Source organism: Rhodoglobus sp. G.S.4 (assembly GCF_056619605.1).
Genome location: NZ_CM152748.1, coordinates 1,093,108 through 1,208,450, shown reverse-complemented (window position 1 = coordinate 1,208,450; position 115,343 = coordinate 1,093,108). Strand labels below are relative to the sequence as shown.

The 115,343-nt window shown below is 58.5% G+C and carries 114 protein-coding genes and 3 rRNA genes (2 of these 117 only partly in view); 24 read left to right on the top strand and 93 right to left on the bottom strand.

The window, feature by feature from the left end; all coding sequences use genetic code 11:
* On the top strand, positions 1–338 hold the end of the coding sequence (locus AC061P_RS05840) for a multicopper oxidase family protein (protein ID WP_480392044.1). Its footprint begins 1,126 nt before the window's first position; the window shows 338 of its 1,464 coding nt (coding positions 1,127–1,464); its start codon lies off the left edge, out of view; its stop codon occupies positions 336–338.
* Between the two features lie 14 nt (positions 339–352).
* Positions 353–772 (top strand): DUF302 domain-containing protein, encoded by a 420-nt coding sequence (locus tag AC061P_RS05835; protein WP_449646460.1) that lies wholly within the window; start codon positions 353–355, stop codon positions 770–772.
* A gap of 22 nt (positions 773–794) precedes the next feature.
* Here AC061P_RS05835 and AC061P_RS05830 read toward each other — a convergent pair whose 3' ends face one another.
* The 9 genes from AC061P_RS05830 to tyrS form a co-directional block, all read right to left on the bottom strand.
* Positions 795–1,589 (bottom strand): TlyA family RNA methyltransferase, encoded by a 795-nt coding sequence (locus tag AC061P_RS05830; RefSeq protein ID WP_449646459.1) that lies wholly within the window; start codon positions 1,587–1,589, stop codon positions 795–797.
* On the bottom strand, positions 1,582–1,734 hold the full coding sequence (locus AC061P_RS05825) for a hypothetical protein (RefSeq protein ID WP_341952173.1): 153 nt from the start codon (positions 1,732–1,734) through the stop codon (positions 1,582–1,584). Before AC061P_RS05825 ends, AC061P_RS05830 begins: the two co-directional genes overlap by 8 nt.
* 2 nt (positions 1,735–1,736) lie before the next feature.
* Positions 1,737–2,762, bottom strand: a complete 1,026-nt coding sequence (locus AC061P_RS05820; RefSeq protein WP_480392164.1) for an HAD-IIA family hydrolase — start codon at positions 2,760–2,762, stop codon at positions 1,737–1,739.
* Positions 2,725–4,164 (bottom strand): hypothetical protein, encoded by a 1,440-nt coding sequence (locus tag AC061P_RS05815; protein ID WP_480392043.1) that lies wholly within the window; start codon positions 4,162–4,164, stop codon positions 2,725–2,727. The genes AC061P_RS05820 and AC061P_RS05815 overlap by 38 nt, the downstream gene beginning before the upstream one ends.
* Positions 4,165–4,252: 88 nt before the next feature.
* Positions 4,253–4,369, bottom strand: a 5S ribosomal RNA gene (rrf, locus tag AC061P_RS05810).
* A gap of 179 nt (positions 4,370–4,548) precedes the next feature.
* A 23S ribosomal RNA gene (locus tag AC061P_RS05805) occupies positions 4,549–7,665 on the bottom strand.
* Positions 7,666–8,174: 509 nt separating this feature from the next.
* A 16S ribosomal RNA gene (locus AC061P_RS05800) occupies positions 8,175–9,710 on the bottom strand.
* Together the 16S, 23S and 5S rRNA genes form the textbook arrangement of a ribosomal RNA operon.
* A gap of 762 nt (positions 9,711–10,472) precedes the next feature.
* Positions 10,473–11,057, bottom strand: coding sequence for a dihydrofolate reductase family protein (locus AC061P_RS05795; RefSeq protein ID WP_449649004.1), 585 nt, complete (start codon positions 11,055–11,057; stop codon positions 10,473–10,475).
* A 20-nt stretch (positions 11,058–11,077) separates the two neighbouring features.
* Entirely contained in the window at positions 11,078–12,388 is a 1,311-nt protein-coding gene (tyrS, locus tag AC061P_RS05790) for a tyrosine--tRNA ligase (RefSeq protein WP_449649003.1), read from the bottom strand.
* 125 nt (positions 12,389–12,513) lie between these two features.
* On the opposite strand from tyrS, the gene AC061P_RS05785 reads away from it, so the two are divergent.
* Entirely contained in the window at positions 12,514–13,152 is a 639-nt protein-coding gene (locus AC061P_RS05785; protein WP_449649002.1) for a DNA-binding protein, read from the top strand.
* Entirely contained in the window at positions 13,149–13,703 is a 555-nt protein-coding gene (locus tag AC061P_RS05780; RefSeq protein WP_480392042.1) for a hypothetical protein, read from the top strand. Before AC061P_RS05785 ends, AC061P_RS05780 begins: the two co-directional genes overlap by 4 nt.
* On the opposite strand, the gene AC061P_RS05775 is transcribed toward AC061P_RS05780, so the two are convergent.
* The 9 genes from AC061P_RS05775 to argC all read right to left on the bottom strand — a co-directional run bounded on the left by AC061P_RS05775 (position 13,686) and on the right by argC (position 23,078).
* A complete protein-coding gene (locus tag AC061P_RS05775) occupies positions 13,686–14,567 on the bottom strand; it encodes a DUF817 domain-containing protein (RefSeq protein ID WP_480392163.1) in 882 nt (293 codons plus the stop codon). The genes AC061P_RS05780 and AC061P_RS05775 overlap by 18 nt on opposite strands.
* The gene (locus AC061P_RS05770) at positions 14,567–15,154 is read right to left on the bottom strand and encodes a DNA-3-methyladenine glycosylase (protein ID WP_480392041.1); all 588 of its coding nucleotides are present in this window, start codon (positions 15,152–15,154) and stop codon (positions 14,567–14,569) included. Before AC061P_RS05770 ends, AC061P_RS05775 begins: the two co-directional genes overlap by 1 nt.
* A 2-nt stretch (positions 15,155–15,156) precedes the next feature.
* Positions 15,157–16,593, bottom strand: a complete 1,437-nt coding sequence (gene argH, locus AC061P_RS05765) for an argininosuccinate lyase (protein WP_480392040.1) — start codon at positions 16,591–16,593, stop codon at positions 15,157–15,159.
* A 2-nt stretch (positions 16,594–16,595) separates the two neighbouring features.
* Positions 16,596–17,795, bottom strand: coding sequence for an argininosuccinate synthase (locus AC061P_RS05760; RefSeq protein WP_449648997.1), 1,200 nt, complete (start codon positions 17,793–17,795; stop codon positions 16,596–16,598).
* 67 nt (positions 17,796–17,862) lie between these two features.
* Positions 17,863–18,789, bottom strand: a complete 927-nt coding sequence (gene argF / locus AC061P_RS05755) for an ornithine carbamoyltransferase (protein ID WP_449648996.1) — start codon at positions 18,787–18,789, stop codon at positions 17,863–17,865.
* Entirely contained in the window at positions 18,786–19,973 is a 1,188-nt protein-coding gene (locus AC061P_RS05750) for an acetylornithine transaminase (RefSeq protein WP_449648995.1), read from the bottom strand. The genes argF and AC061P_RS05750 overlap by 4 nt, the downstream gene beginning before the upstream one ends.
* The gene (gene argB / locus AC061P_RS05745) at positions 19,970–20,884 is read right to left on the bottom strand and encodes an acetylglutamate kinase (RefSeq protein ID WP_449648994.1); all 915 of its coding nucleotides are present in this window, start codon (positions 20,882–20,884) and stop codon (positions 19,970–19,972) included. Before argB ends, AC061P_RS05750 begins: the two co-directional genes overlap by 4 nt.
* Positions 20,884–22,035: a bifunctional glutamate N-acetyltransferase/amino-acid acetyltransferase ArgJ gene (gene argJ / locus AC061P_RS05740; RefSeq protein WP_449648993.1), complete on the bottom strand. Its 1,152-nt coding sequence runs from the start codon at positions 22,033–22,035 to the stop codon at positions 20,884–20,886. Before argJ ends, argB begins: the two co-directional genes overlap by 1 nt.
* A complete protein-coding gene (argC, locus tag AC061P_RS05735) occupies positions 22,032–23,078 on the bottom strand; it encodes an N-acetyl-gamma-glutamyl-phosphate reductase (RefSeq protein WP_449648992.1) in 1,047 nt (348 codons plus the stop codon). The genes argJ and argC overlap by 4 nt, the downstream gene beginning before the upstream one ends.
* A 272-nt stretch (positions 23,079–23,350) precedes the next feature.
* On the opposite strand from argC, the gene AC061P_RS05730 reads away from it, so the two are divergent.
* Entirely contained in the window at positions 23,351–23,899 is a 549-nt protein-coding gene (locus AC061P_RS05730; RefSeq protein WP_480392039.1) for a DUF937 domain-containing protein, read from the top strand.
* Here AC061P_RS05730 and pheT read toward each other — a convergent pair whose 3' ends face one another.
* The 10 genes from pheT to infC all read right to left on the bottom strand — a co-directional run bounded on the left by pheT (position 23,900) and on the right by infC (position 32,976).
* Positions 23,900–26,392 carry a phenylalanine--tRNA ligase subunit beta gene (pheT, locus tag AC061P_RS05725; protein ID WP_480392038.1) on the bottom strand — a complete coding sequence of 831 codons (2,493 nt, stop codon included), beginning with the start codon at positions 26,390–26,392 and terminating at the stop codon, positions 23,900–23,902.
* Positions 26,392–27,432 (bottom strand): phenylalanine--tRNA ligase subunit alpha, encoded by a 1,041-nt coding sequence (pheS, locus tag AC061P_RS05720; RefSeq protein WP_480392037.1) that lies wholly within the window; start codon positions 27,430–27,432, stop codon positions 26,392–26,394. Before pheS ends, pheT begins: the two co-directional genes overlap by 1 nt.
* Before the next feature lie 11 nt (positions 27,433–27,443).
* Entirely contained in the window at positions 27,444–28,379 is a 936-nt protein-coding gene (locus AC061P_RS05715; protein ID WP_480392036.1) for an amino acid ABC transporter permease, read from the bottom strand.
* Complete coding sequence (locus AC061P_RS05710; RefSeq protein WP_480392035.1) at positions 28,376–29,044, bottom strand: amino acid ABC transporter permease; 669 nt, start codon at positions 29,042–29,044, stop codon at positions 28,376–28,378. Before AC061P_RS05710 ends, AC061P_RS05715 begins: the two co-directional genes overlap by 4 nt.
* A gap of 80 nt (positions 29,045–29,124) precedes the next feature.
* The gene (locus AC061P_RS05705) at positions 29,125–29,994 is read right to left on the bottom strand and encodes a glutamate ABC transporter substrate-binding protein (protein ID WP_480392034.1); all 870 of its coding nucleotides are present in this window, start codon (positions 29,992–29,994) and stop codon (positions 29,125–29,127) included.
* A 38-nt stretch (positions 29,995–30,032) separates the two neighbouring features.
* Positions 30,033–30,785 (bottom strand): amino acid ABC transporter ATP-binding protein, encoded by a 753-nt coding sequence (locus AC061P_RS05700; protein ID WP_449648985.1) that lies wholly within the window; start codon positions 30,783–30,785, stop codon positions 30,033–30,035.
* 73 nt (positions 30,786–30,858) lie between these two features.
* Complete coding sequence (locus tag AC061P_RS05695) at positions 30,859–31,662, bottom strand: TrmH family RNA methyltransferase (RefSeq protein ID WP_480392033.1); 804 nt, start codon at positions 31,660–31,662, stop codon at positions 30,859–30,861.
* 104 nt (positions 31,663–31,766) lie between these two features.
* The gene (gene rplT, locus AC061P_RS05690) at positions 31,767–32,153 is read right to left on the bottom strand and encodes a 50S ribosomal protein L20 (protein ID WP_009771944.1); all 387 of its coding nucleotides are present in this window, start codon (positions 32,151–32,153) and stop codon (positions 31,767–31,769) included.
* A gap of 18 nt (positions 32,154–32,171) precedes the next feature.
* A complete protein-coding gene (rpmI, locus tag AC061P_RS05685) occupies positions 32,172–32,366 on the bottom strand; it encodes a 50S ribosomal protein L35 (RefSeq protein ID WP_197108656.1) in 195 nt (64 codons plus the stop codon).
* Positions 32,359–32,976 carry a translation initiation factor IF-3 gene (infC, locus tag AC061P_RS05680; protein WP_449648983.1) on the bottom strand — a complete coding sequence of 206 codons (618 nt, stop codon included), beginning with the start codon at positions 32,974–32,976 and terminating at the stop codon, positions 32,359–32,361. Before infC ends, rpmI begins: the two co-directional genes overlap by 8 nt.
* Positions 32,977–33,284: 308 nt before the next feature.
* On the opposite strand from infC, the gene AC061P_RS05675 reads away from it, so the two are divergent.
* Entirely contained in the window at positions 33,285–33,635 is a 351-nt protein-coding gene (locus AC061P_RS05675; RefSeq protein WP_449648982.1) for a DUF1844 domain-containing protein, read from the top strand.
* Here the strand turns inward: AC061P_RS05675 and AC061P_RS05670 are convergent.
* The 6 genes from AC061P_RS05670 to AC061P_RS05645 form a co-directional block, all read right to left on the bottom strand.
* The gene (locus tag AC061P_RS05670; RefSeq protein WP_480392032.1) at positions 33,632–34,399 is read right to left on the bottom strand and encodes an SseB family protein; all 768 of its coding nucleotides are present in this window, start codon (positions 34,397–34,399) and stop codon (positions 33,632–33,634) included. The two genes, AC061P_RS05675 and AC061P_RS05670, sit on opposite strands and share 4 nt — an antisense overlap.
* A gap of 24 nt (positions 34,400–34,423) precedes the next feature.
* On the bottom strand, positions 34,424–35,173 hold the full coding sequence (gene priA / locus AC061P_RS05665) for a bifunctional 1-(5-phosphoribosyl)-5-((5-phosphoribosylamino)methylideneamino)imidazole-4-carboxamide isomerase/phosphoribosylanthranilate isomerase PriA (RefSeq protein ID WP_449648980.1): 750 nt from the start codon (positions 35,171–35,173) through the stop codon (positions 34,424–34,426).
* 79 nt (positions 35,174–35,252) lie between these two features.
* A complete protein-coding gene (gene hisH / locus AC061P_RS05660; RefSeq protein WP_449648979.1) occupies positions 35,253–35,885 on the bottom strand; it encodes an imidazole glycerol phosphate synthase subunit HisH in 633 nt (210 codons plus the stop codon).
* A complete protein-coding gene (gene hisB / locus AC061P_RS05655; RefSeq protein ID WP_449648978.1) occupies positions 35,885–36,490 on the bottom strand; it encodes an imidazoleglycerol-phosphate dehydratase HisB in 606 nt (201 codons plus the stop codon). Before hisB ends, hisH begins: the two co-directional genes overlap by 1 nt.
* Positions 36,487–37,575 (bottom strand): histidinol-phosphate transaminase, encoded by a 1,089-nt coding sequence (locus AC061P_RS05650; protein ID WP_449648977.1) that lies wholly within the window; start codon positions 37,573–37,575, stop codon positions 36,487–36,489. Before AC061P_RS05650 ends, hisB begins: the two co-directional genes overlap by 4 nt.
* Positions 37,576–37,686: 111 nt before the next feature.
* Positions 37,687–38,049 carry a LysM peptidoglycan-binding domain-containing protein gene (locus tag AC061P_RS05645; protein ID WP_449648976.1) on the bottom strand — a complete coding sequence of 121 codons (363 nt, stop codon included), beginning with the start codon at positions 38,047–38,049 and terminating at the stop codon, positions 37,687–37,689.
* 230 nt (positions 38,050–38,279) lie between these two features.
* Between AC061P_RS05645 and lexA the strand changes: the two genes are divergently transcribed.
* Positions 38,280–38,969 carry a transcriptional repressor LexA gene (gene lexA / locus AC061P_RS05640; RefSeq protein ID WP_449648975.1) on the top strand — a complete coding sequence of 230 codons (690 nt, stop codon included), beginning with the start codon at positions 38,280–38,282 and terminating at the stop codon, positions 38,967–38,969.
* 50 nt (positions 38,970–39,019) lie between these two features.
* Here lexA and hflX read toward each other — a convergent pair whose 3' ends face one another.
* Positions 39,020–40,570, bottom strand: a complete 1,551-nt coding sequence (gene hflX / locus AC061P_RS05635) for a GTPase HflX (RefSeq protein ID WP_449648974.1) — start codon at positions 40,568–40,570, stop codon at positions 39,020–39,022.
* Between the two features lie 41 nt (positions 40,571–40,611).
* Here hflX and AC061P_RS05630 point away from each other — a divergent pair, with 41 nt between their 5' ends.
* Positions 40,612–41,235 (top strand): class I SAM-dependent methyltransferase, encoded by a 624-nt coding sequence (locus AC061P_RS05630; RefSeq protein WP_449648973.1) that lies wholly within the window; start codon positions 40,612–40,614, stop codon positions 41,233–41,235.
* 37 nt (positions 41,236–41,272) lie between these two features.
* Here AC061P_RS05630 and dapF read toward each other — a convergent pair whose 3' ends face one another.
* The 17 genes from dapF to AC061P_RS05545 form a co-directional block, all read right to left on the bottom strand.
* Positions 41,273–42,151 (bottom strand): diaminopimelate epimerase, encoded by an 879-nt coding sequence (dapF, locus tag AC061P_RS05625; RefSeq protein WP_449648972.1) that lies wholly within the window; start codon positions 42,149–42,151, stop codon positions 41,273–41,275.
* Positions 42,138–43,073: a tRNA (adenosine(37)-N6)-dimethylallyltransferase MiaA gene (miaA, locus tag AC061P_RS05620; RefSeq protein ID WP_480392162.1), complete on the bottom strand. Its 936-nt coding sequence runs from the start codon at positions 43,071–43,073 to the stop codon at positions 42,138–42,140. Before miaA ends, dapF begins: the two co-directional genes overlap by 14 nt.
* 37 nt (positions 43,074–43,110) lie before the next feature.
* Positions 43,111–44,646 (bottom strand): tRNA (N6-isopentenyl adenosine(37)-C2)-methylthiotransferase MiaB, encoded by a 1,536-nt coding sequence (gene miaB, locus AC061P_RS05615; RefSeq protein WP_480392031.1) that lies wholly within the window; start codon positions 44,644–44,646, stop codon positions 43,111–43,113.
* A gap of 44 nt (positions 44,647–44,690) precedes the next feature.
* Complete coding sequence (locus tag AC061P_RS05610; protein ID WP_449648970.1) at positions 44,691–45,494, bottom strand: regulatory protein RecX; 804 nt, start codon at positions 45,492–45,494, stop codon at positions 44,691–44,693.
* An 8-nt stretch (positions 45,495–45,502) separates the two neighbouring features.
* On the bottom strand, positions 45,503–46,663 hold the full coding sequence (gene recA / locus AC061P_RS05605; RefSeq protein WP_449648969.1) for a recombinase RecA: 1,161 nt from the start codon (positions 46,661–46,663) through the stop codon (positions 45,503–45,505).
* Positions 46,664–46,904: 241 nt separating this feature from the next.
* The gene (locus AC061P_RS05600) at positions 46,905–47,132 is read right to left on the bottom strand and encodes a DUF3046 domain-containing protein (RefSeq protein ID WP_449648968.1); all 228 of its coding nucleotides are present in this window, start codon (positions 47,130–47,132) and stop codon (positions 46,905–46,907) included.
* A 77-nt stretch (positions 47,133–47,209) separates the two neighbouring features.
* A complete protein-coding gene (locus tag AC061P_RS05595; RefSeq protein ID WP_009771924.1) occupies positions 47,210–47,518 on the bottom strand; it encodes a helix-turn-helix domain-containing protein in 309 nt (102 codons plus the stop codon).
* Between the two features lie 201 nt (positions 47,519–47,719).
* On the bottom strand, positions 47,720–48,217 hold the full coding sequence (locus AC061P_RS05590) for a CinA family protein (RefSeq protein ID WP_480392030.1): 498 nt from the start codon (positions 48,215–48,217) through the stop codon (positions 47,720–47,722).
* A 10-nt stretch (positions 48,218–48,227) separates the two neighbouring features.
* Entirely contained in the window at positions 48,228–48,884 is a 657-nt protein-coding gene (gene pgsA / locus AC061P_RS05585) for a CDP-diacylglycerol--glycerol-3-phosphate 3-phosphatidyltransferase (RefSeq protein ID WP_480392029.1), read from the bottom strand.
* Positions 48,885–48,888: 4 nt separating this feature from the next.
* Entirely contained in the window at positions 48,889–51,627 is a 2,739-nt protein-coding gene (locus AC061P_RS05580; RefSeq protein ID WP_480392028.1) for an FtsK/SpoIIIE family DNA translocase, read from the bottom strand.
* Between the two features lie 76 nt (positions 51,628–51,703).
* Complete coding sequence (locus AC061P_RS05575; protein WP_480392027.1) at positions 51,704–53,062, bottom strand: ABC transporter permease; 1,359 nt, start codon at positions 53,060–53,062, stop codon at positions 51,704–51,706.
* Positions 53,059–53,784, bottom strand: coding sequence for an ABC transporter ATP-binding protein (locus AC061P_RS05570; protein ID WP_449648963.1), 726 nt, complete (start codon positions 53,782–53,784; stop codon positions 53,059–53,061). Before AC061P_RS05570 ends, AC061P_RS05575 begins: the two co-directional genes overlap by 4 nt.
* Positions 53,784–54,752, bottom strand: a complete 969-nt coding sequence (locus tag AC061P_RS05565; protein WP_449648962.1) for an efflux RND transporter periplasmic adaptor subunit — start codon at positions 54,750–54,752, stop codon at positions 53,784–53,786. The genes AC061P_RS05570 and AC061P_RS05565 overlap by 1 nt, the downstream gene beginning before the upstream one ends.
* A gap of 148 nt (positions 54,753–54,900) precedes the next feature.
* Positions 54,901–56,577, bottom strand: a complete 1,677-nt coding sequence (locus AC061P_RS05560; RefSeq protein ID WP_449648961.1) for a ribonuclease J — start codon at positions 56,575–56,577, stop codon at positions 54,901–54,903.
* A gap of 93 nt (positions 56,578–56,670) precedes the next feature.
* On the bottom strand, positions 56,671–57,645 hold the full coding sequence (gene dapA / locus AC061P_RS05555) for a 4-hydroxy-tetrahydrodipicolinate synthase (RefSeq protein WP_449648960.1): 975 nt from the start codon (positions 57,643–57,645) through the stop codon (positions 56,671–56,673).
* A gap of 9 nt (positions 57,646–57,654) precedes the next feature.
* Positions 57,655–58,185, bottom strand: a complete 531-nt coding sequence (locus AC061P_RS05550) for a dihydrofolate reductase (protein WP_449648959.1) — start codon at positions 58,183–58,185, stop codon at positions 57,655–57,657.
* On the bottom strand, positions 58,182–58,991 hold the full coding sequence (locus tag AC061P_RS05545) for a thymidylate synthase (protein WP_449648958.1): 810 nt from the start codon (positions 58,989–58,991) through the stop codon (positions 58,182–58,184). The genes AC061P_RS05550 and AC061P_RS05545 overlap by 4 nt, the downstream gene beginning before the upstream one ends.
* 96 nt (positions 58,992–59,087) lie before the next feature.
* On the opposite strand from AC061P_RS05545, the gene AC061P_RS05540 reads away from it, so the two are divergent.
* The gene (locus AC061P_RS05540) at positions 59,088–59,513 is read left to right on the top strand and encodes an OsmC family peroxiredoxin (RefSeq protein WP_449648957.1); all 426 of its coding nucleotides are present in this window, start codon (positions 59,088–59,090) and stop codon (positions 59,511–59,513) included.
* A gap of 2 nt (positions 59,514–59,515) precedes the next feature.
* The gene (locus AC061P_RS05535; protein ID WP_449648956.1) at positions 59,516–60,415 is read left to right on the top strand and encodes a TIGR01777 family oxidoreductase; all 900 of its coding nucleotides are present in this window, start codon (positions 59,516–59,518) and stop codon (positions 60,413–60,415) included.
* A 51-nt stretch (positions 60,416–60,466) separates the two neighbouring features.
* On the opposite strand, the gene AC061P_RS05530 is transcribed toward AC061P_RS05535, so the two are convergent.
* Together AC061P_RS05530 and dapB are read right to left on the bottom strand one after the other, a co-directional pair.
* Positions 60,467–60,922, bottom strand: a complete 456-nt coding sequence (locus tag AC061P_RS05530) for a hypothetical protein (RefSeq protein ID WP_449648955.1) — start codon at positions 60,920–60,922, stop codon at positions 60,467–60,469.
* Positions 60,919–61,674 (bottom strand): 4-hydroxy-tetrahydrodipicolinate reductase, encoded by a 756-nt coding sequence (dapB, locus tag AC061P_RS05525; protein WP_480392026.1) that lies wholly within the window; start codon positions 61,672–61,674, stop codon positions 60,919–60,921. Before dapB ends, AC061P_RS05530 begins: the two co-directional genes overlap by 4 nt.
* A gap of 70 nt (positions 61,675–61,744) precedes the next feature.
* Between dapB and AC061P_RS05520 the strand changes: the two genes are divergently transcribed.
* Complete coding sequence (locus AC061P_RS05520; protein WP_449648953.1) at positions 61,745–62,203, top strand: GNAT family N-acetyltransferase; 459 nt, start codon at positions 61,745–61,747, stop codon at positions 62,201–62,203.
* A gap of 10 nt (positions 62,204–62,213) precedes the next feature.
* Here the strand turns inward: AC061P_RS05520 and AC061P_RS05515 are convergent, their stop codons facing one another.
* Both AC061P_RS05515 and AC061P_RS05510 read right to left on the bottom strand, forming a co-directional pair.
* Positions 62,214–62,816, bottom strand: coding sequence for a histidine phosphatase family protein (locus AC061P_RS05515; RefSeq protein ID WP_449648952.1), 603 nt, complete (start codon positions 62,814–62,816; stop codon positions 62,214–62,216).
* 18 nt (positions 62,817–62,834) lie between these two features.
* Entirely contained in the window at positions 62,835–64,202 is a 1,368-nt protein-coding gene (locus tag AC061P_RS05510; RefSeq protein WP_449648951.1) for a M16 family metallopeptidase, read from the bottom strand.
* Between the two features lie 312 nt (positions 64,203–64,514).
* Between AC061P_RS05510 and AC061P_RS05505 the strand changes: the two genes are divergently transcribed.
* Positions 64,515–65,105, top strand: coding sequence for a TetR/AcrR family transcriptional regulator (locus tag AC061P_RS05505; protein ID WP_449649011.1), 591 nt, complete (start codon positions 64,515–64,517; stop codon positions 65,103–65,105).
* A gap of 90 nt (positions 65,106–65,195) precedes the next feature.
* Here the strand turns inward: AC061P_RS05505 and AC061P_RS05500 are convergent, their stop codons facing one another.
* The gene (locus tag AC061P_RS05500) at positions 65,196–66,188 is read right to left on the bottom strand and encodes an aldo/keto reductase (protein ID WP_449648950.1); all 993 of its coding nucleotides are present in this window, start codon (positions 66,186–66,188) and stop codon (positions 65,196–65,198) included.
* Positions 66,189–66,377: 189 nt separating this feature from the next.
* Here AC061P_RS05500 and AC061P_RS05495 point away from each other — a divergent pair, with 189 nt between their 5' ends.
* Positions 66,378–66,917, top strand: a complete 540-nt coding sequence (locus AC061P_RS05495) for a YbhB/YbcL family Raf kinase inhibitor-like protein (protein WP_449649010.1) — start codon at positions 66,378–66,380, stop codon at positions 66,915–66,917.
* A gap of 90 nt (positions 66,918–67,007) precedes the next feature.
* Here the strand turns inward: AC061P_RS05495 and AC061P_RS05490 are convergent, their stop codons facing one another.
* Both AC061P_RS05490 and AC061P_RS05485 read right to left on the bottom strand, forming a co-directional pair.
* Entirely contained in the window at positions 67,008–67,193 is a 186-nt protein-coding gene (locus AC061P_RS05490) for a hypothetical protein (protein WP_449648949.1), read from the bottom strand.
* A 173-nt stretch (positions 67,194–67,366) separates the two neighbouring features.
* Positions 67,367–69,616: a polyribonucleotide nucleotidyltransferase gene (locus tag AC061P_RS05485; RefSeq protein ID WP_449648948.1), complete on the bottom strand. Its 2,250-nt coding sequence runs from the start codon at positions 69,614–69,616 to the stop codon at positions 67,367–67,369.
* Positions 69,617–69,924: 308 nt separating this feature from the next.
* On the opposite strand from AC061P_RS05485, the gene AC061P_RS05480 reads away from it, so the two are divergent.
* A complete protein-coding gene (locus AC061P_RS05480) occupies positions 69,925–70,107 on the top strand; it encodes a DUF5302 domain-containing protein (RefSeq protein WP_009771901.1) in 183 nt (60 codons plus the stop codon).
* Positions 70,108–70,231: 124 nt separating this feature from the next.
* Here AC061P_RS05480 and AC061P_RS05475 read toward each other — a convergent pair whose 3' ends face one another.
* Complete coding sequence (locus AC061P_RS05475; protein ID WP_449648947.1) at positions 70,232–70,864, bottom strand: FMN reductase; 633 nt, start codon at positions 70,862–70,864, stop codon at positions 70,232–70,234.
* A 53-nt stretch (positions 70,865–70,917) separates the two neighbouring features.
* Positions 70,918–72,030, bottom strand: a complete 1,113-nt coding sequence (locus AC061P_RS05470; protein ID WP_449648946.1) for an LLM class flavin-dependent oxidoreductase — start codon at positions 72,028–72,030, stop codon at positions 70,918–70,920.
* A gap of 207 nt (positions 72,031–72,237) precedes the next feature.
* On the opposite strand from AC061P_RS05470, the gene AC061P_RS05465 reads away from it, so the two are divergent.
* Both AC061P_RS05465 and AC061P_RS05460 read left to right on the top strand, forming a co-directional pair.
* Positions 72,238–73,203 (top strand): alpha/beta hydrolase, encoded by a 966-nt coding sequence (locus AC061P_RS05465; RefSeq protein ID WP_449648945.1) that lies wholly within the window; start codon positions 72,238–72,240, stop codon positions 73,201–73,203.
* A 116-nt stretch (positions 73,204–73,319) separates the two neighbouring features.
* On the top strand, positions 73,320–74,327 hold the full coding sequence (locus AC061P_RS05460; RefSeq protein ID WP_449648944.1) for a helix-turn-helix domain-containing protein: 1,008 nt from the start codon (positions 73,320–73,322) through the stop codon (positions 74,325–74,327).
* A gap of 30 nt (positions 74,328–74,357) precedes the next feature.
* Here the strand turns inward: AC061P_RS05460 and AC061P_RS05455 are convergent, their stop codons facing one another.
* The 6 genes from AC061P_RS05455 to AC061P_RS05430 form a co-directional block, all read right to left on the bottom strand.
* Positions 74,358–75,131 (bottom strand): anti-sigma factor, encoded by a 774-nt coding sequence (locus AC061P_RS05455; RefSeq protein WP_449648943.1) that lies wholly within the window; start codon positions 75,129–75,131, stop codon positions 74,358–74,360.
* Complete coding sequence (locus tag AC061P_RS05450) at positions 75,118–75,678, bottom strand: RNA polymerase sigma factor (protein WP_449648942.1); 561 nt, start codon at positions 75,676–75,678, stop codon at positions 75,118–75,120. Before AC061P_RS05450 ends, AC061P_RS05455 begins: the two co-directional genes overlap by 14 nt.
* A 20-nt stretch (positions 75,679–75,698) precedes the next feature.
* Positions 75,699–76,307, bottom strand: a complete 609-nt coding sequence (locus AC061P_RS05445; protein ID WP_449648941.1) for a class F sortase — start codon at positions 76,305–76,307, stop codon at positions 75,699–75,701.
* 55 nt (positions 76,308–76,362) lie between these two features.
* On the bottom strand, positions 76,363–77,187 hold the full coding sequence (locus AC061P_RS05440; protein WP_449648940.1) for a DUF4397 domain-containing protein: 825 nt from the start codon (positions 77,185–77,187) through the stop codon (positions 76,363–76,365).
* A 128-nt stretch (positions 77,188–77,315) separates the two neighbouring features.
* Entirely contained in the window at positions 77,316–78,488 is a 1,173-nt protein-coding gene (locus tag AC061P_RS05435; RefSeq protein ID WP_449649009.1) for a benzoate/H(+) symporter BenE family transporter, read from the bottom strand.
* Positions 78,489–78,560: 72 nt separating this feature from the next.
* On the bottom strand, positions 78,561–79,478 hold the full coding sequence (locus AC061P_RS05430) for an NADP-dependent oxidoreductase (protein WP_449648939.1): 918 nt from the start codon (positions 79,476–79,478) through the stop codon (positions 78,561–78,563).
* 100 nt (positions 79,479–79,578) lie between these two features.
* Between AC061P_RS05430 and AC061P_RS05425 the strand changes: the two genes are divergently transcribed.
* Positions 79,579–80,187 (top strand): HdeD family acid-resistance protein, encoded by a 609-nt coding sequence (locus AC061P_RS05425; protein ID WP_449648938.1) that lies wholly within the window; start codon positions 79,579–79,581, stop codon positions 80,185–80,187.
* Between the two features lie 115 nt (positions 80,188–80,302).
* Here AC061P_RS05425 and rpsO read toward each other — a convergent pair whose 3' ends face one another.
* Positions 80,303–80,572 (bottom strand): 30S ribosomal protein S15, encoded by a 270-nt coding sequence (gene rpsO / locus AC061P_RS05420; RefSeq protein WP_009771894.1) that lies wholly within the window; start codon positions 80,570–80,572, stop codon positions 80,303–80,305.
* Positions 80,573–80,702: 130 nt separating this feature from the next.
* A complete protein-coding gene (locus tag AC061P_RS05415; protein WP_480392025.1) occupies positions 80,703–81,554 on the bottom strand; it encodes a hypothetical protein in 852 nt (283 codons plus the stop codon).
* A 95-nt stretch (positions 81,555–81,649) separates the two neighbouring features.
* On the opposite strand from AC061P_RS05415, the gene AC061P_RS05410 reads away from it, so the two are divergent.
* Positions 81,650–82,831, top strand: a complete 1,182-nt coding sequence (locus AC061P_RS05410; RefSeq protein ID WP_449648936.1) for a MarP family serine protease — start codon at positions 81,650–81,652, stop codon at positions 82,829–82,831.
* Here AC061P_RS05410 and AC061P_RS05405 read toward each other — a convergent pair.
* The 5 genes from AC061P_RS05405 to AC061P_RS05385 form a co-directional block, all read right to left on the bottom strand.
* Complete coding sequence (locus tag AC061P_RS05405) at positions 82,828–83,538, bottom strand: hypothetical protein (protein ID WP_449648935.1); 711 nt, start codon at positions 83,536–83,538, stop codon at positions 82,828–82,830. The two genes, AC061P_RS05410 and AC061P_RS05405, sit on opposite strands and share 4 nt — an antisense overlap.
* Complete coding sequence (locus tag AC061P_RS05400) at positions 83,535–84,197, bottom strand: lysoplasmalogenase family protein (protein ID WP_449648934.1); 663 nt, start codon at positions 84,195–84,197, stop codon at positions 83,535–83,537. Before AC061P_RS05400 ends, AC061P_RS05405 begins: the two co-directional genes overlap by 4 nt.
* Positions 84,198–84,222: 25 nt before the next feature.
* Positions 84,223–84,681: a VanZ family protein gene (locus AC061P_RS05395; protein ID WP_449648933.1), complete on the bottom strand. Its 459-nt coding sequence runs from the start codon at positions 84,679–84,681 to the stop codon at positions 84,223–84,225.
* Positions 84,682–84,765: 84 nt separating this feature from the next.
* Positions 84,766–85,566 carry a nuclease-related domain-containing protein gene (locus AC061P_RS05390; protein WP_449648932.1) on the bottom strand — a complete coding sequence of 267 codons (801 nt, stop codon included), beginning with the start codon at positions 85,564–85,566 and terminating at the stop codon, positions 84,766–84,768.
* Between the two features lie 217 nt (positions 85,567–85,783).
* Positions 85,784–88,033 (bottom strand): HelD family protein, encoded by a 2,250-nt coding sequence (locus tag AC061P_RS05385; protein WP_449648931.1) that lies wholly within the window; start codon positions 88,031–88,033, stop codon positions 85,784–85,786.
* A gap of 260 nt (positions 88,034–88,293) precedes the next feature.
* Between AC061P_RS05385 and AC061P_RS05380 the strand changes: the two genes are divergently transcribed.
* The gene (locus AC061P_RS05380; protein ID WP_449648930.1) at positions 88,294–89,370 is read left to right on the top strand and encodes a hypothetical protein; all 1,077 of its coding nucleotides are present in this window, start codon (positions 88,294–88,296) and stop codon (positions 89,368–89,370) included.
* Between the two features lie 28 nt (positions 89,371–89,398).
* Here the strand turns inward: AC061P_RS05380 and AC061P_RS05375 are convergent, their stop codons facing one another.
* Together AC061P_RS05375 and AC061P_RS05370 are read right to left on the bottom strand one after the other, a co-directional pair.
* Complete coding sequence (locus AC061P_RS05375; protein ID WP_480392024.1) at positions 89,399–90,661, bottom strand: PrsW family intramembrane metalloprotease; 1,263 nt, start codon at positions 90,659–90,661, stop codon at positions 89,399–89,401.
* A gap of 41 nt (positions 90,662–90,702) precedes the next feature.
* On the bottom strand, positions 90,703–91,530 hold the full coding sequence (locus AC061P_RS05370; protein WP_449648928.1) for a hypothetical protein: 828 nt from the start codon (positions 91,528–91,530) through the stop codon (positions 90,703–90,705).
* A 125-nt stretch (positions 91,531–91,655) separates the two neighbouring features.
* Between AC061P_RS05370 and AC061P_RS05365 the strand changes: the two genes are divergently transcribed.
* A complete protein-coding gene (locus AC061P_RS05365; protein ID WP_449648927.1) occupies positions 91,656–93,131 on the top strand; it encodes an AlkA N-terminal domain-containing protein in 1,476 nt (491 codons plus the stop codon).
* A 9-nt stretch (positions 93,132–93,140) separates the two neighbouring features.
* A complete protein-coding gene (locus AC061P_RS05360; RefSeq protein ID WP_449648926.1) occupies positions 93,141–93,743 on the top strand; it encodes a protoporphyrinogen oxidase in 603 nt (200 codons plus the stop codon).
* Positions 93,744–93,867: 124 nt separating this feature from the next.
* On the opposite strand, the gene AC061P_RS05355 is transcribed toward AC061P_RS05360, so the two are convergent.
* From AC061P_RS05355 to AC061P_RS05340, 4 genes are all read right to left on the bottom strand, one after another.
* A complete protein-coding gene (locus AC061P_RS05355) occupies positions 93,868–95,361 on the bottom strand; it encodes an aspartate ammonia-lyase (RefSeq protein WP_449648925.1) in 1,494 nt (497 codons plus the stop codon).
* 97 nt (positions 95,362–95,458) lie between these two features.
* Complete coding sequence (locus AC061P_RS05350) at positions 95,459–97,603, bottom strand: DEAD/DEAH box helicase (protein ID WP_480392023.1); 2,145 nt, start codon at positions 97,601–97,603, stop codon at positions 95,459–95,461.
* A gap of 193 nt (positions 97,604–97,796) precedes the next feature.
* Positions 97,797–98,141, bottom strand: coding sequence for a DUF6804 family protein (locus tag AC061P_RS05345; RefSeq protein ID WP_449648923.1), 345 nt, complete (start codon positions 98,139–98,141; stop codon positions 97,797–97,799).
* 36 nt (positions 98,142–98,177) lie between these two features.
* Positions 98,178–100,064 (bottom strand): DUF2207 domain-containing protein, encoded by a 1,887-nt coding sequence (locus tag AC061P_RS05340; protein ID WP_449648922.1) that lies wholly within the window; start codon positions 100,062–100,064, stop codon positions 98,178–98,180.
* A 72-nt stretch (positions 100,065–100,136) separates the two neighbouring features.
* On the opposite strand from AC061P_RS05340, the gene AC061P_RS05335 reads away from it, so the two are divergent.
* Entirely contained in the window at positions 100,137–101,468 is a 1,332-nt protein-coding gene (locus AC061P_RS05335) for a M20/M25/M40 family metallo-hydrolase (RefSeq protein WP_449648921.1), read from the top strand.
* Here the strand turns inward: AC061P_RS05335 and AC061P_RS05330 are convergent.
* The 8 genes from AC061P_RS05330 to AC061P_RS05295 form a co-directional block, all read right to left on the bottom strand.
* The gene (locus AC061P_RS05330; protein WP_480392022.1) at positions 101,465–102,409 is read right to left on the bottom strand and encodes a glycerophosphodiester phosphodiesterase; all 945 of its coding nucleotides are present in this window, start codon (positions 102,407–102,409) and stop codon (positions 101,465–101,467) included. The two genes, AC061P_RS05335 and AC061P_RS05330, sit on opposite strands and share 4 nt — an antisense overlap.
* Before the next feature lie 76 nt (positions 102,410–102,485).
* Positions 102,486–103,400 carry a ribokinase gene (locus AC061P_RS05325; RefSeq protein ID WP_449648919.1) on the bottom strand — a complete coding sequence of 305 codons (915 nt, stop codon included), beginning with the start codon at positions 103,398–103,400 and terminating at the stop codon, positions 102,486–102,488.
* Between the two features lie 40 nt (positions 103,401–103,440).
* On the bottom strand, positions 103,441–104,913 hold the full coding sequence (locus AC061P_RS05320; RefSeq protein ID WP_449648918.1) for an SDR family oxidoreductase: 1,473 nt from the start codon (positions 104,911–104,913) through the stop codon (positions 103,441–103,443).
* A gap of 65 nt (positions 104,914–104,978) precedes the next feature.
* Positions 104,979–105,809 (bottom strand): CAP domain-containing protein, encoded by an 831-nt coding sequence (locus tag AC061P_RS05315; protein ID WP_449648917.1) that lies wholly within the window; start codon positions 105,807–105,809, stop codon positions 104,979–104,981.
* Between the two features lie 58 nt (positions 105,810–105,867).
* Entirely contained in the window at positions 105,868–106,725 is an 858-nt protein-coding gene (locus AC061P_RS05310; RefSeq protein WP_449648916.1) for an aldehyde dehydrogenase family protein, read from the bottom strand.
* The gene (locus AC061P_RS05305; RefSeq protein ID WP_449648915.1) at positions 106,722–108,233 is read right to left on the bottom strand and encodes an aldehyde dehydrogenase family protein; all 1,512 of its coding nucleotides are present in this window, start codon (positions 108,231–108,233) and stop codon (positions 106,722–106,724) included. Before AC061P_RS05305 ends, AC061P_RS05310 begins: the two co-directional genes overlap by 4 nt.
* An 8-nt stretch (positions 108,234–108,241) precedes the next feature.
* Complete coding sequence (deoC, locus tag AC061P_RS05300; protein ID WP_449648914.1) at positions 108,242–109,255, bottom strand: deoxyribose-phosphate aldolase; 1,014 nt, start codon at positions 109,253–109,255, stop codon at positions 108,242–108,244.
* On the bottom strand, positions 109,252–110,196 hold the full coding sequence (locus AC061P_RS05295) for a sugar-binding transcriptional regulator (protein WP_480392021.1): 945 nt from the start codon (positions 110,194–110,196) through the stop codon (positions 109,252–109,254). The genes deoC and AC061P_RS05295 overlap by 4 nt, the downstream gene beginning before the upstream one ends.
* 189 nt (positions 110,197–110,385) lie before the next feature.
* Here AC061P_RS05295 and AC061P_RS05290 point away from each other — a divergent pair, with 189 nt between their 5' ends.
* Positions 110,386–111,348 carry an ROK family protein gene (locus tag AC061P_RS05290; protein ID WP_480392020.1) on the top strand — a complete coding sequence of 321 codons (963 nt, stop codon included), beginning with the start codon at positions 110,386–110,388 and terminating at the stop codon, positions 111,346–111,348.
* Between the two features lie 4 nt (positions 111,349–111,352).
* On the opposite strand, the gene AC061P_RS05285 is transcribed toward AC061P_RS05290, so the two are convergent.
* On the bottom strand, positions 111,353–112,600 hold the full coding sequence (locus AC061P_RS05285; protein ID WP_480392019.1) for an MFS transporter: 1,248 nt from the start codon (positions 112,598–112,600) through the stop codon (positions 111,353–111,355).
* 89 nt (positions 112,601–112,689) lie between these two features.
* On the opposite strand from AC061P_RS05285, the gene AC061P_RS05280 reads away from it, so the two are divergent.
* The gene (locus AC061P_RS05280) at positions 112,690–112,959 is read left to right on the top strand and encodes a hypothetical protein (protein ID WP_480392018.1); all 270 of its coding nucleotides are present in this window, start codon (positions 112,690–112,692) and stop codon (positions 112,957–112,959) included.
* Positions 112,960–112,968: 9 nt separating this feature from the next.
* Here AC061P_RS05280 and AC061P_RS05275 read toward each other — a convergent pair whose 3' ends face one another.
* The 4 genes in view from AC061P_RS05275 to truB are tightly spaced (at most 24 nt apart) and all read right to left on the bottom strand, a layout consistent with a single transcriptional unit that may run on beyond the window.
* Positions 112,969–113,925, bottom strand: coding sequence for a bifunctional riboflavin kinase/FAD synthetase (locus tag AC061P_RS05275; protein ID WP_449648909.1), 957 nt, complete (start codon positions 113,923–113,925; stop codon positions 112,969–112,971).
* Between the two features lies 1 nt (position 113,926).
* The gene (locus tag AC061P_RS05270) at positions 113,927–114,340 is read right to left on the bottom strand and encodes a hypothetical protein (protein WP_480392017.1); all 414 of its coding nucleotides are present in this window, start codon (positions 114,338–114,340) and stop codon (positions 113,927–113,929) included.
* Positions 114,341–114,364: 24 nt separating this feature from the next.
* Positions 114,365–114,733, bottom strand: coding sequence for a hypothetical protein (locus tag AC061P_RS05265; protein ID WP_449648907.1), 369 nt, complete (start codon positions 114,731–114,733; stop codon positions 114,365–114,367).
* Positions 114,726–115,343, bottom strand: partial view of a tRNA pseudouridine(55) synthase TruB gene (truB, locus tag AC061P_RS05260; protein ID WP_480392016.1) — the 3' portion only. Its footprint extends 318 nt past the window's final position; the window shows 618 of its 936 coding nt (coding positions 319–936); its start codon lies off the right edge, out of view — the gene reads right to left on this strand; it ends in the stop codon at positions 114,726–114,728. The genes AC061P_RS05265 and truB overlap by 8 nt, the downstream gene beginning before the upstream one ends.

Here is a 115,343-nt window from a genome sequence, read left to right as displayed (position 1 = left end):
TGGGAGCAGGCATGATGTCGCCCACGATCAACGGCCGCGAATTTGATGCCGCCCGCGTCGACACCACTGTCCAATTCGACAGCGTCGAGGAATGGTTGCTAACCAATACCAGCACTCTCGATCATCCGCTGCACCTGCACGTCTGGCCCATGCAAGTCATCGAACAAGACGGGCAACCCGTCGACTCGATCATGTGGCAAGACGTCGTAAACATTCCTGCCCGAAGCACTACGCGCGTGCGGATCGCGTTCGAGGACTTCAGCGGAAAAACCGTCTACCACTGCCACATACTCGACCACGAAGACAACGGGATGATGGGAATCATCACCGCGAACTAGCAAAGGAGATAACCATGAACTATGCGCACACCATCACAGTTTCATTGCCCTACGAGGAAGCAATCGCCGCGACGAAGCAAGAACTAGCGAACCAAGGGTTCGGCGTCCTCACCGAAATCGACATCCGAGCGACCTTCACCACAAAGCTTGGCGCCGAGAGTGCAGCTGCGGTCGGCGACTACTTGATCTTGGGCGCGTGCAACCCGGCCCTTGCCGAGCAAGCACTCGCCGCCGACCCCGACATGGGCCTGCTACTGCCCTGCAACGTCGTCATCCGACGAAGCGAGTCTGCCAAGTCGACTACGGTTCAAGCGATCAACCCGCAAACCATGGTCCAACTCAGCTCTGTGCCAGCAGTACAAGCGGTTGCTGATCAAGCAGATGAACGACTTCGTGCCGCTCTGGCAGCTATCGAGGCTGCCAGCAGCCAGTAGCCGGACTCGAGCCCCTTACCGCTTAGGCGATGGCAGCAACCCGCGTTATCCACTCTGTCGGGTTGCTGCCGTTCGGGGCACTCAACCAGACAAGATACTCACGGTTTCCTGCGTTTCCGGCGATTGGGGAGGAGACGACGCCCGCCGTGCCGAGTCCCACATCCCAAGCAGCCCACAGCACGCCCATGATTGCTTCGTCACGCAAAGCAGAGCCGTGCACAATGCCCTCGCGAATATTGGTGCGACCAACCTCGAACTGCGGCTTGACGAGAAGAACGTAGTCTGCGGCATCCCCCACCGACGCATACAGCGCCGGAATTACGGTACGCAATGAGATAAACGACAGATCAGAAACCACCAGTGTGGGAGTTTCGGATGTCCCGCTCAACGCCGCAAGCGACTCTGCAGTGAGATAGCGCGCATTTTCGCGTTCGATGACCCGCACTCGAGCATCCGAACGAATCAGGTCGACGAGTTGGCCATGCCCAACGTCAAGGGCGATTACTTCGCGAGCCCCGCGTTCGAGTAGCACTTGCGTGAATCCGCCAGTGGATGCGCCAACATCGAGGGCGAGCCTGTCTGTGGCGTCAATACCGAACGCCTCAAGCGCGGCAACCAACTTGTGGGCGGCACGGCTCACATAGTGATCGGTCTCGGCAACCTCGATAACGTGGTCATCGGTCACCGGTGTCGAGGCTTTCGGCACCGCAATGCCCTGCACTGTCACGAGGTTGTCTGCGATCAGTTTTGCGGCGTGCGTGCGTGATCGGGCGAGACCACGCGCGGCCAGAGCAGCATCGAGCCGGGTGCTAGCCATGACGCGGGAACGAGTCCCTGCCCTCAAGTTGTTGTTGCAGTTCATCGTGAATTTGCGTGAACGCTGCAGCCCTCGACTCGAGCGGTTGATCTTCGATCAGGCTCAGTCGTGACATCAATCCGTCGACGGGTGATTCATCGCTCATACTCACGAATATAGCTCCGCCGGAACCTCAAGGGCGTAGATGGCGCTCCCGGAATTCCAGATTGCTGCAGCTCCTGCTCGAAGCCGGTCAATGGATGTTCCGGCCGCTGTCACGGTGAGGCGCTGTGCTTCGAGGCGCACTGTCGCCGTTCCCACTGTCGTCACTACGGCGGCGCCGTCGTGCGTAATTACGGTTTCCGGATACGGCTCATGAAGCCCCCGCAGGTCGTCAACGATCATCGTTGGACGCTCTTCGGGGATTGCTGCGAGTACTTGCTTGGCTTGATCGATACCGGTCAAGACGAGCAGAGACGGGATGCCTGAGTTGTTGGCACCGAGAATGTCGGTGTCGAGGCGGTCGCCGATCATGAGTGCTTTGCGGGACTCGTAGCGTCGGAACGCTTCTTCGAAAATTGCGACTTCTGGCTTTCCGGCAACGATGGGTAGCCGGCCGACGGCGGTGTGCACGGCAGAAACGAGGGTGCCGTTTCCTGGTGCTGTTCCGCGCGCTTGGGGAATGGTCCAGTCAGTATTTGTGGCAACCCACGGGATGCCGTCGTCGCCGCCTTTGAGAGCGAACGCTGCTTCTGCGAGGTGCGTCCACGCCACATCGGGCGCAAAGCCCTGAACGACTGCGGCTGGCGAGTCTTCGGCGGAGCGTGTGACGATGAAGCCAGACTTCTCGAGCTCGCTCGTGAGTCCGTCTCCCCCAACCACCATGACGGTTGAACCAGCTGGCACCAACTCGCGCAGAAGAGTCATCGCCGCTTGGGGCGACGTGACGACGTCGTTCGCCTCGACCCGCAATCCGAGTTCACTCAGATGAGTGGCGACGGATGCGTCGGTGCGCGAAGCATTGTTGGTGATGTACGCGACCTGGGCGCCCTCTATCGCGTTGATGCTGTCGACGGCGTGAGGAATAGCGTTAGCGCCCCGGTAAACAACACCGTCGAGGTCGGCAAGAACTAGGGAAATTCCAGTGAGCGGTGTCTTAGTCGACACGCTCGCCGCTTTCGCCTTCGTTCCCATCAGTCTCGTCAGTGACGTCCAGAGGCTCATCAGCATTCTCAGTTTCTGTCTCGGATGCCGCGGCGGGTGCAGTGTCGACCTCAGACGTGACTTCGTCGATTTCGTACTCAAATTCTTCTTCAACGACTTCGATGGTTGCATCGTCATCGTCGTTGAGCGCGTCGGCTGCGACATCTGCACGATCAAACCAGATCGCTGCTTCTTCTTCGCGACCGAGTTCTTCGAGCACAGTGCCGTAGGCACCGAAGAGTGCTGGGCTATAGCTGAACGCTTTAGTGGGGTCGAGTTGCGGAATCTGCAGTTCGGTCAGGGCTTCTTCGGCTTGACCGAGGTCGAGCCGAGCACCAGACATCGCGATCGCGAGCTCTACCTGCACGCCGGTCGACAGGGTGCTTCGGCGCACGGATCGTCCGAGCTCGAGTGCACGCTCGGGGCGTTCGAGGCCACGTTCGCTATCAACCATCATCGGTAGTTGGTCGTCGCGACCAGAGATGCGACGGTAGGTGCGCAGTTCGCGCAGCGCGAGGGCGTAGTCCTCTGTTGCGTAGGCGGTGATTGCGAGGGTTTCGCGCACAACACCAATTCGGCCGGCTCGACGAGCGGCAGAGATGGCGTGTTGGTGCGCAAGCTCAGGATCACTTTCGATGAGCTGCGAGACCATGACGAGGTGCAGGGCTACGCCTTCTGCGTTTTCCTTGCTTAGAGTCTTCAGTTCATTGGATGCGATTCGATCAAGCATCTTTGGGGTAATTCCCGCGGGAATTTCCGGTGCCTGGTGGAATGCGCGAACGGAGCGGATGCCGAAGGGATCGCGATCTTCTTCTGGCTCGCGTTCGCTGGCGTTGTGGTCTCCGCGTGCGGGGGCGCCGCCTTTGGTCCAGAGACGCTTCTCGGGGGGCCCATCGCTGCGTCCGGATCCGCGGTCGGGACGACCTCCACGTTCCGGGCGACCGGAGCCGTCGTTGCGTGGGGGGCGTGCGGGGCGTGCGGGGCGATCGCTGCGCTCGGTACGACCTGAACGGTCGCCACGATCGGGGCGGTCACCAGAACGAGGTGGCCGGCTATCGCGGTCACCTGACCGTTGCGGCCGACTGTCGCGGTCGCCGGAGCGGGGTGGGCGGGTGTCGTCGTTTGACCGTGCGGGGCGACCCTCGCGGTCGCCGGAGCGGGGTGGACGGGTGTCGTCGCCTTCGGGCTTTGCGCGCCAAGGACGATCGGATCCGGATGCGGGCTTGCCGCGGGCTGGTCCACCTGCGGCGTTGTCGCGGCGAGGTCTTCCATCGCTTGGACGGCCCTCTCCTGGTCGCCCACCGGTGGGTCGACCACCAGATCGAGGCGCGCCAGAGCGGTTTCCGTGGGGTCGGCTGTCGCGACGCCCATCGTTACCTGACGAATCACTCACTTTTTGCTCCTGAATCTGGATGGAACTTAACGCAAAATGGCCACCCGCTGTGTCTATTAAACACAGTGGTGGCCATTTCACAATTGAAGTCCGGCGGTGTCCTACTCTCCCACAAGGTCCCCCTTGCAGTACCATCGGCGCAGAGAGTCTTAGCTTCCGGGTTCGGAATGTAACCGGGCGTTTCCCTCTCGCTATGGCCGCCGAAACACTATTGATTTATGTATCAGTCTGGGCCAGTTCACATCACAGAGCTTCCACCTAGGGTGGGGCTCAGCAGTGTGTGCTGGGCGCAGTTCCCGACCGTAAATCGGGAACCACAAAGTGGACGCGAGAATTCTTCTCAGTCACCATTCGACAGTCAAAGACTGCCCAGTGAGGTGGGGTGTTATCAATTTATCGACTTATTAGTACTGGTCAGCTCCACAGGTCGTTAGTCCCTGCTTCCACATCCAGCCTATCAACGCAGTAGTCTAGCTGCGAGTCTCTCGGCCTAAGCCATGGAAATCTCATCTTGAAGCTGGCTTCCCGCTTAGATGCTTTCAGCGGTTATCCATTCCGAACGTAGCTAATCAGCGGTGCTCCTGGCGGAACAACTGACACACCAGAGGTTCGTCCATCCCGGTCCTCTCGTACTAGGGATAGATCTTCTCAAATTTCCTGCGCGCGCAGAGGATAGGGACCGAACTGTCTCACGACGTTCTAAACCCAGCTCGCGTACCGCTTTAATGGGCGAACAGCCCAACCCTTGGGACCTACTCCAGCCCCAGGATGCGACGAGCCGACATCGAGGTGCCAAACCATGCCGTCGATATGGACTCTTGGGCAAGATCAGCCTGTTATCCCCGAGGTACCTTTTATCCGTTGAGCGACAGCGCTTCCACAAGCCACTGCCGGATCACTAGTCCCGACTTTCGTCCCTGCTCGACTTGTCAGTCTCACAGTCAAGCTCCCTTGTGCACTTACACTCGACACCTGATTACCAACCAGGTTGAGGGAACCTTTGGGCGCCTCCGTTACTTTTTGGGAGGCAACCGCCCCAGTTAAACTACCCACCATGCACTGTCCCTGAACCGGATCACGGTTCGAAGTTAGATATCCAATATGACCAGAGTGGTATTTCAACAATGACTCCACCTGAACTAGCGTCCAAGCTTCACAGTCTCCCACCTATCCTACACAGGCCACACCGAACACCAATACAAAGCTATAGTAAAGGTCACGGGGTCTTTCCGTCCTTCTGCGCGTAACGAGCATCTTTACTCGTAGTGCAATTTCGCCGAGTTCGCGGTTGAGACAGCTGGGAAGTCGTTACGCCATTCGTGCAGGTCGGAACTTACCCGACAAGGAATTTCGCTACCTTAGGATGGTTATAGTTACCACCGCCGTTTACTGGGGCTTAAATTCACAGCTTCGCCTTACGACTAACCGTTCCTCTTAACCTTCCAGCACCGGGCAGGCGTCAGTCCGTATACATCGTCTTGCGACTTAGCACGGACCTGTGTTTTTAGTAAACAGTCGCTTCCCACTGGTCTCTGCGGCCCTGCAGCGCTCCCGGAGTAAATCCGTTCACGCCTTAGGCCCCCCTTATCCCGAAGTTACGGGGGCATTTTGCCGAGTTCCTTAACCACGATTCTCTCGATCTCCTTAGTATTCTCTACCTGATCACCTGAGTCGGTTTGGGGTACGGGTAACTTGAACCTCGCGTCGATGCTTTTCTTGGCAGCATAGGATCACTGATTTCGTCTTGACGACTACCCATCGGGTCTCAGGCTTAATGAACGACGGATTTGCCTATCGTTCGCCCTACATCCTTAGACCGGGACAACCATCGCCCGGCTCAGCTACCTTCCTGCGTCACACCTGTTAATACGCTAACCGCACCAGAATAGGGTCGTACGCTAGGCCCCACGCCTCACCCCGAAGGGATTGGTCTAGGGGATTCAGATACTTAGCATTACTGGATTAGTTGGGACGGTTCTTCGTCAGTACGGGAATATCAACCCGTTGTCCATCGACTACGCCTGTCGGCCTCGCCTTAGGTCCCGACTTACCCAGGGCGGATTAGCCTGGCCCTGGAACCCTTGATCATTCGGAGGACGGGTTTCTCGCCCGTCTTTCGCTACTCATGCCTGCATTCTCACTCGTGTAGGCTCCACGGCTGGTTTACACCGCCGCTTCACTGCCCACACGACGCTCTCCTACCACTCCGTACGGCTGAACCACGAAGGCTTACCTATAATACGAAATCTACAACTTCGGTGGTGTGCTTGAGCCCCGTTACATTGTCGGCGCGGAATCACTTGACCAGTGAGCTATTACGCACTCTTTCAAGGGTGGCTGCTTCTAAGCCAACCTCCTGGTTGTCTGTGCAACTCCACATCCTTTCCCACTTAGCACACGCTTGGGGACCTTAGTTGGTAGTCTGGGCTGTTACCCTCTCGACGATGAAGCTTATCCCCCACCGTCTCACTGCTGCGCTCTCACTTACCGGCATTCGGAGTTTGGCTAACGTCAGTAACCTTTTAGGGCCCATCAGCTATCCAGTAGCTCTACCTCCGGCAAGAAACACGCAACGCTGCACCTAAATGCATTTCGGAGAGAACCAGCTATCACGAAGTTTGATTGGCCTTTCACCCCTATCCACAGCTCATCCCCTCCATTTTCAACTGAAGTGGGTTCGGTCCTCCACGTGCTCTTACACACGCTTCAACCTGGCCATGGATAGATCACTTCGCTTCGGGTCTAGAACCAGCGACTATTTCGCCCTATTAAGACTCGCTTTCGCTACGGCTGCCCCACACGGGTTAACCTCGCCACTGATCACTAACTCGCAGGCTCATTCTTCAAAAGGCACGCTGTCACAGCTACTAAGGCTGCTCCAACGGTTTGTAAGCAAACGGTTTCAGGTACTATTTCACTCCCCTCCCGGGGTACTTTTCACCTTTCCCTCACGGTACTTGTCCGCTATCGGTCATCTGGAAGTATTTAGGCTTATCAGGTGGTCCTGACAGATTCACACGGGATTTCTCGGGCCCCGTGCTACTTGGGATACTCTTCGAACCATTGCAACATTTCGACTAAGGGGCTGGCACCCTCTATGGCGTGGCTTTCAATCCACTTCGTCTATATCACTTTGTAATTCTTGCTGTACGGCAGTAACAGCTGAAAAGTCCCACTACCCCGACCATGCAACGCCTGCCGGCTATCACACATGATCGGTTTGGCCTCTTCCGGTTTCGCTCGCCACTACTAACGGAATCACGGTTGTTTTCTCTTCCTGTGGGTACTGAGATGTTTCACTTCCCCACGTTCCCTCTACCCGCCCTATATATTCAGGCGGGAGTCACTGAGTCGTCTTGCAACGCCCAGCGGGGTTTCCCCATTCGGAAATCCTCGGATCACAGCTCTATTATCAGCTCCCCGAGGCTTATCGCAGATTTATACGTCCTTCTTCGGCTCCAGATGCCAAGGCATCCACCGTTTGCTCTTAGAAAATTGATATCACATGAGTATAAGAATCGATCGCGGCACCTAAATGCCGAGATTGACCAATGAACTGCCACACCCAAAGGCATGACAGCAATTGTTATTTCTTGTGATCCGACCTTTCGGTCGAATCTAAGATGCTCGCGTCCACTGTGTAGTTCTCAAAATACGGGCGGTATCCTCCCTCATCCCCCAACCTGCAGGAAACAAGACCAGGATCCATCAGACCCAAAGACACCTTTCGATGTCCCAGGTCCTAAGGTACGAACACGAACCTTTCAGTCCGAGCCCGGTCCCTCAGGACCCAACAACGTGCAAAGACCAGCACCCCCATAAACCCTCGTTCCTACCAACCGAAGTCAGCGTACTGAAGAGAAAATAGTTCCTCTGGCCACAATGTCAATGTTCCACCCATGAGCGCCGTCTACCCCGAACAGGGCAGTACGACTTGGCAACATAATGCGTTTCCTACTAACCCTGTGTATACCGCAGGGACGAAAAAACGCGTTGCACATGCTCCTTAGAAAGGAGGTGATCCAGCCGCACCTTCCGGTACGGCTACCTTGTTACGACTTAGTCCTAATTACCAATCCCACCTTCGACAGCTCCTCCCCTTGCGGGTTAGGCCACTGGCTTCGGGTGTTACCGACTTTCATGACTTGACGGGCGGTGTGTACAAGGCCCGGGAACGTATTCACCGCAGCGTTGCTGATCTGCGATTACTAGCGACTCCGACTTCATGAGGTCGAGTTGCAGACCTCAATCCGAACTGAGACCGACTTTTTGGGATTCGCTCCACCTTGCGGTATTGCAGCCCTTTGTATCGGCCATTGTAGCATGCGTGAAGCCCAAGACATAAGGGGCATGATGATTTGACGTCATCCCCACCTTCCTCCGAGTTGACCCCGGCAGTCTCCTTTGAGTTCCCACCATTACGTGCTGGCAACAAAGAACGAGGGTTGCGCTCGTTGCGGGACTTAACCCAACATCTCACGACACGAGCTGACGACAACCATGCACCACCTGTTTACGAGTGTCCAAAGAGTGAACTATTTCTAGCCCGTTCTCGTATATGTCAAGTCTTGGTAAGGTTCTTCGCGTTGCATCGAATTAATCCGCATGCTCCGCCGCTTGTGCGGGCCCCCGTCAATTCCTTTGAGTTTTAGCCTTGCGGCCGTACTCCCCAGGCGGGGAACTTAATGCGTTAGCTGCGACACAGAAACCGTGGAATGGTCCCTACATCTAGTTCCCAACGTTTACGGCATGGACTACCAGGGTATCTAATCCTGTTCGCTCCCCATGCTTTCGCTCCTCAGCGTCAGTAACGGCCCAGAGATCTGCCTTCGCCATTGGTGTTCCTCCTGATATCTGCGCATTCCACCGCTACACCAGGAATTCCAATCTCCCCTACCGCACTCTAGTCTGCCCGTACCCACTGCAGGCTGGGGGTTGAGCCCCCAGTTTTCACAGCAGACGCGACAAACCGCCTACGAGCTCTTTACGCCCAATAATTCCGGATAACGCTTGCACCCTACGTATTACCGCGGCTGCTGGCACGTAGTTAGCCGGTGCTTTTTCTGCAGGTACCGTCATGATGTGACAAGCACATCGCTTCTTCCCTACTAAAAGAGGTTTACAACCCGAAGGCCGTCGTCCCTCACGCGGCGTTGCTGCATCAGGCTTGCGCCCATTGTGCAATATTCCCCACTGCTGCCTCCCGTAGGAGTCTGGACCGTGTCTCAGTTCCAGTGTGGCCGGTCACCCTCTCAGGCCGGCTACCCGTCGTAGGCTTGGTGAGCCATTACCTCACCAACTACCTGATAGGCCGCGAGTCCATCCTTGACCGAAATTCTTTCCAGCTCCTAGCCATGCGGCTGAAGCTCGTATCCGGTATTAGACGTCGTTTCCAACGCTTATTCCAGAGTCAAGGGCAGGTTACTCACGTGTTACTCACCCGTTCGCCACTAATCCACAGAGCAAGCTCTGCTTCATCGTTCGACTTGCATGTGTTAAGCACGCCGCCAGCGTTCATCCTGAGCCAGGATCAAACTCTCCATAAATGTTTTTTAGCAACCACAAGCAAGCTTGCAGAAGCACATTGTGTGCAAGGACTAACCGGAATAGGTCAGAACCTTGCAAGTTTGAAACTGACAGAACAAATCAATACTGACTTGCTTTGTTGTTTATATCTTTTCCAAAGGAATCCGCTGCACCAGCAATCACGACCCGAAATGGGACGATTTCACTAAGCACAGTCGGGTTTTTGGCATTTGACATTGTGCACGCTGTTGAGTTCTCAAGGATCGGACGCTCCTGACCTCCACCGCACAACGGCTTCACCCCAGGGCTTTCAAACCTGTGTTGGCAACCCCCACATACATGCGGAAGGCAACCTGTCTAACTTACCAGCTTCACCGCGCTTGTCAAACCAACCATCCGGCACCAGAACGGTGCCCAACAACTGACCAACACGCGAATAAAGCGGGTTCTCATCCTAAGATCTGACACTGAAACCCACAAGAGGTAAAACGATGTTTGACTCGACCACAACTCGAAAGTTGAGGAGGATGGTGGTCCCCACTTGAGGCCGGACACTCAGCAGCAAAAACTGACTTAGCGATCCGCACCTTTGGGGTGACTAGAAAGAACTTTACGTGCAGAATCCCCCTCCCGCCAATACCGAGAACATCCCGGGCGTGTCGAGAAAGTGAGCACCACAAAACACTGTGCTCCGACCACACTCGGCACTGAAAGTTGAGGGTGGGCGACCAGAATTGGCGAGGAATCGAAATGACGAGTGCCACGGCTCCGCTGCCGAATGCTTAGCGCGTGTTCATCACCGACATCGACGCGGGGACTGACAAGGGCACGACTTCGTAAACCACGTGGACAAATTGGCCTACAGCCGCGGCTGAGGTCAAGCGCAAGCGATCGGCGCCCACGACGCGAGGAAAGAGTGGCGCACCACCCAGCACAGCTGCGGGCGCGAACGAGATAGAGATTTCATCGAGGGCTCCCGCATCGAAGAATTGGCCAGCCAATTCGCCGCCACCGACGACCCAGATGTCGCCGTCACCCGCAACTTCGCGGATCGCGGGCAGAGCATCCGCAACGTTGCCTCGAACGAATCGAACGTCGGCACCGTGGGGAACCGGTAAATCGCGAGTCGTGAAGACAAAGGTCGGCTTGTCACCAAAAAGTTCAGCCCACTTATGCGGTTGCGCGATGAGGTCTTCGTGCTCGAGCACCCACTCATAGGTGGTCGCCCCCTCGACCAGAACGGTCGCAGTGGGAGCAACAGCGGGGGTTTCATCATCCGCAACAGCGAAAAGCCACTCAAGAGAATTTGCCTCGTCAGCAATATAACCGTTGAGTGTGGACGCGGTTTCGAACAGAATGCGGGACATTCCGTCAGGCTACCCCGACCCTACGACGTAACGAAAATTCCAGCGAGGGTCTTCTTGCCGCGACGGAGAACCGCCACATCCCCTGGCAACAAATCACCACCAACAGTCGCCTGGTCATCCGCCACCGCAACATTGTTGAGGTAGACGCCACCCTGCGAAATGGCGCGACGCGCCTCACTCGCACTCGACACCAGCGCAGTATCTACGAGCAGTTGCACGATAGTGGCATCCGCTGCGGCATCGACGTGGTTGAGCTCTCGCAGCGCTGAAGCAAGAGTGTGGGCATCCAACGATGCCAACTCCCCCTGGCCGAATAGCGCAGCAGACGCCGATATCGCCGCTTCGGTGGCAGCGCGGCCGTGAACCAACGACGTCACCTCGAAGGCAAGGGTCTTCTGCGCTTCGCGCCTAAACGGCGCCTCCGCCACAGCAGTTTCGAGTTCTGAAATACGTTCCCGCGAGAAAAACGTGAAAATCTTCAGCCTCTGGATGACATCCGCATCATCAGTGTTGAGCCAGAACTGGTAAAACGCGTACGGGCTCGTCATCTCAGAGTCGAGCCAGATCGCATTGCCCTCACTCTTGCCGAACTTGGTGCCATCCGAGTTGGTGATGAGCGGGGTACCGATCGCGTGAACGCTTGCGCCCTCAGCCTTGTGGATGAGATCTGTACCGCTCGTGAGGTTGCCCCACTGATCACTGCCGCCCGACTGCAGCACACAACCGTAGCTGCGGTAGAGCTCCAAATAGTCCATACCCTGCATGACTTGGTAGCTGAACTCGGTGTAGCTAATTCCGGCGTCACTGTTAAGGCGTGCGCTGACGGCATCCTTCTTCAGCATTGTGCCGACCCGGAAGTACTTGCCGACATCCCGCAGAAAGTCGATCGCGCTCATCGGCGCTGTCCAGTCGAGGTTATTGACCATGCGCACCGCATTGTCGCCCTCGGTGCTGAGGAACTTCGAAACCTGAGCCTGCAAGTAGCTCACCCATTCGGCAACCGTCTCGTTGTCGTTGAGGGTGCGTTCAGCCGTGGGCCGAGGATCTCCAATGAGGCCGGTGGCTCCCCCAACGAGTCCAAGCGGTTTGTGGCCAGCAAGCTGGAGGCGGCGAAGCAGCAGGAGCTGCACGAGGTTTCCGAGGTGCAGGCTTGGTGCAGTCGGATCGAATCCGCAGTAGTAGGTGATTGGGTCGCCAGCCAGAAGCTCCTTGAGAGCATCCGCGTCTGTCGAGACATGCACGAGGCCGCGCCAGACGAGTTCGTCCCACAGGGTCGCGAAAGAGGCGTCGTTGCTTTGATTGCTGAGTGATTCTGATGCGGTCGCTGACACGCCTTTAACCGTAGTGGAGGTTGCGGCAACTCGTGACGCGGCAGGGAAGCAAGGCTGAGAGTCTGATTGTCAAGAATCAATGCTGTGGGCCTGATATTTACGAATCAATGCTGTAGCCTTTAGTTATGTTTGTCATTACAGCAGATCAACGAAACAGCAGACGCAGCGCGGATGCCGTAGCCGAAGCACTGCAATTGCTCAATGCTGAGCGGCAGAACGACCTCGCCCTCACCGCCGAACGCACCGCAGGTGACGAAGTGCAAATGTTGCTGAACTCCGCACAAGCAGCTCTCGAGATCGCCCTCGAACTCACGCGAACCGGCCAATGGAGCGTCGGCATCGGAATCGGCGCCGTGCCAACGCCCTTCGGCGCCACCGTTCGCGCAACAAGCGGCCCCGCCTTTATCGCCGCGCGCACCGCAATAGACCGAGCCAAGAAAAGTCCCGCAAAGTGCGCCGTCGAATCAGATCCAACCAGCGAACTCGCCCGCGACATCGACCCGCTGCTCGAACTCCTCATCCTGATGAGAAACCGGCGCACCGACAACGGGTGGGAACTGTACGACCTGCTCAACACCGGAATCACTCAAGCTGATGCCGCCGAACGACTCGGAATCTCACCGCAATCAGCAAGTCAACGAGCCCTCGTTGCCGGACTGCGCACAGAGGAAGACGCCGTGAGCGCACTTGCTAACCTTCTCGACAGAGCCCACGACGCACTGACAATAGACAAAGCATTCAACGCAGAGGAAGGCACTTCATGATCGGCTGGTGGATAACCGTACTGATTCTCACGATCGGCGCAATCGGCGCAGCCATGATCGCGACGCGCACCGAAAAGTATTGGCTAGCAACATCCGCCTTCGTGCCGGTCGCGCTAGCCCTCATCCTTGGCTCAACCCAGAACCCACTTCCCAGCGACCTTTCGGGCCTCGTCATACTCATGAGTGTTGCCATGATTGCGCTGGCTACCGTCGCCGGAAGCCCCCTCGTGGCCTACGTACTCTCGCTCGCATCGTACCCGGCAACCCGCGGCATCCACGGGGGAATTCTGGTCAGTGATGCTGACTCTCCCCTGCCCCAGCGGGAGATTCTGCGTGGCGGCACAACCATCGGCTACCTCGAACGCTTCGCCTTCATCGGGTCGATTATGGTCGGGCAACCCGGTGCAATCGCGGTCATCATCGCTATCAAAGGTCTTGGTCGATTCTCCGAACTGGAAAACGCGGCCGCCCGTGAACGATTCATCATCGGCACGCTCGTGAGTCTTGTCTGGGCCGGCCTCTGCACCGCAGCGCTACTGCTCGGGCGCTAACCGCTCCACTTCGGGCGGTCGCGGCTTCTCAACCCACGTGACGAGCACCACCGACACGATCATCAGCAGCAACCAGGATCCGAGCTTGGCAATAGACACCAGTTCCCAACCCTGCGACTGATTGGGATAGACCCAGGCGTTTGACCACGTCGCCACGTTCTCTGCGATCCAAATGAAAATCGCGACAAGCACGAACGCGACAAGCACGGGCATCCGGAAGCGTGCCCGTGATACACGCACGTGCATTACTGTGCGCCAATAGACCACCGCAATTGCCACAAACAGGAACCAGCGTGCGTCGAGGATGAAGTGGTGGCTGAAGAAGTTGATATAGATGAGCAGCGCCAGAATCGCCGTAATCCAACGCCGCGGATACCGATCGAAACGCAACTCAAAGAGGCGGAAAACCCGCACCATATACGAACCGACCGCCGCATACATGAAGCCGCTATACAGCGGAACCCCGAAAACGTGCAGGATGCCGTCGCCCTCATACGTCCACGAGCCGGCATCCGTCTTGAAAATTTCCATCACCGTACCCACGATGTGGAACAGGATGATCACCCGAAGTTCCCGCAGAGTCTCGAGCTTGAACACCACCATGAGAACTTGGATCGTCAGCGCTGCCAGCACCAAAAAATCGTTGCGCGCCAGGGTCGTCGACTCGGGGTACCAGAGCCGTGTGAGTACGAGCACCGCCAGCAACGCGCCACCGAAAACGCATGCCCAAGCCTGTTTGAGCACGAAGACCGTGAACTCAATTGCCCAGGTGCGAGCACGGCTTGGTCGGCGGTGAGATTGTTGATCGAGCGTGCGATGAGCCCACTCATCAATTCGCTGCTCAAGTGAAGTAAAGCGGGCCATCAGGTGCGCTTGCGCTTCGCTGCTGGCCGATACGGTGACACGCTCGGCTCCCCCGGAATCCAGAAACGCCACGGATAATCATCAGAACCACCGTCACCGGCAACTCCAGTGCGTGGCCCCGCTTCGAACGGTGCTGCCGAGGAAGGGAGCTCCAAGCGCACGCGACCCGACTCAAGGTCAGTACCGGCGTCATCCAACCCAATCCCGAGCGCAACAACGAGTCGTGCTGGGCCCTGCGCGAGATCGGTACGCTTTCGAGAACGTGCTCGACGTTCTGTGGCAACATCAACACCCGCGATGACTTCTCCCGCACGCAGCAGTACCGCGGATGCAGTGCCCTCCGGCATACACACCACATTCGCGCACGTGTGCATTCCATAGGTGAAGTACGTGTACAAGTGGCCTGGCGGTCCATACATCACGGCATTGCGTTTTCCCAGGCCCCGAAACGCATGGGAACCCGGATCACGGTCCCCCATATAGGCCTCGACTTCGGTGAGCCGAACAGCAACATCACCAACCCGCACGACAGCACCCAGCAACAACGGTGCAACCTCAGTCGCCGGCCTGCTGAGCAGTTCGAACACGTCTAGCGAAGGACCTGAGGATCAAGCGCTGCCGCAAGCACACGAACGCGCTCGGTGAGCTCAGCGCGCTGCTCTGCAACACGAACAGGGGCTGTGCCGCCGATACCGGCGCGACTCGACACAGAACCTTCTACCGTGAGCACGGCGCGCACATCACCCGTGAGGTGGGGGGAAATGGCCGCATAGTCCTCATCTGATGGCTCGTGAAGTTCAAGCGAGTTGTCTTCGCAGAACCGCACCAAAGAACCACTGATCTCGTGGGCTTCACGGAACGGAACGTGCTGACGCACGAGCCAATCCGCAACATCCGTCGCCAAAGAAAAACCCTGCGGCGCAAGTTCGGCCATGCGGGCAGTATTGAAACGCAGCGTGGCGATCATTCCCGTAAAGGCTGGCAGCAGAACCTCGAGAGTCTCAACTGAATCAAAAACCGGCTCTTTGTCTTCTTGCAGGTCGCGATTGTAGGCCAACGGAAGTGCCTTAAGCGTGGCGAGGAGACCCGTCAAGTTACCAATGAGGCGTCCAGCCTTGCCGCGAGCAAGCTCCGCAATGTCTGGATTCTTTTTCTGCGGCATGATCGACGAACCAGTGGAATAAGCATCATCGAGTTGCACAAAATCGAACTCACGCGTGTTCCAGAGAATTATCTCTTCGCTCAGTCGCGAGATGTCGATGCCGAGCTGAGCCGTGATGAACGCAAATTCAGCCACAACGTCCCGGCTCGCAGTCGCATCGATCGAGTTTTCGGTCGGGCGAGCAAGCCCAAGCTCACGAGCAACCAGAGCCGGATCGAGTCCGAGGGTGCTGCCGGCAAGCGCACCAGAGCCATACGGTGATGTGGATGCTCGGACCTTCCAATCACGCAAACGCTCGAGCGTGCGCACGAGCGGCCAGGCGTGGGCCAGCAAGTGATGCGCGAGCAGTACAGGCTGCGCATGTTGGAGGTGGGTGCGCCCCGGCATGACCGCTGACTCGTGCTTCTCTGCCTGAGCAACCAGCGCATCGATCAGGTCGACAACCATTTTCGCAATCGCACCAGCGTGATCGAGCAAATAGAGGCGCACGAGGGTAGCGATTTGATCGTTGCGGCTGCGTCCGGCGCGGAGTTTACCTCCGACGTCAGCCCCAGCGCGCTCAATCAGTCCACGCTCCAGAGCAGCGTGAACATCTTCCTCAGATTCGAGAGAAGTAAAGCTTCCATCGGCGACAGCTTCGCTCAACGACTGCAGAGCATCCACCATCGTTTCGAGTTCGACGTCGTTGAGATACCCGGCGGCCGCGAGCGCCTGTGCGTGCGCTCGCGAACCGGCGAGGTCGTACTGCGCAAGCTGCCAATCGAAGTGAGTCGATTTGCTCAACCGGGCAAGCTCCGGCGATGGACCGCTTGCGAAGCGGGCTCCCCAGAGTTGTCCTTCACCAGTTTCAGCAGATTGCGCCATGATTAGCCCTGCTTTGCGTCGCGGCGAGCCGAGATCTTGCTTGGCAGCGACCAGAGGTCGATGAAGCCCTTCGCCAGTGACTGGTCGAAGGTATCCCCGGTGTCGTAGGTGGCAAGGCTGAAATCGTAGAGGCTCTGCTCCGACTTGCGACCGGTCGGCACTGCACGACCGCCGTGAAGGGTCATACGGATTTCTCCGCTGACGTAGCGCTGCGTGTCTTCAACGAACGCGTCGAGTGAACGCTTGAGCCCTGAGTACCAGAGTCCGTCGTAAACCAGGTTGGACCATTCGGTTTCAACGCCGCGCTTGTAGCGACCGAGGTCGCGCTCAAGGGTGAGTGACTCAAGCTCTTCGTGGGCGGCAATGAGCGCAATCGCGCCGGGAGCTTCGTAAACTTCACGACTCTTGATACCGATAAGACGGTCCTCAACCATGTCAATGCGGCCAACGCCGTGCTTGCCCGCAATTGCGTTCATGTGCTCAACGATGGCGAGCGCCGACATCGAAACGCCGTCGATGGCAACGGGGATACCGGCTTCGAAGGTGATGGTCACTTCGTCAGCCGGAAGGCCAGCTTCGGGGTTTGAGGTGTACTCGTAAAGGTCTTCGATGGGGGCGTTCCACGGGTCTTCGAGGAAGCCAGTCTCGACCGCACGGCCCCAGACGTTCTTGTCGATCGAGTACGGGCTCGCCGCAGACTGACGGATCGGAAGGTTGTGCTCTTCCGCATAGATGATCGCCTTGTCACGAGTAAGAGCAAGGTCCCGCACGGGCGCGATGCTCGTGAGGTCGGGAGCGAGAGCAGCAACGGCGGCTTCAAAGCGCACCTGGTCGTTTCCCTTGCCAGTGCAACCATGAGCAACACTGTCGGCGCCAAGAGCCTGAGCGGTCAGCGCGAGGTGGCGAGAGATCAGCGGACGGCTGAGAGCTGAAACGAGAGGGTAACGCTTCTGGTAGAGCGCGTTGGTCTTGAGAGCTGGCATGAGGAAGTCATCAGCGAACTCATCCTTCGCGTCAACAACAATCGACTCAACAGCACCACAATCGAGAGCACGCTGACGGATGTCGTCCATGTTTTCGCCACCCTGGCCGACGTCAATCGCCAAAGCGACAACCTCTTTGCCTGTGGCGTCCTTGAGCCAACCGATACCTACGGAGGTGTCGAGTCCGCCTGAGTAGGCGAGTACAACGCGTTCTGACATGTGATTTTCTCCTTGAAGTCGTGATTCAGTTTAGGGAACTACACCGGCGGCCTAACACCGCCGAAAACTAGGCGGCCTGTTCGAGCAACCACACCATGAGCGCCTTCTGGGCGTGGAGGCGGTTCTCCGCCTCATCCCAGATGACACTCTGCGGACCATCGATAACGTCGGCCTCAACCTCGTACCCGCGATCGGCAGGCAAGCAGTGCAAGAAGATTGCGTCAGGCTTTGCGAGTGCCATCAGCGCGGCATCCACCTTGTACAGGCTGAGCGCTGCTACCCGCTCAGCTTTCTCTTCTTCTTTGCCCATCGAAACCCACGTGTCAGTAACGACAACATCCGCTCCGCTCACGGCTTCAGTAGCATCCGTGAGAATGGCAATCGAACCACCCGTGGATGCTGCAATCTTCTCTGCATCAGCCACGACATCCGCCAACGGCAGATAGGTTTCGGGGCACGCAATGCGCACATGCATTCCTGCTGTGGCACCTGCCAACAAATAGGAGTGCACCATGTTGTCTGCACCATCACCGAGGAAAGCAACAGTGAGCCCCTTGAGCTCACCCTTGTGTTCACGGATGGTCAACAGATCGGCAAGCAGTTGGCACGGGTGGAACTCGTCGCTCAGAGCATTGATTACGGGAACCTGGGTTCCGTGCGCCATCTCGATAAGACCCTCTTGGCCATACGTGCGCCAGACAATGGCCGCCACCTGACGCTCCAGCACTCGAGCGGTGTCTGAGGCAGTCTCTTTGCCGCCCAACTGGCTGTTCGCTGTCGAGATGATCAGCGGAGTACCGCCCAAGTCAGCGATACCCACCGCAAACGACACGCGAGTGCGAGTCGATGACTTGTCGAAAATCACGGCAACGGTCTGAGGGCCCGCAAGAGGCTTGCGGCCCCAACGGTCACTCTTGATCTGCTCGGCAAGATCCAAAATCTCACTCTGCTCAGCGGGGCTGAGGTCATCATCGCGAAGAAAGTGCCTGGTCATGATGCCTCCGTAAGGGCTGGGCTGGCGACAGCGGCGAGCACTGCGCTAAAGGTGTCAATAAATTCGGCGATCTCGTCGTCACCGATGATGAGGGGTGGAGCAAGTCGAATCGTTGACTCGTTAGGTGCATTCACGATGAGTCCATGCTCAAGCGCCAATTCCACAATGCGGGCCGCTACCGGTTCAGTCAAACCGATACCGATCAGAAGTCCGCGACCACGCAAGTCGTTGATGAGCGGAGAATCAATGCGAGCGAGAGCACTTCGAATCTCCGCCCCGCGTGTGGCGGAATTCGCCACCAAGTCATCCGTTTCGATCTGCGTCAAAACGGCGTTGGAGACTGCGCAGACAAGCGGATTTCCGCCGAACGTTGTTCCGTGCTGACCCGGCTGCAAGAGAGCGGATGCCGCACCAAACGTCACGAGTGCACCGATCGGCACTCCCCCGCCAATGCCCTTCGCAAGGGTGATGGCGTCGGGAACAATGCCGCTCTCTTGGAAGCCAAACCAGTTTCCCGTGCGTCCGGCCCCGGTCTGAATTTCGTCGACGATGAGCAGCACGCCGTGCTGAGTTGTCAATTCCCGAGCCACCTCGAGGTAACCAGCGGGAAGTTCACGCACCCCCGCTTCACCCTTAATGGGCTCTACGAAGAGTGCTGCGACATCCGGACCAATCGCTGCAGTGAGCGCCTCAATCGTGGAATCGATGTGCTCAACGTTAGGCAAGAGAGGCTCGAACGGTTCGCGAAGCGCAGCCTTGCCGGTAATTGACAGTGCGCCAATGGAACGACCGTGAAAAGAATCCTGCAGGGAAAGAATGCGGGGGCGACCGGTGCGACGAGCAAGCTTGATTGCTGCCTCGTTAGCTTCTGTTCCCGAGTTCGCGAAGAAGACTCGCCCCTCGTCGCCAGCACCGGAAATGCGCAACAGGCGTTCGGCAAGAGCAAGCTGCGGTTCAGTGGCGAAGAAGTTCGACACGTGCAAGAGATTTGCTTGGCTGGTCAACGCACCGACAACGGCGGGGTGATTGTGGCCAAGGGAGTTAACCGCAATGCCCGCCAAAAAGTCGAGGTAGCGTTTGCCATCTGAGTCGAATACCGCGCAGCCGTCACCGCGCACCAACTCCACCTTGGGCAGACCAAAGGTGTTCATGATGCGGTGGGCATAGTCGTCTTGCCAGGTCATGCGGGTACCACCTCGGTGCCAATTCCATCTTGAGTAAATACTTCGAGCAGAATCGAGTGCGGCGCACGGCCGTCGATAATCGCTGCCTTAGGAACCCCAGCATCTACCGCTGCCAGACAGGCGGTCATCTTAGGGATCATGCCCGATTCCAAGCTCGGTAGAAGTTCACGCAGCTCGTCGGTGTTGATGATCGAGACGAGAGACTCGCGGTTAGGCCAGTCACTGTACAGACCAGACACGTCCGTGAGAATAACGAGCTTCGCCGCATCAAGAGCGATAGCCAGTGCCGCAGCAGCAGAATCCGCATTGACGTTGAGCAGGCCTGAACCATCGTCTTCTATTTCGCCACTATCTTGGGCGAGAGTCGACACGACGGGAATGCGATCGGCGGCCAACACATGAAGCACGCGCTGAGGATCAACCTCAGTCACATTGCCCACCAGACCGAGATCGATACGCTCGCCCGCAATCTCCTTGATCATGCGTTCACCGATGAACAGCGAATGCTCGTGACCCGCAATACCGTTTGCCAGGTCGCCGTGCTCGTTAATGAGATCAACGAGCTCAGCACCAACCTGATCGGTGAGCACATCGCGCACCACATCGATCGACTCTTCCGTCGTCACGCGGTAACCAGCACGGAACTCCGACTCGATCCCGCGAATCTTTAGTTCCTTCGTGATCTGAGGCCCGCCACCGTGAACAATCACCGGGCGAACGCCAGCGAGACGCAAATAGACCATGTCCTGAACGAATGCGCGCTTCAACTCATCATTGATCATCGCGTTGCCGCCGAATTTGACCACAATGATGCGGTTACGAAACCTCTTCAACCACGGAAGCGCCTCAATGAGCACTCCCGCCTTCGTCATTGCCTGCTCGTGAGCTGGGCCGTGGGTATACGCCGGCATCAGCTTGAGTACGCGCTGTTCTCATGCACGTAATCGTGCGTGAGGTCATTGGTCAAAATGGTTGCTTCAGCATCGCCAGTGGCAAGATCGATCAACACGTGAACGGTGCGCCCCGTGAGATCCACCTCATCGCGCGAACGGTCGGGAGCTCCTGCGTGACACACCCGCACACCATTCATCGAAACATCGACCGCATACGGGTCGAAGGCGGCATCCGTGGTTCCGATTGCGGCCAGCACTCGACCCCAGTTGGGATCGTTGCCAAAGATTGCTGCCTTGAAAAGATTGTTGCGAGCAACCGAACGCCCGACCACAACGGCCTCGTCTTCACTGAGCGCACCGATAACCTCAATGCGGATCTCATGGCTTGAGCCTTCAGCATCGGCTTGAAGCTGTTCGGCAAGATCATTGCACACCTGGGTGAGGAGCGACGAAAATTCGTCACTATCGGGAGTGACCCCTGATGCCCCAGATGCCATCACGCTGACCTGATCGTTCGTCGACATGCAGCCATCAGAATCGAGACGGTCGAAGCTCACCCTGGTTGCTTCGCGCAGTGCGCGGTCAAGCTCGGCGGAGGCGACAGCGGCGTCGGTGGTGATGACCACGAGCATTGTCGCGAGGCCTGGAGCGAGCATCCCCGCGCCCTTTGCCATGCCACCGATCGTGTACCCGGTGCCCGAGACGACGGTGGTCTTGGGTTTGCTGTCTGTCGTCATGATGGCGCGAGACGCATCAGCCCCACCATCGGTGCTCAGCGCGGCAGCGGCTGCGCTCATGCCCGCTAAAACCTTGTCTTGCGGCAAGGGCTCACCAATAAGCCCAGTCGAACAGACGAGGATATCGCCGGCCGACATGCCGAGGGCCTCAGCAACATGCTCTGCCGTGGCGTGCGTTACTTGGAATCCCTGAGGCCCAGTGAAGCAGTTCGCCCCACCCGAGTTGAGAGCAATTGCCGAAACAATGCCATCGTCGATGACCTGCTTGGACCAAATAATCGGATGCGCTTGGGCACGATTGCTCGTGAACACTGCGGCGGCATCAAAGCGTGGGCCGCGATTCACCACGAGGGCAACGTCAAGACCACCACTTGCTTTGAGCCCGGCTTCAATTCCGGAAGCCTCGAATCCTGCGGCTGATGTGACACTCATGGTGCTACTCCGTCCAGCGCAAGGCCGAGGGTTTCGTCGAGCCCCAACGCTATGTTTGTCGATTGAATGGCGGCCCCTGCTGTGCCCTTAACAAGATTGTCGATCGCGCTAATAACAACGACTCGGCGGGTTACTTCGTCAATAGCGAGCCCAATGAGTGCGGTGTTTGCGCCGAGAGTGTCTGCGGTTCTGGGGAATGCACCCTCGGGTAATACGTGGATGAACGGTTCGTCGGCGTAGGCGGTTTCCCACGCTTCGCGCACCTGCGCTGCTGTGACACCGTCGGCAAGTTTCGCCGTTGACGTAGCCAGAATGCCGCGGGACATCGGTACCAACATTGGCGTGAACGAAACACTCACTGTCGCTGCGCCGGCAACCTTCAAATTCTGAACAATTTCCGGTGTGTGGCGGTGGGTGCCGCCAACGGCATATGCGGATGCAGAACCCAACATTTCGCTGGCGAGGAGATTCACCTTGAGACTTTTGCCTGCTCCTGAGGGCCCCACCGCAAGCACGGCAACAATGTCTTCCGCTTCAATAAGCGAGGAACGGATGCCGGGAGCAAGTGCCAAGGAAATCGCTGTGACGTTGCAGCCGGGTACGGCAATACGTTTTGACCCCGTGAGGACTTGGCGTTGCGTTCCGCCTGAGGCATGGAGGAGTTCGGGCATGCCGTAGTCCCAGGCGCCGAAGTAGTCTCCGCCATAGAAGGCTGCCCAGTCATCTTCCGAAGTAAGACGGTGGTCAGCACCGCAGTCCACGACCAGAGTGTCTTCTCCAAGCTCGGCTGTCAGGGCTCCCGATTTGCCGTGCGGAAGTGCGAAGAACACGACGTCGTGACCAGCCAGCACTGATGGCTCGGTTGGTTGGAGTGTGAGGTGCGCGAGCGAACGCAAGTGCGGCTGCACATCGATGAGGCGCTGACCGGCGTTACTAAACGCGGTCACCGTTGTGACATCGAGCTCGGGGTGAGTGGCAAGGAGGCGAAGAAGCTCGCCACCGGCATAACCGCTGGCACCGGCCACAGCGACCGAAATAGACATGGGATTACCTTCGAGGTGGGTTCGGAAACGAGAACACTTGCGGCGGTGATTCAGACACGACCTCGTGGGTCATGGCGAAACTCCGCCTATCGTCGCTCGTCAGCCCCGCGGAGAACCGGCGAAGACGGCACCACAAAGCGCAGCGAGAATCGCTGGCTGCAAGTGCGGAAGTCGGTCACATTTCTAGGATAGTGCCCAGACACCGACGCAGGCTAATCGATATTCTTGAATTGCTGACTTACGTCGCGCCTATCCCCTACGAAGGAGCACTCATGTCTGATCTCGATGGCCTGCTGAAACTCATTCCGATCGGTGACATTGCCAAACAATTGGGCATCAACGAGCAACTGGCCGAGAGCGCCGTCAAACAAGTCGTTCCCACGCTGCTCGGCGGTATGGCCGCCAATGCCAAGGATGACGCGGGAGCACAGTCACTCGAAAAGGCACTTGTGTCTCACGGCACCCAAGCCACGGCAACATCGGTGGAAGCGATTGACACGGCAGACGGCGCGAAGATCGTCAAGAACGTGTTCGGCGGTAAGCAGCAGGATGTTGCCTCCGCGGTCGCCAAAAACAACGCCGACGACAATGTCACCAGCGATCTGATCGGCAAGATCCTGCCGATCGTCGCCCCCATTGTTTTGGCGTGGGTCGGTTCGAAGTTCCTCGGCCAAAAGTCAGAACCTACCACCACGAGCGCCGCCAAAAACTCGCCTGCAGGCGGCATTGGCGGACTTCTCGGTGGTCTCCTCGGAGGCGCTGGCGGTCAAGACCTTGTTGGAGGTCTCATTGGTGGTCTTCTCGGTGGAGGAAAGCGCTAGCTACTCGCGCAGTTCAGCGCCAACTCGTTCAGTAGCGAGGGCAACCGCATCATTCTTCGCTGCGGTTGCTTCCGCCTGAGTCAGAGTACGATCGGTGGCCCGGAAGCGAAGCGCAAACGTCAGCGACTTGTGTGCCTCCGGGATTCCGGCACCCCGGTAGTCATCGACCAACCGCACGCTCTCCAGAAGTTCTCCTGCGCCCTCGCGAATGATTGATAGCAGTTCCCCCGCCTGAACGGATTCGGCGACGACCAGTGACACATCTTGGGTTGCGGCCGGGAACGACACGATGGGCATCGCTGAGATATCCGTCGCGGCAGCCGCAATGAGAGCACTCAAATCGAGCTCAAGGACCGCGACGACACGAGGCAAGTCGAGTTCACGGGCTAGCGCGGGCAATATCTCGCCAGCGTAACCAACGAGTTGGCCACCAACGCGCAATTCGGCGGTGCGACCGGGGTGAAGGGCTTGGTGACTTCCCGTGACGACCTCAATTTGCACCAGCATCGTCGCAGCCAGGTGCTGCACCGTTGCCAGAGCATCAGCGAAACTCCGAGTAACAGCTTGCTGACCGGGCTGGCGCGTAACCGCGTCTCCCACAAACAGGGCGCCAACGTGCCAGGGTTGCTCAGGAACACTCGAGTGCAGTTCGCTCAAAGCGACCTCGGTCGGCAACTCATCACCGACGGGGAGATCACCGCTGCCGTAGGCACGACCGGCCTCGGGCAGGAAGACGGTTCCCACTTCGAAGAGGGCAAGGTCGGTCAGACCGCGGGACACATTGCGATGAGCAATTGCCGCGAGGCCTGGCAGGAGCGAACGACGCAGGGATGCAGCATCCGGGTCCAAAGCGTTCGCAAGCGTGATCGCGGCCACTCCCCCTGCTTGCGACGAGCCAAAGAGGTCATTTGAGGCTTGCGAGATGAACGGGTATGCGAGCACTTCGGTCAGACCCGAAGAAGCCAAGCTGTTCGATACGGTGCGACGCAGACGCTGCGCCCGCGTCAAACCACGGCCCGGAGGGGCAACCGGAAGCACAGAAGGGATCCGGTCGTAACCCACGATGCGGGCGACTTCTTCGGCAAGCGTGGTCTTGTCATCGAGGTCGGGGCGCCAACTGGGCGGAGTCACACTCCAGCCGGTCTCCGTCACAGCAATGATCGCTCCGATTGCAATGAGCGAATCGGTGATCTCATCAGACGAATATCGCACACCGATCAGATCCTCAATGTAGGTCGCAGGCAGGTCGATGGCCAGAGGACTATGGGCTGCGGCGATATCGCTTCCGAGCGAGTCCACGGTTCCGCCGCCCAACTTAACGAGCAGTCCGACCACGCGGGCAGCGGCAGCGGGCGCCACGAGGGGGTCAACACCGCGCTCGAAACGACGCGATGCCTCGCTTCCCAGCTTGTGACGACGTGCGGTGCGTGCAACAGAAATCGGATCGAAGTTTGCCGCTTCGATCAGAACGTTGGTGGACGAATCCGTAATTTCGGTGCTCGCTCCCCCCATCACGCCGGCAAGACCAATGGGGCCAGAGTCATCCGTAATCAGCAGATCTTCGACATTCAACGTGCGCACTTTGGCATCGAGCGTGGTGAGGGTCTCCCCTGCCGCCGCACGACGCACTGTCAGGCCGCCGGCCACACGATCGAGATCGTAGGCGTGAATGGGCTGTCCGAGTTCGAGCATTACGTAATTCGTAATGTCGACCGTCAGCGAGATTGAGCGGATGCCGGCAAGCGTCAACCGGGTGATCATCCATGACGGTGTTGGCTTGGTGACATCCACGTTCCGGACGACACGCGTGGTGAATGCTCGCACGCCAGCACGACCACGAATGGGCGCATCATCGTTGATCGTGACGGAGAATCCGCTCGCCTCAGTCACGGTTGGGGCATCCGCTGGGTCAGTGAATGTTGCTCCGGTCGAGAGCGCGAATTCGCGAGCGACTCCCCGGATAGACATCGCGTAACCACGGTCGGGCGTGACATTGATCTCGACGGCGAAGTCGTCAAGGCCGAGTAGTTCGATTGCGCTCGTGCCGACCTCGGGGTCGAGTCCGAGCGTAGAGAGAACCAGGATGCCGTCGTGTTCGTCTCCGAGACCAAGCTCGCGAGTCGACGCGATCATGCCGTCGGAGACGTGACCATACGTTTTGCGTGCAGCAATGGGAAACGGGCCGGGCAGAACGGAGCCTGGCAGTGTAACAACGACTTTGTCTCCGACAATGAAGTTGTGGGCTCCACAAACGATGCCTCGGGGCTCGGGTTCGCCGACATCCACTTGGCACCAGTTGATGGTTTTTCCATTGGTTTGAGGCTCGCCAACGAATTCGAGAACTTGGCCGACAACTACCGGCCCGGAGATTTCGAATCCGTGTACGTCTTCTTCTTCGAAACCGACCTTGACGAGGGCAGCGTGTACCTGTTCGTGTGTGATGTCTGCGGGGATCTCAACGAATTCCCGCAACCAGCTCATGGGAATTTTCATTAGACCACCATTCCGAACTGCTGGGAGAAGCGAATATCGCCCTCGACCATGTCTCGCATGTCATTCATTTCGTTGCGGAACTGGAGCGTGCGCTCAATGCCCATTCCAAAGGCGAAACCCTGATATTCCTCGGGGTCGATGCCTGCTGCACGCAGCACGTTGGGGTTGACCATTCCGCAGCCACCCCACTCGACCCAGCGCGCACCGCCCTTGGCGTTGGGCTGCCAGACGTCCATTTCGGCGCTGGGCTCGGTGAAGGGAAAGTAGTTGGGGCGCAGACGAATCTGGGCACCCTCGCCGAACATTGCACGAGCGAGGTGCTCAAGGGTTCCTCGCAAGTGCGCCATCGTGAGGCCTTTGTCGATCGCGATTCCCTCAAGCTGGTGGAAGACCGGCGTGTGGGTCGCGTCGAGTTCGTCGGTGCGGAAAACTCGGCCGGGCGCGACGACGTACACCGGAAGCGGGCGTTCGAGCAGCGAACGAATCTGAACCGGGCTGGTGTGGGTGCGCAACAGCAAGTGCGAGTCAACGGGGTCGATGAAGAAGGTGTCTTGCATCGCCCGCGCGGGGTGATCTTCGTCGAAGTTGAGGGCGTCGAAGTTGAACCACTCGTTTTCGAGTTCTGGGCCTTCGGCGACTTCCCATCCCATGCCGACGAACAGGTCGCTCATGTGTTCCATAAGCAGGCTGAGCGGATGACGCGCACCCTTCACGTAGCGGGTGGCGACGGCCGTAACATCCACAGCTTCCGCCGCAAGCTTTGCCTCTTCTTCGGCAACGGCCAATTCGGCCTCGCGCGCACTAAACGCACCGCTGACGCGACCTCGCGCGCCACCGATGAGTTTGCCGCTGGCGGCTCGGTCGGCGGGCGCCACGTTTTTCATTTGGGCGTTGAGGGCAGCCAGTGGCGAGCTCTCGCCTAGGTGGGCGTTTCGTACCGTTTTGAGGTCGGCCATTGTCGCGGCGGAATCGATGGCAGCAAGAGCTGCTTCGACCGCTGCGGTTACCGCTGGTTCTGTGATCGGGGTGGGTTCAGACACAAGAACCGAGTTTAGCCGAGCCAGTCGCCTCCGGTGCGATCTCGACCGGTATTGCGGCCACGAGGAATCGTAATAGCTCTCGTTCCCTCTGCTCCAGGCACCCGAGGAGTATCGGGCGTGACCTTGCCGAGCTTCGGCCCACTTCGCTTGGCAGCGTAGCGAGCGATGTAGGACAGCGTCAGGTTCATCACCAAGTAGATGACGAAACCGACCGCAAAGAGCGTGAAGAGATAACGGCTGCCGTAGAAATTCTGGAGGTTCTTGATCGTGCGGGCGAGCTCAGGATACGAAACAACGTACGCCAATGAGGTGTCTTTGAGTAGCACAACAAGTTGCGCAAGAATGATTGGCAACATTTGACGGAATGCCTGCGGGAATTCCACGATAAACCGCGTCTGCAGCGACGTGAGGCCGACAGATAGACCACCTTCACGCTGCCCCTTTGGCAGAGAGTTGATTCCGGCGCGTAATGCCTCGCCAATGATTGCACCGTTATAGATAGCAAGCCCAAGCACACCCGCCCAGTAGCTTCCCGTCGAAAACAACAGGAAGACAAAAAGGATCAGCAACAGCAGCGGCATTCCTCGGAAGAACTCCAGCAGGACGGAAGTCGGGATGCGCACCCACTTAGACGCGGCTGTCCGTCCGAATGAGAACAAAATCCCCACGCCAATCGCCAGTACTCCGGCGACAGCAGCCATCCGAAGGGTATCTAGGACCCCACCGCCAAAAGCACCCCATAGTTCAGGATCGCTCAGGATGTTCAGGCGCGACTGATCAAACATTCCGGGTTGTTCTGCGCCGTTGGCGTTGACGCGAGGTGCTGCGAGAATGAAAAATACCCAAGTGAGTCCCGCGAGAATCGCGACTGCTCCAATGACTGAGGCAATTGTCGAATTACGCTTGGTTTTGGGACCAGGCGCGTCATATAGAACGCTCATGCTCATCGCAGCACCATGACCTTCTTCTCAATCGCTCCGGCTATCAGCCCGAGCGGAATCGTAATGGCGAGGTAGAGCGCCGCCGCGTAAACCAGAGTGAGAACGACGACATCGCCGTTGTCGCGAGCCGCAGCGTAAGTCGCCTTGAAGAGCTCATTCACAAAGAAGATCCCGGCAACTGAAGTGTTTTTGGTGAGAGCGATAAAAACGTTGATAAGCGGCGGGACGACCATCCGGCCTGCCTGGGGCAAAATTACGAGCCCGACGGTCTGAGTGAAACCCATGCCGATACTACGGGCGGCTTCGGCCTGCCCGACGGGAACACCATTGAACCCGGAACGAACTGCTTCAGCGACAAAGGGCGAGGTGTAAAGGGTGAGCCCAAGAGAGGCGAGAAGGAAGTAGTCGAGTTCGACGCCCAAAATGGGGAGCACATAGGCGCAGAAGAAGAGCACAAGCAGGAGCGGAATGTTTCGCAGAATCTCGGTGTAGACCGTTGCGAAGACACGAAGGGACGGCACGGGAGAAATGCGCATCGATGCGATTAGAACCCCGAGTATGAATGCCCCGACACCTGCGATCCCCAGAAGCGCGAGAGTCAGAACGAAGCCCTGCATATAGAGCGGCGTTATGTCGACAAGGGCGTCGATCGCGTTGGAGATGACGTCCATCCAGAGCCTCCTGAGAAATAGTGGGTAGTGACGTGAGTGGTGCCCGCCCGCGGACTAACCGCGAGCGGGCACCGATCACACTAGTTGCTGTAGCGGTCTACAGCGGGAGGAGTCGGGAGCTTCAGGACCTGGCCTGCAGTTGATTCCCAAGCAGCGTCCCACGATCCGTCGGAGTACGACGTTTCGAGCACATCGTTGATGTAGTCACGGAATGCGTCATCGTCGTGACCAAGACCGATGCCGTAAGGCTCTTCGGTGAACGGGTTGCTGAGAACTTCGAACTCGCCAGCGTTCTGATCGGCAAGTCCAGCCAAGATCACGTTGTCAGTAGTGACAGCGATGACCTTTCCGCTACGAAGCGGCTCAAGGCAGTTCGAGTACGTGTCAGTCGTGATGAGGTTGACGTCGTATTCAGCAATGTTCTTCTCTGAGGTCGAACCTGCAACGCTGCAAACATCCTTGCCTGCAAGGTCCTCTGGACCAGTGATTCCCTCGGGGTTGCCTTCGAGAACGAGGATGTCTTGGCCCGCGTTGTAGTACGGTCCAGCGAAGGAGATAACTTCCTTGCGCTTGTCGTTGATCGTGTACGTAGCGATGACGATGTCAACGGTTCCGTTCTCGATGAACGTTTCGCGGTTGGCTGAAACAGTCTCGACCCATTCGATGTTGTCTTCGCTAATACCCAGCGACGCGGCAATAATCTTGCCCATCTCAACGTCGAAACCAACTGGCTCGCCAGACGGTCCCTTGAGGCCGAACAGCGGCTGGTCGAACTTGGTGCCGATGGTGATCTTTCCCGCGTCAGCGAGGTCAGCCATGGTGGTTCCTGCTTCGAACTCAGGAACGACAATATCGGGGTCGGTGGTACCGGTGTCTGCTGCACACGCGCTCAAGCCAAGGAGGCCAGCAAGCGCAATAGCAGAGATCGATAGGCCTTTTTTGAGCCTCATATTTTTCTCCTTATGCTGTGGTGAAATTACTCGCTGCTTTAGTGAGTAAGAATTTTCGAGAGGAAGTCCTGCGCTCTCGGAGACTGAGGGTTGGTGAAGAACTGCTCGGGCTCGGCCTCTTCAACGATTTCGCCATCCGCCATAAAGATGACTCGATCGGCGGCCTTGCGAGCGAAGCCCATCTCGTGGGTGACAACCAGCATGGTCATGCCATCCTTCGCGAGCTGGACCATGACATCCAGAACCTCGTTGATCATCTCGGGGTCGAGAGCAGACGTTGGCTCATCGAGAAGAATGATCTTGGGATCCATCGCGAGCGAACGAGCAATAGCTACTCGCTGCTGCTGACCGCCAGAAAGCTGAGCCGGCATCTTGGATGCCTGGTTGCCGATACCCACGCGGTCGAGGAGTTCCATCGCGTGCTTGTCAGCTTCGGCCTTGCCGATCTTGCGCACACGGCGCGGGCCAAGCGTGACGTTCTCAAGAATCGTCTTGTGCGCAAAGAGGTTGAACGACTGGAAGACCATTCCGACGTCTGCCCGCAGCTTTGCTAACCCGGAGCCCTCTTCGGGAAGAAGCTTGCCATCGATCGTGATCGTGCCATCGTCGATGGTTTCAAGACGGTTGATCGCACGACACAGTGTGGACTTGCCGGAACCACTAGGCCCGATAACGACCACCACCTCGCCACGATGAATCGTGGTTGTGATGTCTTTGAGCACGTGCAGCTCACCGTAATGTTTGTTGACATGGTCGACTACGACCAGAGGTTCACCGCTCTGTGCTGCCATATTGCAAGACAACCACATGCCTCCAACGAGGGTCAAACGGCACGCCTAGTTGTAACACGCTCGTGACACAGAATCAGTTGTTGCGCTGAGCGAATGCACTCTCATAAAGGCAAACCGATGCCGCTGTCGCCAAGTTCATCGACTCTGCGTGCCCATAGATCGGCACCGAAATGACCCAATCGGCAAGCGCATAGTGTTCGTCAGTCAGTCCACGAGCCTCATTGCCAAACAACCAGGCGGTCGGATGATCGAGCACACCGTCGTTGCGCGCTGCGAGTAAATCGCCACCCTTGATGTCTGCCGCAATTACTCGAAGATCGGCGCCCTTGACACGCTCAAGAACAGCCTCAAGCTCAACGCCGACAGCGACAGGAAGGTGAAAGAGCGAACCGGTTGTTGCTCGCACTACTTTGGGGTTGTAGAGGTCGACGCTTCGACCGGTCAGGATCACTCCATCGGCACCAGCGGCATCCGCGGCTCGAATTATTGTTCCCGCGTTGCCGGGGTCGCGCACCTCTTCGAGGATCGCGATGAGCTTGGGCCCACCGGAAAGTAGGTCCTTGACCGATGTTGGGAACTGACGGCACACGGCAATAACACCCTGTGGCGTTACGGTGTCAGCCATTGTTTCGATTACCTGCTCGGTAACAAACTCGATCTCGATGCCGGCTTCTTCAGCCGCACGAGCGAGATGAGTGTGACGCTCTAGTGCGGTAGGAGTGGCGTATAGCTCCACGAGGAGCTCCGGCCGAAAATTGAGGGCTTCAGAGACTGACTGCGGGCCCTCCAGCAGAAAGAGCCCGGTCTCGGACCGAGCGCTCTTCTTCTCAAGTTTGGCCACGGCTCGGACGCGTGGTGAGCGCGGGTTATCAATCACGTCTTCAACCCTAGACTCGGCCGCCCAATATAAGAGAAACGGCACGCTGTACTGGCCGAAATGGCCTGTACAGCGTGCCGTTGCACGATGTGTGGTGCGACTGCCTAGGCAGCCGAACGCGGTGCTGACGTGTCAGCAGGAAGTGCAGCCTTAGCGGTTGCAACCAGTGACGCGAACGTAGCAGGCTCGGTGACGGCGAGGTCAGCGAGGATGCGACGGTCAACCTGCACTCCAGCCAGGTTCAAACCCTGGATGAGGCGGTTGTAAGTAAGCCCGTTTGCACGTGACGCAGCGTTGATGCGCTGGATCCACAGACGACGGAACTCACCCTTGCGGGCGCGGCGGTCGCGGTATGCGTAGACGAGCGAGTGAGTAACCTGCTCCTTGGCCTTGCGGTAGAGACGCGAACGCTGACCGCGGTAACCCTTGGCGCGTTCGAGGATAACCCGACGCTTCTTGTGAGCGTTTACCGCCCTTTTAACTCTTGCCATGATGTATTCCTAAACCCTTTACTTACCGAGAAGCTTCTTGATTGTCTTGGCGTCCTGCGGTGCGATGACCTGATCCTGGTTGAGCGCGCGCTTACGCTTGCTGCTCTTAACCTCGAGGTTGTGTCGCATACCAGCCTGCTGCTTCATGACCTTGCCGCTACCGGTGACCTTGAAACGCTTCTTGGTGCCTGAGTGCGTCTTCTGCTTAGGCATCTTTCTCCTCTTTCTCTGGAACTTCTGCCTCACGAGGCTTCTTGTTAGCAACCTTGCGGGCCTCGGCTTCAGCCTTCGCTGTTGCCTTGGTCTTGTGTGGGCCAATAATCATGACCATGTTGCGACCGTCAATAGTCGGCGTTGATTCGATTGAACCGAATTCCGACACATCTTCGGCAAACTTCTGAAGTAAACGCACACCCTGATCGGGGCGAGACTGCTCACGGCCACGGAACAAGATCATTGCTTTGACCTTGTCGCCGCCTGCGAGGAATCCCTCAGCACGTTTGCGCTTGGTTTCGTAGTCGTGCGTGTCAATCTTCAGACGGAAACGAACCTCTTTGAGGATCGTGTTCGTCTGATTGCGACGAGCTTCTTTCGCCTTCTGCGCCTCTTCGTACTTGAACTTGCCGTAATCCATGATCTTGGCAACGGGAGGCTTTGAGCTGGGAGCAACCTCGACCAAATCTAGATCTGCCTCTTGGGCGAGCTTGAGGGCGACGTCAATTGAGACGACACCGACTTGTTCACCGCCGGGTCCGACAAGACGGACCTCAGGAACTCGGATTCGGTCGTTGGTACGGGGATCGCTGATGCGTGTTCTCCTCACATTTCGTGGTGCACTTCATGTACGCGGAGCGTTTCACGAAATACAGTTCGGCGGATGCCGTGGCACGAAAGAGGATCAAATGCAGCAGAACGCTGCAACACCCTTTAAAGCTGCAGGCGAGCATCCGGAACAATAGGCATAATCACAACTGATTACACACACTGCACCGCAAGCGAACCATGCGGGGTGTAACTACCCGGTAACCTTGTATGCGGTTGACAGGTGGGAGAATCTCCACTTTCGTATCCGGGGCAAGCCCCGGGCCTGCATAAGGATAGCAGAGCGAACCCCAATTAGCGAAGGACATCATGAGCGAGCCCACCAATGACGACGTCAATGAAACTCGAGACATCTCTGAGGTGCCCGCGGTAGAGGTAATTAACACCGTTGCCGTACACATGCTCAGCGCTGCAGCAGTAAAACTCGGGCTCTCCGACGGACCAGATGCGGAATCAGAAAAAGACCTCGACGAGGCGCGAAAACTCATCAATGCCCTCGCCGGTTTGGTTACCGCAGCAGCGCCGGAGATCGGCAACCACCACGCTCGCCCCCTGCGCGATGGCCTTCGTTCAGTGCAACTCGCGTTCCGCGAAGCATCCACCATCCCTGATGCACCCGGTCAGGGTCCAGGCGAAAAATGGACAGGGCCAGTGAACTAGAGCGACGACTCCGGCGCTCGAACTACCTGCACTGCCAGAGAATCGACCGACTGCGCGATGAGTTCGGAAGTAGCCCAGCGCTCGCGCATCCGATCCATCGTGGCATCGAGCGTTTCGCGGTCAAGCCCCGGCTTCATAGCGATTTGAACAACCAGTTCAGGGCCCTGCAATCGCGCCCCCGGATCTCCCGCGAGCAACTGGATTTCAGCAACGTCGGCTTCTTCTGCAGCGGCTATCGCGAATTCGTCTCGCACGTCGGTGCGCAAATAGCTGGGAGTCCAGTCAGTTGACTGCGCGATCGACCACAGCGCGGGTCGACGGATAACAAACTCACTGTCACTCAGTGGATCGATAACGACCAGATCAGTGTTCTCGCTCGCAGCGGCGAGAGCTACGCGGGTGCCGGCTGCCGGAACGGGGCGAGCGTCCGGGTTCCAATTACTCATCGCAGTGACCGAACTAAACACCGGCAGAACTGCCCGACCATCCGGGCCCGTCACCGTCACGATCGATAACTCTTGAGTCTTGTCAATCGTGAGTCCGGCTTCGGTGGTCTCCGTCTCCCCCGCCTTCGCAAGCAACGGGATGAGAAGCCGAGATTCACGAATGGAATCAACTACGTCTGCCTCAGTCGCATTGCCCTGATGGAACCGAGTGATGACGGCCATGAGCGCAACAGGTGCTGTTCCGTCGTCATCGGGAGCAGGATTCGGTTCGAACGAGCGACCCTCCCAAGGAGTGCCGGCGGAGTCTGTCGAGTTCATATCAGCGTCCGATGCAAAAAATAGTTACTGCGATGAAACGTCAAGTGCTTCCGCAAGGGTGAAAGCCTTGGCATAAAGTGCCTTGCCGATGATCGCACCTTCGAGACCCTGAGGCACGAGTTCGCGCAGCTCGATGAGGTCATCGAGACTTGAGACGCCACCAGAGGCGATAACCGGGCGGTGAGTGCGATCCATCACTTGGCGAAGCAAATCGATGTTCGGGCCCTGGAGAGTGCCGTCTTTAGTCACGTCAGTAACCACATAGCGGCAGCATCCGGCTGACTCGAGACGGTCGAGGACCGTCCACAGGTCGCCACCCTCTTGAGTCCAGCCACGAGCAGCGAGCGTCGTTCCGCGCACGTCGAGACCAACGGCAATAGCCTCGCCGTACTCAGCGATTACGTGGGCAGCCCACTCAGGATTCTCCAGCGCTGCCGTGCCGAGATTGATGCGCTTCGCGCCGGTGGCAAGCGCGGCCTCGAGAGACGCATCGTCACGGATGCCGCCAGAAAGTTCAATATTGACGCGCTTCGGCGTCGACTTGATGACCTTCTTGATCATCGCGTGGTTATTGCCGCGACCGAAGGCAGCGTCAAGATCCACCAAGTGGATCCACTCCGCACCCTGGTCAACCCAGTCGTGCGACGCCGCGCACGGGTCGCCGTAGCTCTTCTCGGTTCCCGCTTCGCCCTGAGTGAGTCGAACGGCCTTACCGTCAGCGACATCGACGGCAGGCAGAAGTGTGAGGCTGGGTGTTTTATTGAACTCGCTCATAGATTTGCTCTCTGAAGACCTGATCGCGGAACGCCGCGCACAAGCATCCGATACTAGTGCACGTCGAACTGACGCAAAATCAGAGCGTCTCCAACCAGTTGCTTAGTAGTCGGATTCCGGCTTCGCCAGACTTCTCCGGGTGAAATTGAGTAGCCGTCAGGGGTCCATTTTCGACGGCAGCGAGGAAGCGACCGCCGTGGTCTGCCCACGTGAGCTTGGGTTGTGGAAATGGGGGCTGAACGTCAAGTGTCCACTGCTGTGCAGCATAGGAATGGACGAAATAGAATCGCTCGTCGCGAATCGAATCGAAAATAGTCGTGTCGTCGGGAGTCTCGACCGTGTTCCAGCCCATGTGGGGCAAAACTGGAGCAGGTAACTTTTCTACAACACCCGGCCACTCATCGAGTCCGTCGGTCTGAACACCGTGCTCATCGCCGGAAGAAAACAGCACCTGCATTCCGACACAAATCCCCATCACTGGGCGGCTGCCTGTCAGGCGCTTCTCGATAATCGCACCACCGCGCACTGATTCCAGTGCCGACATGACAGCAGCAAATGCGCCAACCCCTGGCACGAGAAGCCCGTCAGCAGCCTCAGCAACAGAACGGTCAGCGCTCAATCGCACGCTCGCGCCGGCAGCCTCTAGAGCCTTAGCCGCAGAGTGGATATTGCCCGATCCGTAATCCAGAATGACAACTGAGGGCGCAACCACTAGAGCGCACCCTTTGTTGACGGAATTCCGGTGACACGGGAATCGGGCTGAACAGCACCGCGCATCGCACGAGCAAAGGCTTTGAATTCAGCCTCAGCGATGTGGTGGGGGTCACGCCCACCCAAGACAGTGATGTGAACGGTAATACCCGCGTTGAAGCTGATCGCTTCGAAAACGTGACGAACCATCGATCCCGTGAAGTGTCCACCGATCAAGTGCATCTCAAACCCGGCAGGCTCCCCCGTGTGCACGAGGTACGGACGACCCGAGACGTCGACAACCGCTCGAACAAGCGCCTCGTCAAGAGGAACAAGCGCATCGCCATAACGAGAAATGCCGGCCTTGTCGCCGAGCGCCTGTTTGATGGCAAGACCCAAAGCGATGCCAATGTCTTCCACAGTGTGGTGGACATCAATGTGAGTGTCACCGGTCGCCTTCACAGTGAGGTCGATCAGTGAGTGCTTCGAGAATGCGGTGAGCATGTGGTCATAAAACGGGACGCTCGTCTCAATGGATGAGGTACCTGTTCCGTCGAGATTGATCGAGAGTTCGATACTCGACTCGCTGGTCTCGCGCGTGATCGTCGCGGTGCGCTGTGAAGTCATTGCTCAACTCTACCGAGCGCTTGGAGGTCAGCCATCGCATCCAGAAATGCCGTGGTCTCTGCTTCAGTGCCTGCAGTGACCCGCAAGTGGTGAGGTATACCGACATCGCGAATCAAAATGTCTTGAATGAGCAACTTGTTAAACAGTGCTTGCGGATCCGCAACATTCCCGAAGAGCACGAAATTTGCTTCGGTCAGTACGGGGGTGAACCCCAACTCCGCAAGCCCGGCGCTCATCCGGTCGCGCTGAGTTTTAATCTCCCCAACCATCGCGAGCATCTCAGGGGCGTGAGCAAGCGCGGCAACTGCGGCCGCCTGCGTCAAAGCGGAGAGATGGTACGGCAATCGTACGAGTCTGAGGGCATCGGCGATAGCCGGATCGGCGGCCAAGTACCCCACTCGAGCTCCGGCGAACGCGAACGCTTTGCTCATGGTGCGGGAAACAATGAGGCGCGGCCGTCCCTCAAGCAGTGACAGCGCCGTCTCGCGGTCGGAGAACTCTGCATAGGCTTCATCGACGAGCACGATACCGTCGGTCGCGTCGTAGGCGGCGACGACCGTCTCGTTGCTGACGGGAGTGCCGGTGGGATTATTCGGCGAACAGAGAAACACGATGTCCGGCGAAAGGTCAGCTATCGCCGCCACCACTGTTTCGGGAGTGAGGTCGTAGCCGGCATCACGAGAAGCCGTAACCCACTCGGTGCCGGTGCCTGAGGCGATGATGGGGTGCATAGAGTACGTGGGCGGGAATCCGAGAACGCTGCGGCCTGGACCGCCGAAGGCCTGAAGCGTTTGCTGAAGTACCTCATTGGAACCATTTGCTGCCCAGATGTTCGCAGCGGCGAGGCCGTGCCCCAGGTATTCGGCGAGACTCTCCCGCAGTTCAGTGAACTCTCGATCGGGATAGCGATTTGCGGTCATCACTGCTCTTGCCAGCGCCATCACAATATCGGTGGCCACCGCCTCGGGGATGGGGTGGGTGTTCTCGTTGACGTTGAGTTGGATGCTCACCGGATCGGTAGGTGCACCGTAGGGCTTGAGCCCTCGAAGGTCGTCACGGATAGGGAGATCTGAAAGCGAAGTCACTCCACAATGCTAGATGCAGACGGCTGACAAGCGTCACGCTGCCTCAATCAATCAGCCTCTACGTTCTCGCATGCACCACGAGCGAACCGCGCGAAGAGCTAGCGCGCGCTTCTATTCAGAAAAGCTGGCAGGGATCGCGAGCTGTTGACCCGCAAAGACATCTGCTGAGGGAAGCTGGTTGAGCTCAATCAACTGAGCAACAACATCGCGCGGATCGTGCCCAGGAGCATGGGTCTCTGCGATGTTCCACAGCGACTGGCCTGCGGAAACGTCGACGTAAACGAACGCGTTCTCGTTTGACTCCAACGTAGCGGCAGCGTCACCACCGTTGAGGGAGAAAACGAGAGCCGCAACAACCAACGGCGTGGCCGCGAGCGTCATCAAGACGACGCGACCACGCGTTGTGAGGCGAAGACGCGGTGCGGACTGCCGAGCACGGGATTCCGCGTTGGGTGCAATCACTGCAGTGGACATCAAATTCTCCTCTAGGGGTTCCCGCACCCGACTCTCGGCCGGGAGAGTCGGGTGCGAAGCTGTGTTCCGAACATACATTCGAATTGTTCTAATTTCAAGTACATATTCGAACAAGCCACCGACATTGCCTCGCGACACTCGAACAAATGTTTGTTTTTGGCTTGTTCTGCGGATACAGTTTCGAATGAGCCACTGACATTGGAATCGTTAGAGGCAGAAATAGAGGACTCGTGACCGACTCAATAGCCGCAAATGGCGACGCCGCAGAGCGTGGCACCCGCCGGCGAACCAGCTTGAGCGCGAAACAACTCGCGATCCTCGAGATGATTCAGCGAGCAGTCGCTACTCAGGGCTACCCGCCGAGCATGCGCGAGATCGGAGACGCTGTCGGCCTCTCCTCGCTATCGAGCGTTACCCACCAGCTCAACCAGCTCGAGCTCAGCGGCTACGTGCGCCGCGACCCCAACCGCCCCCGCGCCATCGAAGTTCTTATCGACGTGCCAAGCGCCGTCGACGAATCCAGCACGATCAGCCCATCGATGGGTGATGCCGCGATGGTTCCGCTCGTCGGCCGCATTGCCGCCGGTATCCCCATCACTGCAGAGCAGCACATTGAAGAAGTGTTCCCTCTCCCCCGCCAACTTGTTGGCAAAGGTGACCTGTTTATGCTGAAGGTCGTCGGAGATTCAATGATCGACGCTGCCATTTGCGACGGCGACTGGGTTGTTGTGCGCCAACAGCAGACAGCCGAAAATGGCGACATCGTTGCCGCAATGCTCGATGACGAAGCAACCGTCAAGGTATTTCGTCAACGCGACGGTCACACATGGCTACTGCCACGCAACTCCAACTTTGAGCCCATTCTCGGTGACTACGCCACAGTGCTCGGCAAAGTCGTTACGGTACTGCGCTCGCTCTAAGCAGGTTTAATCGCGAGCTCGCGCCCAACGCGCAAGCTCGCGACCAGACGCTACGAAGCTTTACTCACGAACTCTTCGAGCTCGGCTAGTCGAGCCGGGTGCACAAGCGCCCGCACCTGGGTTCCATCTTCGCGATAGTCCGTCGCCAACACGCGCCCCTGCACGTGGAGGCGCGAGATGACTTCTCCACGGTCATAGGGCACGAGCAGAGTCACCTCGACCTCCGGAGCTGGCAAAAGTTCCGCAATACGCGCGTTCAATTCGTCGATGCCCTCACCCGAGCGGGCAGAAACAAAGATTCCCGTCGGCTCAAGTCCACGAATCAACAAACGCTGGTCGTCATCCGCAAGGTCGCTCTTGTTGAAGACAACGATTTCAGGGATGTCGCGGGCACCCAGCTCACCGATGACGTCGCGCACCGTGCTCAGCTGAGCACCGGGATCTGGGTGGGAGGCGTCAACAACGTGCACGATGACGTCAGACTGCCCGATCTCCTCGAGGGTCGACCGGAACGCTTCCACAAGCTGATGCGGCAAATTGCGCACGAAACCAACAGTGTCGCTAAGCGTAAATAGCCGGCCATCTGCTGTCTCCGAACGTCTCACAGTGGCATCGAGCGTTGCGAAGAGCGCATTCTCTACGAGCACGCCGGCGCGAGTCAGACGGTTGAGCAAACTCGACTTGCCTGCGTTGGTATAGCCGGCAATAGCGACACTTGGCACCTCAAACCGGTCACGGTTGGCGCGTTTCGCCTCCCGAGCGGGCGCGAATCCCTTGATCTGCTTGCGTAGGCGAGCCATGCGAGTGTGGATGCGACGGCGATCGAGTTCAATCTTGGTTTCACCAGGACCACGGCTACCCATACCGGCGCCGGCGCCACCCACTTGGCCACCGGCCTGGCGAGACATCGATTCACCCCAACCACGAAGTCGTGGAAGCAGGTATTCCATTTGGGCTAGCTCCACTTGAGCCTTGCCTTCACGGCTTGTCGCGTGCTGGCTGAAAATGTCGAGGATCACCGCTGTGCGGTCGATCACCTTCACGCCGACGACATCTTCGAGTGCACGACGCTGGCTGGGAGCAAGTTCTGTGTCGGCAATGACAGTGTCCGCGCCGGTAGCGGCTACAACGTCGCGCAGCTCGATTGCTTTGCCCTTACCGAAGTACGTGCTTGGGTCAGGGTGCGAACGGCTCTGCAAGAGGCCATCAAGCACCACTGCGCCTGCGGTCTCTGCCAGAGCGGACAACTCCCGAAGTGAGTTCTCCGCTTCCCGAAGCGCTCCCTGACCGTAGATTCCGATCAGCACAACGTTTTCGATCCTCAGCTGGCGGTACTCGACCTCGGTGACGTCATCAAGCTCTGTTGAGAGCCCTCGAACACGCTTCAGTGCGTGCCGGTCGTCTCGATCAAACTGGTCGCCGTCTCGGTCGGCTTCATAATGAGCATCCGATTGGAGCGCTTGCGCCCCAGATGCCCCAGCACCGAAGCGCGTTACGGCAGCATGAGTGGAGCCTTCGCTGGCGAGAACGCGCTCGACGGAACGCTCGGCGTCGTCGCCGTTGTTGGCCTCGATACTGGTTTCTGTCGTGTTTCGCGTCATTGGGTTAACCCTACTTCTCTAGTTTTCGGTAAGTTCTGTTCATGGCTAACGAGCATTACTTCTCGTCTTCACCCGAGAGTGATCTCAAATTGCGGACGATTCACGCGACCATTGCTGGCGTCGAGCGAGAACTTGTCACGTCAAATGGGATCTTCAGCCCCGCGCACATTGACGCGGGAACTCAAGTTCTCTTGTCGAACGTGCCAGCGCCTCCTCCGGGAGGTAACTTGCTTGATCTCGGGTGCGGTTGGGGTCCGATGGCGCTCACCCTTGCCCTCGAATCACCTCATGCAACGGTGTGGGCGGTGGACGTCAACGAGCGCGCACTGGATCTGGTGCGCGCAAACGCCAAGAAATTGTCCATACCCAATATTAACGCGGTTCTGCCCGAAGATGTTCCCGAAGACATAACGTTTATGACTATTTGGTCGAATCCGCCCATTCGCGTAGGCAAGGGCGAGCTTCACAACATTCTTGAAACGTGGCTGCCGAGGCTCGAAATGGATGCGGATGCCTGGCTCGTTGTTCAACGCAACCTCGGCTCGGATTCCCTACATCGCTGGATGGAGTCCGCATTCCCTGACAACTTCACATTCAGTCGCGCCGCCATCAGCAAGGGGTATCGCGTATTACGGGCGCACAAACGCGCAACCGACGCGAACTAACAAAATCTCGGCAGTTAGCCGCTCTGCAGCGCGGAAACTAAGCCAGTTCGAGACTGCCGGTGTAAACGAGTTCCGCCGGACCGCTGAGCGAGACGTGTTCGCCGTCTTCGGTCGGGAACATCCGCACAACCACGGTGCCGCCCGGCACCGTAACGCGCCACTGATGCGGTGCGTTCGGGCCCGCGTAGTGACGAATGGCAAGCGCTGCTGCTACGGCCCCAGTGCCACACGACAAGGTCTCCCCGCTGCCGCGTTCATGCACGCGCATCCGAATCGAACCAACTCCGTCTTTGACGAGTGGATCCGCCGGCACCACGAACTCGACATTCGCGCCGTGCTCGGGCACAGGATCGATTACAGGGATGTAGCCGAGGTCAACACCGTCGAGTTCTGATTCTTCGGCGAGAGCAACGACCACGTGGGGGTTTCCTACGTTGATACCGAGTCCCGGGCGGGCGATCTCAAGCTCTTTCGCTCTCACGAGCGGTTCTCCACCGTCGAGTGCCCAACGCCCCATGTCGACTTGGTAGCCAGCCATGTTGCGCTGAACATCGCGAACACCACCGCGAGTACCAATTGGCAAAGTATCGCCGGGTTCGAAATCCACAAAGCCTTCGTTGGCGAGAAACTCGGCGTAGACACGGATGCCGTTGCCACACATCTCCGAGATGCTGCCGTCCGCATTGCGGTAGTCCATGAACCACTCGGCGTCGGCGTCTTCGGCAAGCGCCGCAGCGCCCGCATCGAGACTGCGAGACCGTACGGCGCGGATGATCCCATCTGCACCAACACCAAAGTGACGATCACAGATCGCTGCAACCTGCTGCGGGGTGAGGTCGAGCTCACCGTCTGGATCAGCGAAGAGCACGAAATCGTTGCCCGTTCCTTGACCTTTTGTGAAGTTAAGCGTCGCCATGCTGACCATTCTCCCCCATCACGATCGCCAGAGCACGCTGGGCACGATCAGCAGCGTCGTATTCGAGCCAGCGGCACTGCGCATAACGTTTGAACCAGCCAACTTGGCGTCGAGCGTAGCGACGCGTGAGCGCCGCCGTTTGCTCGATGGCTTCTGCTTCAGAGAGTGTGCCCTCCAGCTGTTCAATGGCCTGGGCATAGCCGATCGCGCGGGCAGCGGTGGTGCCTAAACCGTGCGGACGCAGCGCACGAACCTCATCGAGCAGCCCGGAATCCCACATATTCTGCACGCGCTCGTTCAGTCTGGCCACTAGCTTGTCGCGCGGAGCAGCGAGGCCAACAATGCGGGTTGACGTCCAGAGCTTGTTTTCTTCAGGTAATCCAGCGCCGAAGGATTTTCCTGTGATTTCGATGACCTCAAGGGCGCGAACTATTCTGCGACCGTTGCTGGCGCCGATCGATTGCGCGGCATCAGCATCCAACTCGCGGAGACGCTGAAATAGGATGCCAGCGCCGAATGTTTCCAGCTCGGCCTCGAGTCGTGCTCGCACGTGCGGGTCGCGGGCAGGGAACTGGAAATCATGAATGACGCTCGAGACGTAGAGACCGGAGCCGCCAACAAGGATGGGTACGTTTCCAGCAGATTGGATTTCTCGAATGATTTGACGCGCATCCACCTGATACTGAGCGACGCTGGCGTCGTCTTTAGGATCGAGGACGTCGAGCAGGTGATGAGGAATGCCGCGTCGTTCACTTATCGGGAGCTTGGCCGTGCCGATGTCCATCCCGCGATAGAGCTGCATTGCGTCTGCGTTAACGATCTCGGCGTGAGTTCCGTGACGCGCGAACCCTTCAGCGATGTCGAGCGATAGCTCTGACTTGCCGGTTCCTGTCGCCCCGACGATGACAACGAGGTCGTGCATGAAGCCGTGCTCGTCACTGGAGACCGCATGCTCGGGATTAGCGGAGGGAGTCTGTTGGGTCATAGATCGGCGTTGTCGAGACACGGATGGTCGGGAGGCCAAGTGATACTCGTGGGCCGGAGTCGGTAGTGGCCGCGCCGGTCGGCACTCCGCAGGACTCGGCTTGTGCGCGATCCCACGCATCTCCGGCTGGGGTTCGACGGATGTCAAGGGTCTGGCCCGCTGGAGTGTCTGCTACAAGGTGAAATGCTGCAGCTTCGGTGATTGTCAGAGTGACGACGTCGCCGGGACGCGGCGTTGCACTGCCTTCGGGAATATCGAAGTGCACAAGTCGCGAGTCTTCGGCACGGCCCGATAGCCTGGCGGTTTCTGCTTGCTTGCGTCCTTCGGTCGCGGTAACCATGACGTGGACGGTGCGACCGATTTGTTTGTCGTTTTCTTCGCGCGAGATGCGGTCTTGAAGAGCCGCGAGTCTTTCGTAGCGCTCTTGTACGACCTCTTTGGGGATCTGGTCGTCCATTGTGGCGGCGGGCGTTCCAGGCCGGATGGAGTATTGGAATGTATAGGCCGAGGCGAATCGCGACTCTTCAACCACACGCAGGGTTTCTTGGAAGTCTTCTTCTGTCTCACCGGGAAAACCGACGATGATGTCAGTGGTGATAGCGGCGTGCGGCATTTGGGCTCGTACTCGGTCAAGGATTCCGAGGAATTTGGTGGAGCGGTAGCTACGGCGCATTGATTTGAGGATGCGGTCTGAGCCGGACTGCAGGGGCATGTGCAGTTGCGGCATCACATTGGGCGTCTCTGCCATTGCGTCGATGACGTCGTCGGTGAAAGCTGCCGGGTGCGGGCTGGTGAAGCGCACACGTTCGAGACCTTGGATCGCGCCGACTGCTCGCAGGAGTTTGCTAAACGCTTGACGATCACCGAATTCAACTCCGTAGGAGTTCACGTTTTGCCCGAGCAGGGTGACTTCGATTGCTCCGTCGTCAACAATGGCTTGAACTTCGGCGAGGATGTCGCCGGGACGTCGGTCTTTTTCTTTTCCACGTAGCGCTGGCACGATGCAGAACGTGCACGTGTTGTTACAGCCTACGGAGATCGATACCCACGCGCTATGGGTGGATTCTCGTCTTGCCGGGAGCGTCGAGGGGAAGACGTCAAGCGACTCAAGAATTTCGAGTTGCGCTTCTTCATTGTGGCGGGCGCGTTCGAGAAGAGCGGGAAGGGAGCCCATGTTGTGGGTTCCAAAGACCACGTCTACCCACGGTGCTTTCTCGAGGATGACGTTCTTGTCCTTTTGCGCAAGACAACCGCCAACGGCGATTTGCATGCCTTCGTGTTCTTTTTTGACGCTGGCGAGCATGCCGAGGTTGCCGTAGAGCTTGTTGTCCGCGTTCTCGCGAACCGCACAGGTGTTAATGACGACGACGTCTGCTTGGCCCTCGGTTGCGCGAATATAGCCGGCTGCCTCAAGGGAGCCACTGAGTCGCTCGGAGTCGTGCACATTCATCTGGCAACCGTAGGTGCGCACTTCGTAGCTGCGTGGGGCGGCCAGTTTCTCATCAATCATGTCTTCCACCTTAAGCCTCTGGACCATCTCCGCTTGACGGTGTGTTACCTAAAGGTGGGCCCGCCAGAAGATTCGCTTGAGCCAGAGGAGAGCGCGGCGGTGACTGCCGCCGAGACTACGGACCCTGAGTACCCCTTGCGCATGAGAAACCCCGTGAGCCGACGCTTGGCTGTGACTCCGTCGAGTGAGCGAAGCTGAGGAGCTCGCTTGAACGCAACCTCGTTCGCGCGCTCTTGCTCCTCGTCACGATCGTCGTCGAGCACCGCAGCAATGTGCTCTTGGTCGATATTGCGTCGACGCAGTTCGGCACGGATAGCTGAAGCGCCAAGTTTCTTTCGATCGCGTAGTGTTCGCGCGAGTGTTTCGGCGAGTGCGGCGTCGTCGAGTAGTCCACAGCTCTCCAGCCGTTCGACTTCGCAATCAATGTCTTCAGATTCGAATTCTCGAGTGGCTAAGAACTGCGTCATTTCGTGTGACGACATGCCCCGTCGAGCGAGTGCCCGCATGCTCACTTGGCTTATCTCCGAGAAGCCGTCTCGCGCTTGACGTCGCTGCGCTTGTGACTGCGCGCGAACTGGCTCAGCTTGAGTCTTGGAGTCATCCGTATCGGGTGTTTGTTCCTTGGAGTGAGCGGGGCTGAAGTCAGCCATGGTCGGTAGTGCACGCACCGGTGCCAGGTCGGCTGCACGCGAATCCGCCCGTCCAAGGGATTCGCCTTGGTCGCCACTAGCTTCGAGCGTTGGTGACTCCTCCGGCGATAAATCCGCCGCCCCGTTCCGTTGGGTACCGGAACGATCCCCAAACAGGTTGATGACGGGTGCGAGAAATTCATCGTCGGAGGAAGTCATAACAGAACCTACTGGCCTACGGCTGTCTTAAGCGGGGTAGCTGCTTTGTCAGCTACTGGCAGCACCGGTCCGTCAGCCTTAGCGCTGGCCTTCGCCGCCTTCTCAGCTTTCTCCGCCTTCACTGCGGCGTCGGCCAAGGCTTTCGCCTCGCTCGCGTTCGCTGCTTTCGCTTCAGCGCCCACACCGAGTTTGCGCATGATCTTCTGTTCAATCTCCAGCGCAATGGCAGGATTTTGGAGCAGGAAGGCTCGCGACTTCTCTTTACCCTGGCCGAGCTGGTCACCGTCATAGGTGTACCAAGCACCAGATTTGCGGACAATCTCATGGTCCACGCCGAAATCGATGAGGCTACCCTCGCGTGAAATTCCGATGCCATAGAGGATGTCGAACTCTGCCTGCTTGAAAGGTGGCGCCATTTTGTTCTTGACTACCTTTACTCGCGTGCGGTTTCCCACTGCGTCCGTGCCGTCTTTCAGCGTTTCGATGCGGCGGATGTCGAGTCGAACCGAGGCGTAGAACTTGAGCGCCTTACCGCCGGCGGTGGTCTCGGGACTGCCGAAGAAGACACCGATCTTTTCACGCAACTGGTTAATGAAGATCATGGTGGTGTTGGTTTGGCTGAGGCCACCGGTGAGCTTGCGCAATGCCTGAGACATAAGTCGGGCCTGAAGACCAACGTGGGTGTCGCCCATTTCGCCTTCAATTTCTGCACGAGGAACGAGTGCAGCGACCGAGTCAATAACGATGAGGTCAATTGACCCACTTCGCACCAGCATGTCGGCGATTTCAAGAGCTTGCTCGCCGGTGTCGGGCTGCGAGACGAGCAGAGCATCAATGTCTACGCCAAGCTTCGCGGCATATTCGGGGTCAAGAGCATGCTCTGCATCGATGAATGCGGCAATACCGCCGTTGCGCTGAGCGTTGGCAATTGCGTGCAGGGTCAACGTAGTTTTACCCGAAGACTCCGGACCGTAGATCTCGACGATTCGCCCGCGGGGAAGCCCGCCTATACCCAGCGCGACGTCGAGAGCGATCGAACCGGTGGGAATCACCTCGACCGGAGCGCGCTCATCGCTGCCGAGGCGCATAACTGAACCTTTGCCGAACTGACGGTCAATCTGAGCGAGGGCTGTCTCTAGGGACTTCTCGCGGTCTGCTGCTGATGGCATTACATCTTCTCCATTGGTCGTAGGTTGCTGCCCATAGGCTGTCGCGATTCGTGTGGACCGATAATGCAAGGTCCGCAACCTCCCGACAAAGGCTGTGTTACTAAATGCCACGTTACGTGCCTGCTCTGACATTCCAGGGCAGCGGCGTGCGGTGTGCGCCCAAAAGCTGTATTCGATTGGGTGTTAGGGAGAAGACTAACAATATCGAACGAATGTTCGAACGCGCCACGCGGGCGAAGAGCTACTGCTTCTTGGGTTCGCGTTGCCCAACGCCGTAGCGACGCTCGGGAGGAACATCCATTGCCTCGCACAATGCCGTCCAGACCTGACGAGCAGGAACGCCACGGGAGAGCGCTTGGGCAGCAGTGACACTACCTACTGCACCCAACACCTGGTCGTTAACGAGCACGCGGCCGTAAGGCTCACCAAACTCATCGGCGACCGCCGTCCAAAACTCGCTCACTCGCATGCAACCACCCTATGTTCGCTCCGCTTAAGTAACGAATGCCCCACTCCACACGGAGCGAGGCATTCGATCTGCACTGGTTAGCGCGAAACCAAATTCGAATCGAACTCGGCAACGAGCTCATCGGGGAGAGTATCGGGGATCGTCGTTGCACCTTCAATGACGGCAAGACGATCGCCAACCTCACGCATGATTACGGAGATCGGTGTATCGAGGGCTTCGGCGACCGAAGCGAGAATTTCTGAGCTGGCCTCTTTTTGGCCGCGCTCGACCTCACTGAGGTATCCGAGGGCAACGCTCGCTTTGCTTGCGACCTGACGAAGGGTGCGTCCCTTTTGAAGGCGCACGTCGCGGAGAACGTCACCGATTTCCTGACGAACTAGAACCATTGGACACTCCCTCTCTGACTGTGTATCGCGACCAGATTATTCTGGATAGTCAAGACTACAGCCACTATCTGTTCAGAACTCTAACCCTTCCAAACTGGAGAGGCCTTGTGAGTTCGCTAACTGTAACCCAGCCGAAACCTGCAATATTCCCACGGCACGATTCTTGCTGTACCCACTTGTGGGCGCTGCCCCTTCCCGCGATCAGTTCTCCGCGGTGAGGTGCTCATACAGACACTCCAAAGCAGCATGCACAGTCTGCACACGGATCGCGTTGCGATCCCCCGTGAACTCAAAGTCACGAGTTTCCACGAAGTTGGTAGCGGCGAAGCCAATAAATACTGTGCCTGGCACTTTGCCTTCGTGAGAGTCCGGGCCCGCTACGCCCGTCGTAGCCAGTCCGTAGGTTGCCTGCTGCTCACCGACACCAAGCACGTCACGCACGCCGGTGGCCATATGAGCAGCGACATCCGGATGCACGGTGCCATGAATCGCCAACAGACTCGCATCGACGCCAAGAACTTGGTGCTTGATAGCCGTGTTGTAGGCGACAACGGCGCCGTTGAGCACAGCGGACGCTCCCGGCACAGCAACAAGCTGAGCGCAGAGCATCCCTCCGGTCAGCGACTCCGCTAACGCGATAGTTTGTCGATGTGCGGTCAGAATCGCCACGATTTTCGTGGCGAGTTCTTCAGTATTCACTGGTGAAGGGTCACGCTCCTGAATTGGATTTGCGGGTGTGACGCCATGCCCGCCACAGGTATTCAACGCCCGTGTACACCGTAAGAACGACAGCGACTGCCATGACGGACCAATTGAGCCATAAGACCCACGGACCGAGAACGGTGAAGAGCGGTACGAGGAAAAGGGAAATAGCGACGGCCTGCAGGACCGTCTTGAGCTTGCCACCGCGTGAGGCGGGGACGACAACCTTCGAAAGCACAGCGAAACGATAAATCGTGATTCCGAACTCGCGAACCAAAATGAGAATCGTGACCCACCACGGCAGCTCGCCCAAGATCGACAGGGCCACAAGCGCGCCGCCCGTGAGAACTTTGTCGGCAATCGGATCCAAAATGATTCCGAGGTCCGTGATGAGGTTTCGCCCGCGAGCCAAGTGCCCATCGACAGTGTCAGTCACGATGGCGAATATGAAGAGTGCAGCCGCAAGGTATCTGGTGAGACCCATCTCGCCGTCATCCAGTAGCAAAAGCCAGATGAAGAGAGGTGCAAGAAAGATTCGAACAACGGTGATGATGTTGGCGATATTCGCAATAGAGGCCGGCGTATCGCCGTCGCGAATCATCCGACCACGCAGCGAACTAGTTCGTTCGGGCGGAGCAGAAGGTGATGCTGGTTGGTCGCTCACGCGATCACTCCCGATCAGTCAAGTTCCAAGCGTCTTCATCTGAGCCGCCTTCTACTTCATCGTATCCGCTGAGCGATTCCTCCACAGCGTCTACCGGTGCTGGTTCCTCTTCGCCGCGCAATCGCGCGAGCACTGAAGGAAGCTGCTCGGCAGTGACGAGCACGTCGCGCGCTTTCGAACCCTCCGATGGGCCAACAATCTCTCGAGACTCCAAGAGGTCCATGAGACGGCCAGCCTTAGCGAAACCGACACGAAGCTTGCGCTGCAACATCGATGTCGACCCGAATTGGGTGCTTACGATGAGTTCAGCGGCCGCCAACAGTTCTTCGAGGTCTCCGCCGATGTCAGCATCGATGTTCTTCTTCTCGGCAACCGCAGCAACATCGTTGCGGTATTCAGGCTGGGCCTGAGCAATGACATGCTGCACGATCTCGGCAACTTCACTCTCGGGAACCCAAGCGCCCTGCACTCGGATCGCCTTGGAAGCGCCCATTGGCAAGAAGAGAGCGTCACCCTGACCGATGAGTTTGTCTGCGCCGGGCTGATCGAGGATCACTCGAGAGTCGGTCATGCTCGATACTGCGAATGCCAAGCGCGACGGCACGTTGGCCTTGATGAGACCGGTAACCACGTCGACACTCGGTCGTTGGGTTGCCAACACCAAGTGGATACCGGATGCACGCGCAAGCTGCGTGATTCGAACAATCGAGTCTTCGACGTCTCTCGGCGCAACCATCATGAGATCTGCCAACTCATCAACGACGATGAGCAAGTACGGGTACGGCTTCAGCTTGCGCTGACTGCCCTCAGGCAGCTTGATCTCCTCTGCGACCACGGCGCGGTTAAAGTCGTCAATGTGACGGTAGCCGAAGCTCGCTAGATCGTCATACCGCATGTCCATCTCTTTCACGACCCAGGCCAGCGCTTCTGCCGCCTTCTTGGGGTTGGTGATGATGGGAGTAATCAGATGCGGCACTCCCGCATAGATCGACAGCTCAACGCGCTTGGGGTCGATGAGCACCATTCGCACCTCAGCAGGCTTCGCCCGCATCAGAATCGACGTGATCATAGAGTTCACGAAGCTCGACTTACCCGAACCAGTAGAACCCGCCACTAGCAAGTGGGGCATTTTGGCAAGGTTCGCTACAACGAATCCACCCTCGACATCTTTTCCGAGGCCAATCGTCATCGGGTGCTCACTCTTAGTGCTCGCGCTGGAGCGCAGTACGTCACCAAGCGACACGATCTCGCGATCCTTGTTCGGGATCTCAACACCGATAGCGCTCTTGCCAGGGATCGGCGAGAGAATGTTGACCTCGTTGCTTGCGACGGCATAACTAATGTTGCGGGCCAGCGCTGTAACACGCTCAACCTTGACACCGGGGCCGAGTTCGAGCTCGTACCGGGTAACCGATGGTCCGCGACTGAAACCGGTGACCGTCGCGTCCACACTAAATTGTTTGAGAACCTCAGTGATCGACGCGACTACTTCATCGTTGGCGGCTGAACGCGACTTGGGTGGCGTTCCCGCAGACAACATGGATGCTTGGGGAAGACGGTAGACGGCGTTCGATGCTTGGGGCGTGGTCTCGTGCGGGCCGTCGAACTCGCCAGCGGTGCCCTTTTCGCTGGCTTTGGTAGTAAAGCCGGGGAGAACGCGAGGCCCGTCGTCGCGCATTTCAGTGGCCGGGGCATCCACTTCGCCAGTGTTGTAGTTCTTGACAGCTTCTTCGGCTTTAAGAAGATCTTCGAGTAGCTCGACGCCGAACTGCTCTTCCTTTTTGGTGAGGTCTTTTGCTGCTGGAGGCGGCGTCGGGTTGACGACCTCGGTGGCTTGATCTCGGGAGATCACTGGGCTGTCGAAAGCTTTATCTTCGCTATTTTGTGACTTGTTTCGACGCCACCATGGCAGCGATGACGTGTCGTTGTCTCCCCCAAGACCGATATCGGTCAGCGAACCAAATTGAACGGAATCGTTCATATTTGTGCTCGACTTAGCCTTAGCCGCGGCCCGCTCTTCATCACTCTGGAGCTGTGCGCCAAAGAGGTAAGCGTAGAGCTCACGAAGTCGCGAAGGGAGACGATTCGGTGGGGTCTTCGTGATGATGAACAGCGAAAGCACAAGCAGCAACACGATTACGGGCACGGCAAGCAGTGTCGTTCCCAGCCAAATAAGGGGATTCGCCATCATCCAGCCGAACACTCCCCCGGCCCGCGCGATGGTTTCTGCTCCCTCAGAGGGGTGCGGCTGGCCGCTGAACACGTGACACAGCGCTGCCACTGTGACAATGAGAATGCTGAGACCGATACCGATGCGACCGTTGTCATGAACGCTCGACGGATGGCGAAACATCCAGACAGCAAGAAGCAGCAAAATCACCGGCAAAGCAAACGCGACCCGCCCAACGAGGCCACCAAAGGTGTAGGCGTCGAGCGCAATTGCTACCGAGTCTGTGGGGTTGAACCATTCAACGACCGCGCCAACGATTGCGAGAACAAAGAAAAGAAACGGAACACCGTCTCGGCGTTCGTCTTTAGTGAGTTCTTCGCGGCCAAACACGCGAAAAGCGCCGCCAACCATGTGAGCAAGCGCCATCCACATTTTGGTGAGAGGACCCTCAGGCTCAACGGGAGCTTGCTTGCCGCGGGGCAGTCGCTTGGTTGCTTGAGTCTTGTTCGAAGTGTTTCTGGCGCGAGGTTTCGACGCACCCGAGCGCGAGGTCGACGATGTACGCGTAGCCATAATTCAAAGCTACCTGTGGCCTCTGTCAGAGTGATGCAGCGACACTCAACCTGCCAAGCTGCGCTCAATGCGCGCGCTAATAGCGGATGGCATCAATCACCTTCACTTTGACGGCGACGATGGCAGGCATGAGGCCAGCAAGGACACCAACAGCTGCGGATGCCGCGAGCGCGATCAGCGCAGCCTCTAGCGGATACGGCGGCAGATCTTGCACACCGGGCGCAATCAGATTCTGAACGGCGGGGTTTTGCACGATCGCAATCGAGAGGGCAACCCCGATTACGCCAGCGGCGATCGTTGCGACGACGCTCTCCATCATTACCGCGAAAAACACGCGTCCGGCTGTAGCGCCAAACGCACGACGGACTCCGATTTCTCGCACGCGATATTTCACCGTCACAAGAGAAATATTGACAAGCCCCAATGCGCCAAGAAGGAGAATGAGACCTGCGATACCGCCAATGACCCATTGGAGTGGTTCGAGAGGGTTGGGTCCACCCCACGCCAGATAATCATTGCGGTTCACACTCGGTTGGACGTCTTCGCCGTACTGTGCGCGCATGTCGCGATCGAGGAGGTCGACCAGTTGAGAAGATTGTTCTTCGGGAACCCACATCTCGAAACTCGAATCGCCTGCGTTAGCGGCCTCAGTGCCGACGAGCGCGCTAAAAGGCGACGCAAGAATTGACACACTCAACCCTGAGGCGTTCGGCTCCGGCGCGAGGACCCCAACGACCACAGCCGTAGTCACTGTGTCAGCGGAAAGTTCAATCGTGGGGTGCAAACGCAGGTCAGGACGCCCAAGTTTCTCGTACAGTTCGTCGTTGATGACCACTGACGGCGCGAGGTGCGTCTCATCGTCTTCGGTCAGCCAGCGGCCCTCGGCAATGTCTAGTCGATGCATTACGCCGTATTTGTCATCCACACCCAACAGGGCGGTGAACTGTGTGCCGTCTGACAGCTGAATGCTGGCGCTTCCTCGACGGACGGAAGTTGAGTGACTCACCTGATAGCGCTCGACGAGTGTTCCCATGAAATCGAGGAACTCTGCTGCATCAGCTTGCTCATTAGTCACCGTAGAGAAAGGTGGGTATGCCATGATCGTCGCCGGCCGACCGCTTTGCTTCTCGTACTGTTCAGTCTGGGCTTGTCCAAATACCGCTCCGGCGCCAACAACGGTCGCAAGAGCGCAAACCGCTACCCCAATACCGATCAAACTCAGAAGCACTCGGGTGCGGTTGATGCGGACTTCGTCCCATGCCTCAACCACAGAACCCACGAGGCCGCTCAACAGTGAACCACGCGGTTCTCGCGTTGTTTTCGCGAGCTCGTAGTTGGGGCGCACGACGACGTCGGTACCCGGCTCTACCGCTGCATCAGGCTCAGGCTCAGGCTCAGCCCCTGCCTCGCGATCTTTCTTGTGAAACCACCTCATAGCGCAGCTTCCGGAAGTGACGTCGCCAGCATCCGACGCACATCAATCGCCGACAGTACCCCGTTGTCTAGTCGATAGTGCCGGCGAGCGAGCGCTGCAACGTTGGGGTCGTGGGTAATGGTGATGAGAGCGGCACCGGATTGCTCCGCAACGGTGTCGAGTAATTTCATGACAGTCGCACCGGTCTCAACATCGAGCGCTCCGGTCGGTTCGTCAGCGAGGATCAGTCGCGGGCTGCGCACGAGTGCTCTCGCGATGGCAACACGCTGTTGCTCACCGCCGGAGAGTTTGTCTGGCATTGATGTCATCCGCTCACTGAGGCCGACCCGGTCGAGCATCTCTTCAGCAAGAGCGCGACGGCGCCAAAACTGACGGCCAGACGCGTACAGCAGTGGGGTCATAACGTTCTCGAGCGCAGTACGGCCCGCCAGCAGATTGAATTGCTGAAAAATAAAACCGACATCGCGCCCTCGTTTGCGGTCTCGCTTGCCACCTGAGAGCTTCGCTAACGGGGCACCGTCAAACACGATGCGACCAGTTGTCGGGTTATCGATGAGTCCAAGCAGGTTGAGGAGTGTCGACTTACCTGACCCAGAACGCCCAACAATGCTGATGTGGTCACCAACATCCACAGCAAGATCAACGCCCTTAAGGATGTCGAGACGACTGAAGTCGGGAAGCTCTACCGAGCGCGTTACGCCTTCTAGCGATAACAACGGCATCAGTAGCACACCACGCTATCGCCATCTTTGTAGCAATTGTCCGGCAGATTTTCCTCGTCGATCGCATCAGCACCGGGAACAAACTGCAAGATCACGTCGCCGATTTCCAGTCCGGAAACAATCTCAACGGTGATGCCATCGTTAAGACCAAGCACGACTTCGCGCACCTCGGTCGTGCCGTCAGGGAGCACGAAATAAACATTTCCCGAGCTGGCGAGTCCCTCGATGGCAGTAACCGGGGCGACCATGACGTCTTCAGCGACACCGCCAGCGATCGTCAAATCGGCGCTGAGACCAGGGAACACAACAACATCACTCGGCACGACACAGGACACTGTTGGTCCGGATGCCGCTTCCCCACCGGCTTCTGTCGCAGCCGCAAACGTGATGCTCAGTCCGGTACACGTGAACGGCGCCGGACCTCCGTTGATGGCAACACTTGCTTCGGTGGGACGGTCGACGAGTCGGTACAACTGCGCGGAGGGAACCGTGCCGGTCACGAGGTATGACGGTGGAGCCACGCTGCCGACGGGTGACCCCACCTGAAAGGAGGAACCGACGAGCGTAGTGAAGTCGGTGAGCGTGCCGGTGGCTGGCGCAACGACCACCTTCCACTGAGTTCCTGGCGTTCCGTCGGCGTTGACCACCTCGGCTCGCAGCTTCAGGATCTCTTGGCCCTTCTTGACAGCCTGACCTGCCGTGACCGCAACCTCACGCACTTCTCCGGAAAGCGTCGCAGGAATCGGGACACTAGCGGCAGCCGTCACACTCCCCGTCAATTCGACATCGTTAGTGATCGTTCCCGTCACCACTTCGTAGTGCTGCTCCTCAATCGCGACCGTCGGAAACTCTCGGTCATCCACAGCGAGCGCATCGCCAAAGAACGCAAACTTCACGAGGGCTGCCGCAATAACAGAAAAGATGATCAGCCAAATAATGGGGAATACCCACCTGCGCGCAACACTCATTCGATACTCCGAATCCAGAATCGGCTCGCCATAGCAACCGAGCAATCTTCACATCACACCATCAAAAGTGACAAAAGACAAGCCCGGCATTCGCTCCGCGGGTGCACAAAAGGCGCGAGGAGCAGAGCCCCTCGCGCCCAGTGAAAAGTTAAACCTCGATGACGACCGGAACGATCATCGGACGACGACGGTGCTGGGTATTAACCCAACGGCCGACAGTGCGACGGACAACTTGAGCGAAAGAGTGAGTGTCGCGCGTTCCGTTCGCGGCGGCGTCAGTAAGCGCCTTGATCACCATGGGGAGAACGGCATCGAACACGTCCTCATCCTCAGCAAAGCCGCGAGACTGAATCTCAGGCCCGACAATGACCTTTCCCGTCTGAGCATCAACCGCGACGAAAATCGAAATGAAGCCCTCTTCGGCAAGAATGCGGCGATCCTTCAGATCAGCATCCGTGATTTCGCCAACGCTCGACCCATCAACATAGACGAAGCCAACATCGAGTTGACCAACGATCGCTGCGTGACCATCTTTGAGATCGATCACCGTGCCATCTTCGGCGATGATCGTGTTCTCGGCAGGAACACCCGACTGGATCGCCAGATTGGCGTTAGCGACCAAGTGACGGTATTCGCCGTGAACAGGCAGTACGTTCTTGGGGCGCAAAATGTTGTAGCAGTACAGCAGCTCACCTGCCGCCGCGTGGCCAGAAACGTGCACCTTGGCATTCGCCTTATGCACAACGTTGGCCCCCAACTTGGTCAGCCCGTTGATTACGCGGTAAACAGCGTTCTCATTGCCCGGGATAAGGCTCGACGCGAGAATTACCGTGTCACCCTGCCCGACCTCGATCTGGTGCTCCATATTCGCCATGCGCGCAAGAACAGCCATCGGCTCACCTTGGCTACCCGTTGACATGTAGACGAGCTTGTTGTCTGGATAGTTGACAGCCTTTTTGGCATCGAGCAAAACACCGTCTGGCACCTTGAGGAAGCCTAGATCAGCAGCGATACCCATGTTGCGGACCATTGAACGGCCCATCAAAACAACCTTGCGGTCGTTGGCGATTGCCGCATCGAGCACCTGCTGCACGCGGTGCACGTGGCTCGAGAAGCTCGCGACAATTACGCGCCGAGGAGCCTTGGCAATGACCGCCTCAAGAACCGGACCAATGTCACGTTCGTTCGGCGTGAAGCCCGGAACGTCAGCGTTCGTCGAGTCAGAAAGGAAGAGATCAATTCCCGCTTCGCCGAGGCGAGCAAAAGCACGCAGGTCGGTGATGCGATTATCGAGCGGCAACTGGTCCATCTTGAAGTCACCCGTGTGCAGAACAGTGCCTGCAACAGTCGTAATGGCAACGGCAAGGGCATCCGGAATCGAATGGTTGACGGCAACAAACTCGAGATCGAATGGACCGATCTTCTCTTTTTGACCCTCAGTGACATTGAGCGTGTACGGCTTAATGCGGTGTTCTTTGAGCTTCGCTTCAATGAGCGCGAGGGTAAGGGTCGAACCGATCAGGGGGATGTCTTGACGCAAGCGCAAGAGGTAGGGAACAGCGCCAATGTGGTCTTCATGGCCATGCGTGAGCACAATGCCAAGAATGTCGTCGAGACGGTCACGAATCGAACTGAAATCAGGAAGGATCAGGTCGACACCGGGCTGGTGCTCCTCAGGAAAGAGTACACCGCAGTCAACGATGAGGATCTTGCCGTCGATTTCGAAAGTGGTCATGTTTCGACCGATTTCGCCGAGACCGCCAATCGGTGTAACGCGGAGGGTGCCCGACTCAAGTGCGGGTGGATCAAAAACGGAAACTGGCATTCAGTACCTTGCAGTTAGATGTGTAGGGCCGTCAGCCCCTGTGCGAAAAATGTGGGCCATGCCCATGGCAGAGCCTACCCCTCGCGGAAGAACCTAGCGGGTTGCTCCGGCAACTTTGGGGAGCGCTCCCCCGGCAGCCGCATTGCGGTCAGGGCGAAAATTTGTGAGATCGAGACCTGTGATTCCGGTGACCAGCGCCAACTCGTCTTCAATCTGCGCCGCCTCTGACTCTTCAGGTCCGACGAGAGGCAATCGAACTCGTGGGCTAGAAATGCGCCCGAGGCCGTGAAGAATGTACTTGGCAGCGACGGTGCCTGGAACGTGAGTCATTGCCGCCCGAACCAGTGGCTCGAGCGCTTTGTGGGCTGCGGTTGCTGTGGCAAGGTCGCCCGCATTTACCGCATCGACGATCACGCGGTAGGGAGCAGGTGCGATGTTGGCCGTTACTCCGATGAGGCCGGAAGCGCCAATCGCTAGGTGAGGGAGAACATTGGCGTCATCGCCAGAGAAGTACAAGAGGTCAGTCTGGTTGAGCACACGGCTCACCTCACTGAAATCACCCTTCGCATCTTTCACCGCGAGGATGTTGGGATGCTTCGCCGCACGAAGGATTGTTTCGTACATGATCGGCACGCCAGTGCGACCCGGGATGTCATAAAGAATCGCGGGCAGATCGGTAGCATCAGCGAGCATGCGAAAGTGAGTGAGCACGCCAGCTTGGGTCGGCTTGTTGTAGTAGGGCGTGACGAACATCACACCGTCAGCGCCAGCCTTCTCGCTTGCCTTGTAGAGCTCAATCGCGTGCGCGGTCTCGTTCGAACCACCGCCAGTGATGATCTTGGCGCGACCGGAAGAGACAGATTTTGCAACCTCGACAAGCTTGATTTTCTCGGGATCAGTGAGAGTGCTTGTTTCACCGGTAGTACCCGTGACGACGATGCCATCGGCACCGGCGCTGATCACACTATCGATGTGCTTTTCAACATCGCCCCAATTAACTTCACCCTCAGCGGTGAATGGCGTGATGAGCGCGACGAGTACTTGACCAAAAGGATTCACTGTAGACACCCCTCTAGGTTAGCGCTGGTTCGAAGTCTGGGTTTCGTATCGCAAGAAACGGTAATGAAGTCCACTGGATGACGTGTGCCAATCTTCGGCGGGATCGCTCGCTGCCAGCATCCATTGTTCGCTTCGATGCGGGGCAAGGGTGTCCCCGTCAAAGCTCTCGCGGATCTCTGTGATCTCGAGCCTGTGCGCATGGTTAAGGGCATGCGCAAATATTTCTGCGCCCCCAATAACCCACACCGTGTCCCCGGGCTGAACGGATGTCGCAGCCAACATAATGGCTTCGTCAACGCTGTGTGTGACTTCCGCTCCGTCATCGCCCCACTCGGTTTGCCGAGTGACGACGATGTTGCGGCGCCCTGGCAGCGGCCGAAAACGCTGAGGCAGTGACTCCCACGTTTTACGGCCCATGATTACCGGGCTGCCAAGAGTGAGTTCTTTGAAGTGGGCGAGATCCTCAGGCAAGTGCCAAGGCATCGCGCCGTCGCTTCCAATGATTCCGCCATCAGACTGCGCCCAGATCATGCCAACGGTCACGCTCACACTGCGACCGGGGCCTTGATGGCTGGGTGGTGCTGGTAGCCGACGATCTCAAAGTCTTCGAACGCATAGCCGAAGACTTTGTCTGGTTTGGTATGGATTGCCAGGCTAGGCAGAGCATAGGGCTCACGGCTCAACTGCTCGGCAACTTGCTCGATGTGGTTGTCGTAGATGTGGCAATCGCCACCTGTCCACACAAAGTCGCCGACCTCGAGCCCCGTTTGTTCGGCAACCAGGTGCGTGAGCAGCGCATAGCTGGCGATATTGAAGGGAACGCCAAGGAAAAGGTCTGCGCTTCGCTGATAGAGCTGGCAGGACAGTTTGCCGTCGGCGACATAAAACTGGAAGAAGGCATGGCACGGGGCTAGCGCCATTTTCGGGATGTCGGCCGGGTTCCAGGCAGAGACGATGAGCCGACGAGAATCGGGATTGGTCTTGATTTGCTCGATGACCTCAGAGACCTGATCAATCTGTTCTCCAGACGGAGTCGGCCAGGAGCGCCATTGCACGCCGTAGACGGGGCCAAGTTCGCCATCGTCGTCTGCCCACTCATTCCAGATTGTTACCCCGTTGTCGCGAAGCCACGAGACATTGCTTTCCCCGCGCAAGAACCACAACAGTTCATAGGCGATCGACTTGAAGTGAACACGCTTGGTAGTGATGAGAGGGAATCCCTCTGCGAGGTTGAACCGCAATTGACGCCCGAACACACTTCGTGTGCCAGTACCAGTGCGATCACTCTTGTGCACACCGTTGGCGAGCGTGTCGCGCAACAGATCTTCATAGGGGGTAGCGATCGTAGAAGCCATCGAATTGATAGTACTTGGTGCGCGCACCTTCACACGGGTTTCTCATGCGCGTCGTTCAGCCAACGCATAGTGTTGAGCACGACGAAAGGAACGGCAATGCCTGTTACGAGCGAAGCAACAACACTCTGGTTTGGTGACCTGTTTAGTGGAAAAGGTACGACATCGCTAGATTCCTCTGATGCGGCAGAGTTCCCGGTCACCTGGGCAGCACGCTCAGAGGGCCAAGAAGCGACGACCAACCCTGAAGAACTGCTTGGCGCGGCCCATTCGGCCTGTTTTGCGATGGCATTCTCGAACGGGCTCGCCAGTAACGGAACTCCGGCAGAGAGCCTGCAAGTCACCGCCGCTGTCACCTTTGATCCTGCAGAAGGAATCACGGGAAGCCACCTGCTGGTCAGTGCCAAAGTGGCTGATTTGAGCGAAGACGACTTTCAGCGATTGGCTCAAGAAGCAAAAGAAGGATGCCCCGTATCACGCGCGCTGACGGGCGTCCCCATCACTCTTGAAGCAAGCTTGGCCTAGCGGTGACTGAGGAAGCCGTCACACGGGTCCTCGTCGCTGGTGCGTCTGGCTATATCGGCACGGAACTCGTCTCCCAACTGGAGACAGAAGGTTTCGAGGTGATGAGCCTCGTTCGGCGAGAACCCCGCACCGAGTCCGAGTTCTACTGGGATCCACTATCGAGCACCATCGACGATCGCGCCATTGAACGTGCGGATGCTGTCATCAACCTTGCCGGCGCCAGCACTGGACGAATTCCGTGGACGCCCAGCTACAAGCGGGAGATATTGCGTTCCCGCGTCAACGGCACCCGCACCATCGCCGAAGCGATTCGGCGGTCTGCAACTCCCCCTTCCGTTTTCCTTAACGGCTCCGCTGTGGGCATCTTCGGGAGCCGTCCAGGCGAAGTTCTGACTGACGACTCGACGAAGGGAACAGGATTCCTGAGCGACGTTGTTGATGCGTGGGAGAAAGCCGCGCAGCTCACACCTTCGACAACACGCCTCGTAATGTTCCGCACTGGAATCGTTGTTGGTGAGGGCGGAGCGTTTACTCCGCTCAACCTTCTCACTCGTTTCGGTCTGGGGAGCCGGCTCGGAAGCGGTGAACAGTATTGGCCGTGGATTAGCCTTCACGACGAAGCTGCTGCCATCATCCATTTGCTCCGAAGTGAATTCTCCGGCGTCGTTTCGCTCGTTGGGCCAACTCCAGCAACGGCAGACACGGTCACCAAAACCCTCGCACAGGCCATGCACAAACCCCATTGGCTTACTGTTCCCAGCTTCGCATTCCGGATGCTGGGCGATGCAGGCGAAGATCTCATCTTGGTTGATGAAAAGGTTCAGCCGAGCAGGCTCCTCGGCACGGGTTTTACTTTCACGCACGACACGATCGAGCAGGCGATCGAGGAATTCATCGAGTAAGTCTGCTCGACTTTAGACAGCGAGTCGTTTCGCCCGCGGTCACGGTCGTTCCTAGGCAGCCTTCGCCGCAGGACCACGAGAAAGCGAGATTGCGCGTCGCGTTGCCCAGCGCGCGCGACGGCGGTCGCCACTGGCGTCGTAGGCGAGTCCGAGCCGAAGCCAGGCACGCCACGATTCCGGGCTGGCCTCCGCCTCATCGCGGTAACGTCCGAATGCTCGATCGGCGGCTTCGGGATCCGGGCGACCGCTTGGCCGACGTTCCGTGATCTCCTCGGGCAAAGCATCCTCGTCCCTGAGAGTACTGAACAGTCGATCCGCGCGAAAAATGAATACCATTTCTGCCGCAAGCGCCCACAAGCCGATCAGCGGAAGGACAAGAAGCGCCCACCCCATAACCTGGGCGATGAGCTCACCTGTTCCGATGAGAACAAATGAATAGTTGATGACGAATACGAGATAGAGGATCAGCAGACCCACCATCACCAGTGCCGCAATGCGTGTTTTCACTGGGAATCCGCTCGGTCGCCAGGGGTGAGATCGATGAGCTGATCGAGCCCAACCGTTACCCCGCGCGCACGGGAGATCGCCCGCAGCCCAAGCAAAATTCCCGCCTCGTAAGAGTCTTGCGACATTGTGCGGTGGTCGATCGTGAGCACTTCTCCCGGACCACCGAAAATAACCTGCTGGTGTGCCACAACTCCCGCCATTCGCAGGCTGTGCACCGGAATGCCGGCAACCTGTTCGCCCCGCGCAAGTTGATCATGATGAGGTGCTGCCACAGGTCCACGTTTATTGCGGGCATCTGCCATGAGCTCTGCCGTGCGAACAGCCGTGCCGGAAGGCGAATCGACTTTGCCGGCGTGGTGGCTCTCGATGATTTCGATCGAATCGAAATACCTCGCAGCGGAGGCCGCGAATGATGTGGCCAAGGCGGAGCCAAGGGAAAAGTTAGGGATAAAGATGACGCCGACATCGGGCCTGTCGGCAAGCGCTGATTTTACGCTTTGCACGCGATCTTCGCTCCAGCCAGAGGTGCCGACAAGAACACTCTTGCCATGCGACGTCGCAAACTCGACAACCGATGGCGAAATGCTCGGCTCGGTGACGTCAACCACGACGTCTGCCTCAAGCATTTCGCTGAGCTCCGACCGCGAATTAAGGGTGGCGACCAACGAGAAATCAGCTGCTGCGTCGACCACGCCACTGATGAACTTTCCCATGCGACCGGTTGCGCCGACTACCGCTACTTTCGTTGTCATTACTCAAATCTATCAATGCTTAGCGACTTCGCTGACTACCCGCACCTGCAGCCGAGAGTACTGTGGTGCTGTGCCACAGTTTCGACCTCTCTCCGTCTCGGATGCTCTCGCCCACGAACTTCTCACCGAGTACTTTAGCTACCGAGCTGAGACGTTTCCGACCCCATCGGGCTACGTCACTACTTTCCCCAGCGTCGACCAGTTCACGCCGCCGCGCGGAGTTTTCGTCGTCGTCGAGGAAATGGGCAACGCACTCGGCTGTGGCGGCATCCGCCAGCTTGATGCTGGTCGTTTCGAAGTGAAGCACCTGTGGGTGCGCCGCGAAGGTCGCGGCGCCGGGCTCGGACGACAACTCTTAGCGGAACTCGAGCTGCGGGCCCGCAAATGGGGCGCCACAGAGCTAGTACTCGACACCAACGAAAGTCTCGCCGCAGCCGGTGGGCTTTACCGTTCGAGCGGATTCGAATCCGTCGAACCGTACAACGACAACCCCAACGCGACCACCTGGTATCGCAAGAAGATCCAGTAACACACTCGCGCTAGTAGGGCTGCTCTTCGGGAAGTCCCGTGCGCAATTCTGCCGGCAAGTGCCCGAGATCATTGTGGGCCACGAGCACTGGCGGCTTCGCACTTCGCACTCGGATGATCGTAAGCCCACAATTGGCCTGATTGAGCCCCAACCAACGCCACCGGTCACCGCCAAGCACTTCGCGCACAAACCAAGCGATTACGAAATTGTGCGTGATGAGCAGGTCGTGGCGGTCTTCGCGTGCCGGAGTGAGGAATTCGGCAACGGCATCAGCCATTTGCGCTTCGCCAGCGTCAATCTCTTCCGGTGTTACTGAGCCAAAGAAGTGGTCGAAGGCTGACGGCATATCGACGGTTGGGCCGCTGGGGATGCAGTCCATGAGCAGCGTTGTTGGCTGTGACTCGAGTGCCGGCATCCGCTCAGTCATTATTGCGGCCGTTTCTGCAGCGCGCTGCAGCGGCGAGTGAAACGCGCGGGTAAAGGGAACACCACTCAGGCGCTCAGAGATTGCCATCGCTTGACGTGTCCCCTTGCCCGAGAGCGGGCCGTCAGGAAGTCCATGTTCTGCGTCTTGCTGCTCGCCGTGACGCACGAGGTAGAGGTAGTGAGCCATCACCATTCCTTTGTTGATCTAGCTTCGGGCAGCGCTGCCCAGAGTAAGCCCGGTGAACATCTCTTGAGTGACCGCACCGACTGCCGCAATCGACAGGGGGCGCGATGAGAGCTCGCGAGCAAGCTCTTGAATTCCGTCGGCTGTGACTGCCGAGATCCGAGCAATCGATGTGTCGAGGTCGATAAACTCGCCAAGCGTTAGTTCGCTGCGCCCGAGTCGCGACATGCGCGAATCTGAGTCTTCGAGCGCAAGTGCTGAGGCGCCTCGGAGTTGACCAACCGCGCGACTTATTTCCTCGTCAGTCACATGGGCATCGCCGAGCTTGCTGAATTCTTCGAGCATCAATTCGGCGACCTGTGCGGACTTTGCTGGCGAACATCCGGCATAAATTCCAAAGATTCCGGCGTCGGAGTAGCTGGGCGCGAACGAATACACCGAGTAGGCCAGACCACGCTTCTCGCGTACCTCTTGAAAGAGCCGCGAGGACATTCCGCTGCCAAGAATCGAGTTGAGCACGGTGAGGGTTGCGCGTCGTTCATCGGTCGCCGAAAGTCCTTCAACGCCAGCAATGATATTTGCTTGCTCGATCGGGCGATGCGTTATCTGAAGGCGCTGAGCTGCAGTCGTCGCTGATGCTGCTGTGGCTGCACTGTCTCTGCGTGCTACCGGTGTTGCCTCATAAGAGAGATCCCAGCCGGCGCCAACCAAGCAGGCGGAGACTGCGGCGAGGAGCATGTCGTGGTCAACGGCACCTGCCACAGTGATTACCAGATCTTGGGGGCGGTAATTGCCGCGGTAATGCTTCATTACCGATTCACGCGAGATCGCGTTGATTGTTTCTGCGCTACCGCCAATGGGCCGACCAAGCGGATGATCGCCAAAGACCGCTTCGAAGAAGCGCTCGCTAGCGACATCAGTGGGATCGTCGTCTGCCATGGCGAGTTCTTCTAAGATCACGCCGCGCTCGTTGGCGAACTCGGTTGGATCAATGAGGCTCGACGTGAGCATGTCACCAATCACTTCAATCGCCATGGGCAAGTCAATATCTTGCACCTTGGCGTAATAGCAGGTGTATTCCTTGGCGGTCATTGCGTTGTGTTCGCCGCCGACAGCGTCAAAGCTCACCGCGATGTCGAGAGCTGTGCGCGATGGGGTGCCTTTGAAAAGCAAGTGCTCTAGGAAGTGAGTTGCACCGAAGGTTCCCGGGAGTTCGTCTCGGGAGCCCGCCGCTACCCAGTAGCCGACGGTGGCGCTTCGCGCACCAGGAACTTGTTCGCTGAGGATGCGCACACCACTCGGCAAAACGGTTCTGCGAACGAGACTGTCGCCGGTTGCAGTGAACGACAGTTCGGGAAGGTCAAGAGGAAGAATCACAGCGTCGCTCATCGGTATGAGCCTACGTCATTTGTATTGAGCGCACGATTGCGTCGAGAATTCTCAGGAAAAAGACCCCCCAAATTGGGGTGGCCAAATGAGGACAGACAGACTTGTCTGTATGTCCTCCTGTGGTACAGTTCTTTTACGCACCCGAAGCCGACAACCCACCGCTCAAGCCCGAATCGCGCGGTGACCATAACCACACAACCCGGACCCGAACCGGGTTGTGTATTACAACCGCATCGCTCGACCCGAATCGAGTAATGCACTTAGTGGGGAAAAATTCCTGATCCGGATTTCCCCCGGAAGGAGTGCGCTGTGATGGTATTTGAGACACCAGAGACCGCACAGCGCGCTCCGGCCAAAGGCCGCATTCTTGAAACGGCCAACGAACTTTTCTACCAAGATGGCATCCTGAACGTCGGAGTAGACCGCATCATCGCTCAGTCGAGCGTGACGAAAGCGACGTTCTACAAGCACTACCGCTCAAAAGACAACTTGATTCTCGAATACGTCAAGAGCCGCAGAGCGAGCACTGAGGCGCACGTACAGTCCGTCATAGATAGTGCAGCATCACCGCAGGACGCGGTTCTGGGATTGCTTGAAGGCATCGCTGGGGAGCTCACAAAAGCCGATTTTCGCGGATGCCCATTCCTCAACGTCGTTGCAGAGTTTTCCGACCCCACACATCCGGTGCGTAAGCTCATCGCCGAGCATCGCGATTGGTACAACGAGGCTCTCTATGAGCTCATGCGCGACGCAGGCCACCTCTTCCCCGGTGACGCAGCTGACGAGCTCATGCTCGCTAAAGATGGCGCCCTCGCCGGCGGCTATGCCGGAGACACTATCGCCGCCGGAGCAGCAATGGCGCGTGTAGTCAAACGCGTGCTCGCTGACTCCGTCCGGGTTTAGTCCAACCGTGTACTAAGACTCACAGGTCAACCGGCAACGCCAACCTGAGCTCGTCACCGCGGTGCCGATACAGTGCCGCCGTTTCGGACTCTAGTACGCGGACGCTCGATCCAAGTCAGCCGACTGATGCCGCGTCAACTGCACGCGGGCAGCCGCGAGTAGTTCAGGCACCTGCGCCGCGTTGCTCGCACTCACGACGGGCGCCACGACTCCTGGCTTATTGAGAAGCCATGCCAAAGCAATCGTTGCCGCACTCGCATCGTGTTCATCTGCAACCTCATCCAAGGCGTTCAACACCTTGAAGCCTCGACGTCGGAGATATTGCGCGGCGTCATGCCCGCGGGAGTTGAGGGCTAGATCGCCCCGTTGACGGTACTTTCCACTGAGGAACCCACTGGCAAGAGCAAATCGCGGCATTACCCCCAAACCCTGAATGGCAGCGACATGAGCGAGACCAGTCTCATACTCTTCACGGTGCAGGAGATTGTAGTGCGACTGCACAGCGATCATGGGCGCTACGCCCATCTGACCGCAGGCAATGCGCGCCTGAATAAGGCGATTGCCGGTGTGGTCTGAGCCTCCGAAGTAACGCACTTTGCCTTCACCGATGAGTTCATCTACCGCGAGCAGAGTTTCGTCAAAATCGACGCTCTCGTCATCAACGTGCAGGTACAGGAGGTCGATGTGCGAAGTTCCTAGGCGCGCAAGCGACGCAGCGACAGCACGCTTGATCGAACCTGCTTGCATGCCAGGGTTGTCGCGACTCTTCCCTACCTTGGTGGCCAAAACGACGTCATCGCGGTTGTGACGAACGCGCATCCACTTGCCAACCATGAGCTCGCTGCGGCCGGAAGCGTAAGAGTCAGCGGTATCAATGAAGTTGCCGCCGCCGTCAGCGAAAGTATCGAGAATCGCCGTCGTCGCCGAGTCGTCGGCAGTCCAGCCGAAGACGTTGCCGCTGAGGGCAAGAGGATAGACACGAAGGTCAGAGGAACCAATTACGCGCGTGATGAAGTGAGGTTGCGAACTTAGCTCCGCACTCGGAGCACCCGGCAGTGATCGAGTCGGGTGTACCTGCGTCATAGTGGCCTCCCACAAGGCTTTTGGCAAGGATAAGACGAGCCAACGCGCAATACGCGCCGCACACCGCGATCGTTACTAGTCCGTGTCAAAAACAGCGACATCGGGGCTCTCAGAGCGCAATTGGTGCCGCTTCAGTCGCAACCTCGCGATAATGGCACGAGCACCGAGTTAGCCAACGAGAGGATCCCCATCGTGAATGACCCGAACTGGAAGCTTCGCGTCGTACCGACGTTTGAGCTTGAGAGCCCAGACTTTGAAGCTGAAGGAATGCTGCCCCAGTGGGCTCGCTCCGGCATCGCGAACGCGGGCGGCGAAGACCGCTCCCCCACCCTTCATTGGCACGGTTTTCCCTCCGGCACCAAAAGTTTTGCCCTCACGGTGTTCGATCCTGACGCCCCGACCGGCAGCGGATGGTGGCACTGGGCCGTCTACAACATCCCCGCCTCGGTAGAGTCTCTGCCTCAGGATGCCGGTAATCCGGATGCTCAGCTCATGCCACACGGCTCCGTCACTCTTCCGAACGAACTGCGACTCACGTCGTTTCAAGGAGCAGCACCGCCCGCCGGTCATGGCGCCCACCGCTATGTTTTCACCGTGAGCGCCCTCAACGTCGAGCTCCTCGACGTTGCCGAAGGAAGTACTCCCGCCATGTTGGGTTTCGTACTGCGTGATCACATTGTTGCCCGCGCTCAGCTGATTGGCTACTCCAGCACCGACAATGACGTATAAACGCTCGCGGGCTCATCTGAGCGATCACACGAGCACGCCAAGTAACCCGCTTCGGGAATGCGGGCAAATAAAGAACGCAGAAATCGGGGCTTAGCTACTCTGACGGAAGTAATGCGGTACGCGTTCGTAGCCTCGGCTGCGCATTTTTGCGACAACCACGCTGACGACCACGACAAGCACGACGATGCCGAGAGCCACCCACAAATACCAAGCGCCATCTAGCCACACGAGCATGTCGCTCATGAAGGCATCAAGAGGTGTAGTGATTCGGGTCACAGAACCACCGTACCGCCCCAGAGCCCCTATATCCCCTCCCTGTGCAAGGGGAGACAAGGGTGACTACCCCTGAAAGAGGTCTTACTTCTCTCGAGCTAGACGCGTTAACCGAGTAGTGCCCACCCTCGAAAGGATGGGCACTACATCGTTACTTCAGTTTTACTGAGCTGGCTCTAGCTTTCGTCAGCGGGAACCGCTGCTTCTGCGTCAGACTCGTCGGTAACCGGAGCAAGCGAGAGCTTTCCACGGTCATCGATCTTGGTGATTTCAACCTGAATCTTCTGGCCGACTCCGAGAACGTCTTCGACGTTCTCGACACGCTTACCACCGGCAAGCTTGCGAACCTCAGAGATGTGCAGCAATCCGTCTTTACCCGGAGTGAGAGATACGAAGGCACCGAAGGTAGCGATCTTGACGACCGTACCCAAGAAGCGTTCGCCAACCTCAGGGTTGAGGGGGTTCGCGATGGCGTTAACCGCCGCGCGTGCAGCCTCGGCAGAAGGACCATCGACAGCACCGATGTAGACGGTTCCGTCATCCTCAATCGAGATGTCGGCTCCGGTGTCATCCTGGATCTGGTTGATGTTCTTGCCCTTGGGCCCAATGAGCTCACCGATCTTGTCAATCGGAATCTGAACCGAGATCACGCGAGGAGCCGTTGGAGCCATCTCGTCAGGAGCATCGATTGCAGCGTTGAGCACCGAAAGAATCGCAGTACGCGCTTCCTTGGCCTGCTTGAGTGCACCGTCGAGAACCGACGAAGGCAAACCAGCGAGCTTGGTGTCGAGCTGAATGGCGGTAACGAATTCGCTCGTACCAGCAACCTTGAAGTCCATGTCGCCGAGAGCATCTTCAGCACCAAGGATGTCGGTGAGAGCCGCGTAGCGCGTGACGCCATCAACTTCATCCGAGATCAGGCCCATGGCGATACCCGCAACGGGTGCGCGCAGTGGCACACCAGCGTTGAGCAGTGACAGGGTCGAAGCACAAACGGAACCCATCGACGTCGAACCGTTGGAACCGAGAGCCTCGGAAACCTGGCGGATGGCGTAGGGGAATTCCTCACGGGGAGGAAGCACTGGTGCGATCGCACGCTCTGCGAGGAAACCGTGACCGATTTCGCGACGCTTCGGGCTACCAACGCGACCGGTTTCACCAGTCGAGTACGGCGGGAAGTTGTAGTGGTGCATGTAGCGCTTCTTGGTCACTGGTGCCAGTGAGTCAATCTGCTGCTCCATCTTGAGCATGTTCAGCGTGGTGACACCCAGGATCTGAGTCTCGCCGCGCTGGAAGATTGCCGAACCGTGAACGCGAGGAATGACCTCGACCTCAGCATCGAGCGCACGAATGTCGCTCAAGCCACGGCCGTCGATGCGGATTCCCTCGGTGAGTACGCGCTGGCGCATAACCTTCTTGCTGACGGCCTTGTACGCGCCGCCAACCATGCCAAGAACGTCTGAGCTGAGTTCTTCAGCGTCGACCTTCGACTGAACTTCAGCCTTGACGCGAGCCTTAAGCTCATCGTCAGCGGTCTGGCGCTGAATCTTGTCAGCGATCTTGTAGACATCGCGAAGCTCTGCTTCAGCAATTTCGCTAACCGCGTTGTACGCCTGGTCGGAGTACGGCGGGAAGAGCTGGAACTCGGCAACAGGCTTTGCAGCCTTGTTAGCAACCTCGAGCTGAGCCTTAACAAGTTGCTTAAGAAACGGCTTCGATGCTTCGAGGCCCTGAGCAACTACTGCCTCGTCTGGCTTCGTTGCGCCGGCCTTGATGAGCTCCCAGCTGTTCTCAGTAGCTTCAGCTTCCACCATCATGATGGCGATGTCTTCTTCGCCCTGGTCGTTGGTGACCATACGGCCGGCAACAGTGAGGTCGAAGACAGCGTCAGCGAGCTGGCTGTGCTTCGGGAAGGCAACCCACTGGTCGTTGATCAGAGCCAGGCGGATGCCGGCAATGGGACCGTAGAACGGAAGACCCGAGATCTGGGTGCTGAGCGATGCAGCGTTGATTGAGAGAGCGTCGTAGAACTCGTCCGGAGCGATGCTCAGAACGGTAATGACGATCTGAACTTCGTTGCGGAGTCCCTCAACGAACGTCGGACGCATCGGACGGTCAATGAGACGGCAAACGAGGATCGCTTCCGTCGATGGGCGGCCTTCGCGGCGGAAGAAGCTGCCGGGGATCTTGCCCGCTGCGTAGGAGCGCTCTTCAACATCCACAGTGAGTGGGAAGAAGTCGAAGCCTTCACGCGGGTGCTTGCCAGCGCTGGTTGCGCTCAAGATCATTGTTTCTTCGTCGAGGTACGCAGCGACGGCACCCTGTGCCTGCTGAGCGAGTCGACCGGTTTCGAAGCGCACGGTGCGCTTGCCGAATTTACCGTTATCGAGAACGGCTTCGGCGAATGTGATTTCTGGACCCTCCATGCGGGGGTTTCTCCTTTGTTTTACGTCGCGCACCCGTATGGTGTGCGACTCGTCAAGGAGCAGGAGCGGGCAGAAGGACGCTTGGTTCACGCGCATGCCTAGAGTGGCGGCGCGTGTCTGGCCAACAGTAGAAAGCCTCCGAACAACTCGGAAAATTACCACCGGTGACCAGCTTCTTGCCAGCCTGCTCCGTACGTTGGCCTACAACTACGTGGACAACTCCCCTAATCGTATCATTAGGCACCTTCTGACTCCGGAAATCAGCGCTATCGACACGCAAAGTCGCCTCGTCGTTTACGCTTGGGTTTATGGAACCCACAGAAGAAACACCCTCTGCGAGCGAAGAGAACAAGCGCAGGTTCCGCGAGGCGCTTGATCGCAAGCAGGGCAAGGAAACAGCCCGTCCCGGTCACCTGGATGCTGAATCGGCAATCCACGGCACGCAAGACCGCGCAGATCACAAGCGCGACTTCCGCCGCAAGACTGGATAAACGTCGCAACAACCGCTGCCGCCCGGCGACACCGCGTGGATTTACCACTTACGGAGTTGCCGAGCAGCGCGGCTGGAGGAACCACACACCGTGCTACCGCACGGCTTTCTCATTCACGGGCCGGCTACTGAGCGCCGAAGCTTCCCACCGGACTGAAGCCCTCAGGGAGGGCAAACGGGTCAACTACCCGATCCGAACGATCAGATACTGCCGCGAGCGCCGCCAATTCCCCTGCCGCACGGGCTATTCGTGCTGGGAGCGTGCTCGATGCGCTGTCTCCCCCACTGCCCCAATCTGCCGATGCCGCATATACCCCGGTCGGCACCGACACTGCGTGGAGATAGGTGAATAGCGGTCGCATCGCGTAGTCGATCGCAAGGGAGTGTCGATCGGTCCCGCCGGTTGCGCCGAGCAGCACAGGCAGGTCCGTGAGCGATTGCGGATCGAGTACGTCGATGAATGACTTGAACAGCCCGCTGTAACTCGTGGTGAAAATGGGCGTGACGGCGATGAGTCCATCCGCGCCCGTCACCGCGGCGATGGCGTCGTCGAGCTTGGTGCTCGGGAAGCCCGTGAGCAGGTTGTTCGTCACGTCGTGCGCGAGGTCGCGCAATTCGATGACAGTCACTTCTGCTTCGATGCCGCGTTCACGCAGGTCGTTGACGGTTGCCTCGGTGAGACGATCAGCGAGGAGCCTCGTGGATGATGGCTGGCTGAGGCCAGCGGTGATGACGGCAATTTTCTTGACGTCGGACATTATGTGCTTCTTTCTGAAGGTTGTGCTGAGCCGCGAGGGGGAAACGAGGAGATCTAGACGGTCACCGGCGCGTCAGCTGCGGCCGCAAGAGCGGCATCACGCTGGGCGACGAGCGAGGCATGGGTTGGAGCATCCGGAACTTCGGCTGGCCGATTGGTGGCGAATTCCTTGCGGAGCACGGGCACCACTTCTTCACCGAGGATGTCGAGCTGCTCAAGAACGGTCTTGAGCGGCAGGCCGGCGTGATCCATGAGGAAGAGCTGGCGTTGGTAGTCACCGAAGTGTTCGCGCATTCCGGCGTACTTGTCGATGACCTCTTGAGGGCTGCCAACGGCGAGCGGTGTCTGGTCGGTGAAGTCCTCCATCGACGGCCCGTGACCATACACGGGAGCGTTGTCGAAGTATGGGCGGAATTCTGCCTTGGCCGACTGAGAGTTGCTGCGCATGAAGGCCTGACCGCCCAGCCCGACGATGGCCTGTGCTGCCGTGCCGTGGCCGTAGTGCTCAAAGCGCTGACGGTAGTAGCTCACGAGACGCATGTAGTGCTCTTTCGGCCAGAAGATGTTGTTCGCAAAGAAGCCATCTCCGTAGTACGCGGCTTGCTCGGCAATCTCTGGGCTGCGGATGGAGCCGTGCCAGACAAAGGGAGGCACGCCATCCAAGGGTCGCGGAGTGGACTGGAAGCCCTGCAACGGTGTGCGGTACTTACCCTCCCAGTTGACGAACTCTTCACGCCACAGCTTGTGCAGCAGAGAATAGTTTTCAATGGCGAGCGGGATGCCCTCCCGAATGTCCTTGCCGAACCACGGGTAGACCGGGCCGGTGTTGCCTCGACCCATCATGAGGTCGGCGCGACCATCGGAGAGATGCTGAAGCATCGCGTAGTCCTCGGCGATTTTCACCGGGTCGTTTGTCGTGATGAGCGTCGTGCTCGTCGAGAGGATGAGCTTCTCGGTCTGAGCTGCGATGTACGCGAGCGTCGTGGTGGGGCTTGAGGAGAAGAACGGTGGGTTGTGGTGCTCCCCCAGGGCGAAGACATCGAGCCCGACTTCTTCCGCTTTCTTCGCGATCGTGACGATAGCCTTGATGCGCTCGCCCTCGGTGGGCGTTGTGCCGTTGGTGGGGTCAGTCGTGACGTCGCTAACGGTGAAAATTCCGAACTGCATGGTGTGCTCCGGTCTCCCAAAATCTGTCTGGATGAATCAGTTATCCGGTTCAACCACCCTGTTTCCTGATAATTCCAGCACCGTACCGCCAGATGGCGGTTAACGGACTCTGAACGTGGATCGGGTGGCGGTACTGCCTGTACCGCATGAGACTCTAGCGTGGGGGCAGGCAGTCACACTGGCGTGACGCAGACCACTGGAGTTCTCATGACTACGAAGAATGTTCACCCGGCTCCCCCGTTCGATACTGAACTAGCCGCAGTTCTGGCTATCGTGAACGAGCAGCTACCGCCAACGCTCACTCCCGACATGATCGAGCCTCTGCGAACCGGGCTGGTTGCGCCCGTCGCCGATTTGCTTGACGGGCGAGCCATCACTCATCGCGAAGAGACATTCGCTGGTCCCGGTGGGGACCTGCTGGTCTCCATCTTCCATCGCAACGATCACAGCGTGGCGGGGCCCGGCATTGTGCATACTCACGGCGGCGGAATGATCATCGGCGACCGCTTCAGCGGCATGGAAACGATGCTCGCCTGGGTTGAAGAATTGGATGCCGTTGTGGTGTCGGTCGAGTACCGGTTGGCTCCCGAGCATCCTGACCCTGCTCCGGTCGAAGACTGCTACGCGACTCTCGTGTGGACGGCAGAGAACGCAGCACGGCTCGGCATCGATGCGACAAAGCTCGTCATTGCTGGCGGTAGCGCTGGAGGAGGCCTTGCTGCGGGCACGACGCTCTTGGCGCGCGACCGCAATGGACCCGCTCTTGCCGCTCAAATGCTGATCTACCCGATGCTCGATGACCGCAACGAGACAGTGTCGAGCTATCAGATCGACGGCACGGGAGTCTGGGATCGCGGCAGCAATGACACCGGCTGGGATGCCCTGCTCGGCGACCGTCGTAAGACCGACGAAGTGTCTATTTACGCGGCACCCGCGCGCGCGACGGACCTCAGCAACTTGCCGCCCGCCTTTATTGACGTGGGCACCTCGGAAGTATTCCGCGACGAAGACGTCGCCTACGCCTCAACCATTTGGGCGTCGGGCGGCCACTGCGAACTGCACGTCTGGCCCGGCGGCTTCCACGGCTACGATGCCATGGCTCCTTTCGCCGCGCTCTCCATCGCCACTCAAGACGCTCGACTCAACTGGTTGCGCCGCACGCTCGGTCTGTAGCGAGCCTGCAGGCTTCAGCGCCACCGGTGCGCCTGCGGTTCGAGCCCTATGCGCGACTGTTCGTTCTGGGCGGGCCGCAATAGAGTAGGGCTCGAACCACAGAGGGCGGAACGAGAATGCAAGAACTAGCCGGACGCTTGAAAGCGCTCGATCCCGAAGCCAGCGAAACCCTGCGGGTGATCTCGTATTTCGACGCGCTCACCGCGGGCCACGCCAGTGCCGAAGTGCTCTTGCGCGGTGCAAGCATGCTCGCTGGATGCCCGGCAGGCCTCACTTCGCCGGCGCTGAACCTTCGAGTTGACGAGCGCGGGCGCCGCAGTTCTGATCCCGGCTCTGCAGACTCATGGCCAGCCCTGCCCGTTGCTGACGGTGCGACCGTCTGGATAGAACGCAAGGGGGCGGCCCACGCGAACGACGACATGATCCTCGAAAGAGTCGCGCTCGCAATCAGAATTCTTATCGAGCGAACCGGCGCAGCTGAATCCCTACATAACCCAGTCGAAGTAATTCTCGATGCAACGGAGACTCCCGAACACCGTCAGAGTGCGGCCCACTCCCTGCACCTTATTTCGACCACGCGCTACCGTGTGATAGCTCAGCCGGCGACCGCTACGACTGCCGCCGCGGGCCCATCCGCCGTCATCGCAACGGTGGCAGGCACTGTGCGCGCCGAAATTAGACTCAGCACGGATGCCGTGCAAGCTCCGCGCGCCGGAATCGGCATCGCTGCCGCGCCCGCTGATCTGGTGCGCTCGTGGATTTCGGCGCTCACCGCCCTTCGGTTGACCTCCGATAGTGAACCGGTGCTGCACGCTGACGATCTCGGCTCCCTGTTGTTGCTCGCGGAGATCAGTCCCGCCGGAGCGCCCGAGAATTGCGACCTCCAGTCGCTCGGTGTCGTGATTCGCGAGACCCCACGCATCCTGCCGATGCTCGACACCCTCGCAGCGAGTGAAAGCCTGCGCGCTGCGGCCAGTACGCTCGGTTTTCACCACTCGACTGTGCAATCCCGCGCAGAGGAACTGAGCGGAAAGTTGGGCTTCGATGTGCGCACAGCACGGGGACGCACACGGCTCTCAGTCGCTCTAGCTCTGTATCGTTTGGAGACTACGCGCTTCGACTAGTAATTGTGCTGTCGCTGGCGTTGGCCGCCTCTAGGCTTCGGCGGAGAGTTGCCCACGAACGATCGAGTCACCGGAATGCGATGGATCTCCGTCAAACTGTTCCTCGGAGATATCGACTAGCGCATAGCGATCAACGTCCAGACCAGCGGGCACCGTGAAGTGGCCAGTGGTTCCTTCGACAATTCCGAGGCTCACGAGAGCCGTTGCATCCGTAGTGATTAGCCAGACTTCGCGGTAGCCACCATCGGCCGCCGGCGCAGCAAAGTTCACGTCGATTACCCGCGTGCCATCGGGCAGCCGCTCGAGTGTGGCCTCCCCCGATGCTTCAGCCCAATTCGGGAAAGCGTCGAGCGTTGCGCTTGCCAGAATTGTCGGTTGCTCGGCCGGCCGAAACGCTAGCCAAATCGCCGAACCTGCTGCGGCGACGAGAGCAAGAGATGCCGCGGCGGCGAGAGCACCGATCCAGGGGCGCCGGCGCTTCTCAAGCGAATGAATGATGGCGCCTGCCGCATTATTCTCGTCGCGCGCGGGCACACTAACTCCGGTCGGTTCGCCAGCTTCGGCAGGAACACTGATTTCGGGACTGAGCGACAACTCATCGCTGATGCGCTCCCAGACCCGTGACGGCGGATCGAGTAATTCTCCAGCGTCGAACGTGGAGCGGCCAATCATTGCCGCACGCGAGAGCACCTCGATTTCGCGGCGGCACTGATCACACTCGCTCACGTGAACACTGTCTTCAGGGAGGGCAACCTGTTCGCCGAGGGCAAGCAGAGCGAGCACTTCAGGATCAACGTGTCGCATAGGTCGCCTCCAATCGTGTTCTCATCCGTTGCAGACTGCGCCGGATATGGCTTTTGACCGTTCCTAAAGGTAGTTCGAGACGGTCGGCTATTTGGTTGTGAGTGAGATCGTCGAAGAATGCTAAGCGCATGATCGCTTGAGCATCCGAATCAAGTCGAGAGATTTCATCGGCCACCAAAAGAGTGTCAGCCAGATCGAAGTCTTCCACAATCGGCTCCGCCCGTGATGTCGTTGCCGTGAGCTGTTCGTGAAGTCGCCGCACTCGCGCTCTCGCTTCATGGGTGTCAGCAATTTTGTTCTTTGTGATGCCAACTAACCAGGCGGAGAGGCTCGATCGCTCTGGCTTGTAGCTTGCCCGCCCGGTCCATGCAGACACAAAAACTTTCTGGGTGACGTCTTCGGCATCACCTCGGTCGCCGAGAGAACGAACTGCCAGAGTAAACACTAGAGAAGACCAGCGGCGGTAAACGTCAGCGAGCGCAGACTCGTCGCCCGCAATGAAGGCCTGAGTCATGCGGGCTTCCTCGGCGACTTCTTCGTCGGTCATGGCTCTCCGGTTGGTGGTAGTCACAGCGGATTGGCGATCGCTACAACGTTGTCTGAATATCTCCGCACATTCTGGTCGAACTGTCCACCACAAGTGAGAAGAACAATTCGCGGAGCGCCCTCCCGGTCAAACACTTGGTCAAGCGGAACTTGCTCCTTCTGGATGCTTTGTACAGACTCGAGACGGTATCGATGGTCGACTCCGTCATCTGTCGTCACTATGATTTCTGCGTCAGCTGGCATCGTCGACAGGTAGGCAAAGGGGCCAAGGCCCTGAATAAAATCGTCGACGTGAGCGGTGATTACGGTGGATCCCCGTTCGCTACTCGGCGATGAGCCGAACCGATACCAGCCGGCCACGGTGATATTTTCCGGAATCTGCATGAAGCCGTCTGCTTCGATGCCGACCGGAGCGATGGCGATGTCTACTGAGACGGAAGGGATCTGGATCCGAACCGGGATTGCCACTGGCTCAATCGGCGCGATCTCGCTCGACTGACGCGGAACGTCGACCACTGCAGTAGGGCGCGGAGCCGGTGCAGGATCTGGTGCAATAGATTGCGCCGGCACTGCGGTGCAACCAGCAAGAAGAAGCGCCAAGGCCGCGAGGGCTAGGGTTCTCGCGGCCATGACGTTCTCCTTGCTGGGGTTGGTGAGTGCTGGTTGGTGACTGCTGGTGGGTGAATTACTTCGTCGCTCGAGCTGCAGAGACTCGTGTTGCGGCGAATCCGGCGAGGGCGATGAGCGCCGCAAGAGCACCCAGTCCTCCGAGGAGAAGCCCGTTGTTGTTGCTACCGGCGAGGCCAGCGGTACCGGCATCCACTCCACCCGGAGTTGAGTGAAGGCCCTCAATGGTCTGCACTGCGATGGTGAGGTTGTCGTCGGCGGCGCTGCCCCAGGCGTACACAATGGTGTTGACACCTTCGGCAATCGTGACGTCAGCCGGGCCAATAACCGGATCCGTGGTTCCGGTAAGGGCAACGGCAGCGGAGATAGTTCCCACCGCGAGGTTTGCCTTTACTTCATCGGGGTTACTGAGGTTGGTGAACGCTGCAGCACCATTGGCGAGTACGTCTACAGCGGGGGCTGCGGCCGTGTGACGGACGGTGAGCTTGCCCTCTCCCGCCGGAATTGTGCTCAGGTCGTTGGTGAACAGGGTCGCTGTTGGATCACCGGCAGCATCCAAGTGAGCAACTGCCGTGTAGCTCATGTTGGCTTCCAACGTGAGATCGATCGGGCCAATTGCCGGCGATGAGTCATCAGCGGCATCGGCGGCTGTGATCGCCACCGTATAGGTTCCGGCGGGAAGGTCGAGGGGGCCGGCGAGGTCACCAGGCTCGAAGTCGTCAAGGGTGAGTTCACCATTGACATACACGTCGACGACTAGGTCAGGCACAGCGTGAAGCACGTACAGGTCTGCGCTGGAGTCTGAGATTGCGTTTGCGGGGATAGCGACGCCCACTGCGGCGATCGCGCCGACAGCTACGCCGGCAATGATTCTGTTTCGCACGGTTCTTGTCCTCTCATGTGTAGGCGTAATTCGCCTGACATGGAGTACTTCTGACTGAGACCCTGTTTTGGATGCAGCAATCTCAAAAAACTTCGAAAAGTTTTTCGATGGTGCACCGGGCGTTCGGATTATGGGGTGGATTCGGCTCGACTCTCGCGCCGTCGCCACCCCAACCACGCCATAACAATGGCTCCGACTACGAGCGCCCAAAATGCGGAGCCGATGCCGATCACGGTGATCCCCGAACTCGCAACCAAGAACGTGGCAATCGCAGCGATGCGATGGTGCGGTGCATCAAGCGCTGTTCGTACCGACGTGATCAATGCGCCAATCACAGCGAGCCCGGCGATAGCAACGACGACGATCGGCGGCGCAATAGCGACTAGGGCTGTCGCGAAGCCGGCACCGAGACCGATCACAACATAGGTGGCGCCCGCTGATACCGAGGCAATCCAGCGCTTTCGACTGTCATCGTGCGCTTCCTCGCTCGCGGTGAGCGCCGCCGTGATTGCCGCAAGATTGAGTGCGTGGCCACCAAAAACGGCTCCAACCGCAGACGCCGCGCCGGTAACCGTGAGCGCAGGACCCGCTGGCACTTCGTAGCCATAAGTGCGCATGACCGTGAAGCCAGGCACGTTTTGACCAGCCATCGTCACGATGAACAGGGGGATGCCAAGACTGACAATCAGAATGGGGTCGAAGATCGGTGCCACAAAGCTGAGTTGCGGCACGAAGGTCGACGCCTCGATTCCGTCGCCATTCGATGTGAGCGTAATCGCGACGACGGCGGCCACCAACGCGCCCGGAACGGCCCAGCGCGGCGCGACCTTCAGCAGAATGAGCCACACGATCACCATGGGGAGCCCCAGCCACGGGTATTCCACCGATGCCGTGATCGGCGCAAGACAAATGGGAAACAGGATCCCCGCCAGCATCGCACTAGCAATCGGCTGCGGAATGCGAGTGATGAGCCGGCCGAGTGCTGGCACCAGTCCACACACCATGATCAACGCCGCACACACGATGAACGCTCCGACGGCCGCGCGAAACTCAACATCTCCCTGAGCAGCAACAATGAGCAGTGCGGCACCCGGAGTTGACCACGCAACGGTGATCGGCATCCGGTATCGCCACGCGAGCCCAATCGTGACGAGTCCCATAAGAACGGTAAGCGCTAGGAGACCGGATGCCGCCTGCGCATCGCTTGCGCCGACAGCGCGTAGGCCCGCGACCACGAGGGTAAATGATGAGGCGAATCCGGCTATGCCCGCAATCACGCCAGTAGTAAGGAGCTGAAAAATGGCGATCGTCGCTCTCTGCTTACGGCCAGTACCGGCTCATCATATCGTCGCGCTCAGATCGCGGAACGAAGGTTAAAGCGCGAGCACAATCTTTCCCCTCGAGTGACCAGTCATGAGCTTCTTGTATGCCTCGGAGACTTCCTCGAAGGGGAACACCGAATCAATGGGAACCTGAACGGTCCCCGCAGCCACAAGAGCGGCAAGCGAGGCAAGGTCATCGGGGCTGGCCCCGGCTGCACCAACAACAGATGTGCCGTAGTCCTCGCTAGCTGCATAGTCAGCGATGGAATTGATGCGGGATGCCGGTGCACCAAGCGCAAGCGCGGCATCCACCGTCTCACGCCCATTGTTATCGAGTGCGGCCGTAATACCTTCTGGACTGATTTCGAGAATGCGCTCAACCATGCCCTCGCCGTAGGTCACCGGCAGGATGCCGAGCGACCTCAAGAATTCATGGTTCGATTCACTGGCCGAGCCAATGACTCGCGCGCCAGTGAGCTTGGCGAGTTGCGCAGCAATCACCCCAACTCCGCCAGCAGCGGCGCTGACGAGAACAGTGTCTGCTGATGTGAGTGAAACACTCTCGACACTTGCCCAGGCGGTGCGGCCAGCAATGTCGAGGCCACCGGCCTGTTCCCAACTGAGAGCGGCCGGCTTGCGAACAAGCTTCTTTGTGGGAACAACAACATAGTCGGCTTGCCCACTGAACCCCTTTCCTCCGAGCACTTCATCGCCGATAGCCCATTCCGAAACGCCGTCGCCAAGTTCATCAACGACACCAGCGAAATCGTTGCCGTTGCCACTGGGGAATGCGACTTTCTGTGGCGTCGAAGTGGCACCGCCACTAAATACTTTGGCGTCAAAAGGATTGACGCCGGCAAACCTGACCCGCACCCGCACTTCGCCAACACCCGCATGGGGTTCAGAAACTTCGGAAATCGTGAGCACTTCTGGCCCACCGAGCTGAGAGAAAGTAACGCGACGCGACATATATCGAGCCTAACGGGTGCGTCGCACTTGCACGCAAGCCCGTCGATGCTGGGAGAATGAACCCAACAATCACGGATCGACCACACATCTGAGGACACCCATGAGCCCGTCTGAAAGCACACCATTCCGCTCTACCTCTGCCGAGGACCTTCTTCCGGGGCTACTGCGAGTTCACCGCGGCCAGCTCGTCGCGGTAGCGGTGATCGGACTCGTCCTCGGTGTCATTGGTCTCCTGTTTCCTGCAGCAACCATGTTGACTGTTGCAATCCTCTTCGGCATCTACCTCATCGCCTCAGGACTATTCCGCATCACGGCAGCATTCGTTGCCAATAACCTCGACTCGCCCATGCGCTGGGTCACTGGCCTACTCGGCTTGTTGGTGGTTATTGCGGGAATCCTGTGTCTCTCTAACCCGTTCCAATCGCTCGGAGCACTCGCGCTCGTCATTGGAATTGGATGGATTCTCGAGGGCATCGTCGACCTAGTCGGTGGCGTTCGTGGCACCATCCACCCTCGCTGGTTCGGCTGGCTCAGCGGGATCGTTTCGATTGCAGCAGGAGTAGCCATGTTCGTATTACCAGCAGCCGGGCTACTTTCGCTCGTCGCAATCGGCGCAATCTTGATGATCGCCGTCAGCATCACCACCCTGCTCACCCTGCCGCGGAAGAACAAGCGGTCAGCTGATACAGCAACCGGGCCAACAGCCTAATTCGGCTCGTCACCGCGGTGACGACGACGGCCAGAGTTAAGAACCACGGCCAGAGTTAACAACAAAGGCCGCCATCGCAATGCGATGACGGCCTTTGGCAAGTGTGACGAATCGACTAGCGACGCAATCCCAGCTTCTCGATCAGCGTGCGGTAACGCGTGATGTCGACGTTCTGCAGGTAACCCAGCAGACGGCGACGCTGACCAACAAGAAGAAGCAGTCCACGACGTGAGTGGTGGTCGTGCTTGTGCATCTTGAGGTGCTCCGTGAGGTCGAGGATGCGACGAGTCATCATCGCGATCTGGACCTCGGGGGATCCCGTGTCACCTGGGTGGGTTGCGTATTCTTCGATGATCGCCTTCTTGATACTTGCTTCAAGTGCCATAAGGTAATCCCCTCTCTAGTCGTTGCGCGGTGCCCATAGCTGAATGCTTGAGCTCTCTTTGTCCGCGGCCGTTAGACGGCAACCTTGAGAGTTTAGCAGAACTGGGAGCTCGGCAGGACGAGCGGCAAAGTTAACCCGTAACTAATTCAGTAATTGACGGACCGACGACGATCAGCATGGTTACCGTTGCCGCGATTGCCGCGGCACCTCCAGCAACAAGCCACAAACGATATCGCTGACGCGCCGCGTCGACTTCAGCCCGAAGTCTTTCGAACCGCGCGGTGAGCCTCACGTTCGCGTTACCTGCTGCCGGTAGAACATGCCATGACTCGAGACGAGCTGCTGTGGCTACAAGGCGGTTCACCTCCCCTACGGAGTGCACCGGAGGTTCGTGGAGAAGCCAGCTCACGAGCTCTCCGAGCTGAAGCACCGGAACGGGCGGGCGCTTATTGCCATAAATGACACCGGAGGCACCCCCAATGGTCACGACGGGACGGACCCCGATGTGATCGGCACCGAGATCAGCCAACTCCTCAGCCAGGCGATCCGCCCCAATCAGGGCATCCCGAACATAGGCAACGCGGCGCCCATTGACCATAATCATCCGACCAGCGGTCACAATCTTCGCTAGCGGATGTTGCCGACTGCACACCAAGAAGACTCCAGAAGGACCGAGCACTATGTGGTCGGTATTGATCCGGTTAGTCACACTGCGGGTCGAATGGGCAACGCACCAGTCTGCGCCCAAGGCTGCAAGGGCGACTGCTGTTTCCAGCTCGCTGAGAGCCGAAGAATAGTGCTGACGTGCCGTCGTCGAGAGGGGATTAACACCAAAAAATCTAGCCGGCGCGCTCTGACGTTCGCGCGCAGCCTGCGCTCGAAGGCAGGCAGACATCGCCGGCCCAAAACCGACTTCGGCCTCTGCAACCGCTGGTGCCCCAGCCACGGTTTCGGCACCCTCGCGCCGCTCAACACCACTCACTCAATTCCCCCACACGCCACAGGCAGAGATTAGCTGGATTCTGTGAATCACCCAACTCGGCGCATGGGGGTAGAACGGCCGTTTAGAGTTAAGAGGTGAATGTGTCCCCACTACTCGACCTGCTGCTTATTGCGCTGCTGCTTGGGTACGTGGCCTATGGCATCTCGATAGGGCTGACCAGAAGCGTTTTCGTCATCGCGGGAATCGTCGCGGGAGTCATTGCCGCTGTACTGCTGGCGCCATCAATATCAACCTCGATTCCGTGGCCACAGCTTCGCGTCGCTCTCACTATTGTGGCCGCGATTGCTCTTATCGCAATTGGGCACGCGATCGGTGCAGCGATAGCTCGCGCACTTCGCGCGGAACTCGAAACCAGCAAACTCAGAGGCATCGACCGAGTCGCGGGGGGCATAGCCAATGGTGTCCTTGCCGCGCTAATCGTTTCGACCGTCAGCTTTAGCGTCGCGCAGCTCGGCTCACCGCTACTCTCCCGCACCATTTCAGGCTCGGCTGTCATCAGCACAATTCAGGACCTGACACCGAATGACGTCGAACTCAGAATCGCGCAATTGCGCACTGTGCTCGCCGATCAGGGCGTACCGTTCTTCACATCGGAGCTCGGAGCCGCTGGCGGGAAAATCCCGACGATCGACACTGACAGCGCAATTCTCGCCACGGCAGCCGAATCCGTTGTTCGGATCACCGGCAACGCCTACGCCTGTGGCCAAGCCCAGACCGGTACAGGATTCGTGGTTTCCGATGAACGAATTGTTACCAACGCTCATGTCGTTGCTGGCACGGAACGCCCCGTGATCGAAGCGCTAAACGGCCAAGTCCTCACCGGAACAATCGTGTATTTCGACCCGAGCGACGACCTCGCTGTAATCGCGGTACCCGGACTCAGCTCCGCTCCCCTCCCACTCGGCCGCACTGTACGCCCCGGAACTAGTGCCGCTATCGAGGGCTATCCCTACGGAGGGCCCATCACCGTCGATGCAGCACTAGTGCAGCACGTCAGCACAACCAGCAGCCCCGACATTTATGGGTCTGGCGGTTCGCCTCGCGAGGTTTACACCCTCGCAGGCCAGGTGAATCCCGGAAACTCCGGTGGCCCACTGCTCTCGCTCAGGGGGGAAGTAATCGGAGCAATCTTTGCTCGAGGTGCCGACCAAGAGAATGTCGGTTACGCACTAACCCTCACCGAGCTTCAACCCGCCGTTGATGACGCACCCGGCCTCTCCGCGACTGTGTCAAGCGGTGCGTGCATTCCGGGCTAGTCGCGCTGCTCGCTATCCGGTGATGACGACGCGGTCGAATCGAACAGCAGAGTCTCGAACGAGCCAGGGTCGCCAGGGCACGCATCGGCGGACGCGTCATCCCACATCGAAAATGCAAACCATGACCAGTCGTCGCCAAGCTTCTTGAAAACATTGCGCGGAATGACAAAGCTCACTACAGCGCCATCGATCTCAGCATCATCGACATCAAGTCGATCGCTCTTCTTGTCATCGAACTCGTACGAAGTGACGCTCTCAATCTCGCGATCATTGATTTCAACAGAGAACTGATAGGCGCGATCAGCGTCGGATCGTTCAACATAAATGCCCAACTGTGCCGAGCCAGCGGGCACAGCGGATGCCAGAGTCACGTCGACGGTGAGATCGCCACGGTCCGTCTGAGTCAGCGAGGCTTCAACAATATCGAGTGCGACTGTCTCCTCGGTGAAATCGACACAGCGCGCCCCGGTCGACTCCTCGGTTGGAGCGACAGCGGCAGAGTCCGGCACTGTGAGGTCAGGCGAAACTGCGGACGGGGAAACGCCCGGCGTTGGCGCTTGAGCACCGCTACCAGGAGTCGTCGCGGCAGCGAGCGTAATAACGATGGTCACAACAACGGCAAACACCAGAAGCGCAACAACCGCCACAATCACCGGCGCAACCGCAACACGTCGCTGCACAGGATCCAACGGAGGTTCAGAAGTCACCCAGTCACGCTAGCAGCCTCCCGAGCCCGACTTCGCAAGCGCAAGAAGCCGGTGACGATCAACAACTGGCCCGAAACATACAGCGCCATGATTACGGCATCCGAATTCCACCACGCACCCGTCGGGGCGAACAGAGCCCAGGCTAAAGAGGTGTCTGAAACCAAGAACAGCACAGCCCCAGTCGCAATCGTGGCGCTTGTGGCAAACGCTGCGGCTGTCGATGCACCAAGCACGATTCCGTAGATGGCTAGTGGAAGTAAGAAGACGCCAAGATCGTCGCGTAGCAAGAGGAGCATGCCCATCCACCACACAACAAGCCCTGTGGTTGACCAAGGGATGTGACGGGTTCGAAGGCTTCGAATAAAGAGAACGAAGTACACAACGTGGGTACACAAGAACGCAGCGAGGCCAATGATGAAGCTCGAGCTGCCCGTATTCGACACGAAAATATCACCGACCCACGCGAACACCAACGCGAGCACCAACGCGCCATCGGGGGCACGGAACTTCAGCCGAAGACTGCCGGCGATTGCGACGACAAGCGCGGGCATGAGGAGAAACTTTGTCGTGTTCGCCGCACCATCTTGCCCACAAGCCAAACCAAGGACATGGATCGCAGAAACCGCTAGGTACGGAACAAACCAGCGCGCGGAAGGCATGGCCCCAGAATACGCTTCGCTCACGTCAATATGAAGAATTTTCGACATCATGGCGGCGCCGGAGCGTAACCCGAGCACGGTGGCGCACGGCAGCAACGCTGAGAGTAATGACGACGCCGATAGTCGCGCCGAGGGAATTGGAAAGAATATCCCGTGGATCAGACACCCTCGATGGAATGAACTGCTGCACCCACTCGATACCCGCGGTCAAACCGACCGCAAGCCCAATCGCAAGCCACCACTGCCGCTTGCCCACGAGCAAAACAAAAAACAAACCAAGCGGAACAAAGAGAGCAATGTTCGCCACGAACTCAAGATCATTGAACGTCAACCACTGTGTTGCAGAAAATCGGTCGAGGAATAGCGCGAGTCGCCAGAGCGGACCGTCGCGCTGATCAGGCGCTTGGGGACTCAAAGTGAGCCACGCCACGATTGCCAAATATCCGAACGTGGCAACGCTCAGATATGGATGTCGCCTAAACATTCATCCATCGTGCCTTACCTCGAGAGAGAAAGCGCTCGACTCGCTAACGACTCACGGCTGACTATGGATCAACGCATAAGGAACTCACATGTCGCGTACGACCGCAGAAGCGAGGATCGAGACAAGAATCCACACGGAAAGAAACAGGATGATCACCGAAGCAGCACCCCACAGGAAACGTCGCGCCGTTGCCGCGCGAACTTCATGATGGATCCGCACGAACGCTCGCGTTAGATTTCGTGCCTTTCGAGCGCTCTTTTGAGGTTGTGGCCATGTGTCGTTGGCTTCGGCCGCACCAGAAATGTTGGCAACATCCTCACCGGAAAGCACCGACGGGGCCGAGAGCAGCCACTGTTCAAGCTGCATCGAGGTGAGCACGTGAACGTCAGCAGCATCCTGCAAGGTGGAAACCTTAGTCGGCTCAACCAAGACAAGGACTGGCGTGACCCTAATCGTGGCGCCGAGAGCGTTGCTGAGCGACTCAGCGACGATAGTCGCAGCGGACTTGGCCTCGCGCAACCCGGGATTGACACTTTTAGCGACAATGAGTTCATCACCATTGACGGCAACTTCGTCGCCCCGGCAATTTACGACGGCAATCGCAAAGACTCCCGCGCGGCCAACGGCAAAGTGATCAAGCGAGGAAGGGCCAAGAGGAACACCGTGCAGCACATCCCAGCTGTGCCCAAGATGGTCAAGGATGGAGCCGACAAGTAACTCGCCAACGGCGCCACGGTAGTGCGCTTTGCCTTCATCAGTGAGCGGGGATACGCCAAAGGTGCGCGCCAAGCGTCCTCGTGGCGCTCGGTGTGATTGCGCTTCGATTACGGCGGCCATAGCTGACTGTCCAGCGATCCGGCCGCGAAGATCGTTATTCTGCGGCACGCAGACCCTCCAGCTCTCACATGCACCTCAATGCATGCAGAAATACGTTGGGCCGGAGGCTCCCCCGCCTCCGGCCCGACTCGTGGCGAAAACTCGCTCCCGAGTGAAGGTCCCTCCCCCGAGGAACAACTTCTAGATACATAGTGCCTAACCTGAGAATTTCATGAAACCCCCACTTTTGGGCCTACCCGAGTGGGGGTGAACAGCCGCGAGCACCCTATTTCGGTAAGGGAATACCTTCCGGGAGCCCCTCAGAAGCCACAATGCTGAGGCGCTGGGTTGGGCGCGTCATCGCGACATACAGGGCGGCAGCGCCCCGAGTTATCTCGTCAACAATGCGCTGAGGCTCGACGACAACAACCGAATCGAACTCCAAACCTTTAGATTCTCGAGGCGTCAGTACGGCGATCGGCTTATTGAGGCCCGCTGCGCCCTCACCAACGAGACCCGGAAGCGCACTGGTGAGTGCAGCAACGGTTTCGTCCGTCAGCGACTCGCTCACGATGACCGCCGTGGTTCCATCAGTAGAGATAGCCCGATCGGCATGCACTGCATCGACAACGCTCCCGGCACGACTTTCAGGGGATGTCGTCGTCACGGCTACCGGCCACGGGCTCTCCCGCACAGCCCGCGACGGCGTGATCGACACGTGATGGGCTAAAGCAACTGCTTCGGCAACCGCAACAATCTGAGAGGGGGTGCGGTAATTGACGGTGAGTTCTTCAAGCCGCCACGCGCTACCGACATGAGCCCCCAACGCTTTTTCCCAACTCGTTGCAGCCGCTGCAGCACTTGCTTGAGCCACGTCACCGACAATCGTGAACGATTTCAGAGGATTGCGACGCCCGAGGAGACGCCACTGCATGGGCGAAAGTTCCTGAGCTTCATCGACAACGATATGCCCGTAGGCCCAAGAGCGATCAGCGGCAGCGATATCAGCGGTCGACGCACGTTCGACAGCCACCTCAAATCCGTCAGCAAGGGTCTCGGCATCAATCATGCCTTCAACACCCATGTTCTCAATGGCTGCGGCCGCGTTCTCGAGGTCACGCTTGCGCTGCTGGGCGTGCTCATGCTCGGCCGCGGTGTGGGCTACATCCACTTCACCGAGCCATTCGGCTGCTTCATCGAGCAGTGCAACGTCACTGATCGTAAATGCGGCATCGCGCTCACGCAGCAGCAATTGCCTCTCCGCGGGAGTCCAGCGGGGCGTGAGACTCTCCAGCCACGCCGGCCGAGCGTAGAGATCGCTAATGAGTTTCTGAGGCGACAGGGGCATCCATGCCGTGTTCAGCGCAACCTTGACGTCGTGGGCAGTGCGGATGTCTTCGCGCAACCATTTCTGATCGGAATCGTCGATGGTGTTGCCGTGTGAACGAAGCTGTTCGGCGAGCATCCGGCTCAAGGCGGCGATCGCGGCCTTATTGAATGTCACTCGAGCAAGATTGTGGGGCTTGTGGGAATCCCACGCCTTCTGCATCGCACCACGAATGAGATCAGCGGGAACATCAAGGATTTCACCATTGATTTCCATGCGCTGAGTAGCGGTAGGCACTACCTGACGTGACCGAACAGCCCTCCTGATCAGCGCCGCCATTTCTAGCGAACCTTTAAGGCTCGCAACCGCATCTAGATCTTCGCGACGAGCATCCACACCCGGGAATAGCTGTCCGAGGCTCGCGAGCACCACGCCCGTCTCACCGAGCGAGGGCAGTACCGCTTCGATGTACCGCAAGAACGAGCGAGACGGACCGACAATCAGCACACCGGATGTCGAAAGACGTTCACGATGCGAATACAGCAGGTACGCCGCGCGGTGCAGCGCTACCGCCGTTTTTCCAGTACCTGGTCCGCCCTGCACCACCAGGGCACCGCTGAGTTCGGAGCGAATGATCGCATCTTGCTCGGCCTGGATCGTCGCGACGATGTCGCCCATCCGGCCCGTGCGTTCGGCAGTGAGGCTGGCCATGAGAGCCGCCTCGCCTTGAAGTGAGACTGCGTCGCTCTCAAGAATCTCTGAGTCAAAGATTTCATCGTCGATGCGCACAATGTTGCGCCCGCTGCTTTGGAGGTGGCGTCGAGCGCGAGCCCCGAGCGGGGTCGCGGCCGTTGCCTGATAAAACGCTCGTGCCTGAGGAACTCGCCAATCGAGAAGCAGCGGCAATTGGTCATCGTCACGAAGGCCGATTCGACCGATGTAGCGCAGCACGCGACCGCTTTCATCGCCATCGGGTTCCAACTCGAGCCGACCAAACGCCAATCTTTCGTCAATCTCGCGCAACTGGCCAACTCGATCTTCATAGATTCGGGCAAAAGCATCGCGCTCAGACCGGTTCTGATGGGTTCCTCCTGGAGCGCTCCTGCGCACAGCCTCCAGCTGTTGTTGAGCGGCATCCCGAAGCGAATCGAGTCGGCGATAGAGACCATGGACATAGTCCCGTTCCCGTTCAAGTTCACTCGATGACATTCGGGTTCCTCTCCAAATTGCGGCCTTCAATGGTACGCCGTTTTTGACTATGAAATCGCCGCCAACCTATTGCGCTTAGCGAAACTTGGTGGCACGCTGAAAGCAGTAACACTCATCGCTCACCAGAGTCGCAGGCAGTGCCGCACCGGTGGGCGATGAGTCTGTGTGGGGCTTGCAGTCCCGCAAAACCCGCGATTCTGAGCCGTCTCCCCCCAAAGTGAGACTGACGGCTTGAGTGCCTCACAACTTACGATGGAACGATGCTTCGCTCAATCGACTACTCCGGGCTGATCTATCCCGTTGACGCTCACGAGGTATCGCAATTTCGGGCACAACGCCGCGACCATTTCGGGTACTCGCAGCTGGGGATGGTCGCCAAAGTTGGCCTCGTCGCTGTCGCAGCTGTCATCTTTCTCCTCGTCGCCGGTGGCCAGATTTTCGGCGTTCTTAGCGGCATAGTTCGATCAGCGTTCGTCGAAGGCGCGGTATTCGCTGCACTACCCGCCCTTCTCTTTCTCCTCATCCTTCTGATGGTGGCGACAGGGGCGATCTATGCCGGCATTCGCGCATGGCGTCGCAACGGCGGGCCATGGTTGCGCTTCTATCGCATGAACAAGTTCGCTGAAGACAATGGGCTCACATTTGCGCCCCTCGACACCGCCATTGACTATCCAGGACTCATCTTCAACAACGGCGGCACTCGCTCTATCCGCAATCGCTTTCGCAGCAATGAGGGGCGCACACTCGACTACGGCAACTACCGCTATGTGACAGGCTCGGGAAAGAATCGCCAGACACACAACTGGGGCTTCATGGCCTTAGAGCTTGACCGGGCTCTCCCCCACATGGTTTTGGATGCTCGTTCCAATAATCAATTATTTGGTGTCAGCAATCTGCCCAAGTCGTTCGCTCGCGATCAAGTGTTGAAACTCGAGGGTGACTTCAACGAACATTTCACGCTGTACTCACCGCGCCAGTATGAACGCGACGCTCTCTACGTTTTCACACCAGATTTGATGGCGTTGCTCATTGACCACGCTGCACCGTACGACGTTGAGGTCGTCGACAAGTGGCTATTGGTCTATTCGCCACAGGAGTTCGACCTTGTTGACCCAGCGCAACACCGTCGGCTGCTCGGCATCGCCGATACTGTCGGCGCCAAGACTCTGCGCCAGTCCCGAAATTATGCGGATGAACGCATCGGCGACTCGAGCGTAAATCTCGTCGCCCCTCAGGGGCAACGGCTGAAGGGCGGCGTCTCAATCGCCGCCATTACGATGGTGGCGGTAGTTGCGGTTTTCTGGATCGGGCAGTTCGTGATCCGCCTGCTTGCTTAGCAGATCACTTCCTCATTCACGGTGCCGGCTATCCAGTCGGTGGATCCTTGCGAGGCGGATTCCCGGTGCCCATGAGGGCATGGCGTGACTCGACTACGGCCCCTAGGAGCACTGCTTCGTCAGTGGTCGCACTAATCCGGTCACGCCCCGTGATGATGCGCTGACGGGCGAACGCGAGTCGCGTCGCATCCTGAATATAGGCTTGCATCGCCACTCGCTTGTTATTGCGGGCCGCCCACGCCAGCGCGTGACGTCGGCCACTCGCCGTCGCAAGCACCGCGATCTCATCGTGATTGAACCAGCCAACGCTCGCATATTCTGCAAGCCGGTCGAACGTCATTTTTTCTTCCTGCTTGCGCAGATAAAGAACAATCACGATGGCAACGACGAAGAGCGGAAACTGCACAATGGCGTAATAGCCGAAGAAGTCATTGACAAAAAACAGTGCGCCATTCCACAGGGCGTGCAACGCGATCGCGACGGTGAGCCCCACGGCGAAGATGCCCACTCCGTGAGCGGCTCGAGTCGAGCGCGATGCGAATCCCAATGCGATTCCGGTGCACGCCGTAAACATCACGTGGGCGAACGGTGACATGAGGCCCCGGACCAAGAACATCTGGAAGATTCCTGTTCCACCGCCATCAACGCTGACGAGTTGAGTGCCGAAGTACAAGATGTTCTCGGTGAACGCGAAACCGCCAGCGATCCATGCCGCATAAACCAATCCATCGATCGGTCCATCAAAGTGACGGCGTGCGACCCAAAAGATCACAAGAATCCCCAGCGCCTTACCCGCTTCTTCAACAATCGGCGCCTGAATCGCTGCAGAGAAGAACTCGTAGGCTGGCCCAGGCCCTCCGAGAGCAGCAATGACATTCTCAATCTCTGCACCGACAATCAACGCAAGCAAGACAGCGACGCCAGCACCCCAGAGAAATGCGAAAACAACGGCAAGGCGCGGTTCTGGTTCCCAGCGATCGATCCATCGCACGGTAAAGAAGACGACAGCCAGCGGAACAACCGCCAGCACACCGCCAAGCGCGAAAGCATCCGTGCCGATGGCAGAAATCACGTAGACAACAACAAAAAGTAAGACGAACGAGAGGGCGACAACGCCCACTATCCCCAAGATAAGCAGGCCAGGCCCTCGCCGCGGAGCCGGCCCACCATGCAATTGGTTCTGCTTCGCTTCGCTAGCGACCTCGGCAGGCGCCGGCAATGGCTGCTGAGCGGCAATCCCTGCGGATGCGGTGAAATCGGGAGTCGCAGAAGGTGAATCACTCGCGGTCATAAAACGACCCTAGCGTGAGACAGCCACCTCGCTGGGGACGTCTACTGTGAGGCTTGCTGCTCCCGCAAAATGCTCAATGCCCGCGTCACTCGATCACCGAGTCCTGCGACTCGCTTCTTCGAGGAACGTTCGGCTTCGATGATGAGGCCGAGAAGCTCTCCGCGGTAGACATCTTGAGTCGACCGCACGGCTGCGCGCAACGTCAGCGAAGCGCGGGCAGCGGAAACAGCAAACTGGAGGCTCAGAAGAAAGATCACCACTGCTACTGCCAGTGGCCACGATCGCGAGGAGTCGTTGGCCACGTCAACAATCGCCGCGATGATGGCCGCTAGTGAAGCAACTGGCGCGATCAACCAGTGCGGCGTTCGCAGAATCAGTCGCACGGTTGCTAGAGGTGTTGCTGCGTCCGGCATCCGACGATCTTTGGATGCTGCATCGATGGCAGCGACTCGCGCACGAAATTCGTCAACCTGATCTTGATGCATGCGCACACCGGCAAGCTCGATGAGCTCATCACGCATGAGTCGATAGCTATCGGCAGGAGGGCGAACCACCACGACAGCGATGATCGCAATGAGCGCCACAATTAACACCACGGTGCTGAGCGCGACGATGACCCCAGCGGGGGTCTGTGTTGGATTCGCGAAGAACAAGCGTGTGCTCCAGTCAATCCCTACTGCCGTAATGACAAGGGCCAGCGCGGCAACAGGCACGATCCACGCAACAGGGTGCAACCGCACTCTCGTTCGAACACCGCGCGCTAGTCGAAGGTGGTCGAAGCGTGCCGTCGCGTAGTCAGCGATTTGAGCTGAGAATGCTACGAGCCAGACGGCCGCAAGAATGGTGAGTACTGTCCATGAAGATTCCACGGTGCGACTGTAGTCGCTTCGGCCAGCTTCGGGTCAGCGCGCCGGGCAGTACTCGGTCAAGTCGCCGCAAGCGTGATGTCTGATTTCCGCTGGTCAGTAGCCTAACGAGGTGGCACCCTTGAGTTATGTCCGCCTCCATGCTCAGCTTCGATGAACAATATCGAGCACTGTGCTCGCGGGATGCGCGGTTCGATGGGCAGTTCATCGCCGGCGTGCACTCCACAGGAATCTATTGCCGCCCAAGTTGTCCTGCTGTCGCACCACAACCGCGGAATGTGCGGTTCTATCGGACCGCGGCTGCTGCTCACGAAGCTGGTCTCCGCGCGTGCAAACGGTGTCAGCCCGACGCAGTACCAGGTTCTCCCGACTGGAACCTCAGCGACGACCTGGCCTCACGCGCGATGCGCCTCATCGGCGACGGTGTCGTCGAACGAGAAGGCGTGTCTGGACTTTCCTCCCGTTTGGGATACACCAGCCGCCACCTCACCAGAGTGCTCTCAGCAGAACTCGGTGCTGGACCTTTGGCACTCGCCAGAGCACACCGGGCACAGGCCGCACGAACGCTCCTGAGCGCTACGGATTTGAGCATTTCCGACGTCGCCTTTGCCGCAGGGTTTTCCAGCATCCGCCAATTTAACGACACAATCCAGGCGGTGTACGAAACCACCCCGAGTCAGCTGCGTACGCTAGCCAGGCGCGGCAGCTCCGCTCATCCGCACCTTGCAGAAGAACGACCGTCGACGCTAACTCTTCGACTGCCAACTCGTGCACCCTTCGACGGAGCCGGGCTCATGACTTTCTTCGCAAATCATGCAGTCGAGGGCATAGAGCTAGCCACTGAATCCAGCCTTGAGCGCGCGGTGCGCTTGCCGGGCGGAGTGGCAACAGTTCGCCTCGAACTGATAGACAACGGCCTCGTGTGTACTGCCCAGCTAGCCAGAATTTCGGATGTCGCACCGCTAGTCGCTCGAGTGCGTCGCCTATTCGACCTCGACGCAGACTCACACGCAATCGATCGCATCCTTTCCGTGGATCCGGCACTTGCGCCCTCAGTCGCGCGGGTTCCCGGAATGCGCCTCCCCGGCAGTATCGATACCGAAGAGACACTATTTCGCACTCTAATTGGGCAACAAATTTCGGTTGCGGCCGCGCGAACAGTGCACGCCCGCATCGCTCGCGAACTGGGCAGTGATGGACTGTTTCCCACCGCTGAGCGGTTGGCGGCGGCTGGTAGCGAGGTACTGCGTGGCCCACGCACTCGCATTGCGAGCATTCTCGCTGTCGCCGAAGCGCTTGCTTCCGGCGATCTCAATCTCGACGTTTCGACCCCTGTCGACGAATTCACAGCAAGGCTAAAGGCGATGCCGGGGATCGGCCCGTGGACCGCCGGGTACATGGCGATGCGGGTGCTCGGAAATCCCGACATCATGCTGGGCAGCGACCTCGTTGTGCGCCAAGGGGCTAGGGAACTGGGGCTTCCGGCCGCTGCTCCGGCTCTCACTCAGTATTCCGCCGCGTGGGCGCCTTGGCGTAGCTACGCCTGTATGCACTTGTGGCGATCACGCCCCGCCCAGGTAGAGCGAAAGGCGACCTCACCGTAGGCTAGACGCATGAACGCCAGACTCGTGAAACTCGCACTCGGTATTGCCATCGGCTATGTTCTCGGCGCGCGCGCCGGCCGCGAACGTTACGACCAGATGAAAGGCAAGGCAACAGAACTCTGGGAGAGCCCGCGAGTCAGCAAGGCACGCATAAGAGTCGAAGACTATGCACGCACTCAGGCACCGATCTTGCGCGACAAGGCTGAGGCTGTCGCAAAAGCTACCCCGGGATTCGTAACCAGCACGGCTAAAGACGTCGCTGAAACGGCGCGCGAGGTTGCCGAGTCCGCGAAGGGCACGGCAAAGGAACTTGCCGAGACTGCCAAAGAGACCGCGAAGGATCTCGCTGATTCTGCCAAGGGCTCGGCAAAAGAACTCGCTGGCCGAGCTTCAACAACGGCACGGGATGCGGTCGGTCGAGTGACCCACACTGCGAGCGATGTGCGAGACAACGCCACTCACACTGCCGCCGAACTTCGAGAGCGAGGCGAAAGCGTTATCGATCGTGCTTTTGCGACAGCGGGCAAGGCGCGCGACGAGGCTTTAGCGCCCCTCGATGACGAAGACGATGACGACTCTGAGTACGACACCCCGACCTCGAAGAAGCCCTAGCGCCCTACGACTCGTGCCCCTCAATCCGGCACACACTGGTTAACTCAGAAGACGCCTAGCCCCTCGCAGCGCGAGAGGTTAGGCCGCAGCGCGAGAGGTTAGGCGTCTTCTGCGTTGGGGCTGGCTATTCTTCTTCAGCTAGCCAGGGAAGGGTGATTGCGGAGGTCATAGGCGAAACCCCACTCAGTCGCTCAGGAGTGAGCACTCGGGCGACGTCTTCTTCTTTCATGAGCCCGGCAGAGACCACAAGTTGTGCAATGGATGCGTTCGTCGTCAGCGCTGTATGCGCGAGGGTCGCCGCTGCTGCGTAGCCAATGTAGGGAGTAAGAGCGGTAACAACGCCTACGCTCGATTCGACCTGTGCCGCGAGACGTTCCTCGTTGGCCGTGATTCCATCGATGCAGTTCTCGCGAAGAGTACGGCAAGCGTTAGTCATCCAGGCCAGCGACTGAAGCAGCGAGTGGGCAATGACGGGCTCAAAAGCGTTGAGCTGCAATTGCCCTGCTTCGGCCGCGGCGGTGACTGTGGCATCCGCCCCGATTACGCTGAATGCGACCTGATTGACGACCTCGGGGATAACCGGATTCACCTTGCCAGGCATGATCGAGGAACCTGCCTGCTTTGCCGGGAGGTTGATCTCACCGAAACCGGCTTGCGGGCCGCTGGAAAGCAATCGAAGGTCGTTGCAGATTTTCGAAAGCTTCACGGCCGAACGCTTGAGAATTCCACTCAGCGACATAAAGATTCCCACATCGCTCGTAGCTTCGATGAGGTCGAACGCGGTCTTCATCTCGATGCCGGTGGCATCCGTCAGGTGGCGTCGTACCGCTTCGGCGTACCGAGAATCGGCGGTAATTCCTGTGCCGATGGCAGTGGCGCCCATATTGATTTCGCTCATGAAGGGCAGAACGTCGGTGAGTCTGGCGTGATCTTCTTCGAGCGTGTGCGAAAAGCCAGTGAACTCTTGGCCAAGGGTCATGGGCACCGCGTCTTGCATTTGAGTGCGACCGATTTTGAGAATCTTGACAAACTCGCGACCCTTGACCGCGAAAGACTCGGACAGCAGTGCGTGTTCGGTGAGAAGCCGATGAACACCAAAGATCATCGCTAGCTTGATCGCGGTCGGATACACATCGTTCGTGCTCTGGCTGCGGTTGACATCATCGATGGGGTGCAGGAAGGAGTACTCGCCCTTCTGGTGCCCCAAGATTTCGAGGGCGCGGTTGGCAATCACCTCGTTGGCGTTCATGTTGGTAGACGTGCCAGCACCGCCCTGAATCACCCCGACACAGAACTCTGCATGAAGTGCGCCATCGAGAATCTCTTGGCACGCGGTATCGATAGCGTGCGCTTTCTTCGATTCCAGAACACCGAGTTCGGCGTTGGCACGAGCCGCCGCCTGCTTGATGTGAGCCAAAGCGCGAACGAGGTCAGGATAGACAGAGATCGCACGCCGAGTTATCGGAAAGTTCTGCATTGCTCGGAGAGTGTGGACCCCCCAATAGGCATCTGCCGGAATCTCTAGCGAGCCGAGCGAATCGGATTCGATGCGGGTAGTGGTGTTGTGCGAAGAGGCATTGCTCAACTGTTGGTTCTCATCTCCGTTGACGGTTGGCACGACAAAACCTGCGTGTCACTCATGCAACCATTCTACGCTTCGGCCACGCGTGAGCCGACGGAGACCGGTGACGAGAACGTCAGTTCTTAACGGTGAGCTAATTCTTGATGGCGTCCCGCAGCAGCGCGGAAAGCGCCTGAAGTTGGATATTCGACTCCGCAATGACTTCGTCATCTGAACCGTCAAGTGCCCGTGCAGCCAATCCAGCCTTACTGTCTATGAGCTCTGCGATTCGCGCATCAATCGTGTGCGCTGCGATGATGCGCCAGGCTGTCACCGGAAGCTCTTGGCCGATTCGGTGCACGCGGTCGATCGCCTGCGTTTGCTCGGCGTTCGTCCAACTAAGTTCGGCGAGAACAACGTTGGATGCTGCCTGAAGGTTTAGTCCAACGCCAGCGGCGGTAAGCGATGCAACCACTACGGAAACGTCGGGGTCATCGGCGAACGAGTCGATGGCGTTTTGGCGAGCCTTGGCGCTCTGGTCACCGCGAATCGACACCGACTTAAGTCCGACCTTGGCAAAGTGTGCCTCGGCGGTGTCCATCACATCGATGTGCTTGGCGAAAAACACAACCTTGCCGACTGAGCGAGCCAATTGCGCTGTGTAATCGGCGGCGAGCGTAGCCTTTGCCTGCCCAATTCGACGCACCATCGTAAAGACGTTCTCTCCCGTGGTTGCACTCTTTGACTCTTCGAGCTCGGCGTGAGCGACGACCCGAATCAAGTCTTCGACAGCGACATCGGGCTTGAGGTTGCGCACTCGAGTGAAGCGATCAAGGAGTCGCGCGGTGAGCGCTTGCTCTGCCGCCCGAATCGAGCGACCGAGATCATCGTCGAGTTCAACGGGAATATCGGCGATGCGTCGCGCCGGAATGTCAGCCGCGACATCCACTTTCTTGCGACGAACGATACCCATATCGATAACCGCACGTCTCGCTTCGGAGAAGAAACCGGGGTCAGCGGGGGTGAGATCTGATTCTTCGAGCTTTGCCATGAGTGGTGCGAGTGGCTTCGTCGCATCGATCCAGCCCAGAAACTGCCAGATTGCTCGGAAGTCTTCAATCGAGTTGATGAGCGGTGTTCCGGTTAGCGCCATCAAGAGCGCCTTCGGGTACGTCGCACGGATGCTGTGAGACAGGCTAAGTACATGCTTGGAACGTTCAGATTTGAGGTTCTTAATGAAGTGGGCTTCATCGACGACCATGCCTTTGAAGCCAAATCGTCCGAGCCAACCGACGTGGCGGTCGAGAACCTCATAGTTGACGATGACGACGTCGCTGAAGGCATCGACAGAATCGCCATCACCGTGAACAACAGTCGCGGTGCGACCAGGAGTCCACAGTTCCACTTCGCGTTCCCAGTTGGTCTTGACGACGTTAGGGACAACAACGAGCAATGGGTACGAGTGAGAAGCCTCCGCCGCCATCAGCGCTTGAGCCGTCTTGCCGAGTCCTGGCTCATCGGCGAGGAGGAACGTGCGGTGGCCCTGCTTGACGCGCTCGACGAAACGAGCTTGGTGCCGCATGAGATCGAGATTTCCCCGCGTGCGAAGCGATTCAGCTTCCGGCAGTTCCATTGACGCAGCACCACCGCCAGATCCGTGTTCGAAAGCCCGGAACAGAGGGTCAATGAGTTCCCAGTTTGCGAGGCGGTTTCCGTGCTCTGGCTTTGCAGCCACTGCACTGAAATCGGGAGCCAAGAAGGGGTTTGCCATTTGCATTTGACGAACGGATGCTGGCACAACTTGCTTATCGGCCTGCTTGTCTACAGGCTTCGGCTCGGCGGAAATGATCAACTCTTCAGGGCTCAGCTCAACGCCAGCAGCCAACAAAAGGTCACGGCGCAGAGCTTTCGCTGCTGGCGTGATTGGGGCGGCCTCCCCGAGCATCGAAAGCAGGCTAGTGTCTCGCGCTGCGGTCTTAGCCAAGATGCCGGCGAGGCCATCAAGGCGCTTCTGCTCATTAGCTCGTTCAGACTCAGTCAGCGTTGCATCAACCTTGACTCTGGCGCGCTCTTCACGCAGGAGCAGCGCGGCGACTTGGAAGCGTGCACGGTTAGCAGGCTTAAGCGGGCCCTTTTGCACGGCAGTCTCGACTTCACGAGCGGCGCGAGCGAGCACGGGGATTACTCCGGTGTCGTCACCGGGGCGAGCGCGTCGACGTTGAGCGCCGGCTTGTCGCTGACCAGAGTTTTTGGGTCGCTTGTTGCGCTGCGAGGGATCGGTCTTTGACGAGTTGGTCAACTATTCTCCTGGCGCTAGGCAAATGCTCAGTCACACGGATCGACGGCTCGAAGACGTTGCCACGAATGGGACCTCATGCTGAGTGACAACATCCGCTCGAGTGAGCCAGACCCAACTGCGGTGCGATTGGTGGTCTCAAGGGATGCGTTACTAGTGTACGCAGAAAAACGGGATCATGTGCTACTCGAGCGAATTAACCTCGACTTTGGGTATCGGTGACGCGAACGGCGACGCCAATAACGATGAACACAAGCGCTGCGGTGTAGTGCAATCCCGCGAACAACTGAGTGTCGGCGACGACAATTGGAAACACGGGATTCCATAAAATCGCAATCGGCACGAGTGCGATCGCCCACCACCATTGGTGAGCCTGAACCACGAGCACCACGCAAATCAACGCAAGAATGCTGACAACGTAGCGAACCACTGTGAAAATCTCGGTGTCGATGATGCCCGCCCCAACGAGGAGCACGAGCACAGCGAGGATTGCTGCCGGGAGGACCACTCGGCGTGGCCTGTTGGGGTACGTAGCACTCATTAGAGCAAATATACCCGCGGCTGACTCTGCAGAGCGCTACACGCCGCCACCGCCACCACCGCCGCCACCACCACCGGAAGAGCCGCCGCCGCCGGAACCTCCACTCGAACTGCTCGACGCGCTGCCAGAGTACGAACTTGCGATCGAATCAGACATTGACGAAATACTTGAGGCAAACAGTGCACCGTTGAACGCGCCAGAACCGCTATACCAATCGGGTGAGCGTTCAGAGTAGTACCGACTCAGCTCCCCAGACCACTGCTTTTCGAGCCCAAAAAGCACTGCATAGGGCAGGAGCTTCTCGTAGATCTTGAGCACGTCGTTGTTACCGGTCGATGTACTTTTCTCGCGCAAGGCACCTTCAGGGCTTTGCAGCATCCTCAACCGGTCCGCTTCTGCCAGCCGGATGTACAACTCAAGTCCCTCAAGATGGTCTCTAGCTTCGGCGCCGCGCGCGGTGACGGGCGTGCGAAAGAGCAACACCAGAGTCGCTACCCCCGCGACAATCGAACCCGCAATGATCACGAATGGGACTCCGGATCCATAGGCACCATCGATCAGCAGGACTCCGAAGAATATGACTGCGGCTATCGCGACCGCCGACACCGCAATCGGTAGGTAGCTACTCGCCGACACTGTGCGACGGAAACCGGCAGCAACGAGTCCGGAATTCTCTCGCTCCACAATTTTGTAGAGCTTCTGGCTGAGCTTCTGATCGGCCTTCGCGAGACTTCGCACCGCGCCGTGCTGCAATGACTTCCCGAAAAGCGCGCGCAATATCTCTAGTTCAGCGCCACGCACCCCCGTTGGGTCAACCAACTCAAGGAGATACTCGGTGCGCGACGAGAAGAACCCACTCGATTCCGCTTCACGAACCCGAAGCTTGCCTCGGACGGCAAACTCGAGGATTTGCGCGGCGATCGCTTTATTGCGCTTGCCAAGAAGAAGGGCTGCCGTGACGAGTGGCACGTCGCTGGGAGGCGAATATTCGGCGATGATGGTGGGCCGCCCTGCAGCGTCGGCAAGTTTTGTTCGCCGCGTACGGAACGCCCAGATGAGGCCTGCAAGAGCGCCGAGAGCACCCAACGGTTGCAGATAGCCCGAGGTTGAGGCGAAATAGGAGCTGTCTCGAGCCACAAAGGTTCCCGGTTCGAATCCCATTGCGACGGTGAGGTTCTGACCTGCGCTTAAGAGATCGTGGGAGGCAACAAAATCGTTCGCGTCAACCGAGACGATCTCGCATACCTCTGTCGATCCTTCGTAGCCCCAATAGCAGCGAGGCGGCGAAATGAGTGCATCTGCGAGCCCTTCGCCCAAGTGGATGGTTGCTGTGACTGAGCCAAACGGTTGTTGCCAACCCGTGCCGTTCGTGTCCCAGTACCATTCGTCAGCCTCAGTGTTGGAAAAGTATCGAGTGACGTCAGTTTGGTCATAGCTGAAGACGTACGTTTGGGCTCCGCTGACAAACGTGTTTGCGGCACTCGTGATCAGAGTGAATCCCTCGTCATGCTCCACGTCGAATGGTCGAGGTTTGCCGGTCTCGTCTGTCACCGAAATATTGGCTAGGTTTACCGGCACACCCTGGTAGTAATCAGGGATCGCTCGCCGCATCCCCCGGTTCTGGTCTGCCGGAAATACCGCAACAAAAGTTTCGACCGTGGAAAGCGTCGAATGACCTTCGCTATCGCGATCAAGAAAGAACTCGGCGTCATAACTATCGAATACGAAATCGTCGAGACCGGCGCTCACGATGCTTGTAGGGGGATCTGTGAGAGCGTGCGCGTTCGGCGTAGTCGCTGCCGTGGGTGCTGCGGTCGCCATCGTCGGCGGCAGAATCATCCCGATTGCCCACAGGAGGGCTCCGGCAAGCACCAGATATCGGCGTGCTCGATGACCATTGGCCGCCAGCTCCAGTCGAGTCACAGTCTTCCTTCCTCGCGCATTACGACCCCCGGGTGGGGGCAATCACCGCCCAGCTCTCGATAGAGTCGACGTATGAAGAGTGCCTTGGCTGTCGAACACCTGCAACAGCTCGTACAAATCCCTACAGTTTCCCGCGAGGATGTGGACGCAACTGAGTGGGCAGAATTTACCCGCTTCGCTTCAGCGCTGCGCAAACTCTATCCACTGTGCCACAGCCGTCTCGAACGTGAGACAGTGCTTGACTACTCCCTTATTTTTCGCTGGCGCGGACGTGCATCGACAGAACCGTCAGTGCTCTTGGCCCACTACGACGTTGTTGCCGCTCCCCCTGAAGGTTGGAAGCGGCCGCCGTTTGCCGCTGAACTCAGCGGCAAAGGCGAAGAACAATTTATCTGGGGGCGCGGAACGCTCGACAACAAGGGCTCGGTCGTCGCCATCCTCGAAGCCGTCGAGTCTCAACTCGAAGCTGGCCTAGTGCCGTCTCAAGATATCTACCTGTGCTTTGGCCACGACGAAGAAACACACGGCACTGGGGCTTCAGCGATTGTGGATCTGCTCGAACAACGCGGAGTGAAACCCGTCTTGGTGCTCGACGAAGGCGGCGCGATTGTTGACGACGTCTTCGATCAGGTCACAGCCCCCATGGCAGTTGTTGGAGTCGCCGAGAAGGGTACGGCTGCCTTGCGTTTGACTGTCGACCAGTCAGGCGGACACGCCTCAACGCCACCACGCACTCCCGCCGCTGTTCGACTCGCTCAAGCGATAATTCGTCTCAATGCTCGTCCCTTTCCCGCCCATTTGACTTCGACAGGCTCAGACTTGCTTCGCACTCTCGGCGAGCATGCCGGGGGCTTCAGCGGCTTCTTGCTGCGCAATGTGTCGTGGACACGGGGGCTCCTCGTGCCCATTCTGGTGCGCAAGAGCGACGAGCTAGCCGCAATGTTGCGCACAACTCAGGCCGTAACAATCCTCGAAGGCGGCCACGCCGTCAACGCGCTGCCGGAGCGGGTCAGCGCCATCATCAACGTACGAATCGCTGTCAACTCCACCCTCGAAGCGACTCTCAAACATGTGACAAGGGCAGTAAACGACAAGCGGGTCAGAATCACCGTCGAGTCCCCCGGTGAGCCGTCTCCCGTCTCGCCGACTACGGGGTTGGCTTGGGAATTGCTTCGCTCGACAATTGAGAAAAGCTTCCCGGGAACGATCGTGACGCCCTATGTGCAGAACGGTGCAACAGACAGTCGCCACTTCACACGCATTAGCCGCGGAGTCTATCGATTTACCCCGTTTGCGATGGCACGCGAGGTTCGCGATACACTTCACGCCCGAAACGAGCGGATGCTCGTGAGCAGCTACCTCGCCGGCATCGACTTTTATCGAGCCCTCATCGCCTCGCTTTAGCCTGCAACTCGCACTCCCCTAGCGAATGGCAGATCCTCGGGGTCGGTGAACTCGCGAGCGATCCACTGTCCCAACTCTGCCGGTCTGTCGGTGACGATCCCGTCAACGCCCAACGACACCGCATCCGACCACGTCTCAGAATCGTTAAGGGTGTAGATGAGTATTCCGAGGCCAGCATCATGCACCCGCTGCACTAATTCAGGATCAGCCGTAATCGCTTTTTTGCTTGTGACGAGAGCAACTGCGCCCGCTGCTGCGGCCAGCGCTCCTGGGTCACCGACAATGTCTCGCACAATAAGCATGCCTGGCAGCTCGGGGTTGACGCGCTGCAGTGCTCGCAGTGTCATGATGTCGAAGCTTCCGATGATGACATGATCGCTGACACCATGACGCGCGATGAGGTCAGAAATCAGGGAAACCTGTTCATCAGTCCACGATCCTTTGAGTTCGAGGATGGCGTTCTTTGTAGACCAGCGAAGCAAATTGAGAAACTCTTCCAGCGTGGGAACTGACGCCCCCGCAAAGGCTTCACCAAACCACGAGCCAGCATCAAGCTTGGCAAGCTCGTCATAGCTGTAACCCCAGACGGGGCCCGTGCCGTTTGTTGTGCGATCGACTGTCCAATCGTGCATCAGTACCGGAACGCCGTCGGCAGTGAGTTGCACGTCAGTTTCGACGTAGTCTGCTGCGCTATTGAGCGCGTGACCGAGCGCCTCAAGGGTGTTCTCTGGCGCAATCATTTTGTCTCCGCGGTGCCCGGCGATGAACGCGGCCTCTCCAGGCGCACGAAGGGATGAGAAAGCACCGGCGGCATGAACGCGGCTGACGTTAGCATTCAGCACGAGCGCGAGAGTAATTGCGGCAACGAGGGCGACGGCGAGGGTCACTCTTCGCGCTCGTTGGTCTCGATAGTGAGGTGCCGGGTTCTGCGATGTCGCCATTGACTCGCCATCCTTTGTCGGGTTGCCGTACGTTCACGGTGACCCCACTATAGCGAGTCTGTTATCAATCCGTTACCTAATGCGCAGATTCTTTTGCGCGTGTCTCGATGGCCGCACGTCGCGGAATCGACGGCACAGCTCCATTGCTCTCGACCGAAATGGATGCCGCCGCCACAGCAAATCGTAATGCTACATCCGCCTCCATTCCTTCAACGAGGCCCGCCGCGAAAGCACCACAGAACGTATCCCCAGCGCCCGTGGCATCAACTGAAGTCACACGATGTGCCGGGACAACAATCTGATCAAATCCAGTGCGGTGCAAGGAAGCACCCTTCGAACCGAGAGTCACAATCACTGTTGGCACCAGCGAGAGAAGGCGCTCCCCCAGTCCGTCGAGTTCAGGGTCCAAACCGTTATCACGTGCCAGCTCGGCAGCTTCATGCTCATTCACAATTAGTACATCAAGAACGTCAAGCAGCTCTTGAGGAAGCGTCTGAATGGGTGCAGCGTTCAGAATGACCAGAGTGTCAGCCGCCTGAGCGATTTTTGCCGCCTCGACGACTGTGGCTAGCGGAATTTCCAACTGCATCACGAGAGCCGACGCCGCCGTGATCGCTGCCGCATCCGCACTGCTGAGAGCCACAATATCGCCGTTAGCTCCCGGCTCAACGATGATCGTGTTCTCGCCCGTTCCGTCAACAGCAATCAGTGCTGTGCCGGTTGGCTTGGGCGAGGTGCGTAATTGGGCTATATCAATCAAATCGTCGCCCATTCCCGCGCGCACCATCTCGCCGAACGTGTCTGCGCCGACGGCACCCACGAAGGTGGTTTGTGCTCCGGCGCGAGCTGCAGCAACGGCCTGGTTTTGCCCTTTGCCGCCAAGCGCAGTGCTCAGACCGTGCGAAAGTACGGTTTCTCCCGGCGAAGGGATGCGCTCAACGCGAAAAACCTGATCAATATTTGCACTGCCGACAACGACGATTCCAGACATTAGTCAAATGTATCGCAGTCGGGTCATTAGCCAAGCGTGGTCAGTCAGCGGTGTTCGATTCTGCTGCAGCAACGATCCGATTTACCATGCCGCTGAAAATCACACCATGGAAGGGAAGAATCGCTGCCCAATAGAGGCGGCCGCCCAAACCGCTAGGAAAAAACACTGCGCGCTGGCGGTACAGCGATCCGGTAGCGCCATCCGGTTTAACGGTCAATTCGAGCCAGGCTCGACCCGGCAGTTTCATTTCGGCCCGCAGCCGAAGACTGTGACCATGGTCGATGCTTTCAACCCGCCAAAAGTCGAGCGCGTCTCCAGTATTGAGAGTACTCGGATGACGACGTCCGCGCCGCAAACCAACTCCGCCAACCAGCTTGTCTGCCCAGCCCCGCAACGCCCACGCAAGAGGGAACGAATACCATCCGTTCTCACCCCCAATTCCTTCAACTACAGCCCAGAGTGCTGCTGGCGATGCCGGAGTGCTTCGCTCTCGCAGATCGGTGTAGACAGTGTGGCCCGTCCATTCTGGATCACTCGGGATCGGGTCGCTCGGAGCCCCAGCGACGGTGGCGTCTTGCCAACTGGTCGCGACTTCCCCGTCGCGCATCTTCACTAGAGCTAAACGCACCGAGGCCCGGTAACCCGTAAGCCCGCCCGGTGGCTTGGGGATGAAGTCAGAGACAGATTCATCGCGCACAATGCAATCAAACTGAAGAGACTCGATGATCGGCACCGCGAGCAACCGGGGAATGGGAGTCACCAGGTTTACCCACTGCGACGCGAGCCACGGCGTTAGCACCGGCAACGAGGCGATGGGGCGCTGGTGCAGGCCAGCTTCGAGAGCATAGCCGTTCATCATTTGGCCGTAGCGGAGCACATCTGGGCCGCCGATATCGAAGCTACGGTTGAGATCTTTATCCAATTCGAGTGCCGCAACTAGGTAGTAGAGCACGTCTCGTACGGCGATCGGCTGGATGAAGTTGCGCACCCACTTCGGCGCTGGCATGTAGGGCAACACCTCGGTGAGGTGACGGATCATCTCAAACGACGCCGAGCCTGAACCAATCACGACACCAGCGTTGAATGCGATCGTGGGCACGCCGGAGTCCATCAGGATCCGACCCACCTCAGCGCGACTGCGCAAATGACGACTCAGCTCGCTAATGTCGCCTTCAGGGTGAAGTCCGCCGAGGTAGACAATTCTCGATACTCCGGCGCTTTTCGCTGCCACCGCCACGTTATTGGCGGAGAGCTTCTCGGTCGCTTCAAAATCGCCCTTAGCCCCCATGGCGTGCACGAGATAGTAGAGCGCGTCGATATCGGCGACAGCAGTGGTCAGTGTCTCGGCATCGGTGAGATCACCGATTACGGTCTCCACGTCGTCCCGCCACGGAACGTCACGCAGCTTGCGAGGGTTGCGCACAAGCACGCGCACGGAGTGCCCAGCATCTATCAACCGAGGAACGAGTCGGCCACCCAAATATCCTGTTGCTCCAGTTACAAGAACGCGCATGTCAGAACTCTAAACAGCGCAACTGAGAACCAGCGCACAGAGGCTGAACGCTCGCGGCCAGAATGTCAGCTTCGAGCTCGTCTTCGCCACACCACAAACCAGACGCCGGCGCTAAGCAAGAGAATTCCGGCGAAAACAGACCACGCGATCCAGGTCTGATCTGGTCTGTCGCCGTACACGCTCGCCTGCAATTCTTCGCGCGACATGGTCGACGGCGATCTCGAATCAGCGTCTTCGCCCGCATCGGCGGATGCCGTTGGCGACGGTGAGATCTCGGCATCCTCAGCGGCTTGAGCGGCAGCTCTCTCAGCGGAGCTCGGAGCGTCTTCCTTCGGAGCTTCGGCTACAGGAGCAGGTTCTGTTTCAACGGCAGGCGCCGGGGCTGGTGCTGGGGCCGGGGCGACCGCGGCCGCCGGCGCTGCTGGTCCGGAGTGCCCAGCGTAGTTCGCAAAGACTTGCACACCCCACGTTGTTCCGCCGCTCTCGTAAAACGCGATGCCAACGTCGGTGAACGACCCCAGAATGTTTGCCTTATGACCTGGGGACCCCATCCAGCCATCGTGCATCGATTGAGCGGTGCGGTAGCCCTGAGCAACATTTTCCCCAGCCTTGTTCCAGCCACTAGGGATTTGGCTCGAATAATGGGGATTGTGTGGCATCCAGTTATTCGCGGCCATGTTTTTTGCCCAATCGAGAGCAACAGCATCCATCGCTGAATTACGAATCAGACCAGCCTGACCCACTTTCCAGCGTGCTTGATTCACCAAACTGTGAATGGTGTCGGCGGGAGCAGCGCTGGCCGGCGCCGCGTCGGCAACCGGGATCACGACAACAGCGATCAGTAGCGCGAAGAGCGCGGCACCGATACGCGAGAAAGTGCGGCGTGAAAAGACCATTACCCAGCAAGTATCCGCAGATAATCGTCTAGATCAAGCTTCACGCCGCACTTCTCGGCTAAATCAGAGACTTCGTGTGCCACACCGTCTTGGTCTCAGTCCACTGCACAACACGTTCAATTGACGGCGCCGGAACACCGATAACCGGTCCGGATACGCGCTTGAGAGTGTCTGCCGCGGCGATCTGAAGGTCAACCCACTCGAGCTGTTCTGCTCCGGCAAGGTCGAGACCATTGACATCCGCGTGGCTCGCAAGCCACGGTGCAATTTCCGCCGGAGAACCGGTGAGGATGTTGACGACACCACCGGGAACATCACTCGTCGCGAGAACCTCAGCGAGGCTGATCGCGCTGAGCGGGGCGTTCTGGTGAGCAACCACGACAACCGTGTTTCCACTGACGAGTGCCGGAGCAATGACGCTCACGAGCCCGAGCAGCGACGACGAGTCCTGCGGAGCCACAATGGCGATAACACCACTTGGCTCAGGCGTTGAGAGGTTGAAGTACGGCCCTGAAACGGGGTTACCGTTGCCAGCGACCTGCACGTACTTGTCAGCCCACCCCGCGTACCACACCCACGCATCGATCGCCGTATCCAGCTGCGCCGTTGCCGCGGCCTTCGACAGCGACTCCGTTGCCATGAGCTCGTCGATGAACTGCTCGCGACGACCCTCCAACAGTTCGGCGATGCGATACAGCACCTGGCCGCGGTTGTAGCCCGTGGCCCCCGACCAGCCGCTGAATGCTGCGCGGGCGGCGACTACGGCATCCCGAGCGTCCTTGCGGCTTGCCAGGGCAGCGTTCGCGAGGAAGGCGCCCTTCTTGGTTGCTACCTCGTAGGTGCGACCGCTTTCGCTGCGCGGAAACTTGCCACCGATGTAGAGCTTGTAGGTCTTAGGAACCGTGAGACGGGTCATTTCTTGCCACCTTTCGTGACGGCGGGCGCGGCCCATCCAGCGGATTCTAGGTAAGCGGCGAGTCCGTGACGGCCACCCTCGCGGCCGTAGCCACTCTCCTTGTAGCCACCGAACGGCGACGCAGGATCGAAACGGTTGAAGGTGTTGGCCCAGATGACACCGGCGCGCAGCTTGTCAGCCACAGCGAGGATGCGCGAGCCCTTGTCGCTCCAGATGCCCGCAGACAGCCCATAGGGCGTGTTGTTGGCCTTGGCGATGGCCTCGGCCGGCGTGCGGAACGTCAAGACACTCAGAACGGGCCCGAAGACCTCTTCGCGAGCGATGCGGCTCGAGGTCGACACGTTCGTGAAGATCGTCGGGGCGAACCAGAAACCGTTCTCAGGGATCGCGCAGTCGGCAGTCCAACGCTCGCCGCCTTCAGCTTCCCCGATGTCGCTGAGTTCGCGGATGCGGTCGAGCTGACCCTTGGAGTTGATTGCACCGATATCGGTGTTCTTATCAAGCGGGTCGCCCATTCGGAGGGTCGACAATCGCGCCTTGAGGCGGTCGACGACGTCATCGTGAATGTTCTCCTGAACCAGTAGGCGCGAACCTGCACAGCAGACGTGGCCCTGGTTGAAGAAGATGCCGTTGACGATTCCCTCGATGGCCTGGTCGATTGGCGCATCATCGAACACGATGTTTGCTGCCTTGCCACCGAGTTCGAGAGTGACTTTTTTGCCCGTTCCGGCAACCGATTTGGCGATCGCACGGCCAACGCCGGTTGACCCGGTGAAGGCGACCTTGTTGACGTCCGGGTGATTGACGAGCGCCTGGCCCGTGTCGCCGGCACCGGTGATGATGTTGACGACACCTTTCGGCAGGTCAGCCTGCTGCAAGATTTCAGCAAAGATCATTGCGCTCAACGGAGTAGTTTCGGCCGGTTTGATCACGACGGTGTTTCCCGCCGCAAGCGCCGGAGCGATCTTCCACGCGAGCATGAGCAGCGGGAAGTTCCACGGGATCACCTGAGCGGCAACACCGAGCGACTGCGGGTTCGGTCCGAGACCGGCGTAGTCGAGCTTGTCAGCCCAACCGGCGTAGTAGAAGAACCAGGCAGCAACGAGAGGCACGTCAACGTCGCGGCTCTCCTTGATCGGCTTTCCGTTGTCGAGGCTCTCGGCAACAGCAAGCTCACGAGCTCGCTCCTGCACGAGGCGCGCAATACGGAAGAGGTACTTGCCGCGGTCTGCGCCCGACAGCTTCGACCACGTGCGGTCGTAGGCCTTGCGGGCTGCAGCGACTGCGACATCCACATCAGCGCTGTTGGCGTTGGAGATCGAGGCGATCTCCTTTTCGGTTGCCGGTGAGATCGTGCTGAACGCGTCTCCGCGGCCATCCACAAATTCACCATCGATGAAGAGACCGTAGTGCTTCTTCAAGTGCAGAACCGAAGTGGACTCTGGAGCTGGCGCGTAGTCGAGAAAGCTTGGTGCTTTCACGCTTAATGCTTTGTCATTCTCAGTCATGGTGTGCCTTAGTCAATCGTGACGTAGTCGGGGCCTGAGTAGTGGCCGGTAGTGAGCTTCTGACGTTGCATGAGCACGTCATTGAGAAGACTGGATGCTCCGAAACGGAACAGGTGCGGCTGCAACCATTCCTCGCCGACAGTCTCAGCGACTGTGACGAGGTATTTGATCGCGTCTTTAGAACTGCGGATGCCGCCTGCTGGCTTCACCCCGATCTTTTCGCCGGTGAGCAAGTGCCAGTCGCGCACAACCTCGAGCATGAGGAGGGTGACGGGCAGGGTTGCGGCGGGCGAAACCTTTCCGGTGGAGGTCTTGATGAAGTCTCCCCCGGCCAGAATTGCGAGCCAGGATGCACGGCGCACATTGTCGTAGGTGTTGAGTTCGCCGGTCTCCAAGATCACCTTGAGGTGAGCGTAGGTGCCGTTCTCGCGGCGGCACGCTTCTTTGACAGCGACGATCTGGTCGAAGACAACACCGTACTTGCCCGAGAGGAAAGCGCCGCGGTCGATAACCATGTCGATTTCGTCTGCGCCGTTAGCTACGGCTTCCTTGGTGTCCATGATCTTGATCGGCAACGATGAGCGTCCGCTCGGGAACGCGGTCGCGACGGCGGCAACGTTGATTCCGTTGTCTGAACCGTTTGACCAGGATGACCCGAGGGCTTCAGCCGCGTACGGGACCATGTCGCCATAGACGCAGACGGCAGCGACCTGAGGGGTCGACGCATCCGAAGCATCCGGCAGTACAGCCTTGGCCGCGAGCGAGCGAACCTTGCCAGGTGTGTCTGCGCCCTCAAGAGTGGTGAGGTCGATGAGTTTGATGATGGTGTCGAGAGCCCATGCCTTCGACGTGGTCTTGATGGAACGCGTTCCCAGACCCGCTGCGCGCTGCTCAAGCCCAACAGCGTCAACGCCCGAGAGTCCTTCAAGGTGAAGCTTGAGAGATTTCTCGGTCAGATCTGCTCCGATGAGATTGACCGCGCGCTCAGCAGGTGCGAGCGCGATGGCCGATTCGATTGTCATGTGGTTTCCTCCAGAAGGGCGTGCGCTGTGGCCTCATCGGTGACGATGACGGAACACAGCCCACTCGTAACGACGGCGCGCGCGACGTCATGTTTAGCGTCGCCAGCGACGACAAAAATTGCGTGATCTGCTGCACGAAGCTCATCAAGACCGATACCGACCGTGCGCTCGTCTAGAGCAGAGTCGACGATCTTGCCAGCGCTGTTGATGTAACGACCAACCACGTCGCCGACGGCTCCCTTAGAGACGAGGTCATCGACATCGCTCTCGGTCAGGTAACCACTATCGACGTGGACCGAACTAGCACCAGCAACACCGGCACTATACAAATAGGCGGATGCCGAAGCACCCAGTGCACGAACGCTAGCCACAGCACGGTCGCGTTCTATCGCACGCTTCGTCTCGACCTGCTCCAGAATCGCGGGGATCGGCAGCAGCGTCGCTTGACCGTGCCCCTTCTGGGCAATGGTGACAGCAGTTTGGGCTGCGGTTCCCTGCTTACTGTTGAGACTCACACCGCCGTTGATCTGCACGACCTGCACGCCTACAGTCCAGCCGGGAGCAAGCAAACGAGCAACCTCGTCGAGCGTGCGACCCCAGCTGACGCCCAGAGTGCGCGGAACGGGGCGAACAGCGGCCAAGTAGTCGGCAGCCGCTTGAGCCACGCGAGGGTTGACCTCTTCGTCATCCGCGGGCAGCGGAACCACCACCGCATCTTTCAGACCGAAGCGGTCTCGCAACTGCCGTTCGACATCCAGCCGCCGAGCGCGGGGGTGAATGATCTCGATGCGCACGATTCCTGCTTCGCGGGCACGAGTGAGCAGTCGGCCCACTTTCCAGCGGGTAATCCCGAGAAGAGCTCCGACTTCGTCTTGAGTCTTGTTCTCTTCGTAATAGAGCTCGGCAACACGCACGGCCAAGAGCTCGGTTGATTCGTCCACTGCTGCCTCCTCCCTCAACGATAGAGTTCCTCGACGCCCGCTGCAACATATGCAGTTGCATCTGCTCAGATGAGCAGCAATTCTCACTGGGCGATGCGCACATGCGCAGCCAACACCCTCAAGCTGAATGCCACACGAAAGTCATCAGGTGAACCACGATCACCACGGACACCCAATAAGGTGGATGCCGTGACCACCACCACATCGAATCGTTATGCCCTCGCCATCGACATTGGCGGAACCAAAGTCGAGGCTGCCCTCGTAGACCCGAACGGTGTCGTTCTCGCGACGAGCCGCTTCCGAGCCCCCACGGGCCGCGCATCATCGAGCGAGCAACTCGCCGAGAGCGTGCGCACCGTCGTGCGCCAGTCGACTGCCGCCCTCCCCGATGGCGCTGAACTTCTGGGCGCTGGCATCGGTAGCGCCGGGCCCATTTCGGTATCGCGCGGCGAAGTATCGCCCCTCAACTTGCCGGCCTGGCGAGACTATGGCGTGCGCGCCCTCGTCGAAGCAGAGCTTCCCGGAATCTCCGTTGCGCTGCGTGGCGACGGAAACTGCATCGCTCTCGCTGAACACTGGATCGGCGCCGCTCAGGGAGTGAAGTACTTCATGGGAATGGTCGTCTCGACCGGTGTCGGTGGAGGACTCATCCTCGACAACCAGCTCATCGACGGCCCCACCGGCAACGGCGGCCACTTCGGGCACGTCGAAGTCGGCGGCGAGGACACCCAGTGTGGCTGCGGCGGCACCGGCTGCGTAGAAGCTGTGGCTTCCGGGCCCAAGACTGTCGAATGGGCACAAGCTCACGGCTGGAACGGCAGCACGGGAGAAGAGCTCTCGGCTGATTACGCTGCCGGAGATGAGATCGCAATTCGCGCCGTTCACCGCTCGGCACGCGCTGTCGGCCACGGAATCGCCTCGGCTACCGCTCTTGTCGACCTCGAACTTGTTGCGATCGGTGGCGGCTTCTCCCACGTCGCCGCCGACTACATTGACCTCGTCGCAGAAGCGATCACCGACCGCGCGCCGTTCCCGTTCATCACGAAGGTGCGCGTTGTGGCGTCAGGTCTCTCAAGCGACGGCCCGCTGATTGGCGCCGCCGCTCTCGTTCATCACCCCGAGCGACTCAGCAATTCCGCGCTGCAGAGCTAAAGGTCTAGTCCGCGAGTTCGCCAACGGGAATGCGTAACTCATCTTCGACGAATCGCGGCCGAGTCAGCCAGAATGCGCTGATGATGGCAAGCAAGCTAGTGGCGAGCAAGAACATCAGGGGCGCAACCCACCCACCAGAAAGCTCTCGAACTAGCGCGACAGCGAACGGGCCGAGCGCGCCGACGGTGTAGCCAACGCTCTGCACGAAACCGCTGAGAGCAGCCGAGGCGTCATGACTACGGGTGCGCAGGTTGATCAGCACAAGGCTGAGCGGGAACATGATGCTGCCAATTCCCACGAAAATAACCCACAGCCAGGTCGCAACAGTGGGAGCAAAGGCTAGCCCAAGGAAACCTGCGGCACCGGCCGCTACTCCGCCAAGCATGAGCAGACCGACGTTGGAGATTCGGCTGACCAGAATCGGGCTCACAATGCCCAGCGGAATCCCGATGAGCCCGAAGAGCGACAGCATTGCGCCAGCCTCTACAGGAGTCATTTCGGCGGACTCAATAAGAATTTCAGGAAGCCAAGCGAAGAACGAATAGAAGCTGATCGACGAGACAGCGAAGGCAATCGTGATGGCCCAGGCCGTTCTCGAATGCGCCATTGACCACACCGAAATACTGTCCGACGTCGGCAGGAGTGCTTCTTCACTCGCGACAGTGCGACGAGCATGACGTCCACGCGCCCACAACAGGAGCCACGGCACTAGCGCAGTAAGGGCCAGCAGAGCCCACACCGCCACCGATACACGCCATCCGGCAACCTCAGCCACCGGAGCAGCAAAGAACGCCGGGATCGCGGCACCCAGCGAGACGAGCATGACATAGCCGCCGGTAACCGTGCCCAAGCGATCAGGGAAGTACTTCTTTACGGCGGGAGGCAACAGGATGTTTCCGATTCCCATTCCTCCGAGAGCGATGATGCTGCCAAGAGCAAGCATGACGAAGTCATCGCTGACGGCGCGGATGCTCGAACCCAAAACCATCGCCATTGCCGCGATCAGCAAACTCGCATCAAGCCCGCGAGCACGAGCAAGTGCCGGTGCACCAAGGCCGGCAAGGGCGAACGCAACAGGGGGAAGCATTCCGAGCACTCCGAGACCCAAGCTCGAGAGCGGGATGTCGTTTTGAATTACCCCAAGAATCGGAGAAATTGCGGCGACGGCGGTGCGCACATTGAGGGCGATAAAGAGAATCCCCAGGAGGGCGAGAATGCGGCCTCTCCAGAGAGTGCGCGCGCTAGTAGTCATTCGAACTACTCTACTTCCCGTTAACCCCTCCCTCTACGATGATGGGTACAGTCGACAACTCGTGCTGGCTGCACGCCAAGGAGACACTCATGGGAAACAGCGGATTCGACCTCGGGGACATCGGAGATGTTGTCGGCGGTTTGGTTCAGGGTAAAGGTCTCGATCTCAATGCACTCGAGCCAATCTGGGAAGGCATCCAGCCCACGCTCCAGGGCCTCGATACCGACACGATCCTCGACAGGATCGGCAACTGGGCGAAAGACCTCAATCTGCCCCTCATCGGCGATGTACCCGATGACATTGTCGAGAACCTCAAGAATGGCGTTAAGGTGCCCCTCAACAAGCTCATCAAGGGCTAGCCTCAGCAACTACTTCTTGGGCGTCGCTTTCGCGGGGACGCCCAAGATGGTTCTCACGGTGTCTTCATCGCGGCCCATCTCCTCGACGAGAGAATCAATCGACGAGAACTTCACCATCCCGCGAATGAACTCAACAAACTCAATTTCGACTCGCTTGCCATAGATATCGAAGTCCTGATCGAGCGCATGGGCTTCAACCTGCTTCGCCGCCACGCCCTCAAACGTCGGATTGTTGCCGATCGATACAGCCGCCGCGAAACGTGTGCCGTCGACTATGAGCCAGGCCGCATAGACGCCATCCGCCGGAATAAAGCCTTCGGGCAATCGCTCAAGATTTGCTGTCGGATAACCCAACTCGCGACCGCGCTGCTGACCGAGAACAACGACACCTCGCACCGAATGCAGCGCCGTCAGAATGCGACCAGCTTCAGCGACCCGGCCATCAGCAAGTAGCTCTCGCACAAAGGTCGACGAAAGACGACGACCTGCCTCGAGCTCGATATCGTCGATGACGATGACCTCAAAACCGTGTTTCTTGCCCAGCGACCGCAGTAAATCGACGTCGCCAGCGCCGCGTGCACCAAAACGGAAATCTGCACCAACAAGAACGACGCGAGTCTGCAGAGCACCCGTCAGCACTGTCGTTACGAACTCTTCAGCGCTCACCTCGCTCAGCGCACGATCGAATTCCAGAACAAGAGTCGCGTCAACGCCAGTCGAACCAAGTCGTTCTAGCTTTTGCTCAAGGCTCACGAGCGGCAGTGGACACGCCTCGGGGTTCAACAAACTCATCGGATTACGATCGAAAGTCACCACAACAGAACGCAGGTCCCGCTCGGCGGCAATCTGCTGCAATCGCTCAAGAACCGCGCGATGGCCACCATGAACACCATCAAACTTGCCGATCGTTATAGCAACCGCACCAAAATCATCCGGAACAGCGTCGATCGATTCGAACAACTCCATGTCAGCGATTCTCCCGAGGTTTCTGCACCCGATACAGCCAGATGAGCCCAAGAACAGGAAGGATAAGCGGCACGAACCCGTAGCCAGCCCCGAATGACGACCACACCGTATCTGCGGGGAACAGAACAGCGTCTACGAGACTGAGCGTGCCAATGATCAGTACACCGACGAGTTCGAAAACGATTGCCACCACGGCAACCCTGAACCAGAGCGCTCCGGAACGGACAAGAGCAATCGTCGCAACAATATAGACAAGTCCCGCGAGCGCAGACAGAAGATACGCGACAGGCGCGTCATCGAACTTCGTTGCGATCTGAAAAAGCGACCGCGCGGTGGCCCCCAACGCCATAACGGCATAGACGGCGATAAGCACGCGGCCAAAACCGGTGGCGGTGGAAGAATTCTGGCTAGTCATCGCTTCAACTTTAGGCGCTCTGGGCTAGGCCAATTGCACAAACCAGATTTGGCTCATCCGGTAGACCATCACAGCGATTGAGAGGCACGCGACCCCCAACACAACGCTGCTCCAACGATTGCGTTCGATCAGTCCCCACATCACTGCAGCCGGCGGGATCAGGATGGCGGAGACCAGATAGATCCAGAACTCTAAGCCACTGCCCGTTGCCACATTTCCGAACGCTGGGGCGACAATCGCCATCACGAGCTGCACGGCCAAGAGCGCTTCAACGAGAAGCGTGGCACCCAGCGTGTAGTCGTTGGGCTTCACTCCCGCGAAACCAGCGACTATTGCCGCGGTGCCGGCAAGCACCGCCACGATCACTTGCACCCACACAAACCATTCAACCATCGTGCGGGGAACCTTCCTGGGGAACTGCTGCGGCATCCGCCGGAAAATTCGACAGGATGCGGGTGCGGCCATTGACGACTTCTGCAAGACCGACGAGCCGGCCCCCAGAGTTCACAACAGCGAGCGGGCCGGAGCCAACGGGCCCAAGCGGAATCTGCTGGCCCCGCGAGAGTTCGAACGCTTCTTCATCACTGATCTTGACAGTCTCAAAAAGGGTGCCAGCAACCTGAGCGGGAGCAACGAGCTGCTGTTCGAGATCATCCGAGAGCGTGCTCGCCATCTCGACAGCGAATGGCCCCACTTTGGTGCGTCTCAATACAGTGAGATGACCGCCTACTCCCAGCACCTCACCAACATCGCGCGCTAGCGCTCGGATGTAGGTTCCCGAGGTGCAGTCGACTCGAACCTTCACATCAATGAATTCGTCACGCACGATCTCGAGCACCTCGAAAGCGGATACCGTCACCGCGCGTTCTGCCAACACAACCTCTTCGCCGGAACGAGCAAGCGTGTAGGCGCGCCGACCGCCAACTTTGATCGCGCTGACCGAGCTGGGCCGCTGCATGATGGGGCCCGTGAATTGCGCGACCGCTTCGCCAATAGCGTCATC

Coding starts and splice junctions, on each gene's coding strand:
- AC061P_RS05835 (WP_449646460.1), top strand. CDS start 353: ATGAACTATGCGCACACCATCACAGTTTCATTGCCCTACGAGGAAGCA.
- AC061P_RS05830 (WP_449646459.1), bottom strand. CDS start 1,589: ATGGCTAGCACCCGGCTCGATGCTGCTCTGGCCGCGCGTGGTCTCGCC.
- AC061P_RS05825 (WP_341952173.1), bottom strand. CDS start 1,734: ATGAGCGATGAATCACCCGTCGACGGATTGATGTCACGACTGAGCCTG.
- AC061P_RS05820 (WP_480392164.1), bottom strand. CDS start 2,762: ATGGGAACGAAGGCGAAAGCGGCGAGCGTGTCGACTAAGACACCGCTC.
- AC061P_RS05795 (WP_449649004.1), bottom strand. CDS start 11,057: ATGTCCCGCATTCTGTTCGAAACCGCGTCCACACTCAACGGTTATATT.
- AC061P_RS05785 (WP_449649002.1), top strand. CDS start 12,514: ATGTTTGTCATTACAGCAGATCAACGAAACAGCAGACGCAGCGCGGAT.
- AC061P_RS05780 (WP_480392042.1), top strand. CDS start 13,149: ATGATCGGCTGGTGGATAACCGTACTGATTCTCACGATCGGCGCAATC.
- AC061P_RS05775 (WP_480392163.1), bottom strand. CDS start 14,567: ATGGCCCGCTTTACTTCACTTGAGCAGCGAATTGATGAGTGGGCTCAT.
- argH (WP_480392040.1), bottom strand. CDS start 16,593: ATGGCGCAATCTGCTGAAACTGGTGAAGGACAACTCTGGGGAGCCCGC.
- AC061P_RS05760 (WP_449648997.1), bottom strand. CDS start 17,795: ATGTCAGAACGCGTTGTACTCGCCTACTCAGGCGGACTCGACACCTCC.
- argF (WP_449648996.1), bottom strand. CDS start 18,789: ATGACCAGGCACTTTCTTCGCGATGATGACCTCAGCCCCGCTGAGCAG.
- AC061P_RS05750 (WP_449648995.1), bottom strand. CDS start 19,973: ATGACCTGGCAAGACGACTATGCCCACCGCATCATGAACACCTTTGGT.
- argB (WP_449648994.1), bottom strand. CDS start 20,884: ATGCCGGCGTATACCCACGGCCCAGCTCACGAGCAGGCAATGACGAAG.
- argJ (WP_449648993.1), bottom strand. CDS start 22,035: ATGAGTGTCACATCAGCCGCAGGATTCGAGGCTTCCGGAATTGAAGCC.
- argC (WP_449648992.1), bottom strand. CDS start 23,078: ATGTCTATTTCGGTCGCTGTGGCCGGTGCCAGCGGTTATGCCGGTGGC.
- AC061P_RS05730 (WP_480392039.1), top strand. CDS start 23,351: ATGTCTGATCTCGATGGCCTGCTGAAACTCATTCCGATCGGTGACATT.
- pheT (WP_480392038.1), bottom strand. CDS start 26,392: ATGAAAATTCCCATGAGCTGGTTGCGGGAATTCGTTGAGATCCCCGCA.
- AC061P_RS05715 (WP_480392036.1), bottom strand. CDS start 28,379: ATGAGCATGAGCGTTCTATATGACGCGCCTGGTCCCAAAACCAAGCGT.
- AC061P_RS05710 (WP_480392035.1), bottom strand. CDS start 29,044: ATGGACGTCATCTCCAACGCGATCGACGCCCTTGTCGACATAACGCCG.
- AC061P_RS05705 (WP_480392034.1), bottom strand. CDS start 29,994: ATGAGGCTCAAAAAAGGCCTATCGATCTCTGCTATTGCGCTTGCTGGC.
- AC061P_RS05700 (WP_449648985.1), bottom strand. CDS start 30,785: ATGGCAGCACAGAGCGGTGAACCTCTGGTCGTAGTCGACCATGTCAAC.
- rplT (WP_009771944.1), bottom strand. CDS start 32,153: ATGGCAAGAGTTAAAAGGGCGGTAAACGCTCACAAGAAGCGTCGGGTT.
- rpmI (WP_197108656.1), bottom strand. CDS start 32,366: ATGCCTAAGCAGAAGACGCACTCAGGCACCAAGAAGCGTTTCAAGGTC.
- AC061P_RS05675 (WP_449648982.1), top strand. CDS start 33,285: ATGAGCGAGCCCACCAATGACGACGTCAATGAAACTCGAGACATCTCT.
- AC061P_RS05670 (WP_480392032.1), bottom strand. CDS start 34,399: ATGAACTCGACAGACTCCGCCGGCACTCCTTGGGAGGGTCGCTCGTTC.
- priA (WP_449648980.1), bottom strand. CDS start 35,173: ATGAGCGAGTTCAATAAAACACCCAGCCTCACACTTCTGCCTGCCGTC.
- hisB (WP_449648978.1), bottom strand. CDS start 36,490: ATGACTTCACAGCGCACCGCGACGATCACGCGCGAGACCAGCGAGTCG.
- AC061P_RS05645 (WP_449648976.1), bottom strand. CDS start 38,049: ATGTCCACTGCAGTGATTGCACCCAACGCGGAATCCCGTGCTCGGCAG.
- hflX (WP_449648974.1), bottom strand. CDS start 40,570: ATGACGCGAAACACGACAGAAACCAGTATCGAGGCCAACAACGGCGAC.
- AC061P_RS05630 (WP_449648973.1), top strand. CDS start 40,612: ATGGCTAACGAGCATTACTTCTCGTCTTCACCCGAGAGTGATCTCAAA.
- dapF (WP_449648972.1), bottom strand. CDS start 42,151: ATGGCGACGCTTAACTTCACAAAAGGTCAAGGAACGGGCAACGATTTC.
- miaA (WP_480392162.1), bottom strand. CDS start 43,073: ATGCACGACCTCGTTGTCATCGTCGGGGCGACAGGAACCGGCAAGTCA.
- miaB (WP_480392031.1), bottom strand. CDS start 44,646: ATGATTGATGAGAAACTGGCCGCCCCACGCAGCTACGAAGTGCGCACC.
- AC061P_RS05610 (WP_449648970.1), bottom strand. CDS start 45,494: ATGACTTCCTCCGACGATGAATTTCTCGCACCCGTCATCAACCTGTTT.
- recA (WP_449648969.1), bottom strand. CDS start 46,663: ATGCCATCAGCAGCAGACCGCGAGAAGTCCCTAGAGACAGCCCTCGCT.
- AC061P_RS05600 (WP_449648968.1), bottom strand. CDS start 47,132: ATGCGAGTGAGCGAGTTTTGGACGGCGGTCGCCGATGAGTTTGGTGAG.
- AC061P_RS05595 (WP_009771924.1), bottom strand. CDS start 47,518: ATGGTTCTAGTTCGTCAGGAAATCGGTGACGTTCTCCGCGACGTGCGC.
- AC061P_RS05580 (WP_480392028.1), bottom strand. CDS start 51,627: ATGGCTACGCGTACATCGTCGACCTCGCGCTCGGGTGCGTCGAAACCT.
- AC061P_RS05575 (WP_480392027.1), bottom strand. CDS start 53,062: ATGAGGTGGTTTCACAAGAAAGATCGCGAGGCAGGGGCTGAGCCTGAG.
- AC061P_RS05570 (WP_449648963.1), bottom strand. CDS start 53,784: ATGCCGTTGTTATCGCTAGAAGGCGTAACGCGCTCGGTAGAGCTTCCC.
- AC061P_RS05565 (WP_449648962.1), bottom strand. CDS start 54,752: ATGAGTGTTGCGCGCAGGTGGGTATTCCCCATTATTTGGCTGATCATC.
- AC061P_RS05560 (WP_449648961.1), bottom strand. CDS start 56,577: ATGCCAGTTTCCGTTTTTGATCCACCCGCACTTGAGTCGGGCACCCTC.
- AC061P_RS05545 (WP_449648958.1), bottom strand. CDS start 58,991: ATGGCTTCTACGATCGCTACCCCCTATGAAGATCTGTTGCGCGACACG.
- AC061P_RS05540 (WP_449648957.1), top strand. CDS start 59,088: ATGCCTGTTACGAGCGAAGCAACAACACTCTGGTTTGGTGACCTGTTT.
- dapB (WP_480392026.1), bottom strand. CDS start 61,674: ATGACAACGAAAGTAGCGGTAGTCGGCGCAACCGGTCGCATGGGAAAG.
- AC061P_RS05515 (WP_449648952.1), bottom strand. CDS start 62,816: ATGGCTCACTACCTCTACCTCGTGCGTCACGGCGAGCAGCAAGACGCA.
- AC061P_RS05510 (WP_449648951.1), bottom strand. CDS start 64,202: ATGAGCGACGCTGTGATTCTTCCTCTTGACCTTCCCGAACTGTCGTTC.
- AC061P_RS05505 (WP_449649011.1), top strand. CDS start 64,515: ATGGTATTTGAGACACCAGAGACCGCACAGCGCGCTCCGGCCAAAGGC.
- AC061P_RS05500 (WP_449648950.1), bottom strand. CDS start 66,188: ATGACGCAGGTACACCCGACTCGATCACTGCCGGGTGCTCCGAGTGCG.
- AC061P_RS05485 (WP_449648948.1), bottom strand. CDS start 69,616: ATGGAGGGTCCAGAAATCACATTCGCCGAAGCCGTTCTCGATAACGGT.
- AC061P_RS05480 (WP_009771901.1), top strand. CDS start 69,925: ATGGAACCCACAGAAGAAACACCCTCTGCGAGCGAAGAGAACAAGCGC.
- AC061P_RS05475 (WP_449648947.1), bottom strand. CDS start 70,864: ATGTCCGACGTCAAGAAAATTGCCGTCATCACCGCTGGCCTCAGCCAG.
- AC061P_RS05470 (WP_449648946.1), bottom strand. CDS start 72,030: ATGCAGTTCGGAATTTTCACCGTTAGCGACGTCACGACTGACCCCACC.
- AC061P_RS05465 (WP_449648945.1), top strand. CDS start 72,238: ATGACTACGAAGAATGTTCACCCGGCTCCCCCGTTCGATACTGAACTA.
- AC061P_RS05460 (WP_449648944.1), top strand. CDS start 73,320: ATGCAAGAACTAGCCGGACGCTTGAAAGCGCTCGATCCCGAAGCCAGC.
- AC061P_RS05455 (WP_449648943.1), bottom strand. CDS start 75,131: ATGCGACACGTTGATCCTGAAGTGCTCGCTCTGCTTGCCCTCGGCGAA.
- AC061P_RS05450 (WP_449648942.1), bottom strand. CDS start 75,678: ATGACCGACGAAGAAGTCGCCGAGGAAGCCCGCATGACTCAGGCCTTC.
- AC061P_RS05445 (WP_449648941.1), bottom strand. CDS start 76,307: ATGGCCGCGAGAACCCTAGCCCTCGCGGCCTTGGCGCTTCTTCTTGCT.
- AC061P_RS05430 (WP_449648939.1), bottom strand. CDS start 79,478: ATGTCGCGTCGCGTTACTTTCTCTCAGCTCGGTGGGCCAGAAGTGCTC.
- AC061P_RS05425 (WP_449648938.1), top strand. CDS start 79,579: ATGAGCCCGTCTGAAAGCACACCATTCCGCTCTACCTCTGCCGAGGAC.
- rpsO (WP_009771894.1), bottom strand. CDS start 80,572: ATGGCACTTGAAGCAAGTATCAAGAAGGCGATCATCGAAGAATACGCA.
- AC061P_RS05400 (WP_449648934.1), bottom strand. CDS start 84,197: ATGCCTTCCGCGCGCTGGTTTGTTCCGTACCTAGCGGTTTCTGCGATC.
- AC061P_RS05395 (WP_449648933.1), bottom strand. CDS start 84,681: ATGTTTAGGCGACATCCATATCTGAGCGTTGCCACGTTCGGATATTTG.
- AC061P_RS05385 (WP_449648931.1), bottom strand. CDS start 88,033: ATGTCATCGAGTGAACTTGAACGGGAACGGGACTATGTCCATGGTCTC.
- AC061P_RS05380 (WP_449648930.1), top strand. CDS start 88,294: ATGCTTCGCTCAATCGACTACTCCGGGCTGATCTATCCCGTTGACGCT.
- AC061P_RS05375 (WP_480392024.1), bottom strand. CDS start 90,661: ATGACCGCGAGTGATTCACCTTCTGCGACTCCCGATTTCACCGCATCC.
- AC061P_RS05365 (WP_449648927.1), top strand. CDS start 91,656: ATGTCCGCCTCCATGCTCAGCTTCGATGAACAATATCGAGCACTGTGC.
- AC061P_RS05360 (WP_449648926.1), top strand. CDS start 93,141: ATGAACGCCAGACTCGTGAAACTCGCACTCGGTATTGCCATCGGCTAT.
- AC061P_RS05345 (WP_449648923.1), bottom strand. CDS start 98,141: ATGAGTGCTACGTACCCCAACAGGCCACGCCGAGTGGTCCTCCCGGCA.
- AC061P_RS05335 (WP_449648921.1), top strand. CDS start 100,137: ATGAAGAGTGCCTTGGCTGTCGAACACCTGCAACAGCTCGTACAAATC.
- AC061P_RS05330 (WP_480392022.1), bottom strand. CDS start 102,409: ATGGCGACATCGCAGAACCCGGCACCTCACTATCGAGACCAACGAGCG.
- AC061P_RS05325 (WP_449648919.1), bottom strand. CDS start 103,400: ATGTCTGGAATCGTCGTTGTCGGCAGTGCAAATATTGATCAGGTTTTT.
- AC061P_RS05320 (WP_449648918.1), bottom strand. CDS start 104,913: ATGCGCGTTCTTGTAACTGGAGCAACAGGATATTTGGGTGGCCGACTC.
- AC061P_RS05315 (WP_449648917.1), bottom strand. CDS start 105,809: ATGGTCTTTTCACGCCGCACTTTCTCGCGTATCGGTGCCGCGCTCTTC.
- AC061P_RS05310 (WP_449648916.1), bottom strand. CDS start 106,725: ATGACCCGTCTCACGGTTCCTAAGACCTACAAGCTCTACATCGGTGGC.
- AC061P_RS05305 (WP_449648915.1), bottom strand. CDS start 108,233: ATGACTGAGAATGACAAAGCATTAAGCGTGAAAGCACCAAGCTTTCTC.
- deoC (WP_449648914.1), bottom strand. CDS start 109,255: ATGACAATCGAATCGGCCATCGCGCTCGCACCTGCTGAGCGCGCGGTC.
- AC061P_RS05285 (WP_480392019.1), bottom strand. CDS start 112,600: ATGACTACTAGCGCGCGCACTCTCTGGAGAGGCCGCATTCTCGCCCTC.
- AC061P_RS05280 (WP_480392018.1), top strand. CDS start 112,690: ATGGGAAACAGCGGATTCGACCTCGGGGACATCGGAGATGTTGTCGGC.
- AC061P_RS05275 (WP_449648909.1), bottom strand. CDS start 113,925: ATGGAGTTGTTCGAATCGATCGACGCTGTTCCGGATGATTTTGGTGCG.
- AC061P_RS05270 (WP_480392017.1), bottom strand. CDS start 114,340: ATGACTAGCCAGAATTCTTCCACCGCCACCGGTTTTGGCCGCGTGCTT.
- AC061P_RS05265 (WP_449648907.1), bottom strand. CDS start 114,733: ATGGTTGAATGGTTTGTGTGGGTGCAAGTGATCGTGGCGGTGCTTGCC.